Annotated in this window: 118 protein-coding genes and 1 pseudogene (1 of these 119 running past the window's edge); 12 read left to right on the top strand and 107 right to left on the bottom strand. The window is 41.7% G+C overall.

Features of this window, described 5'->3' with window-relative positions:
- Positions 1-292: 292 nt before the first annotated feature.
- Positions 293-1,957 (bottom strand): ribonuclease J, encoded by a 1,665-nt coding sequence (locus B5771_RS10395; RefSeq protein WP_088187444.1) that lies wholly within the window; start codon positions 1,955-1,957, stop codon positions 293-295.
- A 375-nt stretch (positions 1,958-2,332) separates the two neighbouring features.
- On the opposite strand from B5771_RS10395, the gene B5771_RS10400 reads away from it, so the two are divergent.
- The gene (locus B5771_RS10400) at positions 2,333-2,476 is read left to right on the top strand and encodes a DUF1540 domain-containing protein (RefSeq protein WP_088187445.1); all 144 of its coding nucleotides are present in this window, start codon (positions 2,333-2,335) and stop codon (positions 2,474-2,476) included.
- A gap of 400 nt (positions 2,477-2,876) precedes the next feature.
- Here B5771_RS10400 and dapA read toward each other — a convergent pair whose 3' ends face one another.
- The 45 genes from dapA to B5771_RS10625 form a co-directional block, all read right to left on the bottom strand.
- A complete protein-coding gene (gene dapA / locus B5771_RS10405; RefSeq protein ID WP_088187446.1) occupies positions 2,877-3,815 on the bottom strand; it encodes a 4-hydroxy-tetrahydrodipicolinate synthase in 939 nt (312 codons plus the stop codon).
- A 42-nt stretch (positions 3,816-3,857) separates the two neighbouring features.
- On the bottom strand, positions 3,858-5,087 hold the full coding sequence (gene dapG, locus B5771_RS10410; RefSeq protein WP_047811228.1) for an aspartate kinase: 1,230 nt from the start codon (positions 5,085-5,087) through the stop codon (positions 3,858-3,860).
- Between the two features lie 122 nt (positions 5,088-5,209).
- On the bottom strand, positions 5,210-6,199 hold the full coding sequence (locus B5771_RS10415) for an aspartate-semialdehyde dehydrogenase (RefSeq protein ID WP_088187447.1): 990 nt from the start codon (positions 6,197-6,199) through the stop codon (positions 5,210-5,212).
- A gap of 90 nt (positions 6,200-6,289) precedes the next feature.
- A complete protein-coding gene (locus tag B5771_RS10420; RefSeq protein WP_088187448.1) occupies positions 6,290-6,877 on the bottom strand; it encodes a dipicolinate synthase subunit B in 588 nt (195 codons plus the stop codon).
- A gap of 18 nt (positions 6,878-6,895) precedes the next feature.
- A complete protein-coding gene (gene dpsA, locus B5771_RS10425; RefSeq protein ID WP_047811225.1) occupies positions 6,896-7,807 on the bottom strand; it encodes a dipicolinate synthase subunit DpsA in 912 nt (303 codons plus the stop codon).
- 85 nt (positions 7,808-7,892) lie between these two features.
- On the bottom strand, positions 7,893-8,696 hold the full coding sequence (gene dapB / locus B5771_RS10430; RefSeq protein ID WP_088187449.1) for a 4-hydroxy-tetrahydrodipicolinate reductase: 804 nt from the start codon (positions 8,694-8,696) through the stop codon (positions 7,893-7,895).
- 112 nt (positions 8,697-8,808) lie between these two features.
- Positions 8,809-9,078, bottom strand: a complete 270-nt coding sequence (locus B5771_RS10435) for a YlmC/YmxH family sporulation protein (RefSeq protein ID WP_047811223.1) — start codon at positions 9,076-9,078, stop codon at positions 8,809-8,811.
- Positions 9,079-9,085: 7 nt separating this feature from the next.
- The gene (locus B5771_RS10440) at positions 9,086-9,400 is read right to left on the bottom strand and encodes a hypothetical protein (protein ID WP_088187450.1); all 315 of its coding nucleotides are present in this window, start codon (positions 9,398-9,400) and stop codon (positions 9,086-9,088) included.
- A 130-nt stretch (positions 9,401-9,530) separates the two neighbouring features.
- The gene (gene dut / locus B5771_RS10445; RefSeq protein ID WP_088187451.1) at positions 9,531-9,980 is read right to left on the bottom strand and encodes a dUTP diphosphatase; all 450 of its coding nucleotides are present in this window, start codon (positions 9,978-9,980) and stop codon (positions 9,531-9,533) included.
- Positions 9,981-9,994: 14 nt separating this feature from the next.
- On the bottom strand, positions 9,995-11,266 hold the full coding sequence (locus tag B5771_RS10450; protein ID WP_088187452.1) for a pitrilysin family protein: 1,272 nt from the start codon (positions 11,264-11,266) through the stop codon (positions 9,995-9,997).
- A gap of 13 nt (positions 11,267-11,279) precedes the next feature.
- Positions 11,280-12,524, bottom strand: a complete 1,245-nt coding sequence (locus B5771_RS10455; protein WP_088187453.1) for a D-alanyl-D-alanine carboxypeptidase family protein — start codon at positions 12,522-12,524, stop codon at positions 11,280-11,282.
- A 22-nt stretch (positions 12,525-12,546) separates the two neighbouring features.
- Positions 12,547-13,305, bottom strand: a complete 759-nt coding sequence (locus B5771_RS10460) for a polysaccharide deacetylase family protein (RefSeq protein WP_088187454.1) — start codon at positions 13,303-13,305, stop codon at positions 12,547-12,549.
- A 68-nt stretch (positions 13,306-13,373) separates the two neighbouring features.
- Positions 13,374-15,527, bottom strand: a complete 2,154-nt coding sequence (locus B5771_RS10465; RefSeq protein ID WP_088187455.1) for a polyribonucleotide nucleotidyltransferase — start codon at positions 15,525-15,527, stop codon at positions 13,374-13,376.
- A gap of 196 nt (positions 15,528-15,723) precedes the next feature.
- Positions 15,724-15,990 carry a 30S ribosomal protein S15 gene (gene rpsO / locus B5771_RS10470; RefSeq protein WP_047811216.1) on the bottom strand — a complete coding sequence of 89 codons (267 nt, stop codon included), beginning with the start codon at positions 15,988-15,990 and terminating at the stop codon, positions 15,724-15,726.
- Positions 15,991-16,138: 148 nt separating this feature from the next.
- Positions 16,139-17,062 carry a bifunctional riboflavin kinase/FAD synthetase gene (locus B5771_RS10475; RefSeq protein WP_088187456.1) on the bottom strand — a complete coding sequence of 308 codons (924 nt, stop codon included), beginning with the start codon at positions 17,060-17,062 and terminating at the stop codon, positions 16,139-16,141.
- Between the two features lie 18 nt (positions 17,063-17,080).
- On the bottom strand, positions 17,081-17,965 hold the full coding sequence (truB, locus tag B5771_RS10480) for a tRNA pseudouridine(55) synthase TruB (protein WP_088187457.1): 885 nt from the start codon (positions 17,963-17,965) through the stop codon (positions 17,081-17,083).
- Positions 17,949-18,929 (bottom strand): bifunctional oligoribonuclease/PAP phosphatase NrnA, encoded by a 981-nt coding sequence (locus tag B5771_RS10485; RefSeq protein ID WP_088187458.1) that lies wholly within the window; start codon positions 18,927-18,929, stop codon positions 17,949-17,951. Before B5771_RS10485 ends, truB begins: the two co-directional genes overlap by 17 nt.
- The gene (rbfA, locus tag B5771_RS10490; RefSeq protein ID WP_088187459.1) at positions 18,922-19,296 is read right to left on the bottom strand and encodes a 30S ribosome-binding factor RbfA; all 375 of its coding nucleotides are present in this window, start codon (positions 19,294-19,296) and stop codon (positions 18,922-18,924) included. The genes B5771_RS10485 and rbfA overlap by 8 nt, the downstream gene beginning before the upstream one ends.
- A gap of 20 nt (positions 19,297-19,316) precedes the next feature.
- Entirely contained in the window at positions 19,317-22,091 is a 2,775-nt protein-coding gene (infB, locus tag B5771_RS10495) for a translation initiation factor IF-2 (RefSeq protein WP_088187460.1), read from the bottom strand.
- A gap of 44 nt (positions 22,092-22,135) precedes the next feature.
- Complete coding sequence (locus tag B5771_RS10500; RefSeq protein ID WP_088187461.1) at positions 22,136-22,432, bottom strand: ribosomal L7Ae/L30e/S12e/Gadd45 family protein; 297 nt, start codon at positions 22,430-22,432, stop codon at positions 22,136-22,138.
- On the bottom strand, positions 22,429-22,692 hold the full coding sequence (locus tag B5771_RS10505) for a YlxR family protein (protein ID WP_088187462.1): 264 nt from the start codon (positions 22,690-22,692) through the stop codon (positions 22,429-22,431). Before B5771_RS10505 ends, B5771_RS10500 begins: the two co-directional genes overlap by 4 nt.
- A gap of 21 nt (positions 22,693-22,713) precedes the next feature.
- Positions 22,714-24,045: a transcription termination factor NusA gene (gene nusA / locus B5771_RS10510; protein WP_088187463.1), complete on the bottom strand. Its 1,332-nt coding sequence runs from the start codon at positions 24,043-24,045 to the stop codon at positions 22,714-22,716.
- Between the two features lie 39 nt (positions 24,046-24,084).
- Positions 24,085-24,543, bottom strand: coding sequence for a ribosome maturation factor RimP (gene rimP, locus B5771_RS10515; protein WP_088187464.1), 459 nt, complete (start codon positions 24,541-24,543; stop codon positions 24,085-24,087).
- Between the two features lie 346 nt (positions 24,544-24,889).
- On the bottom strand, positions 24,890-26,614 hold the full coding sequence (locus B5771_RS10520; RefSeq protein WP_088187465.1) for a proline--tRNA ligase: 1,725 nt from the start codon (positions 26,612-26,614) through the stop codon (positions 24,890-24,892).
- 47 nt (positions 26,615-26,661) lie between these two features.
- Complete coding sequence (gene ispG / locus B5771_RS10525) at positions 26,662-27,741, bottom strand: flavodoxin-dependent (E)-4-hydroxy-3-methylbut-2-enyl-diphosphate synthase (protein ID WP_088187466.1); 1,080 nt, start codon at positions 27,739-27,741, stop codon at positions 26,662-26,664.
- A gap of 29 nt (positions 27,742-27,770) precedes the next feature.
- Complete coding sequence (rseP, locus tag B5771_RS10530; protein ID WP_047811204.1) at positions 27,771-28,841, bottom strand: RIP metalloprotease RseP; 1,071 nt, start codon at positions 28,839-28,841, stop codon at positions 27,771-27,773.
- Positions 28,842-28,964: 123 nt separating this feature from the next.
- Positions 28,965-30,104: a 1-deoxy-D-xylulose-5-phosphate reductoisomerase gene (locus tag B5771_RS10535; RefSeq protein ID WP_088187825.1), complete on the bottom strand. Its 1,140-nt coding sequence runs from the start codon at positions 30,102-30,104 to the stop codon at positions 28,965-28,967.
- A 55-nt stretch (positions 30,105-30,159) separates the two neighbouring features.
- Positions 30,160-31,263, bottom strand: a complete 1,104-nt coding sequence (ytvI, locus tag B5771_RS10540) for a sporulation integral membrane protein YtvI (protein ID WP_088187467.1) — start codon at positions 31,261-31,263, stop codon at positions 30,160-30,162.
- A gap of 10 nt (positions 31,264-31,273) precedes the next feature.
- The gene (locus tag B5771_RS10545) at positions 31,274-32,056 is read right to left on the bottom strand and encodes a phosphatidate cytidylyltransferase (RefSeq protein WP_088187468.1); all 783 of its coding nucleotides are present in this window, start codon (positions 32,054-32,056) and stop codon (positions 31,274-31,276) included.
- Positions 32,057-32,066: 10 nt separating this feature from the next.
- Positions 32,067-32,831, bottom strand: coding sequence for an isoprenyl transferase (locus B5771_RS10550; RefSeq protein WP_088187469.1), 765 nt, complete (start codon positions 32,829-32,831; stop codon positions 32,067-32,069).
- Between the two features lie 74 nt (positions 32,832-32,905).
- The gene (locus B5771_RS10555) at positions 32,906-33,124 is read right to left on the bottom strand and encodes a hypothetical protein (protein ID WP_047811201.1); all 219 of its coding nucleotides are present in this window, start codon (positions 33,122-33,124) and stop codon (positions 32,906-32,908) included.
- Positions 33,121-33,678, bottom strand: a complete 558-nt coding sequence (gene frr, locus B5771_RS10560; RefSeq protein WP_047811200.1) for a ribosome recycling factor — start codon at positions 33,676-33,678, stop codon at positions 33,121-33,123. Before frr ends, B5771_RS10555 begins: the two co-directional genes overlap by 4 nt.
- Positions 33,675-34,400 carry a UMP kinase gene (gene pyrH, locus B5771_RS10565; RefSeq protein WP_088187470.1) on the bottom strand — a complete coding sequence of 242 codons (726 nt, stop codon included), beginning with the start codon at positions 34,398-34,400 and terminating at the stop codon, positions 33,675-33,677. The genes frr and pyrH overlap by 4 nt, the downstream gene beginning before the upstream one ends.
- Before the next feature lie 98 nt (positions 34,401-34,498).
- Positions 34,499-35,152: a translation elongation factor Ts gene (gene tsf / locus B5771_RS10570; RefSeq protein ID WP_088187471.1), complete on the bottom strand. Its 654-nt coding sequence runs from the start codon at positions 35,150-35,152 to the stop codon at positions 34,499-34,501.
- A 133-nt stretch (positions 35,153-35,285) separates the two neighbouring features.
- A complete protein-coding gene (gene rpsB / locus B5771_RS10575) occupies positions 35,286-36,020 on the bottom strand; it encodes a 30S ribosomal protein S2 (RefSeq protein WP_088187826.1) in 735 nt (244 codons plus the stop codon).
- 249 nt (positions 36,021-36,269) lie between these two features.
- Entirely contained in the window at positions 36,270-36,728 is a 459-nt protein-coding gene (locus B5771_RS10580; protein ID WP_088187472.1) for a hypothetical protein, read from the bottom strand.
- A 24-nt stretch (positions 36,729-36,752) separates the two neighbouring features.
- Complete coding sequence (gene codY, locus B5771_RS10585) at positions 36,753-37,544, bottom strand: GTP-sensing pleiotropic transcriptional regulator CodY (protein ID WP_047811196.1); 792 nt, start codon at positions 37,542-37,544, stop codon at positions 36,753-36,755.
- 38 nt (positions 37,545-37,582) lie between these two features.
- A complete protein-coding gene (hslU, locus tag B5771_RS10590) occupies positions 37,583-38,965 on the bottom strand; it encodes an ATP-dependent protease ATPase subunit HslU (protein WP_088187473.1) in 1,383 nt (460 codons plus the stop codon).
- Positions 38,966-38,982: 17 nt separating this feature from the next.
- On the bottom strand, positions 38,983-39,513 hold the full coding sequence (hslV, locus tag B5771_RS10595) for an ATP-dependent protease subunit HslV (RefSeq protein ID WP_047811194.1): 531 nt from the start codon (positions 39,511-39,513) through the stop codon (positions 38,983-38,985).
- Between the two features lie 84 nt (positions 39,514-39,597).
- Positions 39,598-40,512 (bottom strand): site-specific tyrosine recombinase/integron integrase, encoded by a 915-nt coding sequence (gene xerA / locus B5771_RS10600; protein WP_088187474.1) that lies wholly within the window; start codon positions 40,510-40,512, stop codon positions 39,598-39,600.
- A complete protein-coding gene (trmFO, locus tag B5771_RS10605; RefSeq protein WP_088187475.1) occupies positions 40,502-41,836 on the bottom strand; it encodes a methylenetetrahydrofolate--tRNA-(uracil(54)-C(5))-methyltransferase (FADH(2)-oxidizing) TrmFO in 1,335 nt (444 codons plus the stop codon). Before trmFO ends, xerA (B5771_RS10600) begins: the two co-directional genes overlap by 11 nt.
- A gap of 28 nt (positions 41,837-41,864) precedes the next feature.
- Positions 41,865-43,955 (bottom strand): type I DNA topoisomerase, encoded by a 2,091-nt coding sequence (gene topA, locus B5771_RS10610; RefSeq protein ID WP_088187476.1) that lies wholly within the window; start codon positions 43,953-43,955, stop codon positions 41,865-41,867.
- A 213-nt stretch (positions 43,956-44,168) separates the two neighbouring features.
- Positions 44,169-45,293 (bottom strand): DNA-processing protein DprA, encoded by a 1,125-nt coding sequence (gene dprA, locus B5771_RS10615; RefSeq protein ID WP_088187477.1) that lies wholly within the window; start codon positions 45,291-45,293, stop codon positions 44,169-44,171.
- Positions 45,294-45,400: 107 nt separating this feature from the next.
- Positions 45,401-46,300: a Ku protein gene (locus tag B5771_RS10620; protein WP_088187478.1), complete on the bottom strand. Its 900-nt coding sequence runs from the start codon at positions 46,298-46,300 to the stop codon at positions 45,401-45,403.
- Between the two features lie 359 nt (positions 46,301-46,659).
- The gene (locus B5771_RS10625; RefSeq protein WP_088187479.1) at positions 46,660-47,268 is read right to left on the bottom strand and encodes a DUF3786 domain-containing protein; all 609 of its coding nucleotides are present in this window, start codon (positions 47,266-47,268) and stop codon (positions 46,660-46,662) included.
- 250 nt (positions 47,269-47,518) lie between these two features.
- Between B5771_RS10625 and B5771_RS10630 the strand changes: the two genes are divergently transcribed.
- On the top strand, positions 47,519-47,704 hold the full coding sequence (locus B5771_RS10630; protein ID WP_047811187.1) for a hypothetical protein: 186 nt from the start codon (positions 47,519-47,521) through the stop codon (positions 47,702-47,704).
- A 252-nt stretch (positions 47,705-47,956) separates the two neighbouring features.
- On the opposite strand, the gene B5771_RS10635 is transcribed toward B5771_RS10630, so the two are convergent.
- From B5771_RS10635 to B5771_RS10670, 8 genes are all read right to left on the bottom strand, one after another.
- Positions 47,957-49,420 (bottom strand): hypothetical protein, encoded by a 1,464-nt coding sequence (locus B5771_RS10635; protein ID WP_088187480.1) that lies wholly within the window; start codon positions 49,418-49,420, stop codon positions 47,957-47,959.
- On the bottom strand, positions 49,413-50,807 hold the full coding sequence (locus tag B5771_RS10640) for a HAMP domain-containing sensor histidine kinase (RefSeq protein WP_088187481.1): 1,395 nt from the start codon (positions 50,805-50,807) through the stop codon (positions 49,413-49,415). Before B5771_RS10640 ends, B5771_RS10635 begins: the two co-directional genes overlap by 8 nt.
- 2 nt (positions 50,808-50,809) lie before the next feature.
- Positions 50,810-51,508 carry a response regulator transcription factor gene (locus B5771_RS10645; RefSeq protein ID WP_088187482.1) on the bottom strand — a complete coding sequence of 233 codons (699 nt, stop codon included), beginning with the start codon at positions 51,506-51,508 and terminating at the stop codon, positions 50,810-50,812.
- A gap of 307 nt (positions 51,509-51,815) precedes the next feature.
- Positions 51,816-53,576 (bottom strand): adenine deaminase, encoded by a 1,761-nt coding sequence (gene ade / locus B5771_RS10650; RefSeq protein WP_088187483.1) that lies wholly within the window; start codon positions 53,574-53,576, stop codon positions 51,816-51,818.
- A gap of 299 nt (positions 53,577-53,875) precedes the next feature.
- Complete coding sequence (locus tag B5771_RS10655; protein WP_088187484.1) at positions 53,876-54,808, bottom strand: ABC transporter permease; 933 nt, start codon at positions 54,806-54,808, stop codon at positions 53,876-53,878.
- A 4-nt stretch (positions 54,809-54,812) separates the two neighbouring features.
- Positions 54,813-55,886, bottom strand: a complete 1,074-nt coding sequence (locus B5771_RS10660) for an ABC transporter permease (protein WP_088187485.1) — start codon at positions 55,884-55,886, stop codon at positions 54,813-54,815.
- A complete protein-coding gene (locus B5771_RS10665; RefSeq protein WP_242966814.1) occupies positions 55,876-57,396 on the bottom strand; it encodes an ABC transporter ATP-binding protein in 1,521 nt (506 codons plus the stop codon). The genes B5771_RS10660 and B5771_RS10665 overlap by 11 nt, the downstream gene beginning before the upstream one ends.
- 82 nt (positions 57,397-57,478) lie before the next feature.
- Positions 57,479-58,615, bottom strand: coding sequence for a BMP family ABC transporter substrate-binding protein (locus B5771_RS10670; RefSeq protein ID WP_047811179.1), 1,137 nt, complete (start codon positions 58,613-58,615; stop codon positions 57,479-57,481).
- A 656-nt stretch (positions 58,616-59,271) separates the two neighbouring features.
- On the opposite strand from B5771_RS10670, the gene B5771_RS10675 reads away from it, so the two are divergent.
- The gene (locus tag B5771_RS10675) at positions 59,272-60,378 is read left to right on the top strand and encodes a DUF362 domain-containing protein (protein ID WP_088187487.1); all 1,107 of its coding nucleotides are present in this window, start codon (positions 59,272-59,274) and stop codon (positions 60,376-60,378) included.
- A 19-nt stretch (positions 60,379-60,397) separates the two neighbouring features.
- Positions 60,398-60,790 carry a MerR family transcriptional regulator gene (locus B5771_RS10680; RefSeq protein WP_088187488.1) on the top strand — a complete coding sequence of 131 codons (393 nt, stop codon included), beginning with the start codon at positions 60,398-60,400 and terminating at the stop codon, positions 60,788-60,790.
- Between the two features lie 101 nt (positions 60,791-60,891).
- Here B5771_RS10680 and B5771_RS10685 read toward each other — a convergent pair whose 3' ends face one another.
- Complete coding sequence (locus B5771_RS10685) at positions 60,892-61,812, bottom strand: polysaccharide deacetylase family protein (RefSeq protein WP_088187489.1); 921 nt, start codon at positions 61,810-61,812, stop codon at positions 60,892-60,894.
- A gap of 316 nt (positions 61,813-62,128) precedes the next feature.
- On the bottom strand, positions 62,129-62,731 hold the full coding sequence (locus B5771_RS10690) for a hypothetical protein (protein ID WP_088187490.1): 603 nt from the start codon (positions 62,729-62,731) through the stop codon (positions 62,129-62,131).
- Positions 62,732-63,142: 411 nt separating this feature from the next.
- Here B5771_RS10690 and B5771_RS10695 point away from each other — a divergent pair, with 411 nt between their 5' ends.
- Positions 63,143-64,138: a G1 family glutamic endopeptidase gene (locus tag B5771_RS10695; protein WP_088187491.1), complete on the top strand. Its 996-nt coding sequence runs from the start codon at positions 63,143-63,145 to the stop codon at positions 64,136-64,138.
- A 120-nt stretch (positions 64,139-64,258) separates the two neighbouring features.
- Here B5771_RS10695 and B5771_RS10700 read toward each other — a convergent pair whose 3' ends face one another.
- Complete coding sequence (locus B5771_RS10700) at positions 64,259-64,534, bottom strand: hypothetical protein (protein WP_088187492.1); 276 nt, start codon at positions 64,532-64,534, stop codon at positions 64,259-64,261.
- A gap of 189 nt (positions 64,535-64,723) precedes the next feature.
- Positions 64,724-65,872: an ATP-binding protein gene (locus tag B5771_RS10705; protein ID WP_172408238.1), complete on the bottom strand. Its 1,149-nt coding sequence runs from the start codon at positions 65,870-65,872 to the stop codon at positions 64,724-64,726.
- Between the two features lie 368 nt (positions 65,873-66,240).
- Between B5771_RS10705 and B5771_RS10710 the strand changes: the two genes are divergently transcribed.
- Complete coding sequence (locus B5771_RS10710; RefSeq protein ID WP_047811172.1) at positions 66,241-66,549, top strand: ferritin family protein; 309 nt, start codon at positions 66,241-66,243, stop codon at positions 66,547-66,549.
- 168 nt (positions 66,550-66,717) lie between these two features.
- On the opposite strand, the gene B5771_RS10715 is transcribed toward B5771_RS10710, so the two are convergent.
- The 10 genes from B5771_RS10715 to B5771_RS10760 form a co-directional block, all read right to left on the bottom strand.
- Positions 66,718-68,088, bottom strand: a complete 1,371-nt coding sequence (locus B5771_RS10715) for an aldehyde dehydrogenase (protein WP_088187494.1) — start codon at positions 68,086-68,088, stop codon at positions 66,718-66,720.
- Between the two features lie 28 nt (positions 68,089-68,116).
- Positions 68,117-69,316 carry an iron-containing alcohol dehydrogenase gene (locus B5771_RS10720; RefSeq protein WP_088187495.1) on the bottom strand — a complete coding sequence of 400 codons (1,200 nt, stop codon included), beginning with the start codon at positions 69,314-69,316 and terminating at the stop codon, positions 68,117-68,119.
- Positions 69,317-69,569: 253 nt separating this feature from the next.
- Positions 69,570-71,075 carry a methyl-accepting chemotaxis protein gene (locus B5771_RS10725; protein WP_088187496.1) on the bottom strand — a complete coding sequence of 502 codons (1,506 nt, stop codon included), beginning with the start codon at positions 71,073-71,075 and terminating at the stop codon, positions 69,570-69,572.
- A gap of 247 nt (positions 71,076-71,322) precedes the next feature.
- Entirely contained in the window at positions 71,323-72,771 is a 1,449-nt protein-coding gene (locus B5771_RS10730) for an MFS transporter (RefSeq protein ID WP_088187497.1), read from the bottom strand.
- Positions 72,772-73,130: 359 nt separating this feature from the next.
- Positions 73,131-74,339 (bottom strand): ABC transporter permease, encoded by a 1,209-nt coding sequence (locus B5771_RS10735; protein WP_088187498.1) that lies wholly within the window; start codon positions 74,337-74,339, stop codon positions 73,131-73,133.
- Positions 74,336-75,502 carry an ABC transporter permease gene (locus tag B5771_RS10740; RefSeq protein WP_088187499.1) on the bottom strand — a complete coding sequence of 389 codons (1,167 nt, stop codon included), beginning with the start codon at positions 75,500-75,502 and terminating at the stop codon, positions 74,336-74,338. The genes B5771_RS10735 and B5771_RS10740 overlap by 4 nt, the downstream gene beginning before the upstream one ends.
- Complete coding sequence (locus tag B5771_RS10745; protein WP_088187500.1) at positions 75,495-76,202, bottom strand: ABC transporter ATP-binding protein; 708 nt, start codon at positions 76,200-76,202, stop codon at positions 75,495-75,497. Before B5771_RS10745 ends, B5771_RS10740 begins: the two co-directional genes overlap by 8 nt.
- 1 nt (position 76,203) lies before the next feature.
- Entirely contained in the window at positions 76,204-77,271 is a 1,068-nt protein-coding gene (locus tag B5771_RS10750; RefSeq protein WP_088187501.1) for an efflux RND transporter periplasmic adaptor subunit, read from the bottom strand.
- A 6-nt stretch (positions 77,272-77,277) separates the two neighbouring features.
- The gene (locus tag B5771_RS10755; protein ID WP_047811165.1) at positions 77,278-77,943 is read right to left on the bottom strand and encodes a TetR/AcrR family transcriptional regulator; all 666 of its coding nucleotides are present in this window, start codon (positions 77,941-77,943) and stop codon (positions 77,278-77,280) included.
- Positions 77,944-78,310: 367 nt separating this feature from the next.
- Complete coding sequence (locus B5771_RS10760) at positions 78,311-78,730, bottom strand: iron dependent repressor, metal binding and dimerization domain protein (protein ID WP_047811164.1); 420 nt, start codon at positions 78,728-78,730, stop codon at positions 78,311-78,313.
- Positions 78,731-78,892: 162 nt separating this feature from the next.
- On the opposite strand from B5771_RS10760, the gene B5771_RS10765 reads away from it, so the two are divergent.
- Positions 78,893-80,179, top strand: a complete 1,287-nt coding sequence (locus tag B5771_RS10765) for an Nramp family divalent metal transporter (protein WP_088187502.1) — start codon at positions 78,893-78,895, stop codon at positions 80,177-80,179.
- Between the two features lie 110 nt (positions 80,180-80,289).
- Here B5771_RS10765 and B5771_RS10770 read toward each other — a convergent pair whose 3' ends face one another.
- From B5771_RS10770 to B5771_RS10815, 10 genes and pseudogenes are all read right to left on the bottom strand, one after another.
- Positions 80,290-81,096 (bottom strand): undecaprenyl-diphosphate phosphatase, encoded by an 807-nt coding sequence (locus tag B5771_RS10770; RefSeq protein WP_088187503.1) that lies wholly within the window; start codon positions 81,094-81,096, stop codon positions 80,290-80,292.
- Between the two features lie 756 nt (positions 81,097-81,852).
- A complete protein-coding gene (locus B5771_RS10775) occupies positions 81,853-82,398 on the bottom strand; it encodes a chromate transporter (protein WP_047811162.1) in 546 nt (181 codons plus the stop codon).
- Entirely contained in the window at positions 82,395-82,994 is a 600-nt protein-coding gene (locus tag B5771_RS10780) for a chromate transporter (protein ID WP_088187504.1), read from the bottom strand. The genes B5771_RS10775 and B5771_RS10780 overlap by 4 nt, the downstream gene beginning before the upstream one ends.
- A gap of 195 nt (positions 82,995-83,189) precedes the next feature.
- A complete protein-coding gene (locus tag B5771_RS10785) occupies positions 83,190-83,813 on the bottom strand; it encodes a universal stress protein (protein ID WP_088187505.1) in 624 nt (207 codons plus the stop codon).
- 367 nt (positions 83,814-84,180) lie between these two features.
- Positions 84,181-84,837, bottom strand: a complete 657-nt coding sequence (locus tag B5771_RS10790; protein ID WP_242966815.1) for a response regulator transcription factor — start codon at positions 84,835-84,837, stop codon at positions 84,181-84,183.
- A complete protein-coding gene (locus B5771_RS10795; protein WP_172408239.1) occupies positions 84,797-86,284 on the bottom strand; it encodes a sensor histidine kinase in 1,488 nt (495 codons plus the stop codon). The genes B5771_RS10790 and B5771_RS10795 overlap by 41 nt, the downstream gene beginning before the upstream one ends.
- A gap of 41 nt (positions 86,285-86,325) precedes the next feature.
- Complete coding sequence (gene phnD, locus B5771_RS10800; RefSeq protein ID WP_088187510.1) at positions 86,326-87,249, bottom strand: phosphate/phosphite/phosphonate ABC transporter substrate-binding protein; 924 nt, start codon at positions 87,247-87,249, stop codon at positions 86,326-86,328.
- Between the two features lie 226 nt (positions 87,250-87,475).
- Positions 87,476-88,963: pseudogene (locus B5771_RS10805) on the bottom strand (YifB family Mg chelatase-like AAA ATPase); the annotation flags it as partial.
- Between the two features lies 1 nt (position 88,964).
- A complete protein-coding gene (locus B5771_RS10810) occupies positions 88,965-89,351 on the bottom strand; it encodes a hypothetical protein (protein WP_088187513.1) in 387 nt (128 codons plus the stop codon).
- 224 nt (positions 89,352-89,575) lie between these two features.
- Positions 89,576-89,773 (bottom strand): helix-turn-helix transcriptional regulator, encoded by a 198-nt coding sequence (locus tag B5771_RS10815; RefSeq protein ID WP_172408240.1) that lies wholly within the window; start codon positions 89,771-89,773, stop codon positions 89,576-89,578.
- Between the two features lie 957 nt (positions 89,774-90,730).
- Between B5771_RS10815 and B5771_RS10825 the strand changes: the two genes are divergently transcribed.
- The gene (locus B5771_RS10825; protein WP_207652685.1) at positions 90,731-91,390 is read left to right on the top strand and encodes a DUF4352 domain-containing protein; all 660 of its coding nucleotides are present in this window, start codon (positions 90,731-90,733) and stop codon (positions 91,388-91,390) included.
- 60 nt (positions 91,391-91,450) lie between these two features.
- Here B5771_RS10825 and B5771_RS10830 read toward each other — a convergent pair whose 3' ends face one another.
- Positions 91,451-91,672 carry a hypothetical protein gene (locus B5771_RS10830; RefSeq protein WP_088187518.1) on the bottom strand — a complete coding sequence of 74 codons (222 nt, stop codon included), beginning with the start codon at positions 91,670-91,672 and terminating at the stop codon, positions 91,451-91,453.
- Between the two features lie 329 nt (positions 91,673-92,001).
- Between B5771_RS10830 and B5771_RS10835 the strand changes: the two genes are divergently transcribed.
- Positions 92,002-92,250, top strand: coding sequence for a hypothetical protein (locus tag B5771_RS10835; RefSeq protein WP_088187519.1), 249 nt, complete (start codon positions 92,002-92,004; stop codon positions 92,248-92,250).
- A 107-nt stretch (positions 92,251-92,357) separates the two neighbouring features.
- Here the strand turns inward: B5771_RS10835 and B5771_RS10840 are convergent, their stop codons facing one another.
- The 10 genes from B5771_RS10840 to B5771_RS10885 all read right to left on the bottom strand — a co-directional run bounded on the left by B5771_RS10840 (position 92,358) and on the right by B5771_RS10885 (position 98,781).
- On the bottom strand, positions 92,358-93,377 hold the full coding sequence (locus tag B5771_RS10840) for an ATP-dependent Clp protease proteolytic subunit (RefSeq protein WP_088187520.1): 1,020 nt from the start codon (positions 93,375-93,377) through the stop codon (positions 92,358-92,360).
- Between the two features lie 19 nt (positions 93,378-93,396).
- Positions 93,397-93,579, bottom strand: a complete 183-nt coding sequence (locus tag B5771_RS24285; protein ID WP_088187521.1) for a hypothetical protein — start codon at positions 93,577-93,579, stop codon at positions 93,397-93,399.
- A gap of 272 nt (positions 93,580-93,851) precedes the next feature.
- Positions 93,852-94,427, bottom strand: coding sequence for a phage holin, LLH family (locus B5771_RS10850; protein ID WP_172408241.1), 576 nt, complete (start codon positions 94,425-94,427; stop codon positions 93,852-93,854).
- Between the two features lie 97 nt (positions 94,428-94,524).
- The gene (locus B5771_RS10855; RefSeq protein WP_172408242.1) at positions 94,525-95,304 is read right to left on the bottom strand and encodes a peptidoglycan recognition family protein; all 780 of its coding nucleotides are present in this window, start codon (positions 95,302-95,304) and stop codon (positions 94,525-94,527) included.
- A 10-nt stretch (positions 95,305-95,314) separates the two neighbouring features.
- Positions 95,315-96,889, bottom strand: a complete 1,575-nt coding sequence (locus B5771_RS10860; RefSeq protein ID WP_088187524.1) for a hypothetical protein — start codon at positions 96,887-96,889, stop codon at positions 95,315-95,317.
- Positions 96,889-97,239: a hypothetical protein gene (locus B5771_RS10865; protein ID WP_088187525.1), complete on the bottom strand. Its 351-nt coding sequence runs from the start codon at positions 97,237-97,239 to the stop codon at positions 96,889-96,891. The genes B5771_RS10860 and B5771_RS10865 overlap by 1 nt, the downstream gene beginning before the upstream one ends.
- On the bottom strand, positions 97,226-97,720 hold the full coding sequence (locus B5771_RS10870; protein ID WP_088187526.1) for a hypothetical protein: 495 nt from the start codon (positions 97,718-97,720) through the stop codon (positions 97,226-97,228). Before B5771_RS10870 ends, B5771_RS10865 begins: the two co-directional genes overlap by 14 nt.
- Positions 97,717-98,025 (bottom strand): hypothetical protein, encoded by a 309-nt coding sequence (locus B5771_RS10875; protein ID WP_088187527.1) that lies wholly within the window; start codon positions 98,023-98,025, stop codon positions 97,717-97,719. The genes B5771_RS10870 and B5771_RS10875 overlap by 4 nt, the downstream gene beginning before the upstream one ends.
- Positions 98,026-98,042: 17 nt before the next feature.
- Positions 98,043-98,528, bottom strand: a complete 486-nt coding sequence (locus B5771_RS10880) for a hypothetical protein (protein ID WP_088187528.1) — start codon at positions 98,526-98,528, stop codon at positions 98,043-98,045.
- A 67-nt stretch (positions 98,529-98,595) separates the two neighbouring features.
- A complete protein-coding gene (locus B5771_RS10885; RefSeq protein WP_088187529.1) occupies positions 98,596-98,781 on the bottom strand; it encodes an Arc family DNA-binding protein in 186 nt (61 codons plus the stop codon).
- Between the two features lie 127 nt (positions 98,782-98,908).
- Between B5771_RS10885 and B5771_RS10890 the strand changes: the two genes are divergently transcribed.
- The 3 genes from B5771_RS10890 (at position 98,909) to B5771_RS10905 (ending at position 101,049) form a co-directional block, all read left to right on the top strand.
- Entirely contained in the window at positions 98,909-99,115 is a 207-nt protein-coding gene (locus B5771_RS10890) for a hypothetical protein (protein WP_088187530.1), read from the top strand.
- Positions 99,116-99,457: 342 nt separating this feature from the next.
- The gene (gene xerA / locus B5771_RS10900) at positions 99,458-100,453 is read left to right on the top strand and encodes a site-specific tyrosine recombinase/integron integrase (protein WP_088187532.1); all 996 of its coding nucleotides are present in this window, start codon (positions 99,458-99,460) and stop codon (positions 100,451-100,453) included.
- A gap of 110 nt (positions 100,454-100,563) precedes the next feature.
- Positions 100,564-101,049: a DUF6173 family protein gene (locus tag B5771_RS10905; protein WP_207652686.1), complete on the top strand. Its 486-nt coding sequence runs from the start codon at positions 100,564-100,566 to the stop codon at positions 101,047-101,049.
- Between the two features lie 256 nt (positions 101,050-101,305).
- On the opposite strand, the gene B5771_RS10910 is transcribed toward B5771_RS10905, so the two are convergent.
- The 18 genes from B5771_RS10910 to B5771_RS10990 all read right to left on the bottom strand — a co-directional run.
- The gene (locus tag B5771_RS10910; protein ID WP_140417720.1) at positions 101,306-101,698 is read right to left on the bottom strand and encodes a hypothetical protein; all 393 of its coding nucleotides are present in this window, start codon (positions 101,696-101,698) and stop codon (positions 101,306-101,308) included.
- 209 nt (positions 101,699-101,907) lie between these two features.
- Positions 101,908-102,048 (bottom strand): hypothetical protein, encoded by a 141-nt coding sequence (locus B5771_RS24290; protein WP_172408243.1) that lies wholly within the window; start codon positions 102,046-102,048, stop codon positions 101,908-101,910.
- 38 nt (positions 102,049-102,086) lie between these two features.
- Complete coding sequence (locus B5771_RS10915) at positions 102,087-102,446, bottom strand: hypothetical protein (RefSeq protein WP_088187534.1); 360 nt, start codon at positions 102,444-102,446, stop codon at positions 102,087-102,089.
- Positions 102,447-102,458: 12 nt separating this feature from the next.
- Complete coding sequence (locus B5771_RS24815; protein ID WP_242966816.1) at positions 102,459-104,177, bottom strand: hypothetical protein; 1,719 nt, start codon at positions 104,175-104,177, stop codon at positions 102,459-102,461.
- Positions 104,178-104,188: 11 nt separating this feature from the next.
- The gene (locus tag B5771_RS10925; protein WP_088187535.1) at positions 104,189-104,869 is read right to left on the bottom strand and encodes a hypothetical protein; all 681 of its coding nucleotides are present in this window, start codon (positions 104,867-104,869) and stop codon (positions 104,189-104,191) included.
- Positions 104,866-105,981, bottom strand: a complete 1,116-nt coding sequence (locus B5771_RS10930) for a baseplate J/gp47 family protein (protein WP_088187536.1) — start codon at positions 105,979-105,981, stop codon at positions 104,866-104,868. Before B5771_RS10930 ends, B5771_RS10925 begins: the two co-directional genes overlap by 4 nt.
- A complete protein-coding gene (locus B5771_RS10935; protein WP_088187537.1) occupies positions 105,974-106,393 on the bottom strand; it encodes a hypothetical protein in 420 nt (139 codons plus the stop codon). The genes B5771_RS10930 and B5771_RS10935 overlap by 8 nt, the downstream gene beginning before the upstream one ends.
- A 10-nt stretch (positions 106,394-106,403) precedes the next feature.
- Entirely contained in the window at positions 106,404-106,952 is a 549-nt protein-coding gene (locus B5771_RS10940) for a phage baseplate assembly protein V (RefSeq protein WP_088187538.1), read from the bottom strand.
- Position 106,953: 1 nt separating this feature from the next.
- Entirely contained in the window at positions 106,954-108,096 is a 1,143-nt protein-coding gene (locus tag B5771_RS10945) for a hypothetical protein (RefSeq protein ID WP_088187539.1), read from the bottom strand.
- Positions 108,093-108,731, bottom strand: a complete 639-nt coding sequence (locus B5771_RS24820) for a LysM peptidoglycan-binding domain-containing protein (protein WP_242966817.1) — start codon at positions 108,729-108,731, stop codon at positions 108,093-108,095. Before B5771_RS24820 ends, B5771_RS10945 begins: the two co-directional genes overlap by 4 nt.
- A 5-nt stretch (positions 108,732-108,736) precedes the next feature.
- On the bottom strand, positions 108,737-110,977 hold the full coding sequence (locus B5771_RS10955; RefSeq protein WP_088187540.1) for a phage tail tape measure protein: 2,241 nt from the start codon (positions 110,975-110,977) through the stop codon (positions 108,737-108,739).
- Between the two features lie 184 nt (positions 110,978-111,161).
- A complete protein-coding gene (locus B5771_RS10960) occupies positions 111,162-111,518 on the bottom strand; it encodes a hypothetical protein (protein ID WP_088187541.1) in 357 nt (118 codons plus the stop codon).
- Positions 111,519-111,568: 50 nt separating this feature from the next.
- Complete coding sequence (locus tag B5771_RS10965) at positions 111,569-112,024, bottom strand: hypothetical protein (protein ID WP_088187542.1); 456 nt, start codon at positions 112,022-112,024, stop codon at positions 111,569-111,571.
- A gap of 12 nt (positions 112,025-112,036) precedes the next feature.
- Positions 112,037-113,518, bottom strand: a complete 1,482-nt coding sequence (locus tag B5771_RS10970) for a hypothetical protein (protein WP_088187543.1) — start codon at positions 113,516-113,518, stop codon at positions 112,037-112,039.
- Positions 113,519-113,533: 15 nt separating this feature from the next.
- On the bottom strand, positions 113,534-114,100 hold the full coding sequence (locus B5771_RS10975; protein ID WP_088187544.1) for a hypothetical protein: 567 nt from the start codon (positions 114,098-114,100) through the stop codon (positions 113,534-113,536).
- Positions 114,101-114,114: 14 nt separating this feature from the next.
- Positions 114,115-114,606, bottom strand: coding sequence for a hypothetical protein (locus B5771_RS10980; RefSeq protein WP_088187545.1), 492 nt, complete (start codon positions 114,604-114,606; stop codon positions 114,115-114,117).
- Entirely contained in the window at positions 114,607-114,984 is a 378-nt protein-coding gene (locus B5771_RS10985; protein WP_088187546.1) for a hypothetical protein, read from the bottom strand. It lies immediately after the preceding gene.
- A gap of 4 nt (positions 114,985-114,988) precedes the next feature.
- A protein-coding gene (locus tag B5771_RS10990; RefSeq protein WP_088187547.1) for a hypothetical protein crosses the window boundary here: on the bottom strand, positions 114,989-115,343 show its 3' portion. It continues 335 nt past the right edge of the window; 355 of the gene's 690 nt are visible here — the last part of the coding sequence; its start codon lies off the right edge, out of view — the gene reads right to left on this strand; its stop codon occupies positions 114,989-114,991.

Raw genomic sequence — 115,343 nt, forward strand, 5'->3', positions numbered from 1 at the left:
TTTGAATCATAGTACTGCTCACCTACATGTAATTGATACTATAATTATAAAGCAAAAAAGGTATAACTTCCTCAGTATTTTGAGGTGCTACACCTTCTTACTATAATGGGACTTTTTCAGTGGCCTCACTTATAGAAGCGGGGGTCTTAAAAGCTGGCTAGAATAGTAGAATTCATAGTAATTATCACGATTTTATCTTAAAAATCCTGACATAACTATGAATTCTGGAGTTCAGATATTTACTTGCTCTTAACTCAATCAATTAAGGCTATACACTAAGGACAAAAATATCCTATTCAACTTCTTGAATAATTGGCAGAATCATAGGTCGGCGACGGGTTTTTTCATAGAACTGCTTACTTAAGGCATCCCTAATTTGACTTTTGAGGACTGCCCATTCCGTAATATGATTCTCGCGGCAGCGTGCCATGGTTTGCTTAACCTTTAATTTGGCTTCATCAAGCATAGACTCCGATTCTCGAACATAAACAAAGCCACGGGTCACCACATCAGGTCCGGCAACAATCGCTCCTGTTGAACGACTAATCGTCATAACGACAATCAGAATACCATCCTGAGACAGTTGCTTGCGGTCTCTCAGAACAATATTTCCTACGTCGCCAATACCTAATCCATCTATCAAAACTTTGCCAGCTGTAACCTTGCCCCCAATAGCTGCTCCATGACGTGTAAACTCAACAATTCCTCCATTTTCAGAAACGAAAATATCTTCGCGAGGAACACCCAGTTGTTCGGCTAATTGAGCATGCTTTATCAGCATCCGATATTCACCGTGAACCGGCATAAAGTATTTTGGCCGAACCATATTTAGCATCAATTTTTGTTCTTCCTGGCTGGCGTGACCAGAAACGTGCATTCCCTCCGTCGATTCATAGATAACGTTGGCACCGAGTTTAAATAATTGATCAACCGTTCTGGCGACAGATTTTTCATTGCCCGGTATCGGACTTGCTGAAATTATGACCGTATCTCCGGGCTGGATAGCTACATGACGATGATCATGATTTGCCATCCTAGTCAGCGCGGACATGGGTTCTCCTTGACTCCCTGTTGTTAGAATGCAAGCTTGATTACCAGGCAAGCCGATAATTTCATCGATATCAACCAACGTACCGTCAGGTATATCTAAGTATCCTAATTCTGCAGAAATCCCAACAATATTAAGCATACTTCGACCTACAACTGCCACCTTACGATTAGTTTTGACCGCTGAAGTAATAGCCTGCTGTAAACGATAAACATTTGAAGCAAAACTCGCCAGAATAACCCGTTCCTTGGCATTACGAAATGCCTCGTCGATCATCTCTCCAACATTTCTTTCTGACGGTGTAAATCCTGGTCTTTCCACATTGGTACTATCGGAGAGGAGGCACAAAACTCCTTTATCTCCTAACTCGGAAAATTTATGAATGTCTAATATTTCTCCTGATACAGGCGTATGGTCCAATTTAAAGTCGCCGGTATGCACAATAGTCCCCAAGGGAGTATGGATAGCCAATCCAACAGAATCTGGAATGCTATGATTTACTCGAATAAACTCAATTCTAAATACTCCGAGCTTAATCGTATCCCGCGGTTGGACCACTGTAGCCTTAATATTATTTAAATTACTCTCTTTCATTTTGGATTGAATAATACCTAATGTAAGACGGGTTCCAAAAATAGGCACATCAATATCTCGCAAAAGATATGGTAATGCCCCTATATGATCTTCATGTCCGTGAGTTATTAAGATACCGAGAAGCATCTCTTTGTTTTCAATTAAATATGAATAATCAGGTATAACAATATCAATTCCAAGCATTTCGTCTTCAGGAAATGCCAAGCCAGCATCAACAAGCAACATCTGGTTATCATACCGTATGACGGTCATGTTTTTGCCGATTTCCCCAAGTCCGCCCAAGGGGATAATCTGTAGTTTATGCTCTTTGGGCAATAAAATCTACCTCCAGTAAATTATTTTATCTCTTGATTGTGCCTTAAAAGCTAAGGAGATCCCCGTGGTTTCTTTTGACGCCAAAATAAGGGCAACAAAAAAAGCGAAATACTCTAAGCGAACACAATGACGTCCAGTGTTCGTCAGTATTTCGAAAGCATCTATGAAACTAGCCGCACAACAAATATACTTTATTATAGCGCGCAAATCCCTTACTGGCAAGTTCCTTCAATCCTTTCGGGGTAATAGTAAATAATCAATTAATCCAATCCAGAGTATTTTGCCAAATCTCTATGCTAATGTCCTATGGAATAAAGTCATTTATTCTGGAGACTATAGTTTTAGATTTTGTTTGAGAAAGGTGGTAAACTTATCATGCCTAATACAAATGTAGTATGCTCTGCTACAGACTGCAGCCACAATGAAGAAGGACATTGCCAACTGGAGACACTCAGCGTAACGTCGAGTGTTGCAGATCGTGAAGCTGAATGTGCTTTCTATGAACCAAGTGAAACGTGAACTCGTCCAACTAAAGCTGAACATTGGGGCTTCGGTGACGAAAGTGTCCTGTGGACACTTCGCCGAATGCGCCTAGCTCACTACACCTTAGGGGTAATGGCTATATTGTTTTCGAACAAAATATGAATTTAGAAATAGAATACTTCTTGTAAAGTCAAAATATTCTTTCAAATTTGCAAAAACACAAGAATTGCATGAAATAAATCGCTGCAATTTTTATTGAATCAATTCTTCAATTCCAAAGACATGAATTTGGCGAATTTCAAGTACAACAACAACTAAACTCCGTACCATTTTCTGAAATGGGTACGGAGTTTAGTTAAGTAATTCATTTTACTATATTCTCTGATCGTCATAAAGGACACAGGAGTCAATTAAGCTGATTACAAATGACCTATTCTCAAACCATTTGGTCCATGGCTCTTCCAGAGGCTGCTTTAAGTTCCGATTTTCGCACAGGTTCTATCCGTTTAACGTTATTCATAAGATCTTGCAAAAATTTAAGCTCCTCTGCTGTCGCCTTAACTAAGGGTAGACGTACCCCCCCAACCTTGTGACCATACATGTTAAGGAGAGCTTTGACAGGGACAGGGTTAGCGGTGATAAAGATTCCCTTGAAGACTGGAAACAGTTCAAGATGCCAATCCGTGGCTTTGGCCGTATCTCCGGCAAACCAAGCATCTACCATAGCTTTCATTTCATCTCCGACCACATGGGCTGCCACGCTGATAATTCCGCTGCAGCCTAATGCTAACATCGGCAAGGTCATAGAGTCATCTCCGCTGTAAACAGCAAAGCCGGCTGGCAGCATTCTTTTCAGTTCACTTACCTGATCAAGAGATCCTGCCGCTTCTTTTAAAGCAACAATGTTCGGTATTTCTGACAATCGTTTTACGGTTAAAGGCATGAGATTAGCTGACGTTCTTCCCGGAACATTGTATAACATCAAAGGTAAAGGCGTTGCTTCGGCAATTGCCTTAAAATGCTGAAACATCCCTTCTTGAGAAGGCTTATTATAATATGGCACAACTGCCATTAAACCGTCTACACCCGTGGCTGCGGCTTTACGGGCCAGAGATATGCTTGCATCCGTGGAATTTGTACCGATTCCTGCAATGACCATACCCTGAGATCCCACGGCCTCTTTAACAACTTTAAAAAGTTCAATTTTTTCCGTCTCAGTCACGGTCGGAGATTCTCCTGTTGTTCCACAGACGACAATCCCATCAGAACCATGGGCAACCAAATACTCCGCCAAGTGTTTTGCTTCTTGATAGTCTACCTCCATCGTTTCGTTCATAGGAGTCACCATGGCCGTGAGTATTCTTCCAAAAGACATTTTACTCATCCTTTCTCAATAACATCCAGTTTTCTCCTCTTCCTAACAAACACCTAACCGAAACTTCTGGTGTAAAGCCTGTACCGCAGTTGCCATGTCTTCCTTATGAACTAGAACCCAAATGGTAGTATGTGAATCTGCTGATTGTAAGATTGTTACACCAGCATCAGAAAGTGCTTCCACCATATCAGCCATCACACCGGGTACACCAGCAATTCCAGCTCCGACTATGGATACTTTAGCACAACTCGGAATAACACCCGGCTCAAAGCCCATATTTTGTAATATTTTAATGGCCTTCGAGGCTACTTCATCAGAAACAGTAAACTCAACAGCTTCCGTCTGAACACTAATAAAATCTACGCTTATATCGGCGAGCGCCAATGCTTTGAAAATCCGTTTGTCTGTAAGATGAAGATCCGGAGTATTCTCAGTTAACACTTTCAATTGAGTGACATTGGGAGTATGGGCAATCCCCGTAATAATACGGTCATTCGTTATATCTGTACCTATCCCTCGATCCGGAAGCATGTTTGTAACCAAGGTCCCTGGTGCATCGGAAAACGTGGATTTTATCCTCAGCGGGATGTTTCGCTGCATCGCAATTTCCACGGCTCTAGGATGAATCACTTTAGCACCTTGATAAGCTAATTGACAAATTTCATTATAGGTTACTGTATCAATAATCCGAGCATCTTCTACAATTCTTGGATCAGCTGTCATGATACCATCAACATCGGTATAGATATCTATCGTTTCAGCTTCCAGGGCAACTCCTAAGGCTGAAGCAGTTGTGTCACTTCCTCCGCGCCCAAGAGTCGTAATCTGACCATCTTCCGTTATGCCCTGAAAGCCTGTTACAACAACCACTTTCCCCTTTTCCAATTGTTCTAAAATAGCTCCCGGCTCGACTCGAACAATCCGTGCATCACCAAAATCATCGTTGGTAATAATTCCAGCATGTGCTCCAGTAAAAAGAACAGCTTCAAAACCAATGCTATTAAGAGTGCTTACCAATACTGTTCCGGAAATAACTTCCCCGCAGCTCATCAACAAATCTAATTCCCGTTTTGGTAAATCTGAATAAATTCCTTTTGCCAGATTGAGAAAAGTATCAGTGGCATAGGGATCCCCGGATCTACCTATCGCCGAAACAACAACCACCGGCGAATATCCGCTATGCACAGCTTCTGAAACTTTTGATGCCACTTGAGCCCTGCGTTCTGGTGTCGCTACAGAAGTTCCTCCAAACTTCTGAACCAATATCCGCAAAACAATCCCCTCTTTCGAGGTCCGATTCTCGAACCTTACCCTTTACATTAATTCTTTTTATCATTAAGATCTAAGTCCTAGAGTAACACAAAGTTATTATATGTTACGTAGTTGCAGCCTAATTACAGTAAAAGTTCTGCGATTTGCACAGCATTTGTAGCCGCACCTTTACGAATTTGATCTCCTACCACCCACATATTGAGTCCTTGAGCAATTGAAAAATCCTTCCGCAATCGTCCGACATAAACTTCGTCAGTATCTGCACTAAACCATGGCATAGGATAACGATCACTGCTGGGATCATCATCAACGATAACACCCTTAGCCTTGCTTAGGGATTCACGTATTTCTGCAATACTAACGGGCTTTTCAGTTTCTACATTGATGGATTCAGAATGGCTGCGGAAAATCGGCACTCGAACAGTTGTTGCGGTAATTGCCATGTCCGGTGCATGGAAAATTTTCTGAGTCTCTTTAACCATTTTCCACTCTTCTTTGGTATAGTCACCTTCTTGGAATACATCAATGCGCGGGATAAGATTAAAGGCTATTTGATAGGGAAAAACAGCAGGAGTCATTTCATCCCCTTTTGACCAGGCTTTAACCTCAGCCTCCAATTCCTCGATCCCTTCACGCCCTGCTCCGGACACAGCTTGATAAGTCGATACCACAATTCGCCGGATACCCGCCAAATCAAATATCGGCTTTATAGCCACGGCCATAATAATGGTGGAACAATTAGGGTTGGCAATAATCCCTTTATGGTTTTTTACATCCTCGGGATTAACCTCCGGAACAACCAGTGGGACTTCCGGATCGAGGCGAAAAGCACTGCTGTTATCGATTACAACTGCACCGCTTTTTACGGCAGAAGGAGCAAATTCCGTACTTGCAGAGCCACCGGCAAAAAGAGCTATGTCGATACCTTTGAAACTCTCATGAGTTGTTTCTTGAACTTCAAGTTCTTGACCTTGCCATAATACTTTCTTCCCTGCTGATCGTTTCGTGGCCAATAACCTTAACTCTTCAACAGGAAAGTGACGTTCGGCTAGGATCTTTAAAAATTCCTGCCCGACTGCACCCGTGGCACCAACAATTGCTACATTTGACATTCCCATATTCCTCCTTAGTAGTTGGGTTGATCAGGTGGGTGCCTTGTATTGAACAAGGCACCTTCTCATAATTTAATTAAACCAATTGATTTATCGATAATCCCAAAGAACAGGCTGAATCTGTTTCCCTTCAAGCGCCATGAGGATTGTTTCGGGAACTTTATCCATATGAGCGACTAATGAATTCGCTTTTGCTGTAGGATTATCTTGCCCAAATGGCACCAAATAGACATTCTTTGTGATAAGCAGCGTTCCAATATTACGAGCGTTTAATCCTAATCCATCATTCGTTGATACAGCTATGACCACAGGCCTTTGATTACGAAGATGAGATTTGGCGGCCATAAGAGCCGGAGTATCGGTTATCCCATTCGCTAACTTAGCGAGGGAATTTCCAGTACATGGAGCAATAGCAACACAATCAAACTTTTTTTTGGGACCTATCGGTTCCGCATCAGGTATTGTGTGAATAATTTCTTGCCGAGTAATCTCCTCAAATTGACGTTTCCAATCATTAGCATTTCCGAAACGAGTGTCCATGGTATCTACAGAAAACGAGATAATTGGTGTTACAATCGCACCTTCATCTACCAAACGTTTCATTACCTTGACCACTTCATGTAACATACAGTGTGAGCCAGTAAGAGCAAACCCGATTTTTAACCCGTCAAACTGCATCCCTTCGCACCTCCACATTTAAGACTGAACATTGGCAATCATGGTGGTCAAGTGACGAAGAATAAGTTGCGGATAAATTTGAGCAAGAATTCTGCCGGCAGATTTGGGAGCTACAATACCTGGGAGACCCGGAGCAAGGATAGCTTTGATGCCCAGCAATTGAGCAAACTCAAAATCTGTTCCTCCCGGGATAGAAGCCAAATCAACGATAACAGCATCCTTAGCCACCTTTTCCAACATTACGCGGTCTAAAATAAGATGTGGGACTGTGTTAAATATGATTTCCGCACGCCCAATCTCTTCTTCCAAATCCGCAAAATGTACGGCTTTGATTCCCATTTCTACTGCACGGGCTAAATCTGTTGGCTTACGGGCTACTCCTGTAACGTGGGCTCCAATCCCTTGCAGCATTCTCGCTAAGGACCAGCCGGTACGTCCCAAGCCCAGGACGAAACTTTCACTCCCGTGAATAGTAATGTTAGTAGCTTCCATAGCCATTTGAATAGCTCCTTCAGCAGAAGGAATGGAATTTAAGATGGCCAGTTCATCAAGATAAATCGTTTCTACTAACTGGATTCCCATTTTTTCTGCTGCGGACTTCAAAGCCGGACGCGCAAATCCGATTATCAGCGGAACGCGAGTTGAAATAGCCTGAAGTACGTCTTTGTTAAGCACAATTGGAGAAGCCGAGTATTTGGCTTTAACTGTCCCACGTTCATCGGTACCGAACATTGGAAAGAGCAACACATCCACCTGATCAACAGCTTCGATAAGGGATGATACAAATGTCACCCCCGGAATGGGTGAAGCCTTTTCAAATCCAACCCCGACTATGTAGGCCCCCAGTTTTTGAAGTTCGGGAATCAAATATAGTTCCCTTTCATCACCCCCAATTACTGCTACACGAATTCCTTTCAGATCCGCACTCATCTTTATGCCCCCTTTGAGACAATGTCCCATTGACTACTATCCATTATATGAATGTGGAAGAGCAGCGGTTACGCGTGACAATTACCTAATCGAGGAAATTCTCTAGGCCAACCACAAGATCAGTTAAGTCAACAGCTTTACGTATGGCTAGCATTACCCCCGGCATATAAGTCTCTCTTGTATAAGCATCATGCCGAATTGTTAAAGCTTGTCCTAAGCCACCAAATAAAACTTCTTGATGTGCTATTAGTCCAGGCAGCCGAACAGAATGAATATGAATCCCGCCTATATCTGCGCCGCGTGCTCCAGGAATTTTCTCATATTCGTTCGGGTGTCCTTGTACCATCGGAGGACGAACTTCAGAAATGAGTTCAGCAGTTTTTAAAGCAGTTCCAGAAGGAGCATCGAGTTTTTGGTCATGGTGCAACTCAAGAATATCAACATGAGGAAAATATTTGGCCGCTTCCCGTGCAAATCTCATCATTAATATTGCTCCAATAGAAAAATTCGGTGCAATAAACGCCCCTACCCCTTCCTTTACTGCCAGAGTTCGAATCTCCTCGAGTTCAGCGTCATCTAAACCCGTCGTACCAACTACCGGAACCACTCCGGCAATAATTGCAGTTTTAGCATTCTTTAAGACCGATTGAGGGTTTGTAAAATCCACTAAAACATCGACATTGGAAGTACGCAAACATTCTACATCTAAGGGACCAGAAATATCTAAACCCATTCGCGGAAGGCCCACGACAAATCCAACGTCCATTCCTTGGTGACGTGTATCTGAAGCTCCTACCAAAATCAGGTCATCCTCTTTAACGAGCGATCGTATTACTTCCTGTCCCATTTTCCCACTTGCCCCAGCTACAAAAACTCGGATTTTCTTCAAAGGAAACCCCTCCTGCGATAATAAGGCAAAACCCCGTTGCCAAACGCAATGCGGGGTTAAAGCTTTTCCCTTCATTTTATTGGGTATCCCGTTGTCTGTCAAATTGAATATTTTAGCGATTATTGTCAAACTTATCGTGCAAATCAATAATAATTACCTCTGAACCCACTTTTTTTATAGTTTGCCAAGGAATTACCAGTTGGTCACGGTCTCGATCCCCTCGTGAACTCCAAAACCCGGAAAATCCTCCTCGAGAGGCAAGAATGATCGCTTCAACCGTTCCATTTAAGGTAATATCAAGGTCTGCATCTCCGACAAGCCCCAGTTTCGCACCATCATGTAAATTTATTATTTCCTTTCCGGCCAGATCACTTAATAACATTCGCTCTTTACCTCCCTATCTTCTTCAGCCTCAGCCAGATCTTTAAGCCAAAAGGTTGCAAGATAGCTAATATTAATGAAAAAACAGCTAAGGGTTCAACAAAAAAGCTCGAGTTATTCCACCAATCCTCGGGTATTTTTAAAAAAGAAAATAAAAGTTCAAGGGAAAGATAAATGCCTCCGGCCGTACCTACTAATTGACTTAAGGCAGCCGCTAACTGGTTATTTGATGATGGCTTCGAGCGCCACATGATCATAAATTTTCGCTCGCGTACTGAAATTATCACCCCGATAATTAATAACGTAACCCCAAGGGCCTGCATGTTCATTCCCCCTCATGGGGATTGTATGATCAAGCTTATCACCCTAGAACAAGAAAAAGAAGGATATAATATTCCTTCTTTTTTTCATCTTTAACATTTTTTATTCATTTGCAGAACGAGTTCACTCATTTCAGATCCCTGTGGAGCCAAAACCTCCAGATCCCCGATTCGATTCCTTCAGCTCTGAAACCTCTTGCCACTGAACCTGAAATATAGGCATAAAGACCATTTGAGCGATACGATCCCCCGGGTTTATAGCAACTGTCTCCGAACCGAGATTCTGCAGCAACACTTGAATTTCTCCTCGATAATCGGAATCGATGACTCCAACTCCATTAGTCAAGCCAATCCCAGAACGATTTGCCAATCCGCTCCGAGCAAAAACTAAAGCGACAGCATCTTGACTCGGAAGCTCAATTGCTATACCTGTCGGGATCTTCACATTATCTCCCGGATTAAGAAGGAGTTTTTCCTCAAGACAAGCACATAAATCGACACCTGCTGAGGCTGATGTTGCATAAGCTGGAAGGGATGCAGAAGGTGAAAGTTTTTTAATCTTAACGTTAAGCCAATTTGTCATCTGAAACTCCCACCTTAATCATCCCAGCCTATCTTCTTCAACAAATCCGCTAATACAACTTCATGACCAGCTGGGCCTAAGGTCATAATACTAATTTTGTCCTTCTGCCAAAGGCGTCCAATTACCCGTATGACGTCCTCTTGGGTCACCTTTTCAAGCTTTTCCACCACTTCTTCCGGAGAGAGCACCCGATTATAGGTTAATTCTGTTTTCCCCAAACGACTCATACGACTGCTCACGGATTCCAGTCCTAAATACAAGCCGCCCTTTATCTGGGCTTTTGTCCGTTCAAGTTCCTCTGAAGTAATCCCTTTAGTCTGAATGTCCTTAATCTCTTCAAGAATACATTCAATAACCTCTTGGGTATTGTTGGGACTTGTACCAGCATAAACAGCAAACAAACCCGTATCTACATATGTTGCGTGGTAAGAGTAAACAGAGTAAGCAAGTCCGCGCTGTTCCCTAATCTCTTGGAATAGGCGAGAGCTTAATCCTCCTCCTAAGACGTTGTTGAAGATATGCATGGCATGAATATCCTCATCATCTTGACCCAAGCCAGGAACACCGATAAGAATATGCATTTGTTCCGTATCTTTCGTTTGGTAATGTTCTACCCGCTGTCCATCCGGTGTTTCCTCAAGAATTCGGCGTCCCCCTCGTTTAAAGGTCCCAAATTGAGAAGAAAGTTTGGCCACAATATCATCGTGTTTAATCTTTCCTGCTACCGATATGACCACATTATCCGGTGCGTAATGTTCGGAAAGGTAAGTCAAGATTTTTTCCCGATTTAAAGCACGAATGCTCTCTTCTGTTCCTAAAATGGGTTTGCCTAAAGGATGATCATTCCAAACCTTTTCAGAAAAAATATCATGAATCAACTCATCCGGAGAATCTTCATACATTTTAATCTCTTCGATGACTACGTTCTTTTCTTTTTCGATTTCTTTTTCTTCAAAGAGGGAGCAAAAGAACATATCACTCAAAACATCAATAGCCAAATCCAGATCTTCATCGAGTATTTTGGCGTAGTAGCACGTATATTCTTTCGTCGTAAAAGCATTCAGCTGGCCTCCAACGGCTTCAAGAGACTCAGCGAGAGCACGGGCACTTCTATGTTCGGTGCCTTTAAAAAACATGTGCTCAATAAAGTGTGAGATTCCCTCATATTCAGTTTTCTCATCTCTCGAGCCTGCTCCGACCCAGATTCCAATGGCCGCCGATCTTACATGCTCGATTTCTTCAGTAATAATTCTAACTCCGTTCGGTAATACCATCTTTTGATACAATTAACTCACTCCCCTATTTCCCAAAGGAATAGAAACTTAACAACGAGTGATTCTTAGCAGCGTCACACTCACTTAATAAAGGAACAGTGCCTAGTTTTTGTTTTCCTAACCAAATCTCCCAGCGTCCTAGTCTCTCCCCGGCCTTTAGCGGCAGATCTCCATTCTTTTCCCATACAATATGAGTTTGAAGTTTCAAACGTTCTGTTTTAGTAATACTTACATCTACTGGAGCTTCTGTAAAAACTCGAACCGGATCCTTACTCTTAGTAAACTCCGCAATCGTCTGTCCGGCATTCGCTAAATGTACAATCTCAGTATTGTTAAAACCCCACTCCAATAATTTCTGAGCATCTCCAAAACGATCGGGAGCATGAAGTACAACGACTAAAAGTTGACGTCCGTCTTTAGTCGCCGAAGCAACAAGACATTTTCCTGCTGCTGTGGTCGTTCCAGTTTTAACCCCATCTGCATAGGGATAGTTCCAAAGCAGTTTATTCGTATTGCGCAAATCCATCATCACATCGGGTTCCAGAAAATGAATCTCCGTTTCTTTTTGACGAGTAATTGAGGCGAATTGAGGTATAGATAATCCATGCCGGGCCATAAGGGCAAGATCATAGGCTGTGGAATAATGATCCTTAAGAGGTAATCCGTTAGTATTTCCAAAATGTGTGTTTTGAGCACCTAAAGCCAAAGCTTTCATATTCATTAACTGAACAAATTGCTTCTCGCTTCCGGCGATATTTTCCGCAATCGCCACACAAGCATCATTTCCAGACTTAACCAAGGCCCCGGTAATTAGTTCGTAAAGATTAATTTTCTCACCCGGGTCAAGATGTAAGGTTGCTTCACCAACATTAGCAGCTTTTTGACTAACAGTAACAATTTCATCCGAATTTCCAAGTTCCAAACCTAAAATTGCCGTCATAATTTTAGTAGTACTGGCAGGGGGACGGCGTTTGTTTTCTTGTTTTCCAAAAAGAACGTCCCCTGTTTTAACGTCCATAAGCACCGCTGCATCTGCGCTAACGCTAATTCTGCCAGGTCCCTGTTGGTCGGCAGCTGATTTCTTAGGCGCTGCAGACTTCAATGGGCTCGTGCGCTTTACAGGTTGTTTTGGCCGAGCAGCTTTGGCTGATTTTATTGAATTATCAGCTTGACTAGAAGAAGCATAGGCTGGTTCTACCCCATAGGAAGCGAAACATGTGATACAAAGAAAGACGCAGCACCAAGCACGCGTCCACGTTCGACTGATCATCAAACCACCTCGACTTTTAAGTTCATCGTGAGGTAGTATTTCCGATCTGATCAAATGTTATTAGTGCATCGAGTGTTTGGAAGGTAAATCCTTCGCCAGTCAACTGACTCAAAATAATCGGTAAAGCCTTTACTGTATTAAATTTCGGATGCATTAAAACAATGGCGCCAATTTTTTCAGGCTTGATGCCAAACCGTACAGCTGGATTAATAACTCTTTGAGCAATGATTCCTGGTGTGCTTCCCTCGCGCCAATCCACAGTATCTAAAGTCCACAAAATTGTCTGGTACCCTAACAAATCAGCCGCCCGTAATCCTGGCGCTCCCTTTTCTCCATAGGGCGGTGCATAGAAGCGAGTTTTTCTGCCAATAATTCCCTGGATAATGCTCTCTGTTTTTTTAATCTCTTCCTGATTTGCTCCAACTGATAAATTATCGGGATGGGGATGGGAATAGCCATGATTTTCAATCTCATGCCCGCGATTTGCTATCTCTTTTAACAATTCCGGGTTTTTTTTAGCCCAGCGGCCCGTTACAAAAAATGTAGCCTTCGCATGGCCTTTGTCTAAAGCGTCTAACATTACCGGAATAAACTCTTCTCCCCAATCAACATTGATTGTGAGGGCCATGACTTTCTGATCCGTATTGATTTGTTCCACAGGCCTAGAAACATGGGAATTGGAAAGCACCATCTTATGCTCAAAGATAATTCCTAGGAACAAGAGAAAGAAAATCCCGCCTAACGAGAGAATTCGTCGCGAGATTTTTAAGTTAATAAACATTCGCGTCCCCCCTTCCATAAATTTATGCTCAGAGGGGAATTAACAGACTGATCATTAAAAAATATTAACTACTTTGATGAACTAGTGGAAGGATCCTTTCGAGCACTTGCCATCGCTTCTTTACGGGAAAGATTCAAACGTCCCTGTTTATCAATGGCCGTAGCTTTAACCGTAATTTCATCGCCAACTTTTACGACATCTTCAACCTTTTCGACTCGTTCCTGAGATAGCTGTGAAATATGCACTAACCCTTCTTTTCCACTAAGTCCAAGGACTCCGGGAATAACCTCTACAAAAGCTCCAAAATCCATGACTCGAGTAACTTTTCCTTGATAGATTTTACCGACTTCGACATCTTGAGTTAGAGCTTGAATAATTTTCAAAGCCTGTTCCCCGCCTTCTCCATCAACAGAAGAGATAAAGACGCGGCCATCATCCTCAATATCAATTTTAACGCCTGTTTCATCAATAATTTTCTTGATAGTTTTTCCTCCTGGTCCAATAACATCACGTATTTTATCCGGATGTATTGAGGTGGTGATAATGCGCGGCGCATAGATTGAGAGTTCCGGTCGAGGATTATCAAGAACAGCCAGCATCTTATCGAGAATAAAGAGTCTGCCGGCTTTAGCCTGAGTGAGTCCTTGGGCAAGAATTTCGCGGGAAACTCCTTTAATTTTTATATCCATTTGCAGGGCTGTAACCCCTTTGCTCGTGCCAGCAACTTTGAAATCCATATCTCCGAAATGATCCTCTAGTCCCTGGATATCTGTAAGAATTGCGAAATTATCGCCTTCCTTAATTAGGCCCATGGCCACGCCGGCAACTGGTGCCGAAATCGGAACACCGGCATCCATCAGGGAAAGCGTGCTTCCACAAACCGAGGCCATTGAACTGGACCCATTGGATTCCAACACTTCCGATACTAAACGTATCGTATAGGGAAAGTCGTTTTCATCCGGTAAAACTGGAACAAGCGCTCTTTCCGCCAAGGCTCCATGCCCGATCTCTCTGCGTCCCGGTCCACGCATGGGTCGTGTTTCTCCAACACTATAGGGCGGAAAGTTATAGTGATGTATGTAACGTTTCGAACGTTCTAATCCTAAACCATCTAAAATTTGTTCATCTCCGGCAGCCCCTAGCGTAGCGACAGTTAATACTTGAGTTTGCCCCCTGGTAAAAAGGCCTGAACCATGAGTACGAGGTAAAATCCCTACCTCAACACTTATTGGACGTACTTCATCAACGGCCCGGCCATCAGGGCGAATATGTTCGTCAGTAATTAATTTGCGGACAATTAAATGAACCATGTCCTCCAAAATTGTTTCTACCGCCTTCAAATCATCGGGGAACTCAGCCTCGAAGAATTTCAGAGCATCGACTTTGACTTCATCAATAGCTCTTTCTCTGGCCTTTTTCTCCTCGACACGAACAGCAGCATCCATTTTAGTATAGGCATAGGCTTTGACTGCCTCAACAATGGTTTCAGGAATTTTATCGTATTGGACGTTCATTTTTTCCTTTGCCAATCCCAACTGCAAAGCATCTTCGCGATACTCTGCAATGAACTTAGCTAGTTTTTTGATTTCAGAATGCCCAAACATAATAGCTTCCAGCATTAACTGTTCTTCGACTTCTTGAGCACCGGCTTCAACCATCATAACCGCTTCTTCTGTTCCGGCTACGGTTAGATGCATCTTACTCTTGCCGCTTTGTTCAATCGTGGGGTTAATAATAAATTCCCCATCCACAAGTCCAACTGTAACCGCCGCAACAGGTCCCTCGAAAGGAATATTTGAGACAGCTAGAGCGGCTGATGCGGCATTAATTGCCGTGATATCTGTTGCACAGTCTTGATCAACTGACATGACAGTCGCAACTACTTGAACATCGTTGCGAAACCCTTCAGGAAATAAAGGACGAATGGGACGATCTATTAAACGAGCCGATAAAGTAGCCTTTTCGCTAGCTTTGCCTTCACGTTTAATGAATCCGCCTGGAATCTTTCCAGCGGCATACATACGTTCTTCGAATTCAACTGTTAGAGGAAAGAAATCAATCCCTTCCCTCGGCGCTGCACTACATGTTGCAAAAGCAGATACTACCGTATCCCCATAACGAAGGAAAATCGCGCCACCAGCCTGCTTGCCAATTTTCCCAGTTTGGAAAGTCATCGTTCGTCCGCCGACGGAGATAGACTTTTCAAATACTTCCTGTTTCACAATGGAACCTCCTTAAAACTTTCAATCCTTCTTTTTAACTTGTTTCCTCTTCGACATATTATTATTATTTCCTGCAATTTGTAAAAAAAACTCTCTGCTTAAGAATATCTCTGAAATATAACCAAATATGATGAAAGACTTTTAAAAACGTTAAAAGAAGTGGATCATATGACCCACTTCTATAGTGCTATCTTTATTATTTTCTCAAACCAAGGGCGGTAATAATATTACGATAACGGTCAAAATCAACTTTCTTCAGATAATTTAACAACGAACGTCGGGAACCGACCATTTTTAAAAGTCCACGCCGTGAATGATGGTCTTTTTTGTGAGTTTTAAAATGTTCCGTTAAATAGGTAATACGTTCCGTAAGGAGAGCAATCTGGACTTCCGGGGAACCAGTATCTCCTTCGTGTTGAGCATACTTAACTATAATCTCTTGTTTCTTTTCAGGTGTCATCATGTTAATTTCCTCCAATAATCAATATTCCCTGCTGCCCAGCACACCGTCGGAGCTTCGATAAGCCGAGTCAGCGGGTCCCATAGGTTCTATGATAGTATACATGGTTCTTGGGCTTTTGTAAAGTTCCAGGCCTGCTTTGAGACCTTCTTTACAGCAATCCCTTAAGAAGACTCTGTGCTTTTATTTTATCGGTTTTCAATTGAAGAAGAAGTTCGTTAATGCCATCAAATTTTTTCTCATCACGCAACCGTTCCTCAATATGAATTGTTAATTCTTGACCGTATAAGTCTCCGTTAAAATCGAAGAAATTCACTTCAACACTCGTCCCATACATATCATGAAACGTTGGCTTCATACCAATATTCATCATACCAGCTGCAAAGGCACCGTTGATATTTGCCCAAACGGCATAGACACCTCGTTTGGGAATTAGTATATCCTCATTTGACCGAAGGTTTGCTGTCGGGTAACCTAGTAATCGTCCACGTTCTTCCCCATGAATCACTGTTCCGCTTAAGCTGGGAGATCGGCCTAAGAGGGCGCTCGCCAAAGCAATATCTCCTTGCAGCAAAGCTTTACGGATACTGCTCGAAGAAATAACCCTTCCTTCAAGCATCTGTGCTTGAAGAACACTGACTCCAAATCCATATTGCTTGCCCAATAACTGAATTAGTTCTGGACTTCCCTTACCATGAGCACCAAACGAATAGTTAAAGCCCACAACAACGCGAACTACCCCCAGGGGCATAAGAATCCTGACGACAAAGTCTTCCGGTGAAGTATTGGCCATCTCACGAGTGAAAGGAATAAGAAATACTGTATTTACCCCAATCTCCTCAAAATATTTCAAGCGTTCCTGATTCGTCGTGAGTAACTGAATTCCTCGTTCAGGCTGCAGAACTTTCAATGGATGGGGCTCAAAGAGCAAAACACTAAGACCTACTCCCAAACGTTCAGCTTGTCTCAATCCATGCTCAAGCAAACGACGATGTCCAAGGTGCACTCCATCAAAATTTCCTAATGCCAATACACAAGGCTCTTTATTGGTTGGCATATTTGTTTGAACTTGCACGGATTTTGACCTCCTAAATCATCCAATAACCTTATAGGGAAAAAGAGAATTTTCACGCCACACTCCAATTCCAATTAACAACTCTCCCTCAAGAACTTGAACCTGAGAGTTTGAAATAGGTTCTGATGTCCTGACTAGTTCTCTCTTTGTTGATAACCCATTGCGAAAAGAATTAGCCCGAGCAGCTGATAAGTAGACCTTGGGCAGGTCAATACCGGCTGTTAAAGGCAAAAGAAAGGGAACCAGTGATGTTTGAACAGTCTCATCGATCTCTTCCAAAGTCCAGCTGTCTTGAATTTCAAAAGGGCCGGACCGAACCCGAAGCAAGTACGACATATAAGCCCCGCAGCCTAAGTCCTCACCTAAGTCATGACATAATGTTCGAATATAAGTTCCTTTGGAACATTCGATATATAAAAGTGCTCTTGGAAATTCTTCATCATACCATTTCTTAAGCTCGAGCTTATAAAGAGTTACCTCACGCGGCTCTCGTTCGATAGAAATTCCTTGCCGAGCATATTCATATAAACGCTTACCATCTTTGTGTACCGCTGAGAACATGGGAGGAATTTGCGAAATTTTGCCTGTGAATTTCCTTAACTCTCTCTCCACTTCAGCTCGTTTAAGAAAAGGCTGTTTCTCAAAGACCGTTTTCCCAAAAGAATCTTGGGTATCGGTTTTTATTCCAAAGGTAACCTCAGCAAGATATGCCTTTCCCTGCTCAGTAATATATTCAGCAAGACGAGTTCCTTTTCCTACACAAATGGGCAAAACTCCGACAACTCCAGGATCCAAAGTGCCGGTGTGACCAATTTTTTTAGTCTTCAGTGTTCTGCGCATCCAAGCAACAACATCCGCAGAGGTCATTCCCGGCGGTTTAAGGACGTTAACGATGCCGTCCAAGGATTAACCCCTCCTCAATGACACTAATGACCTGTTGTTTTGCCTCAATGAGCGAAACCTTGAATGTACAACCAGCTGCACGCTTATGTCCCCCGCCGCCAAATTGTGATGCAGCCTTATTGACGTCAAACCACAAGTTGGAGCGAAAACCGCTCTTAATCTCTTGTGCCCCCACTTCTTTGAGCAAAACGGCTACCTCTACCCCTTTAATGCTCCGTGCATGATTAACCAATCCCTCACTGAGTTCCTGGTCTGCTCCGCTTTGCCGAAAATTCTCAAGAGTTAAGGTCATAACTGCCAACTGTCCATCAGCGTATAGCTCCAGGCTATTTAAGGCTGCTTGCAAGAGCTTAACCTGAGCAAGTGGTTTCTGGTCAAATAACTGATAATGGATGCTTGCTAAATCCAATCCTGTCTCAATAAGTTCTGCGGTTAGACGATGAGTGTGCGCTGTTGTATTGCTATATTGAAAACATCCTGAATCAGTAACAATACCTGTATAGAGATTTGTCGCTATTTCTCGATTAATAGCAATCCCCAATTGTTTAAGCAATGTTAGACAAATTTCAGCACAAGCGCTCGCCTGATCATTAATCCAATTATAATGTCCAAACTTTTGATTAGAAATATGATGATCAATATTGATAACAATACTATCACCAAAATAATCTGGAGTTAATGATACACGTCTTAGATCCGTACAGTCCACAAAGACTAAAACTTGTGGCCTCGGATCCGGCAAAGTTTGCTGAATACGGTCAGAACCTGGCAAAAAAGCTAAAGCCATCGGTACGCGGTCCGGATTAAAGAACGTTACCTTTTTGCCCATTATTTCGAGGGCAAGTCCAAGAGCCAACATAGATCCTAAACAATCGCCATCCGGCGAGACATGGGAGAAAAGCGCCACCGATGGCGCTTTTCTCAGAACTTCTAGTATTTCTTCGGTTAATAGACGTTCACTCATGCGAATCATCCTCATCTGCAGTATCCGCTGCACCAACGTCGCGCAGCAACTTAGCAATATGGGCGCCATGTTGGATCGATGGATCATTGACGAAAACTATGGCTGGTGCATGTCGCAAACGAATTCGTTTCCCAATTTCACTTCTGATAAAACCGGCCGCTCTATTAAGGGCATCTAAAGATGCTTTAGTCTCCTCCTCATTGCCCATAACACTGACATAGACTTTAGCATGAGCTAAATCATTAGCCACATCCACACTTGTTACTGTGACAAAGCCTATTCGAGGATCTTTGAGTTCAACTAAAATCATTTGAGATATTTCTTCTTTCAGAGTTTCAGCCAAACGGTTAGGTCGATGTTTTGACATAGGTATCCCTCCTGGGATTACTATAATGTTCTTTTTTCCTCTTCTAGAGCAAATGCTTCAAGGATATCTCCTTCTCTAATGTCATTATATTTTTCGATTCCAATTCCGCATTCAAAGCTCTCTAAGACCTCTTTGACATCATCTTTGAAGCGTCGCAGAGATTCCATTTCTCCTTCATGAATCACAATGCCATCCCTGATAACGCGTACCTTTGCCGAACGAAGAATTTTTCCCTCTGTTACCATACAACCGGCAACAGTTCCTGCTTTGGGAACTTTGAAAACTTGGCGAACTTCAGCTTTACCCAGAACAACTTCCTTAAAGGTTGGATCCAGGAGACCAGTCATAGCAGCCTTAACATCTTCAATGGCATCATAGATAACTCTGTAAAACCGCAAATCAACACCTTCAAGATCTGCTGTAGCTTTCATATTCGAATCTGCCCGAACATTAAAGCCAATGATAATCGCGTTGGAGGCAGAGGCTAACATGATGTCATTCTCATTAATTGCACCGACACCGCCATGAATAGGATTTACGCGGACTTCATCCGTTGAAAGCCTCAATAGGGATTGTCTAAGGGCTTCTACAGAACCTTGAACATCGGCCTTAATGATGATATTGAGCTCTTTAATTTCTCCTTCTTTGATCTTATCAAAGAGGTCCTCCAAACTGACTTTTACGACAGTACGCTTTGACTCTTCAACCTTTCGTACTGCCGTCCGTGCCGAGGTAATTTGACGTGCTAATTTTTCATCAGCTACCACAGCAAAAGGCTCTCCGGCTTCAGGCACTTCTGACAGGCCCTGTATTTCAACGGGCATAGATGGCCCAGCCTTTTTAACACGTCGGCCCTTGTCATCGACCATAGCTCGAATTCGGCCAAAGGCACAGCCTGCAACAGCAACATCCCCAACATTGAGTGTACCCTTGGAGACAAGTACCGTGGCTATAGGTCCCTTTCCTTTATCCAGCTCAGCTTCGATCACGGTTCCTGCTGCCAGTCGGTTAGGATTGGCCTTAAGGTCACGAACTTCTGCAACGAGGAGTATCATTTCCAAAAGCTGCTCGATATTAACCTTTGATTTTGCCGATACGGGAACAGCAATCGTGTCTCCACCCCATTCTTCAACCACTAATCCGTATTCGGTTAATTCTTGCTTAACTCTTTCGGGGGTAGCATTTTCCTTATCGATTTTATTAATAGCCACAATAATCGGGACTTCTGCGGCCTTGGCATGATTAATGGCTTCAACGGTTTGAGGCATAACCCCGTCATCAGCAGCAACTACAAGTACCGCTATATCTGTTACTTGAGCACCGCGTGCCCGCATTGCCGTAAATGCCTCGTGACCGGGTGTATCTAAAAAGGTAATTTTCTGGCCCTTGATTTCTACCTGATAGGCACCGATATGCTGAGTAATTCCTCCAGCTTCGGAAGAAGTAACATTTGTAGTACGAATTGCATCCAACAGAGAGGTTTTTCCATGGTCGACATGCCCCATTACTGTAACAACCGGCGGGCGGAGAGCAAGATCTTTCGGGTCATCTTCTATCTCCTCAATAACAGCTAACGATTTTTCCGCCTTTACTTCAACAGTGACGCCCATTTCATTGGCAAGAATGGTTGCTGTTTCCGAATCCAGTTCTTGATTTATGGTTGCCATAACTCCTAAATTCATAAGATGTTTTATGAGTTCTCCGGCTTTGCGGCTCATTTTAATAGCTAAATCTTGAACAGAAATTGATTCCTGAATGACAATGTGTTTTGGAGTAGTATCTTTAATTTCTTTCTTGGACTGTTTTTGAACGCGCCTATGGGGCGCGCGGAGCACACTTTCGCGTTCTTTTTCCATTTCGCGTTTTCGTTCATAGGCTTTATCTTGCGCCTTTTTGCTGGCTGGTGTTTGTCGTTTCACTTGCTCCGTTATTACCGGAGCTGCTGGGATACCTGCCCCAGCTCGGGGAGATGAAGAACGCGGGCCTTGGGATTGTCCCTGGTAGCCTTGTCTTGGCCCTTGGGATTGTCCCTGGTAACCTTGTCTCGGACCTTGGGATTGTCCCTGGTAACCTTGTCTCGGACCTTGGGATTGTCCCTGGTAACCTTGTCTCGGACCTTGGGATTGTCCCTGGTAACCTTGTCTCGGACCTTGGGATTGTCCCTGGTAACCTTGTCTCGGACCTTGGGATTGTCCCTGGTAACCTTGTCTCGGGCCTTGAGATTGTCCCTGGTAACCTTGTCTCGGACCTTGGGATTGTCCCTGGTAACCTTGTCTCGGACCTTGGGATTGTCCCTGGTAACCCTGTCTCGGGCCTTGGGGCTGTCCTTGATAACTGGGGCGTGGTCCTGGTGGTTGTCCTTGATAGCCTTGTCTCGGGCCTTGGGATTGCCCTTGACCATGATATCCTGGGCGTGGGCTTTGAGTACCCGTGCGGGGTCCTTGAGACGGTCCTTGGGCATTAGGCCGCGGACCTTGGTTATGGACTTGATTTGAACGAGAACCTTGCGGTTGTCCTTGATAAGCGGGACGCGGCATTGAAGTCCGCCCTTCCGCTGTCCGATCTTCTTGACCGATTTCAGATGGTTTTGTTTTTATTTCCTCAGAATTTTTACGTTCAGAATGATCCAAATTTATCTCCTTTCCCTTCAGTTGATCCCTTAAGCGATCAGCATCTTTTTGATCGACAGTACTTAAATGATTTTTAACATCCGTTCCTAAAGCTAAGAGTCTTGTAATCACTTCTTTACTGCTAAAGTTTAATTCCTTTGCTAATTCATGAACACGAATACTCATTTAACCACCCCCACATATTCGGCTCCCCCATTACGCTCCAAGCATCAGCTCCTTGCTAGTAAAATAGCTTTTGCAAACCCCTGATCTAATATAAGAACTGCTGAACGCGGCGAAAGTCCTATTGAATGCCCTAACTCGTGCTTAGTTCCAGTGACAACCACTGGCAGTTTTAAATCTTTTGCCCATTGATCGAATTTTTTATAAGCCCCTGGTGCATCTTCGGCCAAGATAAGGCAATACCCCTTCTTTTTTTTTAATAATGCCTCAACTTGTGCTTCCCCGGAGGCTATTTTGCCTGCTCGGCGTGCGAGTCCCATTAAGGCCTGGATTCGTGAATTCACGGAGAAATCTTCCCTTCTAAATCTGCCAAAACCTTAGGATCAATATCCACTTCAAAGGCTTTTCTGAACCGATGCTCACGAACTGCTGTTCTAAAGCAAGTCAAGTCAGAGCAAATGTATGCCCCACGTCCATTCCTTTTCCCCGTTGAATCGAGTTCAACAGTTCCTTCCGGAGTTCTAACGATTCTCAGAAGCTCTTTTTTAGGTTTCATTTGTTGACAACCCAAACACATCCGCATGGGAACTTTCCGTGTATTCATACCTTCACCCGCTCTCTTTCATTATTTCTTATCAGAATTAATGGTTCCGTTCAAATCGTCCTCAGACACCCAATCCAAAATATCATCCATGTCTTGATCGGATAGTTGTTTCATCGATTCCTCGTTATATTCGTCAGAGTTTTGATATTTGTTAGTATCATCATTATCTAAAGCTGACTCATCTTCAACGTATTCCTGTTCGTTATCCTGATTTTGATCTATATCTGCAAATTCATCATATTCCATATACTCTTCATATTCGCCGTAGTCCTCAAAATTTTCGTACCCATCCTCTGGATTTTCCGCAACAAGGTTTAAAGCAACTGCTTGAGATTCGCTTTTAATATCGATCTTCCATCCAGTTAGTTTAGCGGCTAAGCGAGCATTTTGCCCTTCCTTGCCAATAGCAAGAGATAACTGATAGTCGGGAACAACAACGACAGCTACTTTTTCATTAGTTTTCGGATACACTCCCACAACCTTAGCCGGCGAAAGGGCATTGGCGACAAATTCATGAGGGTCGGTGGAAAAATTAACGATGTCAATTTTTTCCCCTTTTAACTCCGTGACGATGGTCTGGACTCTCGTTCCTTTCGGGCCAACACAAGCTCCAACCGGATCAACATTGGAATCCCGCGAATAGACCGCAATTTTGGAGCGAGCGCCGGCCTCTCGGGAAACGCCTTTTATTTCCACAACTCCATCATGAATCTCCGGTACTTCCAATTCAAATAATCTCTTTATCAGACCCGGATGAGTCCGTGACAGCATAATTTGGGGACCTTTCGTGGTTTTTTTTACTTCCACAACATAGGTTTTTATTCGCTCAAAGGATTGGTAAACCTCACCGGGAATTTGTTCTTGAGCCGGCAGCACCGCCTCGACTTTACCTAAGTCAACGATAACATTCTTCTGTTCATACCGCTGCACAACGCCAGTAACAATATCGCCTTCCCGATTAACATACTCATCATAAATCATACCTCGTTCAGCTTCTCTGATACGCTGAACGACAACCTGTTTGGCTGTTTGAGCCGCAATTCGTCCAAAATCCCGAGGCGTTACTTCATACTCGACGATATCTTCAAGCTGATAGCTGGGATTAAGTTTTCGAGCATCTTCTAGACTTACTTGAGTTCGCGAATCTTCAACATTTTCCACGATCGTTTTGCGAGCGAATACTTTAAACTCTCCCGTCATGCGGTCGATAAGAACTCGTACGTTTTGTAAAGACCCGAAATTCTTCTTGTAAGCGGAAATCAGAGCAGCTTCAATAGCTTCAAATAAAATCTCAGCCGAAATCCCCCGCCCTTTTTCCAATTCATGAAGAGCCTCGATGAAGTCCATATTCATTTTTCCTTGTTCCTCCTTATTCTATTGTCCCTAACTAATCTAAAAATCTAATGCTAGGTGAGTATTCTTCGTCAAGGCACGCGGAATCGAAATCCGATTATTTTCATGCTCTAAAACAATTTCGCCGTCTATGAGGCCCACCAAATTACCGGTAAATTCATTGTATCCTTGAACCAGCGACGTCGTATGCACTGTAACTAACCTTCCCTGGAAACGGATAAAATCCTCGTCTTTTTTTAGAGGCCGTTCTAAACCAGGAGAAGAAACTTCTAACATATACGCCTGAGGAATTGGGTTTTTCTCGTCAAGCATATCACTCACGGCGTGACTCATCTCCGCACAATCGTCCATATCCACGCCCCCCTCCTTATCAATAAAGAGACGCAAATACCAGTGTGCACCTTCTTTTATGTACTCAACATCGACTAATTCGAGCCCTTTTTCTTTAGCATACGGCTCAACCAGCAATGCGATTTTTTGTTCCAATGAATCATTCATATTAAGCGCCCCTTTATCAATTTAACTAAGGAGAAAAGAAGGTTCCCAGTATATTCTAACGAAGATGTTCTCGAGTTATACTCAGCCCGAATTTATCCAGTCGCAAAACTCCCACTTCTACAAGTGGGAGTGGTTCCCATACCTTGCTTCGGTGGGGGTAGAGTTCATCCTTCAGCGCGATAGCATTTTTTAAAAGTTGATACTTTCCGATAGGGAACAAACGAAGGAGCGGGCTACTACCCACTCCTTTCCAACAATCACTACAAATTCCTTATACTAATATAGCATATCCATCCAACATGTGCAACCTTAGAACCATGGTCTTTTGCTCCCCCTCAAGGGACGATCAAAAGGACATGCCTTTTTCAATAATAGCTTTGACCTGCCCAGCAGTATCATTTAGAGAAACCAGGCGTATATCTCCGCCTTTTCGTTCTTTAAGCTCAACTTGTCCATTGGCTAGAGTCTTACTTCCGATGGTAATACGTAAGGGATAGCCAACCAAATCTGCATCTTTGAACTTAACACCCGCTCGTTCATCCCGATCATCTAAAATAACTTCAACTCCCAAGCTTTGAAGTTCCTGATAGAGTTTTTCAGCAGCTTCAACCACTTGAGTATCTTTCGTGCTTACCGGTACAAGAATGCAATGATAAGGTGCAATCGGTATTGGCCAAATGATCCCCGATTCATCATAATTCTGCTCAATAGCTGATGCCATTGTCCGACTCACACCAACTCCATAGCATCCCATGACACAGGGCTTTTCCACACCGTTTTCATCTAAGAAAGTTGCCCCCAAAGCTTTACTGTACTTGGTCCCAAGTTTAAAGACTTGACCAACTTCAATACCCCGAGCCTCTTTGAGAGAAGACCCGCAATTCGGGCATGCTTCTCCTGGAACAATAGTTCTTAGATCATGAATCTGATCAATCCGCAGTTCTGTTTTCAGATCGATACCGACAAGATGATAATCATCCTTATTGGCACCACAAACAGCATATTCCATTAATGGGACCTCTTGATCAGCAATAACCAATAAACTTGGCGGTACCTCAACAGGGCCTACGGAACCTGGGGCACATCCCAATAGTTTCTTCACAGTCTCTGGCGAAGCGAGTTGGAGAGAAATAAACCCGCCTAAGGCGTTATTTATCTTGATCTCATTGGCCTCCCGGTCTCCGCGAACGAGTACGAGGAAGAGTTTGTCATCCCCTTGATAAAGCAGGGACTTAATAAAGCTGGTTGCCGGAACTTTTAAGAAATCTGAGGCTTCGTCAATTGTTTTTACCTTAGGCGTGTGCACCAGTTGACGTTCTCCCTTTTCTGCTTTTGCTTCTACAGGCTGAGGCTGGCATTCTGCTTTTTCGACATTTGCCGCATAGTTACAATCCGGGCAATAAACAACAGAGTTCTCGCCCGAATCAGCCAACACCATAAATTCATGGGTACCTCCTGTACCACCAATCGCTCCCGCGTCGGCCTCAACGGGACGGTAGGCTAAACCACAGCGCGAAAAAATCCGGCAATAGGCATCGTACATTTTCTGATAACTAACATCAAGGCCTGCTTCATCGCGGTCAAAGGAATATAAGTCTTTCATAATAAATTCCCGTCCGCGCATTAAACCAAAGCGTGGGCGGCGTTCATCCCGATATTTATTTTGAATCTGGTAGAGAAGAATTGGCAGTTGTTTATAAGAGCGAATTTCTCCCCGGATTAAATCAGTAATAATTTCTTCATGAGTCGGCCCCAGACAGAACTCTCTCTGATGGCGGTCTTTTAAGCGAAACATTTCTTCTCCATAGACATCCCAGCGTCCGCTTTCCTGCCATAATTCCGCAGGCTGCATAATTGGCATCAATACTTCTTGCCCGCCTTTACTATCCATTTCTTGACGAACTATGGCTTCAATCTTTTTTAAGACTCGTAAACCCAGAGGCAAATAGGTATATACTCCCGCAGCAGATTTGCGTATTAAGCCGGCTCGAAGCATCAATTGATGACTAATAATTTCCGCTTCAGCAGGTACCTCACGCAGAGTTGGATTTAATAATTGACTAACGCGCATTTATAGCCATTCCTTTCCTTTATGTAACAGTAAGAGGAATCCCGAGTTCACCGTTTTTTGTGAGCTGAGACGTAGTTTTCAATTTCCTCAAGTAACGCCGGCAACAGCTCCTCTTCGCTAAGACTGGCGACAATTTCTCCCTTACGGAATAAGAGTCCTTTTCCCTTGCCTCCGGCGATTCCGAAATCAGCATCTCGGGCTTCACCGGGGCCGTTAACCGCACAGCCCATAACGGCAACTTTCAAAGGTTTATCTAAGGGGGGCAGCTGGGAAAGCCGTTCCTCCACTTTTTCAGCCAAGGCCGCCAGATCAACTTGAGTTCGTCCACAAGTTGGACAACTGATTAAATCAATGCTCCGTTGTCTTAACCCAAGAACATGCAATATCTCAAGCGCGACAGGAATCTCGTGCACAGGATCACCGGTTAAGGATACTCGAATGGTATCTCCGATTCCTTCAGCAAGTAACGTACCAATGCCAACCGCTGATCTGACAACACCAGAACGAACTGTTCCTGCCTCAGTGACACCTAAATGCAAGGGGTAATCGACATATTCTGATATTTGTCGATAAGCTTGCAGCATTATGGGAACAGAAGAGGCTTTCAAGGAAACCTTGATCTTATCATAACCTTCGTCTTCCAAGAGCCGTATATGTCTAAGAGCACTTTCCACCATTCCGGCAGCCGTTGGCTCCCCATATTTTTCCAAAATGTCTTTTTCTAATGATCCCCCATTGACCCCGATACGAATAGGAATTTGCCGTTCTTTTGCCGCCTTCACAACTTCTTGAACTTTCCAGCGAGCACCGATATTTCCCGGATTGAGGCGCAAACCGTGGATCCCCTGCTCAAGAGCACGAATGGCCAGGCGATAATCAAAATGAATGTCGGCAATAGTCGGGAGAGGACTTGCAAGGACAATAGCATTCAAAGCCTCCGCCGCATCCATGTCCAAAACCGCCAGTCGTACAATTTCGCACCCGGCTTGAGCCAAGTTATTGATCTGCAGCAGTGTCTTCTCCACATCACGTGTATCCGTATTAGTCATAGACTGTACAACAACAGGAGCTCCCCCGCCAATAACTACAGAGCCTATCTGCACCGGTTTAGTTTTTTTTCTTTGCAAAACATATAACCTCCAGATTCTCCCTTCGTCTAACCGGCCTTAACAAAAAGGCGCACCACATCTTTGTAAGTAACAGCAATCATAAGGGCCATGAGTAAAACAAACCCTACCAGATGAATCATATTTTCTTTTTCCGGGTTTAAGGGTTTCCCTCGTAATCCTTCAAACAGCAAGAAAACAAGTCGGCTTCCATCCAACGCCGGAATTGGAAACAAGTTAATAAGACCTAATTGAATGCTTAATACCCCAGTTAAGCCAAGCAAATTGGACAGTCCTTCATGAGCGCCTTCTCCGATTGCTTGGGCAATCATTACAGGGCCGCCCACCTCAGCGGGAATTTTGCCCGTAATCATTTGGGTTAAGGTCACGACAATGAACTTAGTAAAGTCTAAGGTGCGTTGGAATCCGAATCCCGTAGACTGAAGAATCGACGCATGCATATAAACAACTTCCGGTGCAATTCCAATCATCCCATACCCTGTTTGGGCATCTTTCTCAGTCTTGACCGATACAACATGAGTCTTATTTCCCTTGGCACTTTCGATGGTAAGGGCGAGTTGTTGATTCGGTTTGCCGTGAATAACTTCAGTAAGACGATTCCAATCGGGTGTAGATTCTTGGTTTACTGCCAGAATTTTATCTCCCGGCTGTATCCCTGCGGCTGCTGCAGGTTTTCCGCTGACAAGAGAACCAATAGCGTTGCTGTTGCTCTGAGTTGGCACTCCCAAATAGGCAAAAACACCAACAAACAAGACAATCGCTAAAACAAAGTTCATGAGCGGACCCGCAGCAATAACCGCCATCCGCTGCCAGACCGGCTTGTTCATAAAGCTTTGCTCATCATCAACAGGAGCTATGATTGTTCTCCCTTGTTCATCGATTTCCGCGTCCATACCGTGAAGTTTTACAAATCCACCCAGAGGTATAAGCCTCCAAGCATAAAGAGTTTCCTTCCCTTGATACCCAATAATTTTAGGACCAAAGCCAAAACTGAACTCTATAACCCTTACACCGATTAATTTAGCAACCATATAATGACCAAACTCATGAATCATGACCATACTTCCAAAAACGAAAATAATGGCGAGCGCTGTAGTCACATTTAACCCTCCTTTATCTCGACATTCAAAAACCTTCGACCATCTATGATAGAACACTTAGTTTTGATAGAAGTTTTTTGAGTTCACAGTCATGAAACGTTACAATGCTATTTGAAGCAACTCCTAAAGGAGTTCTAAGGTACGACCTCGTGCCCATGTGTCTGCATCGAGTATACTTCCCAATTCCGGATGATCTAAAACATGATGTTCAGAACATACCTTTTCCACAATTTCATAAATTTTAAGATAGTGTAGTTTATTTTGCAGAAAAGCCGATACAGCAACTTCATTTGCCGCATTCATAACTGCAGGAAGCGTTCCGCCTCTTCGTCCTGCCCTATAGGCTAAAGCTAAAGCCGGAAAGCCTTCCAAATCAGGCTCGAAAAACGCAAGGGTCTTTCCCCTTAGATCGAGTCGCTCAAAGGGATTTTTCCAGCGTGTCGGATAACTTAAAGCATATTGTATTGGTAAGCGCATATCCGCTTTTCCTAATTGGGCAAGAACAGAGCCATCACGATATTGCACCATAGAATGAACAACACTTTGTGGATGGATAAGAACTTCAATGTGGTCATAATCGACAGCAAATAAATGATGAGCCTCTATGACCTCGAGTCCCTTATTCATCATCGTAGCAGAATCGATGGTAATCTTTGCTCCCATTGACCAGTTTGGATGACGCAAGGCTTTTTCAAGGGTGACATTCGCCAGCTCCTGCTTGGACCAGCCAAAAAATGGTCCTCCTGAGGCAGTCAAAATTATAGTTTCAAGGGTTTCAGGATTCTCTTCAAGACACTGGAAAACAGCCGAATGTTCGCTGTCGACAGGAATAATCGGGCAATTCATGGCTTTTGCTTTCGCCATAACCAACTCTCCACCGGCAACCAACGTTTCCTTATTAGCCAAGGCGATTGCCTTTCCGGCTTCAAGTGCCGCAAGTGTCGGTTCCAGCCCGATACGCCCGGAAAGCGCAGTAACGACGGTATCCACTTCTTGGGCGACAACCGAATTTATCATACCGTCCATGCCTTGCATGACTCTTATTGATGTATCCGACAATCGTTCCCTAAGTTCACGAGCCGCACCTTCATCCATCATAACTACAACAGCCGGACGAACAAAACGGGCCTGCTCTTCTATTAGTTTCACATTTTTATCAGCCGCCAAAGCATGAACCTTTAGCTGCCCCTCCGAATGGTGAACAACGTCCAAGGTTTGACGTCCGATTGAGCCAGTTGAGCCTAAGATGGTTAGCGTTTTCAACTCAAACATCATCTTCTTCCTGTTAATAACTAGTTTAAGTGACCCTCCTGAGCCTTTAATCCCTACGCCCAAAAATTCCAACTTTGCGCAACGCCTCGTAACTAATGACGATACCCGGACCTACTAAAATGCCAACAAATCCTAAAAGCTCAAGGCCGACATACATAGATATTAATGTAGGCAGAGGGTGAAGTCCAATTCCCTGAGACATGATTTTTGGCTCCAGAAACTGACGAACCACTACTGTAACAACCCACATAATCAGAACCTTAAGCGCTGCACCGAATGAGCCGAGAATTAACAAACCGATAATCCAGGGGCCGAATAAGAGACCCGTTCCTACAATGGGAACAGCATCTAATAGTCCTGCTAAAACACCTAAGGTAACCGCATACCTGTTCCCGATAATCAGAAGGCCGATAATCGTTGAAAATGCCGTAACCGACATCAGAATTGCCAAAGCCCGAATATATCCGACAACCGCAGCCCCTAAATCCTGACTAACTGCTTGAGCGCTGACATGCCAGCGGCGCGGAAAAAGGTTTGAGATAAACTGGCGGACATTAGGATAGCTGGAACTCATCATTAACGTTCCCACGAGAGAAACAACCATAACAATGAAGACACGAGGCAAAGCAGTAAGAAAGCCAAGCAAAAACAAGCTCCCGGATTTTGCCCATTCTTGAAGCATTCTTGCGAGGCTCTCGGTGGATGTGGTCAAAGTACTTTGGATCTGAGGATTAACAGTAACATACTTTTCGATAGTATCAATTTGATGAGTCACCAAATTTACTAAATAACCATAATTAGGAAGAGTGACAGCTAATTCAGATAGCTCGGTATAAAGTCTGGCAACAATTAAGAAGACAAAAAGACTGAGAACAGCAATGGCTAGAATTAACGTAAGAATCGCAGCGAAGGGCCGTCGTATATGAATGATGTACATAATTCTGACAACCAACGGTTCGAGTAAAAAAGCAAGAATAAGCGCTATGATAAAAGGTAAAAATGCACCAAAGGCCTTCCCTAAAACGTCGCCAAAGACCGGCAAAAATACTTGAAAAAAATAGGTAAAAATCTTCAAGAGGACTAGAATACTCGTTACCAGAGCAAGTCTATTAAGATTAGTCCACAAAGGATGCTTTTGGTCTATGCTCATAACTCTCACCTCACGACAGCAAAATCACACCATAATATACCAATGGAAGAGCAAAAATCAGGCTGTCAAACCGATCTAAGATCCCTCCGTGTCCCGGTATTATGCTTCCCGAATCTTTAACCCCCGCCGTTCGCTTTAAAGCTGATTCAAAAAGATCACCAATTTGAGCACTAATGCCAATCGTAATTCCTAAAACAAAATACGTAAGAAATGCTGCGTCATTCGCCAAGCGCCAAAACAAAAGAGCAACGACAACACTTGATAACAATCCGCCAATGGAACCTTCAACAGTTTTCTTAGGGCTGACCTGAGGAGCTAACAGATGTCTGCCAAATCCTCTTCCAATAAGGTATGCACCAGTATCCGTCGCCCATACCAAAAAAAATGTCAGAAAGGTCCACTCTAAACCATGAGGAAGCTGGCGCAGTAAGTATAAATGGGATAGTAAAACGGTTGAATACATGACAGCTAAAAAATTAAAACTTGCTTCTGTGAAGGGGGTTTCCGGGTAAGTCAGAGCAAGACGGCCAAAGGTCATAAGCAGCCAAAATATAATAGCTGTTGACATCCATTCAGAGCCGTACCTGAAAACAATAACGAGCCAGCCGACTGTCGCCAGGGCAGTCAATATGTTCCAAACCTTCATGCCCATATGTTGGCCTATGCGCAAAAACTCGCGTAAGCCTAATAAGGCCAGCACAGCCACAAGAAAAGCTGTATAAGGGCCTCCCAAATACGTCAGCCCTAAAAGAAGCGGAGCACCAATCAAGGCACTAATGGTTCGTTTAAACATCACAATTTCCTCAATTTGTATGTATTCCGCCAAAACGGCGATCTCGTTTCTGGTATACTTTTATCGCCTCTATTAAGGAGTTTTCTCCAAAGTCTGGCCAGAACTCCTCAACAACCATAATCTCTGTATAAGCCAGCTGCCATAAGAGAAAATTACTTAATCTCATTTCACCCGAAGTTCTTATTAACAAATCCGGGTCAGGAAGTCCGCCCGTAAAAAGCTTATCGCTAAAGAGTTTCTCATCAATATCGTCAATCTTTTGTTTTCCTTCTAAAACATCTCGGCTCATTTTCTTGACCGCATCAATAATCTCGGAGCGTCCACCGTAATTTAAAGCCAGATTAAGGACTAACCCTGAATTGTTTTTAGTACGCTCTACGGCACGTTCCAATTCATGTTGTGCTTCCAGAGGAAGATCCTTAAGTATCCCAATGGCTCGAATGACAACATTATTTTGATGCAGTTCTTCGAGTTCCTTTCTGAGATATTCGGTCAATAATTTCATTAATATGCCAACTTCATCCTTAGGCCTGCTCCAATTCTCGGTTGAAAATCCATATACTGTTAAAATCTCAATTCCTAATTTGGAACACGTCTTGACTATTTCGCGCAAAGCTTCAACACCTGCACGATGACCCACTGAACGAGGCAAAGCACGTTTCTGGGCCCAGCGCCCATTCCCATCCATGATAATAGCAATATGACGAGGGAGGCAGTCCATAGCAACCTGGTCTTGTAAATTATCTTTCGTTTGGTTCCAAGATTTGAACCACATTATTCCACCTCATAATATGATATTCGATTCCTAAACAGATCGGTCAGAATCACATAGAGAGGTCAAAGACCCCCTTAACAATTAGGGGGTCGATGCTCACAGCGTGAGTACTTCTCATGGGCCAAAATAATATCCACTCGATCTTCAAACTCCCGCAGACGGACAACTCGCAAGCTGCCCCCTGTTTCCATTTTACCACGCGGATAAGTGATTTGGAAAGCATACGGTTTACCCAAAGCTTCAAGATCTCTTCTTACTTCATCCCAATTTAATCCGTACCACGAAAATGTCATACTTCGGTGATTTCACTTTCCTTAGTTTCCATAACATGCTCAATCTCTTTTATAATTCGGTCAGTGATTTTTTGAACCTCATCCTGCGCGCGTTTAACTTCATCTTCAGAGGCTTCATGATCTTTTTCTAATTTTTTCAGTTTATCATTAACATCCCGTCGGACATTTCTTACAGCAACTCGAGCATCCTCAGCCTCTTTTTTAACTTTTTTTACAATTTCTGCTCTTCGTTCAGCGGTTAATTGCGGAATCAGCAAGCGAATTACGCTGCCGTCACTTGAGGGATTAAGTCCAAGATCAGATTTCAAAATGGCCTTTTCGATGGCAGGCAAAACTGATCTATCCCAAGGTTGAATTACAAGCAGCCTTGGTTCCGGGGCTGAGACATTAGCCAGTTGATTAATTGGTGTAGGGGCACCATAATATTCAACCGTGACCTTATCCAAGACGTTCGGATTAGCTCGACCGGCTCGTATCGATCCATATTCCTTGCGCAGAGCATCAACTCCTTTACGCATTCGCTCTTCCGCATCCTTAATTACCTCAGAGATCATTGACTATCCCTCCCAACATATGTTCCAATTGATTCACCGAGAACGACTCGCTTGATATTGCCTTCTTTTGTTAAATCAAAAACGATGACAGGAATATTATTATCCATACAAAGTGACGTCGCTGTAGAATCCATTACTCCTAAACCCCTGCTTAGAACTTCAAGATAACTGAGACGATCGAATTTCTTAGCTTGAGGATTCTTTACAGGATCGGAATCATAAACGCCATCAACCTTCTTGGCCATCAGGATGGCTTCTGCTTCAATCTCAGCTGCACGCAGTGCCGCTGTAGTATCAGTGGAAAAATAAGGATTCCCAGTTCCGGCGGCAAAAATTACAATACGACCTTTTTCCATATGGCGAATCGCTCGTCGGCGGATATAGGGTTCCGCCACTTGACGCATTTCAATGGCTGATAACACTCGGGTATCAGAGCCTGCTTTTTCTAAAGCATCCTGCAGGGCTAGAGCATTCATAACTGTCGCCAGCATTCCCATGTAATCAGCAGTAGCCCGATCCATCCCTTGAGCACTTCCGGCGATTCCACGCCAGAGATTACCGCCGCCGACAACCACGCAAACTTCTACTCCCAAAGCTCTGATCTCCGCCACTTGCCTGGCGACGGTGGTCAGCATATTATGTTCAAGACCAAACCCTTGATTTCCTGCTAACGCTTCTCCACTTATTTTCAGGATGACTCGACCATATTGCGGTTTTTCCATGGATAACCTCCAAATAATCCTTTTTCAAGTAAGTACTAAGTCACTTTACATTCGAAAAAGAGAACACCAGGGTGTTCTCTAGATCAATTTTCTAACAACTATCGATTAATTTCTTTCATGACTTCTGAAGCAAAATCCTCTTGTCGTTTTTCAATGCCTGCACCTAATTCATAGCGCGTAAAGCGACGAATAACGATTCGTTCCCCGATTTTAGCAGTTTTATCAAGCACTAAATCGCTAATGGTCTTATCAGGATCTTTGACAAAAGCTTGTTCCATTAAACATACTTCTTTATAATATTTCTCAATACGTCCTTCAACCATCTTTTCGATGATCTTTTCCGGCTTTCCTTCATTAAGAGCTTGAGCCTTCAAAATATCTCGCTCATGCTGCAGGATATCTTCAGGGACCTCTTCTTTGTTAAGATATTGAGGATTTGCAGCAGCGATATGCATAGCAACATCTTTAACCAGTAATTTAAATTCTTCTCCGCGAGCCACAAAGTCTGTTTCACAATTCACTTCCAGGAGCACTCCGATGCGTCCGCCTCCATGGATATAGGATTCAACAGTTCCTTCTGCTGCAACTCGTCCTGCCTTTTTAGCTGCTGCCGCTAAGCCTTTTTCACGTAAAAAGTCGCTAGCTTTATCCATGTCGCCATTACACTCAGTTAAAGCCTTTTTACAATCCATCATTCCTGCGCCAGTACGTTCACGTAACTCTTTAACCAGCGCTGCCGTAATTTCAGCCATAATCAACCCTCCGAATTCAATACACAATGCTCAGGGCACGGTGCCAATATTTAATTATTTGCAATAGTTTTTTTGCACAAAATTCGAGGCGCGAACTTCGAAATTTCGCGCCTCGAACTTCGAATTTCGAGTTTTATCCTTCAGCAACTTCTCCGGTTTCTGCTGCTTCTTCTGCTTCATCCAGACTGCCTTGTTGTCCTTCGATAATTGCATCAGCCATTTTAGCTGTCAGCAATTTAACGGCACGAATGGCATCATCGTTAGCCGGAATTACAACATCAATTTCATCAGGGTCACAGTTCGTATCCACAATGGCAACAATCGGAATATTTAAGCGGCGAGCTTCTGCCACTGCAATACGTTCTTTGCGAGGATCAACGATAAATAAGGCATCCGGAAGTTTCTTCATATTCTTGATACCGCCTAAGAAACGCTCCAGTTTCTCCATTTCATGGCGAAGTGCAGATACTTCTTTCTTAGTGAGTACTTCGAAAACTCCCTCAGCTTCCATTCTTTCCAGTTCGCGCAAACGGTCAACCCTCTTTTGAATTGTTTGGAAGTTCGTTAGCATTCCTCCGAGCCAGCGTTCGTTAACGAAAAACATGCCACAACGTTCAGCTTCTTCTTTAACAGACTCCTGAGCCTGTTTTTTAGTGCCGACAAAGAGCATAGTTCCTCCTTCGGTAGCCAGGTTACGGACGAAATTATAAGCTTCGTCAACCTTTTTTACGGTTTTTTGCAGATCGATAATATAGATTCCATTACGTTCTGTAAAAATATAACGGGCCATCTTAGGATTCCAGCGACGTGTTTGGTGTCCGAAATGAACACCGGCTTCCAGCAATTGCTTCATAGAGATAACTGCCATTTTTTCATACCTACTTTCATTTGTTTTTTCCTCCGCAGGTTCATCCTCGAACGCCCTTTGTCCTAACAAAGAACAGCGTCCCAATCCCACTGCGTGTGTCAGTAAATCACACTGAGAATAGATTAGCATAATACGAACCTTAATGCAATTAAAAACAAATTTAATTCAGAAGATCCTGTGATAAATCCTAACGTAAAGGGGCAACCTTAGCAAAAGACATTAAAGACATTAAAGACATTAATAAAGATCTCATTCATTTAATCCTAAATAGTTCTCTAAATTCGATCGCAGCCCATGCTGCCGGATAAAATTCTCCAAATCACTCATGAGTTCTGGAAAGGGAAAGTAAAATTCACTTACGTAGAAAAAGACATCTCCTGTGCGAATTTGCGCAACTTCTTGTCCTTTTCCGTCAAAATAAAAGGCAACTCGACGGATGTCTTTCGGATCAAGAACGTGTTTACCTAACAAGGAACTGAAAATAATCTGCTGCTCATTAATGAGTACACGTTTACTCTTACCGATAACCCATAAGGAGAGAATGCCAAGAACACTAAGACAATATATCCCTATGAGTACACCTAATTCAATACTCGGAAACCTGTGAAATAAATAGATACACCCCAAAAGGATAGGATAAAGGACGAGAAAGAAGAGGCCAGGGATGACAAGCGGTCTCAATTTGTAAATATATTCATGCTCATCCACGAAAACCACCTCCGGCACGTCAGTTTACTTGGCATGTTTAATGTGTTTATCCAATTCATCGAGAAGATAATCATTCAAAACTCGAATATAGGTTCCCTTCATTCCCAAGGACTTAGACTCAATAACTCCGGCCGATTCAAACTTACGGAGAGCATTAACGATAACCGAACGAGTGATACCAACTCGATCTGCAATTTTGCTGGCTACCAACAGTCCTTCTCCTCCGCCTAATTCAGCAAAGATATGCTCAACAGCTTCAAGTTCGGAGTAAGATAAAGTACCAACAGCGATTTGCACTGCCGCTTTTTTGCGGGCTTCCTCTTCAGCACGTTCAGCTTTAACCCTTAAAATTTCCATTCCTACGACTGTTGCCCCATATTCGGCAAGGACGAGATCTTCTTCCTTAAATTCCTCATCATATTTTGCTAAAACAAGCGTTCCAACTCTTTCGCCTCCGCCTAAAATCGGAACAACGGTTGTTACTTTATTGTTGAAATGGCATGGCGTATTGCAGTCAAAGATACACCCATTAGCAACTTGAGTGGTGTTCGTCTTCGTCTCGCTGATTTTCATAAGTCCATCATTATAGCTTTCAGGAAATCGCTCGGAATGCATAACGATTTCATCCATCGTCCCACAAACGAAGTGATTCATAAAACTATAGCCTAAGATTTTCCCCCGACGTCCGACAATATAACAATTAGCAATAATGGCTTGGCGAAGCACCTTAGCCATTTCTTCAAAATCGACGGGATTTCCGGCAGCACGCTGAATTAATTTATTGATAGCTCTTGTTTTTTCCAATAATTGTTCCATTAGATTTTTGTCCTCCTTAACTTGCTTCGAATTTTAGATTATAAAATATAACGCGCCAAATCTTGGTTTTGAATTACATTACCCAAACGCTGCTGAACATATTCTCGATTAATCGTTACAGTGTAATCTTCAGGAAGTTCAGACGCTTCAAAGGACAGTTCCTCCAAAACCTTTTCAATAATTGTATGAAGACGTCGAGCGCCAATATTTTCAGTGGTAGAATTTACTCTGTAGGCAACTTCAGCTAATTCATCGATAGCGTTCTCCGTAAATTCCACCCTTATCCCTTCTGTCCCTAGCAAAGCACTATATTGTTTAATTAACGACGATTGAGGTTCAGTTAGGATACGTTTGAAGTCTGCAACACTTAATGATTCTAATTCAACCCTGATAGGGAATCTTCCTTGCAGTTCCGGAATTAGATCTGAAGGTTTGCTAAGATGAAATGCCCCGGCAGCAATGAAAAGAATATGATCAGTTTTAACCGGACCATATTTGGTAACTACCGTTGAACCTTCGACGATGGGAAGAATATCTCGCTGTACTCCGCCTCTCGACACATCAGGCCCTCCGGAACCTTCTCGCCCGGCAATCTTATCAATTTCATCCAAAAAGACAATACCCTCATGTTCAGTCCTGTGAATGGCTTCGTTAACAGCCTCATCTTGATCAATTAAATTTTGAGTCTCTTCATTGATTAAAATCTTTCGTGCCTCTTTGACGCTTACCTTTCTCTTTTTATGGCGTTTAGGCAGTATCCCGGACACCATATCCTGAATATTTAGGCCCATCTCCATCATATTATTACCTAACATATCCGATAAGGGTGTCGTCTCTTCAACGGAAATCTCAATAATTTTCTCTTCGAGTTCTCCACTTCGCAGGCGGTCTGCTGCCAGCGCCCGCTCCTTTTCAAGCTCAGGAGTAATATTATCGTCCTTCTCCGACTCCGAAGATTGTCCAAACAGCATCTGAAAGGGATTCGCTGAGGATTTCTCGGAATGTTTTCCAGGAACTAAGAGTTCAAGCAAACGTTTCTCAGCATTTATTGCGGCCTGTGTCTGAACCATTTCTGCACGTTCAGACTTGACCATCCGCAAGGCAATTTCCACTAAGTCCCGGATAATAGCCTCCACATCACGGCCTACATATCCCACTTCGGTAAATTTCGTTGCCTCGATTTTAATAAAAGGAGCTCGAACAAGTTTGGCTAAGCGTCTGGCAATCTCTGTTTTGCCGACACCTGTAGGACCAATCATTAAAATGTTTTTAGGGATGATATCATCCTGCAATTTTTCCGGCAGCAAAGAACGACGATAACGATTGCGCAAGGCAACTGCAACAGCTCGTTTACCGGCATCTTGTCCAACTATATAGGAGTCCAATTCACGGACAATTTCTCGAGGAGTTAAGCTTTCCATGGTATCAATATCACCCCCTATAACTCTTCAACCATAATTTGTTCATTAGTATAAACACAAATTCCGGCAGCTACAAGCATTGATTCTCTTACAATTTCCGCCGGTGTTAGGTTTGTATGCTTAACTAAAGCGCGAGCAGCAGCTAACGCATAGTTTCCTCCCGAACCAATAGCGGCAATCCCATCATCAGGTTCAATGACTTCCCCAGATCCAGAAACAATTAAGAGATTTTGGCTGTCTGCGACTAAGAGCAGGGCCTCAAGATTTCTCAGCATTTTATCCATACGCCATTCTTTAGCCAACTCAACAGCCGCTCGTTGCAGGTTCCCATGATATTCTTCGAGTTTTTGTTCGAATTTATCAAAAAGTGTAAAAGCATCCGCTACTGAACCCGCAAATCCGGTAATTACCTTACCTTGAAATAAGCGGCGCACTTTCCGGGCTTTATGTTTCATCACAGTGGCCTGCCCGAAGGTTACTTGCCCATCTCCCGCGATGGCTACATGATCCCCTCTTTTCACTGCGACGATCGTCGTTGCATGAAACATGATAACTCCTCCTTTATGCAGTTTACTAGGGCATTTCCGGCGTGTCAAGTCAATTGTAGACAATTTGCAACTTTTTGTGAAAATTTATTTTTCTAATGGGTCTATCATTGTTTTTGCTCGAGGATGTGATTTTCCGTAGACCTCTTTTAATCGTTCCCGAGTTAAATGAGTATAAATCTGAGTTGACGTTAGTTTTTGATGTCCAAGCAATTCTTGAACGCTTCTTAAATCTGCTCCGCCGTCTAAGAGATGAGTAGCAAAAGAGTGCCTGAGCATATGTGGATTCACATGCCGTTCCAAAGATACTCTCGTTACTAGCTTATCTAAAATCCGGCGTACAGAACGATCTGTTAAACGTGTCCCTTGATAATTTAAGAGGAGAGCTTCATTGTTGTCGCTGCGCATCTTCAGATAGTGTTTAACCGCTTCTCGCGCGAAATTTGTAATGGGCACAACCCTCTCTTTATTTCCTTTGCCCAAAACCCTAATTAATCCGCCATCCAAATCCAGACTCTCACGATTTAAACTAACAAGTTCGCTAACCCTGAGCCCTGAGCCGTAAAGAAGTTCCATAATCACTTGATCTCGTGCACCTAGAAGCTGTGTACAATCAGAAGCATGGAGCAAACCCTCAACTTGATCCAGATAAAGAAAATGCGGGAGTTTTCTTCCTACTTTGGGACTTGCGATTCGTTGTATAGGATTCATCTGCAGAATCCCTTCGCGGCAGAGAAACTTAAACAGCGATCTTAAGGCGGCAAGTTTACGGGCCATACTTTTGCGTGACAGCCCCTGGTCTGTTAGTATTCCCAAAAAACTACGAACAATATAAACGTCGATCTGATCAACCCTTAAGTTTTCTGGTTCTTGCCCCAGTTCCTGAGCCGCAAAACGAAAAAATTGCCCCAGATCGTTTTGGTATGCTATAACCGTATGTTCTGACCGGTTTTGAGCATGCTGATAGCCCGCAAACAAACTTAGGGACTCATCAGCTAACACCTGTGCCGGCCTCCTCCAAGTTTTCTCGAGAGCAGAACTCACGCAAAGATTCCAAAGCTCGTTGAGAAATTCTGCTGTTTTTTTCTCGCTTATTTCGTATTCGTTCACTCAAGGGCGGTAACAAACCAAAATTTATATTCATCGGCTGAAAACTCTGACTGGGTGAACCTTCAAGATGCCTTGCCAATCCCCCCAACGTTGTTTCCGCTGGAAACACCAAGGTTTCCAGCTGCTCTAAACGCCTCCAGGCATTAAGTCCTGCCAAAAGACCGCTGGCCGCCGATTCTACATACCCTTCCACACCGGTAATTTGCCCCGCAAAGAAAAGTGATGGTTTCCCCTTAAGGCTAAAGTCTGCTCTGAGGACTTTAGGAGCATTTAAAAATGTATTGCGGTGCATCACGCCAAAGCGTGCAAACTCGGCTTTTTCCAAACCAGGTATCAAAGAAAATACTCGTTTCTGCTCACCCCATTTAAGATGGGTTTGGAAACCTACCAAATTCAAAAGGGTTCCTGTCTGATTCTCCTTGCGCAGCTGAACAACCGCAAAAGGCTTTCTATCTGTTCGAGGATCTTGAAGACCAACAGGTTTGAGCGGACCAAAGGTTAAGGTTTGAATGCCGCGCTTAGCCATGACTTCGACAGGGAGGCAGCCTTCAAATACCTCTCCCTGCTCAAATCCTTGAACTTCAGCCGTTTCCGCATTAGTCAATTCTTGATAAAACACTTCATATTCTTCCTGGGACATAGGACAATTAAGATAATCTGCTTCACCTTTGTTATATCTCGAAGCCCAAAAGGCCTTGCTCATATCGATAGATTCGTAGGTTACAATGGGAGCGGCTGCGTCATAAAAGGAAAGGGCTTCCTCGCCGGTTAAACGGGAAATATCCCTCGCTAGATCGTCTGAAGTCAGCGGACCACTGGCTACGACCACAATTCCTTCCTCTGGCAGAGAACGAACTTCCTGCCTGTGAACAGTAACATTAGGATGTTCCATTAATCGCTCAGTAATCTCCTTGGAAAATAAACTCCGGTCGACTGCCAGAGCACCCCCGGCAGGCACCATAGTATGATCAGCAGCACTCATAATTAACGAATCTAAGCGCCGCATCTCTTCTTTTAATAAGCCAACGGCATTCTCCAATCCTGCCGCACGCAGCGAATTGCTGCAAACTAATTCTGCAAACCCTTCAGTATGGTGAGCAGGGGTAAATTTAGCAGGTCTCATTTCAAACAAGTCCACCTTCACCCCGCGTTTACCAAGCTGCCAAGCAGCTTCTGAGCCTGCCAGCCCTCCACCGATAACAGTAACATTTTGCATGTTAAAACTCCCCTATCCCAGTAGATGCTTACTCTTCTTCGATAATCTTCGTAAATCGGCATTCCGGATTTGTACATACATACTTTTTTTGCCGCTTGGACGTCTTTATTACCATCATTTGCTGACATTCCGGACAAGGTTCAGGAGCCGGCATTTCCCAAGAAACAAAATCACACTCAGGGTAAGCGCTGCAGCCAAAAAACTTGCGGCCCTTCTTTGAACGCCGCAGTACAAGGGGTTTGTCACATTTAGGACAATTAGCACCAACTTGTTCTAAAAATGGCTTTGTATTTCGGCACTCCGGAAATCCGGGACAAGCTAGGAATTTACCATATCGCCCCATCTTAATAACCATATTGCGTCCGCAATTCTCACAAAGCTCCTCGGACACCTGATCCTCAATTTTCACTTTACCAATTCGTTCCTCGGCCAGAGCAAGAGTCTCGGAGAAAGGCAGATAATATTCTTGGACAACAGACTTCCAGGAAACCCTTCCTTCTTCAATAAGATCGAGTTTATCCTCCAAATTCGCCGTAAACTCCAGGTTTACGATACCCGGAAAATGCTCTTTAAGAAGAGAAATAACGATGTCTCCCAGTTCCGTTGGAATCAATTGCTTTTCTTCTTTGACAACGTAACCTCTCGTTTGGATAGTTTCAATCGTGGGCGCATAGGTGCTTGGCCTTCCAATGCCTTCCTCTTCTAACTTCCGCACTAAGGAAGCCTCAGTATAGCGCGGCGGCGGCTCTGTAAAATGTTGTTTTTCTTGCAATTGGATAAGTTTAAGCGGTTCACCCGGCAAAACAGAAAAAGTTAACGAACTTTGTTCATCATCTGATACGTCTTCCTCATCTTTTCCTTCTTCATAAACCGCTAAAAAGCCTGGAAAACGGATCGTCGAGGTGTTGGCCCGAAAGAGATTATCCCCCGCCAGGATATCGACGGTCAAAGTATCCATAATAGCTGCACTCATTTGACTGGCAATAAACCGTTCCCAGATCAAACGGTACAGACGTAATTGATCCCGTGACAAAATCCCCTTTACCGATTCAGGAGACCGCAGCGGAAGGGTAGGCCGAATCGCTTCATGGGCCTCCTGAGAACGTCCCTTATTCGTAAACTGACGAGGTTCCGAGGGATAATAATCATTTCCATAATGAGCTAAGATCCACTCTTTCGCTTCGGTTTGAGCAATTTCTGCCACTTTAACAGAGTCAGTACGCATATAAGTAATAAGTCCGATAGTGCCTTCCTTTCCTAAGTCAAGACCTTCATATAGCTGTTGAGCTAACATCATTGTACGTTTCGGTGAAAAGCTTAGTTTTCGATGTGCTTCTTGCTGTAAGCTGCTCGTCGTGAAAGGAGGTGCGGGCTGCTTTTTCTTTTCTTTAGCACGAACATCTGAAACGTTAAACTCTTTCCCCTTAATATCATCGAGAATTAATTCCATTTCAGCCTTGGAGGAGATAGATATTTTTTTGTCCGCTTTTTTTAATAGTTTTGCCCCAAATCTACCGCCCTTAGACTCAAAATTCGCAGTTAAACTCCAGTATTCTTCTGACACAAAAGAGCGAATTTGTTCCTCCCGATCCTCGATGAGACGAACAGCTACAGATTGGACTCGGCCGGCACTTAAACCCTTTTTAATTTTTCTCCAGAGCAAAGGACTTAATTGATAACCCACTAATCTATCTAAAACCCGGCGAGCCTGTTGGGCATCCACTCGATCCATATCAAGTTCACGAGGGTGTTTTATGGCTGCCTGAATTGCAGACTTGGTAATTTCATGAAATTCAATACGGTTTTTTTCTCCTTGCGTCAGGCCTAACAAGAAAGAAAGATGCCAGGCAATTGCTTCCCCTTCACGATCCGGGTCAGAAGCGAGAAAAATTTTATCAGCGCCTTTAGCAGCTGAGCGCAAATCTTTAATTAAATCTCCGCGGCCGCGAATAGCAATATATTTCGGCTCAAAATCATGATCCAAATCAACTCCTAACTGACTTTTAGGCAAATCCCGCAAATGTCCCATTGAAGCTTTTACGGTATAGCGATTTCCTAAAAATTTGCTGATTGATTTAGCTTTGGCTGGAGATTCTACTATTACAAGCGTTTTCGACATAATTTCACCTCAAATAAACTTAAGAACCTTGCAGGTTTGTTTTCCGGACGATCAACTAGCTATATCTTCTTATTGATTTACTGGTTTTGAAATTTATTAAATAATTATTAATACAGAAATTTCTAAATAAAGTGCCTAAAGGATGACTCACATCAAGATATAATTTGTGCCGGTAAAACTAATGCCTATCTTAACGCCTTTTTAGTCGTATGTCTAGCACTCACGAACTAATACATAATTTTGTCCCGGTAATTGCTTGATTTTTCCTTGTAATTGTAATTCCAACAAAGCCAGTGACAGCGAAGCTACCGATAACGACGAGTGTAACGCTAGTTGGTCAATATGGAGGGGAACGTCACTAAGTTGTTGAAGAATAGCTCTCTGATCGTCCGTTTCAGGAAATCTCTCTCCCTGATACGTTTGCTGTTCAGAAAGAACTTTCTTTACAGCCTTTACTTCCAGTGAGGAAAAACATTCATTCCAAATATCTTCAATTCCTTCGGCGATTTTAGCTCCCTGGCGTAATAAAATGTGTGGGCCGCGACTTTGCGGACTGAAAATTGGTCCAGGGACTGCGAAAACCTCCCGTCCTTGTTCTAAAGCAAAATCAACAGTAATCATTGCTCCGCTTCTCTCGGCAGCCTCAACTACTATAACACCTTGAGAAGATCCGCTAATTAACCGATTCCGTGCGGGAAAGTTTGCAGCAAGGGGTGGTGTTCCGGGAGGAAACTCGCTGATCAAAGCACCTCTATCTAAGATTTCCTTAGCTAAATGATAATTTTCCCGCGGATAAATCTGGTCTAAACCACATCCCAAAAAGGCCCAGGTTATTCCATATCCTTCCACTGCTCCTTGATGAGCCGCCGTATCAATACCGCGTGCAAGTCCGCTTACAACAACAAGACCTTGAGCTGCCGCATCACGAGCTAACATACGTGCTGCAGATTTTCCGTAAGCAGTTGCCTGCCTTGATCCGACAATTGCTATGACCGCCGAATTGCTTTCGAGGTATCCCTGATAATAGAGAAGGGGCGGAATATCTGTTAATTCAAGTAAAAGAGGAGGATAATTACAATCCTGGGGGGTAACGACCTTAATGTTCCGAGACTTAAGGTCTGCCCCTATTTTCCAAGGATCGATTCTTTTTCGTTCCTTCAATACTTCAACAACCCACTTCCCTCGAGGGGCAATCTTTAGATAATCCTTATGGCTGGCCTCCCACGCCTGCACAGCGCTTCCGAAGTAAGCAATAAGCAAACGCAGATGCTGACTCCCAACACCTTTTATTGTCCGAAATGCCGCCCGAACTAATTTCTCGTTATCTATTTCTTCCATCCTATGCCCCCCCTTGCCCATCTTTTCGGGGCAAAAGGAGCCATCTCCTGCCTAAAACATTGTTGAATTTTTCGAGATTAAGTAAAATAATGTGGAATCCCTCAAACTTACGCTCCTTTAGCCCGTCGGACAGGTCGTTTTCTGGGGGTCAGGGTAGTTTTAGGAGGGTGCTGCTCCTGTTTATTAGGAGCGACATCATCATGATTTGAATTTTTTATTGTTTCCGCTTCTTCTATTTTTTCCTTTTCTTGCTCCGTTAAGGCAATGCTGGCCCGCAGCGCTTCCATTAAATCTACAACCTGACCACCTTTGGCCGGAGCTTCTACCTTAAAGCTTTCTCCTGCAGCCTTACTTTCGATCATCTCCGCCACCTGTTCATGTACTTCATCTCTGTATTTTTCCGGTTCAAATGGACGTGCTAGATTATCGATTAATTGTCGGGCCATAGTTAATTCAGTTTCTGTTGGAACAATTCGGCCCCAAGCTGCCTCCATATGTCGAATTTCCTGGGGATAATGCATGGTCTCTAAAACCAGCCCTTCTTCAAAAACGCGCAGGCAAGCTAAGTGCTGCTTCGATCGCATGGTAACCCGCGCCAAAGCTGCTTTCCCGCTTTCTTCCATAGCTTGACACAACAAACGATAGGCTTTTTGAGCAGTCTCTTCAGGAGACAAATAATATGATTTATCATAATAGATCGGATCAATTTCACTCAAGTTAATGAAATCAAGAATCTCGATGGATCGACTCGTAGGCTGTTCAAGGGCAGACAGTTCTTCTTCATCCATAATTACATAGCGATCTTTCTCATATTCATATCCTTTGACCAAATCAGCCATTTCAACTTCCCTATCACAGTAAGGGCATTTTTTAATTGACCGAATTCTATGCTGACAGTCTTTATGCAAATAATTAAATTTAAACTCTTGTGATTCCGTTGCAGCATGCATTTTTACCGGAACATTTACCAGGCCAAAACTGATTGAGCCTTTCCATAACGTATGCATAAGCTCACCTCCTCAAATATAGTGTGAGCCATAAGGAATGGATTAATGCAATTCAACGATTAAACCCAAATCATAGCAAAACGCTCACTAATACCCAATAACCATTATGGCTGTTTACTCTGGGGATATAACAGCGAAACTGTTAATATTTTCAGCAAAATTATAAGGCAGTCCGCCGAAGCCCCTATGTTCAGCTTCAGCTGAACAAGTTAACTCAGGATTAAGATAACCATTCCCGGCCCCGAAGACACTTGTAACCTCTTCAGATATAAAAATAAAACTTTGTTCCTCCCGAACAAAGTTTTATAAATACCAATTTCTTTAATTCCCAGAATAGGTCTCCTAAGGTAGTGACTTGTCTAAATCATAGAGCTTAGCCCTTTTAGCCTGGCAACAATCGCACTGGCAAGAACGGCATAGTCTTCAGTTGGCAGCATTAAAGATGCTGAAGAATCAAATAGAATATTCCCCGAAGCTGGAAATTCATCATCCCCCCTCCATAGTATCAACGTAACCGGTACGCGCGGAAAAGCCCTGATAGTCACTCCCACGTCTCCGAGGCTGTTAGCATACCCTCCTAAATGACTGACCACTGCTTTTAGTTTATCCGGCTTATCCCCGAAGAATCTGACCAATGGATCAATGGCCCGGTGAGTAAAGGGCTGGATATAGATGCTCCCTCCGGGTAGTTCCTTAAAGGATATTAATCTTCCAGTCTCTTCAACCTCAGCAATATTTGCCAGGTAATGAAGGATTAATATTTGCGTTGGTATAGATAGTTCCTTTTCGAGGGAATTAACAGTTTTAAAAATTCCGCTGGGATAATCCAAAATGTATTGACCGCCCAGAAAATCAATGGAAAGGGCATTACCCACAAGAGGATACCTTGAATAGTGCGATATAACTTCTAAAGAATTTGCTCTAAACTTTTCCAACGCTAACTCCTGAGCTGCCGTATAATTAACCATACTCCTCTCCTTCTTCCTGTCTGCTGTTATTTTTATTCTTAATTATATCTTTTTTCCATTTAGAAGCCAACGAAATATAAGTTCTGCATTAATCAAGGAAGGAAAAGTTTCAAAACCAGTTTAGTTCCAAATTATTGAACTGTAGTAAATTTTTTCAGTACATAGCTTTTCCTTATAATCATATACTAACAATGCTTTCATCAGAAACAGCATATTGAAAGAAACTACCATTTTGAAGGGAGGATTCCACATGTCAAGACGACGCAGCAGCATGATGTCAAATGAGTTAAAAGAGCAAATTGCTCAAGAGTTAGGATTTGCTGGGACCCTTCATCAAGAAGGTTTTGGAGGAGTTTCTTCAAGGGACTGTGGAAATATGGTGAAAATGGCTATTGAGTTAGCCGAGCGCAACCTTCCAGGGAACAGAATGTCATAAAAAACAGTTAACTTAATGAATTCCTTTGTTAAGAGCCGAGCATTTGCTCGACTCTTCTAATTTGGACAGATTGGAGTTGCTGATTCCATATCCTATTCTTTATTGATTTCCTTATTATGAGCCATCGTAATATAGCACAAACTATAACCTAAAATAGAAAATACAGAAGCTGTAAGAAAAAAATCAAAACTCATAGTGGTCAACCTTTCTATTATCATATTTAACAACTTAACAGTATTCTCTTTTGCTCCGTTACGGTGATGTTAGATCATACTTCTGAGCACCATTTGCCGCAAAAGCTTTCTCCCAATTATCAACATAAGATCCCGTAGCCCATTCAGCCATGACAACCGCCTCTCCTTCTTTCAAATTCAATTTCGTCAAAGGTTCGCTTCCTAACTGATCATTCGTAATTCCGTAAACATAGAGCTTGGCTTTAGTCTTAATTAAAGCGATATCTCGATTTGGTGAAGTAAATGCATCCATAGCATCAGGGACTCGGTCTTTGATATTTTGCCAGCTAAGACATAGCGTGTCATAAGAAACCATTTTGGCAGGAGGAATTAAATTCACATTATAATCCAGATAGCGGGGTGTATTCCCATCTTCATAATTAATTCTTCCCTGAAGATACCAATGTCCATTTTTACGCATAAGCCCAAAATTCTCCTCTCTGTCGTCATTATCCGTCGAGGAAATTCCCTTATTTCTTAACGATTGGATGGCTTGAGCCCTGGCATTGTTATAAACAACAGATCCGCTATTTTCCAATAAGTCAGATATCTTAACTCCCTCTTGGGCTGAGATTTTATCCACAGGTAATACCTGCAATTGATCGACGCCATCAACTTTATTTTCGATAGCTACATAATCATTCCCAACATAATCAATAATTCTTTGATGTACCTTTCCTGGGATATCATGTTGAATAATTCCCATAGTTTTTGTTTCAATTCCAGAAATTTTAGTTGAAACGTCACGCGCTGATAATTCGTCCTCTTTTATAGACCCGGTCGACACATTATGGACCTGGAGAAACCAGAATCCACTACTCCGCGGAAAAAATATGTCTTTCTCCATTAACAGGGGATGGAGTTTTCCATTGCTTGCTGCTATCCAAAACGTCTGATAGGCATTACCATCATTTCCAGGAGTTTTTAGTCCCAGCAAAATACCTGACGTTGCAGGTTTGTCCTTTTGATTTTTATTTACGCCATCAAGATCAGCAGCAGTTAAGGAGCTATCTACTTGATCCGATACCCTTTTTAGCAGCAATACCTTGTTCTCGGCGAAGGCGATAAGCTTGGAATCATCGACCCTGATAAATTCACCCAAAAAGTTTTCAGAAGTTGATACGGTGGTTACTTCAATTACCGTATTATTCGGCACTAAACTACTTGAGAGCATCAAGTATTTCGTCATTAAATAATCTGTAGAATTGACCTTTTTTATTTTATAAGAAGGCTGGTTCCATACATAATTTCCGAGCATAGCTGCTCCCCGGGTAAACTGGGCAGTATCCCCAATCCATATCTGATCATCAGCTCCGCTGTGTCTGCTGCTCAAGTCCTGAATCACAACCCATTTCCCTTCCAAAGGGCAGACATTACCGACAGGCGGAACAATTTTTCCCGCAGTAGTCCAGGAAAGTTTAGTACATCCGCCAAGCAGAAAAATAATAGCCACCATTATCAAAAGCCTGACAATCCTAGCCATCAAGAATCACCCCTTTGGGCAGGATGATAACAACATCAGTTCCTTGATCTAACACACTATTAATCTCTAATCTGCCGCCAATTAAATTGACAATCTCCTCGCATATTGATAAACCAATCCCATTTTTAGAACATGAGCTTTTCCCTTTATAAAATTTTTCTTTAACCATAGGTAATTCATCAGCTCTAATTCCACATCCATTATCAGAAATTATAATCATAATCACTTCTTCCTGAATCTTTGCCTGAAAGGTAATCGACCCACCAGGAGACGTGAAATTAAAGGCATTATCTAATATATTAATAAACAACTGTTTCAAGCGATCAGCATCTGACATGATCAACGGCAAATTTTGGGGATATTGGAGGCTAAAATCAACATTTTCCCGGACTGCCCTGGGCGTTAATTGTTTGTGAATATATTCCATAAGATTTCCCAGGTTTATTTCTCCATTTTGGAGTTTAATTCTGCCGGATATAAACTTAGAGAAATCCAAAAGTTCTTCTACCATATGAGTTAAGCGTTCACTCTCTTTAGCAATGATGCCTAGCCCATCATTGAGCATATCTTTATGCTGAAATTGTTCATTTTGAAGCGTTATGGCCCAACCCATAATTGAGGTCAGCGGCGTACGAAGTTCATGGGACACCGAAGAAATAAAGTCGTTCTTAAGTTGTTCTTTTTTGACGATTTCATCAGCCATGTAGTTTAGTGTATCGGAAAGCTTGCCAATCTCATCTTGATGTGTTTTTTTACTGCGAGCTTGAAAGTTTCCGGCGGCCATCTCTTGAGCCGCTTCAGTCACTTCCTGCAAAGGGACAATTATTGTATTCGCCAAAAAGATACTGATTAATCCGACAATAACAACAACTACGACACCAATGGCAATAAAAATAACAGCAGTATTTTGAATATCTTCATCGACTGCACTTAAAGAGCTGATAAAGCGCAGGGCACCAACGATCTGATCTTTGGCTTTTAAAGGATAGGCGACAGCCATAACTTTTTGCCCACTAAGAGTCCCAATCCATTTTCCCGTCTTGCCCATCAGGGCATCTTTTATATCGTTATAAGCAGCTTTCTCAGAAGGGATTGTTCCCTGTGAGTCCATGACAATATTTCCGTCCTTGTCGACAATCTCTACTTCTGCATTACTTTGATTCCAAAAAGCATCGACATTATACAGGACATTTTCTTTGAGCGAAGTATCTGAAAAATATTTGGCATATAAATCGGCTGAAATTTTTATCTGATTGGTAAGACTTCCTTCTAAACTGCCATAATAATTGCGACGAACTGTATAAATAAGAAGCAATTCCAAAATTGTGACTGTGATAATAATAACAATCATAAAATTAGCTGTAAGCCTCGCTCTTATACCTCTCATCCTTAAGACTCCTGCTGCCAACGATACCCAGAACCCCAAACTGTCCTGATATATTTAGGTTGAGAAGGATTATCCTCTATTTTCTCCCGCAAGCGCCTGATATGCACATCCAGTGTTTTAGTATCGCCAAAATAATCTTCTCCCCAGACAGCATTCAGCATCTCATTTCGTTTAAGTGCTCTTTCTGGGTTTTCCATAAATATTTTCAGCAAAGCAAATTCAGTCGGGGTCAACTCGATTTCCGTCTGCAGTTTGAAAAATTTGTTTGAAGTTATATCCAAACACAAATCTCCACAGCTGAGGATTTGTTTTGTCTCTCTAGGCCCCACACTTCGCCGCAGCACCGCCTTAATACGGGCAATTAATTCAAAGGGATTAAATGGTTTAACCATATAATCATCTGCGCCTAATTCCAAACCTAAGATTTTATCTGTATCCTGACCTTTAGCTGTCAGCATAATAACCAATGTTTCCGGCATGGATTGACGAATTTTTTGGCAGACTTCCAGACCACTAATACCGGGCAGCATGAGATCAAGCACGACAACGTCGGGAATAAACATCTTAAGTTTCGACAGAGCTTCTTCACCTGTAATTGCCTCTTCCACTTGATATCCCGCCGCAAATAAATTCAGAGTTATAAAGCGCCTGATTGATTCTTCATCTTCAACAACCAGTATTCTTGTTTTTTTCCCCTTCATCAGACCACTCCATCTCATCGAGTTTTAAGCTTAAACCTGCCCCTTTATTGTAAACCAAGTTATACCGCCTAGGGTAATCATTTTAAACTTCTTCATTTCTTGAGCTTAACTTGTCTTAATCGGGATATTTATACAATACACTTTTTTGTCCTTTTCTTTTTTACAAAGTTCTTAAAAAAGTTACAAAAAGATTAAGAAAGACAAAAAACGGGAATTCCCCTCGCTTTTTGTCTTTCTTTCAATTCAGGATCTTTAATTCAACCTAAACTTAAACCCGTTTCTTTAATCCTAGAGGCTGCTGTTAAGATCATAGTTCTAGATCAATTAATTTGTGTGCGAGCACATCTATAAGTCCAAAATCTGTCAGGCCTAATTTAGGAACTGTTGGTAAGGAAATAAAGCATAAGGTCATAAACGGAGAAGGTAACGTGCATCCTAATTGCCGAGCTGCCTTATTTACCTCTTCAAGCTCCCTGAGCACAACTTCGGCCGGTTTTTCACTCATTAAACCGCCAATTGGCAATTCCATTTTTCCAATAACCTCTCCATTATGAACAGCGGCCATCCCGCCTTGCAGCTTGTAAATCATGTTTACTGCACAGGCCATATCCCTATCATTTGTCCCCACACAGACAATATTATGATGGTCATGAGACATGGAAGTAGCTAAAGCTCCTTGCTTCAGCTGAAACCCCTTTACGAAGCCAATCCCAACCCCTCCTGTCTTACCATAGCGTTCAACAATGGCAAGCTTTAAAACATCTTTTTCAAGGCTATTTACAATTTGCCCCTTAACGACAGATAATTCCTCGATATCCCATTCGTTAATAATTTGATCATTATAGATGCGAATCACATTTACCCGTGTGTTTGGCCCTTGTCTTTGGGCAGGTATGTGAAAGGAATCTTCAATAATAGGTTTTCGGAGTTTAACAGTCTCTTTGATCCACTCAGGATAACATCCCTGGTTGGTTTCCTTCACAAGCCGGCCGTTCTCGGCAACAATTTTTCCTTCATATATAACCTTGACAGGAGTGATATCCGACAATTCTTTGACGAGAAGTATATCCGCCAATCTCCCAGGGGTAATACTCCCGATCTCATCCTCTAAGCGGAAATGTCTTGCGGGATTCAAGGTTGCCATTTGGATAGCTTGCATTGGTCTCATTCCCAGTGAAATTGCTTTATTGACATTGTAGTTAATATGACCTTCGTTACGAATATCAATGACATGCTTATCATCGGTGCAGAATATTAAATGTTCAGAGCTCAATTCCTGCCTGATAACCCCGCGAATAAGTTCTTCAACATTACGTTCTGTGCTGCCTTCCCGAATCATCACCGTCATCCCTAACTGCACTCTCTCCAGAAGTTGTTGGAAAGTCACACATTCATGGTCATCAGACATACCCGCACTGGCGTAGGCATTGAGCTCCTGACCGGAACGACCAATGGCATGTCCGTTAACGATCTTCCGGCGGCCCAGGGCCGCAGCAATTTTTTGCAGATACTCATCTTGGATAAAAAGTACCTTCGAGGGATCAAGTTCGCCTAAACTAATACTTTCGTGCCAGTTTAACAATTCTTCGACTTCGCTCAGCCCTAAAACCCCTCCGGTCGTCTCTAAGCCCGGCGCTGTGGGAACACGGGAAGAAACCTGAATATAGGTTCGATAAGGAAGGCTCGCAATCGAATTTAATAAAGCTTTGACCCCTTCAATCCCCGCAACATTGGCTATCTCCATAAGATCAGCCATCAGGGTTGTCGTACCTTGTGGTACAAGAACTTCGGCCAGGGACTCCGGTGAGAGCAATGTGGTTTCAAAATGCATATGTCCGTCAATTAAACCCGGTATGGCATACATCCCCTGGCAATTGAGAGTTTCTTTGGCTGTTAAACTTGCTTGAGGATCAATAGATACAATCCGTTTTCCCTTAATATAGATATTCGTGGGATAAATCTGTGAGGAATAAACATTGACCAGATTAACATTTTCCAGCTTCAGATCACAATCCTGAATTTTCAAACCCGCTTCAAGCACTGTTTTAATATCTTCGTAAGTTCGCAAAGCTAAACACTCCTTATATGTCACAAAGGGGAAAGAGCCAACTTTTTCTCGTTGACTCCCTCATATCCTCTGGCAATATTTAACATGTAATTCGCTTTAAATAAGTACAGATTTTTATCCGATCGTAAGACTCCCAGTTCTACAAGTGAGAGTGGGTTCCATACCTTTTGCTTCGGTGCGGGTAGAGTCCATCCTTCAGCGCTAGTGCATTTGTTATAGGCTGGCGCTTTCGGCGAAAGTGTCCACAGGACACTTTCCCTACCGAAGCCCCGACGTTCGGCTTTAGTTGAACGAGTTCACTAACGTTCCTCACGCGAGTAAGGAATTCCTAGAGCAGCCGGTGTCCCTGAACGCCTGGTTTTCGTTTCCCTCGTTGTGATTACCAAAACAATAAACGTAAAAATATAAGGAAGCATTTGCAAAAAATAAGACGGAATCATCACTCCTAAGGCCTGAAGATGTAAGCCCAGTGAAGCAATGACACCAAACAGCCAGGCTCCCAGCAAAGCGCGGGCAGGATCCCAGACGGCAAAAATAACAAGGGCTACGGCAATCCAGCCACGGCCTGCGGACATATTTTCAACCCAAGAAGGAGAATAAGCCAGGGATAGATAAGCGCCCCCGGCGCCTGCAAACATGCCGCCCCCTATGACCGCCGCATAGCGAACCAGAAAAATGTTATGTCCCAAGGCATCGACAGCCGACGGATTTTCCCCGGCTGCTCTAAGAAGAAGGCCTGCCTTTGTTTTATAAAAAACAAACCAAAGTACAATAACAAGTATCACGCTCAGGTAAACCATAAGATCCTGATTGAAGAGGATTTTGCCGAGGATAGGAATTTGAGAGAGACCCGGAAGAGGAACGGTTTTAAACGTTGACGTCGGTGGAATTCCGACTAACGTACGACCTAAGTAAGCCGATAAGCCTGTACCAAAAATCGTCAAAGCCAAACCGCTTGCCACCTGATTGGCCCGAAAAGCAATGGTTATTACTGCATGAATTAGGGCCATAAGCCCGCCGGCAACGATAGCCACTAGTAAACCCAGCCATTTATTCTGGGAAAACGTTCCCACGTAAAAAGCACTTACTGCCCCCACGAGCATCATGCCTTCGACCCCCAGATTCAAAATGCCGGCACGCTCTGTGATAACTTCTCCAAGAGAAGCATATAAAATCGGAGTGCCTGCAACAACGCCGGAGGCAAGGATGGCGATTAAATAATTCAGATTCATACCATCATGCCTTCTTTCTTACCAAACGGTAATTATTAAACATTTCGCCTGCCAGTACGAAGAATAGAATCGAGCCTTGAAACATGGAAACCATGCTTGAAGGAAAACCGGAGGTCTGCAAACTATAGCCGCCTACAAGCAATCCACCCATTAAAAAGGATACAAGGAGGATACTGATGGGATTCAGACGGGCCAGCAGGGCAATGAGTATGGCGGTATAACCGTAGCCCGGAGAAATAGTCTGCTGTAAGCGGTGAAGAACACCTGATACCTCAGCCATCCCAGCAATTCCCGATATAGACCCGCTCAAAAACATAACCAATAAGACATTTTTAATATAGCTCATACCTGCATAATCAGCAGCTTTGCGGCTGGAACCGCTGACACGTATCTCATAACCCCATTTAGAATGCTTAAGAATAAAAAATAGAATAACTGCAATAATAAACATCAAAAAAAGCGCATAACTAATTCGAGTGTTCCCGAAAACCGGGATTGTTCCATTGTCTGAAAACTGCTTCGTCAGAGGAAAGTTATTTCCTTTTGGATCCTTCCAAGGGCCATATACAAGATAAGCAATCCAAAGGTAAGCCACATAGTTAAGTAAAAGAGAACTAATTGTTTCATTAACATTCCAAAAGGCCTTCGGCAGGGCAGGAATCAAAGCCCAAAGTCCCCCACAAATTAACCCTGCGAGTAACATCAGAGGCAGGAGTACCAGTTTAGGCAAACCGGAAAAGAAGAGAGCAAAATAGGTTGCCCCAAAAGCACCCATATAAAATTGGCCTTCTGCTCCGATATTCCATAATTGCATCCGGAAAGCCAGAGAAACCCCTAAGGAGCACAAGGCTAGAGGAATCATTTCCACGATCGTTTCACTTAAGCCATAGATAGAACCTACAGAGGATTGCACGATCTCAGTGTAAAGTTCCAAAGGGTTTTTTCCGGTCAGCAGCACAAAGAGACCCGCAAAGATTAAACCCAGGATGATGGAAGTTACAGAGATGACAACCTTCTTTAACCCAGAGCTTGTATTTGTTTTCTTTATCTCCCAGCTTCCTAAAAGTTTACGCTTCATGAAGATCTACCTTTCTTTTGCCGGCCATCATCAGGCCTATTTCTTCACGCGATGTCTCGTTCGGCTTAACGACACCCATGATTTCTCCTCCGTGCATTACGATGATGCGGTCCGTCATGGAAAGGATGTCTTCCAAGTCTTCCGAGATAAGAAGTACAGTTATGCCCTTCTCACTCTCTCCAATAAGCAGACGTCTTACATAATCTGTAGCACCAATGTCCAGACCGCGCATGGGATAAACAGCGATAATTAATTTAGGATTGGAATCAATTTCCCGTGCCAAAAGAAGCTTCTGAATATTCCCTCCCGACATCATTTTTACGGGATTGGACATACTCGCCAGCCGAACATCAAATTTCTCAACCAATTGCTCAGAATCATGTTTGACTTTATCCCAGGAAATAAAGGGCCCAGGATACTTGCGGTAACTTTTAAGCGCAACATTTTCATAAGCGTTAAGCTCGGTTACGAGGCCGGTCGTCATACGATCCTCCGGTACATAGCTAATACCAAGGTTAATCCGCTTTTTACGCCCTGACTTTGTACAATCCTTGCCGCAAAAAGAAATAGCCCCTTGTTTAGCAGAACGCAGACCTGCCACCGTTTCTGCCAGTTCTTTCTGCCCGTTGCCGTCAACACCGGCTATGCCGAGGATTTCTCCTTTATATATATCCATTGAAATATTTTTCAATTTTAATAAACCATTGTCACCTAAGGCTGAAACATTTGCTAAAGTCATAAGTATATCTGTTTTGGCAGACAACGTCTTCCCGGTTGTGGAAGAAATATTTCTGCCAACCATCATTTTGGCAAGCTCTTTTTCATTTGTCGTTTTCGTTTGAACAGTCCCAATAGATCTCCCGTCTCGGAGAACAGTGATAGAATCGGTGTTTTCCATAACTTCGTTCATCTTGTGAGAGATAATGACAATAGATTTACCGCTTACGGCCATTTTTTGCAGGGTAGTATAGAGCGCCTTGGCTTCTTGAGGTGTCAATACAGCCGTCGGCTCATCAAGAATTAAGAATTCAGCACCTAAAAGCAGTAATTTTATAATTTCCACCCTTTGCTGTTCACCGACCGAAAGCTGCCAGATTTTCGCTTTGGGATCGATAGAAAGTCCAAAGGCTTCCGATTGCTCAATAATTTGCCTTTCGATCTCTTTGAGGTTGTAAATTTGTTTCAGTTCTTTAATGCTGAGCATAATATTTTCAGCGACGGTAAAGGGCTGAACAAGTTTAAAATGCTGATGTACCATGCCTATACCCTTGTTAACAGCATCTTTGGGCGAAGAAAATTCAACCCTCTTGCCTTCAATAAATATTTCGCCCCCGTCGGGTCGATACAACCCAGTGAGCACGCTCATTAACGTACTCTTTCCCGCTCCATTCTCACCCAAGAGTGCATGAATTTCGCCTTTCTTAACGACTAATGAAACTTGATCATTAGCAAGGATACCCGGAAACTCTTTTGTGATTTTGCGCATTTCCACCATGGGTGTATTCCCCATCGATCTCACCCTTTCAACATTATCGCAAACCGGCGAGAAACTCGCCGGTTTGCGGATAACATCATTCTTCTGTTCTAGCCGGTTAAGATTTGGGAATTGATCCCACAACGCCTTTGACAAACCAGTTGATGGAAAGGAGCATCTCATCTGTGGCTTTATCACCGTCTTTAATCTTGAGGTTACCGTTTTGATCGTAAACAGGTCCTGTGAAAGGAACAAATTTACCATCGATAATATCTTGTCGTTTAGCATTAACAATTGCTTGGAAATCTTTATCGACTTTGGAGCTAAAGGGTGTAATATCAATAACACCGCCGTCTTTGATTCCGCCGAAATATTGGGTTGGTTTCCAGGTTTTATTCATAACTTCTTTGACTACTTGAACAAAGTACGGACCCCAATTGGAAACGTCACCGACGAGGATAGAATTAGGGGCAAACTTCGACATATCTGAATCGTGGCCAATGGCCAGCACACCTCTATCCTGAGCTGTTTGAGCAAAGGATGGCGAGTCTACGTGCATCGCAAGAACGTCAGCGCCGGCATCAATCAAACTATTGGCCGCTGTTTTTTCTGTTGCGGGATCGTTCCAGGAATTTGTCCAGACTACTTTAACTTGAACTTTAGGGTTTACCGATTGGGCACCAAGAGTAAAGGCATCGATATTACGGATGACTTCAGGTGTACCAAACGGTGCCAGGAAGCCAAGAATATTGCTCTTTGTATATTTGCCGGCAACCATACCGGTCAGATAGCGGGCTTGATAGTCACGATTGAAATATGTGCCTAAATTGGCAGTCGTTTTATAACCACTGCAATGTTCGAAGACGACATTCGGGAATTTTTTGGATACATCTTTCATGTAATCCATGTAGCCATAGCTGGTACCGAAAATAATATTGTAACCCTTTTGAGCAAGATCTGTGAACGTACGTTCACAGTCAGCAGTTTCCGGAATGTTTTCAACATAGGTTGTCTCAACATTCTTCATATGTGATTCCAGGTATTTTCGGCCTTGATCCTGAGCATAAGTATAACCGAAATCGCCCACAGGTCCCACATAAACAAAGGCAACTTTAATTTTTTGACCTGCAGACTGACTGCTGCCTTGATCCGAAGTCGCTGCCGGCTTACTGCTTTGCGAGCAGCCACTAAGCAGCAGGGTCAAGATCATGACAAAGACTAACGTAGAAATACTGATTTTCTTAGATAATTTCATGCTCTTTCCTCCACTAATTATTCTTAAATACGTTATCAAAATTAATGTCTTTGCATCCCCTCTTCCTGACTTGACAGTCTATATTCACAAAAATACAGCTGCATTGCCCTCTTGCTTCCCGATTTTCGTGAATAGTTTAGACATATCCCTGGACCTGTTTAAATCCTGTATCTAAAAGTGCCGTGGCAATGCAACCATATTTATACTGCCAAAACCGACTGTTAATGTGCTAACCTTGTGAAGATTATAGTAAATCCTAAAAGAAATTCACCAAAAACATACCACTATTTAAGAAATTAATTATGTAAAATTGGCCTCTATTTCTTTTGTTTTCCAGATAAACAAAAAAGAGAAGTTATATATCCCAGAAAATACCGGGAATTATAGCTTCTTTGCTACCTAATCTAATACAGCTGCCTAATCTAATACATTGGAGACTAGCTATAAACTAAATTATAATAGGTTTTTCTCCATAGTTCAAGTAGTCTAACCCTACTTGCTTCTCTATTATAGCTTATATTAATTAATTAATTTAGTTGTTGATAAAGACAAAATTTATAAAAATTTCACCCTTGTAAACGAAAACAACTTGACTTAGAGTAGACTCTAAGGTTTATTCTAAGATATGAATAATGTTTATACTGGGGGAGTTATAGATGGAAACGTCAAAAGTTTATTTTACAAACTTACACACAACAATACATGAAAACTTACAGCAAAAATTAAACCGTTTAATTAAAACTGCCGGAATGCAGCAAATTGATTTTGACAAAAAATTTACAGCCATAAAAATTCATTTTGGTGAGCCAGGAAATTTGGCCTATTTGCGTCCTAATTTCGCCAAAACAGTTGTGGATATTGTCAAAGAACTAGGCGGAAAGCCATTTCTCACAGATTGTAACACCTTGTATGTAGGGGGACGAAAAGACGCTCTTGAACATTTGGAATCTGCTTATGTCAACGGCTTTTCTCCTTTTTCTACAGGTTGTCACCTTCTCATTGGTGATGGGCTCAAAGGGACTGATGAAGTTTTAGTTCCTGTTAAGGGCGGCGAATATGTTAAAGAAGCGAAAATTGGTCATGCTATTATGGATGCCGATATTATAATTTCTTTAAATCATTTTAAAGGCCATGAACTTACAGGTTTTGGCGGCGCCTTAAAAAATATTGGTATGGGATGCGGTTCACGGGCAGGTAAAATGGAGATGCACAGTAATGGTAAACCCCATGTTTCTCAAGAACAGTGCGTTGGCTGCGGTATGTGTGTAAAAATTTGTGCCCATAGCGCTAATAGTGTTACTGATCATAAAGCGTCTATCAATCATAACATGTGTGTTGGCTGTGGTCGTTGTATTGGAGTTTGCCCAACTGGAGCGATTGTAGCAGCTTGGGATGAATCTAATGACATCTTGAATAAGAAAATGGCGGAGTATACATGGGCTGTTCTCCATGACCGCCCACATTTCCACATTAGCTTGGTTATCGATGTTTCTCCTTTCTGCGACTGTCATGCCGAAAACGATATCCCGATTGTTCCCAATGTAGGGATGTTTGCCTCCTTTGATCCTATTGCTCTCGATGTTGCTTGCGCTGACGCAGTCAACCGCCAGCCGGTCATGAGTGGAAGTCTGCTCGAAAAAAGCGACCGCAATCATAATGATCATTTTACCGATGTAAATCCAAGCACCGACTGGAAAGTAGGTATAGACCATGCAGTAAAACTAGGACTGGGCAGCAAGGCGTATGAATTGATTACAATTTAATTAGAGGGAGTCGTATTTGATGGGATATACGATTAGCCAGGTCGCTAAAAAATTCGATCTTACTGCACACACCATTCGCTACTATGACAAAGAAGGTCTTCTGCCCTTTGTCGACCGGAACAAAACAGGAAATAGGGAATTTTCAGATGATGATCTTGATTGGATAAAACTCATTTGTTGTTTGAAAAACACCGGAATGCCCATTAGGCAAATTAAACAATACATTGAATGGTGCCTTTTAGGGGATGAGACCCTCGAAATTCGCCGGCAAATGTTTATTGACCATCGAAAAGAAGTCCTCAAACAGATGGATGATTTAAAAGAAAACCTTAAAATGATTGATCATAAACTTAAATGTTACGATAAAAGCTGCAACATTTCACCCAACACCAAACAATTGCACTCGTTGTAAGGCAAATCAGTAATTTGCAGCTTCTAAAACGAAAAGCTTCCTTACTGCTATGATGTATTGAGCAGTCGGGAAGCTTTTTTGATAATTTCGTCCAATAGGTTTTAATCAGCAGCCTCTTCCTTAGGCCAAATGATAGGAAACTTATTTGGATGATTCAAGGCGTAAGGCAATGATGCAACTCCCAGGTGTTGCTTTGCTATAATATTAAGCAATTTTTGCAGCTGAAATCCTAAATTGGCGTTCCAATGCAGTAAAATTACGCTTCCAGGAGCAAGAGGTTTTCCATTATATGTCTGAAGTCCACTGTCGCTCATGGTTGCGTTCCACATGATTAAATGTTTTATGCCCGCTTGATAGGCGGCTTGACAAACTGTTTGATTATAATCCCCGTAGGGTGGGCGAAAGAGTGTAGGTGTTGAAAATGATGTTAAATAGCCTTCCGCATTTTTAATTTGGTTTAACACATCAGCTGAGGAATCTTTCGTCAGATCAGGATGAGATACTGTATGATTCTCGATGTCTCCTCCTGCAGCAACAAATGATCGCCAAAAATCAGGATGCTCCTTCGCAGCATTTTCAATTAAAAAGGCCGAGATCGGTACATGCTGAGCATGCATGATTGCTAATACAGAGTCATTCGGGTACCATCCATCGTCGATCGTTATAAACACCGCTTTCGCTGCGGCAGGAAGAGACCAAATAACATCAGCTGCAGGGCCATCAAGATGATCTGCCGCGGCCGAGGATTGGCTTGATGTATTCTCTTCTGGCTTTTCAGGCTTGGTTGCAGGGCTTTGAGACGGCGAAGATGAAGGCAATGTTTGGGGAGACGTCTTATCTGTGTTCATCGTTTCAGGCTTCGCAGGGGGTAATTTATTGCTGCTCCCCAAGGACTGAGAAACATTAGAAGCCTTTGTTGCTGCATTGCCGTTAAAAACCATAGCACCTAAAACTGTCAGGCCAACAATTAATCCACCTAAACCTGTTAAAATGGTAACAATTACTACCTTTTTTCTCCTCATAGTTTCACATCCTTAGTACCGATTAAACTGCAGCTATAATCTTGAGGCTAATAATGACATTATGCACAAAGCTCTATGGTATTTTACTCCTTATTCTAATTATTCGACACCCCGCGCTGATTACCTCTTCTTGGTTAACGGTATCCTCTAGAGTCAACGAAGAACCCACCCCCACTTATGGAACAGCCATGCAGCAGTTTAAATTAGCATAGTTTATGCAAATCTGCAGAAAAGTGTAACCGCCTTTAAAATAGAATAAAGGCTCTCATTACGCGGAACGTTGTGAGAGCCTCTAGGTTAAAGCCTTGGCCTAACACTATTTGTTAAAATCAGTTAACTGAACTGAAGTGGTATATTGACCTACCTGATTACCTTGTGTGACATAATCAAGTTCCAGATTGAACGTCTGGTTTTTTTCAAACTTAAACGTATCGCGCCCATTTTCATTATTGAGTTCAGAAATATACAAATCGAAATCTGTTAAACCGTCTACCCTGTACCCATTATCATTCTGAGGCAGGATTTGGTTACCAAGGCTATCAAAAACAGCCATCTTATATCCGTCTATTAGAAGATTTTTATTATATATCCATCCCCATTTGAAGGAATTGCCAAATTCAGAATAGCGAATCCAGATAGATTTTACAGCTGACGATTGGTTAAAGGGTACAGTCAGATGGAAATGTCCGTCCGGTTGTCCGTCAGCCTTTAAATCATTCGGACTTACTTGATCTTTGTCTAGGCCTATCCACTGAAGAGAGATCGCCGTTAAGGGCGTTGGATCGGCAGGTGGATCTTGCCCCTGTGAGGTTTGACTTTCTGTAGGCATTGTTGAAGCTGTTGTTTTTACTTTAGCGGCACCACATCCCATTAGTGCAAAAATTATCACCATTAAAGCAATGGCTTTCAAGATCTTCATTTATTTTTACCTCTCTAACATTTTGGATTAACAGGTTAAAGTTGAAGACAGCGGAAACAATTTCGACCTTCCGATTTAGCTTGATATAAAGCTTGATCCGCTTATTAAGACATTATAATTCTACATTAATTTACAGATTAAGCAAACTTTAAAATTTAAACAAAATTTTATAGGTGAACTCGTTTACTCCCATGTTGCACAAGTCTAAGATTTATAACACAATGTGAACATTATCTTAAGAAAATGTGAACTGTCACTTGCCTTGAAGGATTCTATAAATTTGCAGAGAATACTACCAACAGATTCTTAACCATGTATTTATGGGGGTGACCTAACGACTCTATTCAAGGATTCATAAAACAGGCAACATTGAAGCTTCTTTAAGTCAAACTAGAGAGGAGGAGATACCATTTGAAAATTAAGTCGATTAAAATTAAAAGTCAAATTCTTGCTCTAGCTGTCTTGGTTGGATTGGGGGCCTGCTCACTTACTAATGGCGTTCCAATTCCCACTGCAACAAATCAGAAGCTGGCGTCTGCTTTCGAGATGTCTAGAAATTTCCAACACAAACGTATGCCAATGCCTCACCTTCAAGAACCACAAAGCTCCAATATCGCGACTACCCTTCCAGAAAATACCCAAGGATCTGAAAATTGGGCAGGATATATTAATACTCCCAATACCGGAGAGAGTTATAAAAGTGTTTCCGGAAGCTGGACGGTTCCTAGTATCAGTGCAAATCAACCTGATGCAGTAGCAGCTCAGTGGATTGGTTTAGGAGGTGTATCCTCTTCAGATCTCTTGCAAATGGGGACGATTGAAGAAATTGAGAACGGTCAGCCCGTTGCTAAGGTGTTTTGGGAGGAACTGCCCTCGACCGCCCAAAATGTCATGACTGTCCCAATTGGCGCCACCATTAGTGCAAGCATAGCCCCCTCCACAGACTCGAGCTCAACCTGGACGCTAACTTTCACCATTAACGGTAATACACCGAGCCAAACAATTCCTCCAGTAACATTAAGCTCAGATTACGCACAGGAAATTGGAACTTCGGCTGAGTGGATTAGTGAAGATCCTTCCAATCAGAATGGACAATTATATCCTTTAGCCAATATGGGATCGATCACCTACCATTCTGCAATGGTAAATGGACAGTCCTTAAAATCCATTGGCAATGTACAGCCTGTTGCCCTCGTTTCACAAAGCGGTAATGTGTTAATTGCTCCTTCAGAACTTGGATCTGATGGCGAATCTTTCTCGACCAATGTTGTAAACTCGGCTACAAATACTGGAACTGGCCAAGGATATCGTCGAAATCGAAGTCAGAGATTTCCTTCCAGTTGGATTCACATCTCAATCACCCAGGGATCACAAGATGACGGATTTGTCTGGACTTGGGAATTTTAGACCCTATTAATAACCTGTAACAGACGCACAATTATAACCAGGCATAAATTCATGCCTGGTTTTTACATGTGTTTTATCATAAAATTCTCTAAGGACTTTGCCAACTAATGGTTTAATGATTCATACGTCCTTAACGGATTCGCTGGCAAGAAGTCTTAGTTTATATATACTGCTATTTGTATAAATTTCCAAGTGATCCGAAGTTCTTTTAATACTTTTTATTCGGCTGAGACTAGTAACATTACATTCACCATCTTCAAAAAATATGAGTTTGCCTTTCGCCCCGACTTCAATATCCCGAAGCCAAACCTTTCTGCCCCATCTATATCGAGACGATGGCACTTCAGGTAAGAGAAGATCAAAAACACCTTCAATTATTGCAACATCTTCGTTCATTCGCCTACCTCCTACTAGTCAGGATATGCCAAGGCAAACTAACTTTTTATAGTTTAGATAATATGTTAATACTATGTCCATTCTTAACCATCTTTGCTATAATCATTCTACGCTTTTCCTTTATATTCCTTCTAACAGTCAAAGAATATTTGCCTCTTTCATTAAGGCTGCAATATCTCCCTAAGAAGATCACAAACTAAAGGAAACTCTGACTGTCGTTCCCAGGTTTCCTGTCTGAAAATTAATAGTACCCTTATGCCGAGATACGATGTTTTTACAAATAACTAATCCTAAACCGATTCCCCTTTCCTTCGTGGTCAAGAACGGAGTCCCTAGCTGATTTAAAATTTCCGGAATTATGCCGGAACCGTTATCCTGAATTTGCAAAACTAATGATTTATTTAAAGATGTTGTAGTTATTGTAACCATCCCCCCTTTTGTTATCGAGTCTAAGGCGTTATCAACTAGATTCCTAATCAATTCTTTAATTTCATGTTCATCTAAAAAAATATCCGGAATTTCTTCTAGATAACATATAATTGTTTTATGTTGCTCCTTAACCGTGGCTTGAATTGACGGTATCATCGTTCTTAATAGTTGATTAAGGTTTTTAAGTTCTAAATTTAGAACCTTTTCATTTGAGGCGAGAATTAGTTGGCTCAGAATGTAGTCAGCGCGGTTAAGTTCCTGAAGCATTAGAGCACAATGTTCGGCGAACTTATCTTGAGTTAGCTTTTGACGAATTGCTAGTTGGAGAAATCCATGAACGCCCGTGATTGAATTTCTAATTTCATGGGCTAAACCTGATGCAATCTTGCCAAGTATTGTTAAGTCTTCTCTGTTAAGAGAATTCATCTCTAAACACATATGTTCTGAAATATGTCGAATAATACTGACCAAAAGTTTTTCAAATTTGATCATAATTTGATGAGAGTTTACTTCAACCGAAAAGCATTCTCCATTTCTTCTGACATGATAGGTTTGAAAAGTTATCCCTTTTTCAATTGCTTCTTGCAGCTGAACATTAACAAACCCCTTTGTCTCCTCTGCTCTGAGGTCGTGAACTCTCATGGAGCATAACTCTTTGTGAGTATAGCCATATGCTTCTAAGGCAGCCTTATTAGCTTCAAGAATTTGTCCTTCTAAATTAATGATTAATAAGCTGTCATGAAAATGGTCAAAAAGCTTGCGGTAGTTTTTAAGCGAATGATTATATTGTTCACTATCATTTTTATCGATAAAACCATGGGATTTAGAAAGGAACTTTGATTTAATCATATTGTTTTCTGGATAAATATACGATGAGCAATCGACAAGTTTATTTTGATTTTCCATCATTAAAATCATTCCTTTCTAAACTATAAACTTATCGAAATTTTTTCTAATCTAAGCTAAGGAACTCAGCGCACCCCCCTTTTAGGCAGAAATTTGTCGAGGTTATGAAATAACTCTTAATTACAATTAATAACTATAAAAAGGTACTTCTTCAAGACTACCCTATTTTCCTCTTCCAGGCGGGAAATTTTTATAATTCTTACTCTTTTGAGTTAGTCTTTCCTTTTTAAACTTAGCAACAACCGCTTGTATTCTGCATAAAACTTTTCCTATCTTTAAATAAAAGGAAATTGTTTTTATGTGTCGAATTCAGAATTATGTTAATTTTGGGTTTCTTATATTAATAAAGAGAAATAGAGGAGGACTATATTATGCCTGATTTTGGAAATCCGTTTTCCGGCCTTGCAAAAAAAAGCAAACTATCTGAACAAGAATTAATTAGAGCCATTCGCTTCATGATTTCTGCAGAATATGAAGCTATCCAGCTATACATGCAGCTGGCTGAATCCATAGATAATCAATTAGCCATCGACGTCTTAACCGATATCGCTGATGAGGAAAGAGTCCATGCCGGTGAATTTATAAGACTTCTAAAAGAATTGGCTCCAGATGAAGAAAAATTTTATGCACAAGGAGCTCAAGAAGTTGAGGAAGAGATAAAAAAACTCACCAAAAAATAACTCCTCCTGACAACAACAAATAGCAGTGAGCACACGTCTCACTGCTATTTAAATTTTGTGGTAATTACCCGTACATATGAGTAAATTTGTCCTTTGAGAAACGCGGTAAGGCTCACAAAGATTAATTCTTGAACAAACTCTCTATCGCGAGAGCCAGTTGATAATAGCTTATAAGCCGAATAACTTTTTAAGGATCTTTAGTTTATTGCCATAAGGTGGATATCTAAGTTTTATATCGATCATATTAGACTTTTTAAGAATGCTTTTAGTATGTGTAAAGGTATCAAAACTCCATTTTCCGTGATAACTGCCCATTCCGCTTTCTCCTACACCACCAAAGGGCATTTTCGAGGTCGCCAAATGAACTATCGTATCGTTAATACATCCTCCTCCAAAAGATATGCTTTGAGTAATCCGCGACTCTACCTCTTTACTTGTTGTAAAGAGATATAAGGCAAGTGGTTTAGAGCGGCTATTGACGGCCTGAATTACCTCCGAAATATCGCTGAACTCCAATAACGGTAATATTGGTCCAAAAATTTCTTCTTGCATAATCGGGTTTTCCCAATCTATGTTGTCCACAATTGTTGGAGCAATGCGAAGGCGATTTTCATTACAATCCCCGCCGATGAGGACCACTCCATGATTTAAATAACCTCTGAGACGGTTGAAGTGTTTAAGATTGATAATCCTCGGAAACTCTTCATTTTCGCAGGGATTTCTCCCGTAAAATTTCAATATATACTTCTGCATGCCATTAATTAATTCCCTTTTAACGTCCCTGTGAACCAAAAGGTAATCTGGTGCAACGCAAGTCTGTCCCGCATTTAAAAATTTCCCCCACACAATTCTCCTGGCGGCGAGATCAAGGTTCACATTCTTATCTACAATGCACGGACTTTTTCCCCCCAATTCCAATGTCACGGGTGTAAGATTTTTGGAAGCGGCAGCCATCACAGTTTTTCCTACTGAAACACTTCCTGTGAAAAAAATATAATCAAATCTTTCATCAAATAAGGCTTGGTTTGCTTCTCTTCCCCCTTCAATTACTGCACTAAAATGTTGTTCAAAACATTCACCCAAAATTTGCGCAATGATAGCCGACGTCGCAGGGGAATAGGCCGAAGGCTTAACAACCGAACAATTTCCTCCTGCAATGGAACCGATTAAAGGGGCAATGGTAAGTTGGAAAGGATAGTTCCAGGGCGACATGATGAGCGAAATACCGTATGGTTCAGAGACTCTATAAGAAGTTGATTTAAAATGCAGTACTGGCGTACCAACCCTTTTAATTCTCATCCAGCGGGGAAGATTTTTCAGGGCATAATTAAGTTCCTCTAGAACTGTTCCTATTTCGGTCGCATAAGCCTCGAAAGCAGACTTATTCAAATCGCTTTTTAGGGCAGCTAGAATCTCCTTTTCGTATTTGACAATCGCTGCCTTCAAAATCTTCAAGGCATCTAGACGAAAGTCCAAACCCAGGGTTTGACCGCTATTAAAATAATTCCTTTGCTTGCAAAGGATCTCTTTTATATTCATTAAAATCAACCCCCATTATCAATTTGTTCTACTTCATAATTGAGTAATAGATTTTCGTCATGTCCTTATTTGACATAATTTTAGGCACAGGATAAAGAGGATTACCTTCTGCCAAAGCACGTTTAACCATCAAGGGGATATCACTCTCCACGATAAAGTCCACTTTATCAGGTATCCCCATTCCTTTATTAAGATTTTTAATTGCTGCAATAAATCGTTCCACTTTTTGTTCAAGGGTTTCGCTCGAAACACTTAACTTAGCCAAATCGGCCAGCTCAGCTAAAGGTTTGTGTGCGGACTCACCATAGAATTCCAAAACATATGGCAAGACTATTGCATTTACTAAACCATGAGGAGCTGCATAAAACCCGCCAAGTGTATGCGCAATTGCATGAGCATAACCAACATAAGCGCGCGTAAAAGCTAATCCGGCTAAAAAAGAAGCCTTTTGCATTTTTTCCCTGGCAAGAAGGTTTTTCCCGTTTGCGTATACTTCGTAAAGGTTTTCAAATATTAATCGTACCGCTTCTCTGCTATACTGTTTTGTCTTTTGGGTATTGCTTCTGCCAATAAAAGCCTCCACAGCATGAGTTAAAGCATCCATCCCCGTCGTTGAAGTAATATGCTGCGGCATATTAACCGTAAGCATTGGATCAAGTACGGCAACTTGAGGGATCAGACTAAGGTCGTTGATAGCATACTTATCATAGGTTTTGCTGTCAGTTATAACTGCAGCAATTGTTGCTTCGCTCCCCGTACCCGATGTTGTCGGGACAGCAAAAAGAGGAGGTATTTTCTTCAGCACTTTGAAAATACCCTTCATCTGCGGAATGCTCTTTTGAGGCCTTGCAACACGTGCACCTACCCCCTTGGCACAATCCATGGGAGACCCTCCGCCAAAGGCAATAATACCCTTGCATTGATTTACATTATACAACTGCACCGCTTCCTCAATGTTGTTAATAGTTGGATTTGGAACGGTTTCATCATATATAATGTAATCTATCCCCTCCTCACTTAAACCGTTAAGTAATCCATCCATAAGTCCAATGGAAACAATCACTTTATCGGTAACTATTAAGAGACGATTGATTCCATTGCTTTTGATTAATCTAGGCAGCTCATTTAAACTGTTTTTCCCTTGCAGCAGCTCCGGCTCACGCCAAGGCAGAAAATGTGCAAAGACATAAAATACATTTTGGTAAATTCTGCAATATGATTTATACATTCCCTTACCCCCTTTTCATTGCAGTATGAAAGTATTCATGAATATCAAAGATATTCATGTCAGAGGAATTTGATGATGGCTTGTGTTGTTTCAGGAAAAGAAGCAAAGCCGATAGAAAAGGATAAGCAAATGTAAGATATAAGCCTGAAGTTAGGGCTCCTTTTCGAGAGACCTAGCTTCAGGCTTGGGTTAAGTTCACTCTGCAACTATTATTTTAGCAACCGCCTTTAATTCGCTATGCGCATCCTTTGGCTTAACAGGCAGCACACTCAGAACAAGTTTCCTCTATTTTTCCTCCAAACAACTTTACACCTTGTTTAGTTAGTTCTTCAACTTTCTCTATAATTGTATCCAGATGTCTAAAAATCTCGTCCGAAAGAACTTCAGCCTGTCGATACAATTCCTGAGCCGAAGACTGCTGTTCTTTATTAACAACGTCAATCACACGTTCACCAAGTTTATGAAATTCATCATGAACAGCATCAATCGCTTCCCACTCATCTTTAATAGCGGGATGGGTTACATTCATTGATCGATAGAAATGACCAAAAGCACACTTAGCCGAATTCGTTTGCAAAGGGTAAACGACCATTTCCTCAACAATACGCTTCAAATTTTTCAGCCATGCATCGTGAGCAATTTTCGCTTTTTGCAGGTTGTCCAAAAACTCATCATTCGTTATAGCATTTACTGTTCCATGCAAAGAACTCATCTGCTTTTTCACAATTTGTGAAAGCTGCTCGTCAATATGAGCAATTTTCTTTGCATAATCTGCGCTTATCATTGCATCTTGGTGAATTACTTGGGTCATTTGGGTAAGCTTTTCTGCTTCTCTACTCGAAACATCCATAGCCTGATTAATTTCCTGCGTTGAAGTTCGAATTCCATCCATGGCCTGAGTTATTAGCTGAACATCTGTGATCGTTGTTTGCAGCATACTAACATCTTGTTCCATAGTACTGGTGATCACTTCAATTTTATGACTCATCTTTTCTGTTAAAGAAATTGTATTATCCATACTTTGTTTGCCCTCTTGAGCTGCTTTCTGGATGCTTTGCATAAAATTCTTCATGCCTTCCAGACTCTTCTTGGTATTGTCGGCAAGTTTTCGTATTTCTTCCGCAACGACTGCAAATCCTCTTCCGTTTTCGCCTGCCCTAGCCGCTTCTATCGAAGCATTTAAAGCCAGTAAATTAGTCTGTTCTGCAATCTCTCCTACTCCATACACAATTTCGTTTACCTTATTGGCCATATCAACTAATTGATCAACCTTTTCGCTCATAATACCAGCATCAACCATAACCTCTTCTTTTAACTGGTTAACCTCTTTTAATTCCTGAAGACTGTTTTGATTACCATTTACTAACTGTACCGATGCTTCAGATAGTTGAGAAAGAGTTTCGGAAGTGTTTTGCACTGTATTATTAACTTCCGACATTCCGGCATTAGTTTCCTCAACAACCGCTAGATTCGATTCACTGAGGACAGACATTTCCTTAGCAAAATCAATCAATTTACTTGAAATATGCGTCATATCAACATCAAAGCTGCTTAAAGATGCGGTAATTGATAAAAGCTCTTTTGTTGAAGCCCCCATTTGTTTTTCATTATCAAAAAGGCGCCGAAAATAGTTTAAAAATGATATATGAATTGGATATTCAACCTTTGGTTCCTCCACTTTCAAGCCATTTAATGTTTTTCCCACGTATTTAAGGATATAGTCTGCTTCATAACAAGGTTTTTTGGAGAAAATAGGCAAATAAAACATCTCCCTTTCAATAATTTACTAAATCTGATTAATTCTTTATTTGCATTAATTTTTTAGAATACTCCTTTTCGATTCTACGTAATTCCATGGATTTCCTCTAACATCTGAAAATTTTTTACATAAAAATAACATAGCCGGAACGTTTGTACACGTTCCGGCATTTTCAAATCATTGATTTCTCGGAAAATTTTGTAACTTATGGGAATAATACCAAGAAAAAAATCTAAGACAGTTAGTATTAAGAACGTTGAACTTTATGAAGATCACCTGATACATAACCCTTACGACTCATCGAAAGAAACGCTGCAAGGAGTGCAACAACGCCTCCAATAATCATTACCGTATGATAAGCTGAGAGGGACGCGCTTACTTGTTGGGCAAGCGTTGGTTTTGTTAACCCAGTCAATATTCTATTTTGGCGTGCGTCATAGACTGAAACGGCCAGTGTTGTGCCTACTACCATGCCAACATTACGTACTAGGGCATTTAACCCTCCGGCTGTACCAAGCATATGCCTGGGAACAGCACCCATTACACTACTGTTATTGGGCGATTGAAACATTCCCGAACCAAGACCCATGAGAATTGTCCCGATCATAATGTACCAAATAGGAGACTGGATATTTAATGTCGCCAGAAAAAACAGGCCCATAGCAATAATTACAAGACCACCGGTTGTTAAAAAAACCGGTCCGATTTTATCCGATAGATATCCGCTTGTTGGAGCAATGATTGCCATTACGACTGGAAAAGTTGCCATCAAAAGTCCAATTTTTTCCGGAGACCAATTGAAAGAGTGCTGGAGAACAAAAGGCATTAACATAGTATTGCAAAACGAAGCCACAAACGACAAGAAACCCGAGATATTGCCAATGGCAAATGGCTTTATTTTATATAGTGATAGATTTATCATTGGCGCTTTAACTTTTTGTTCGATAATAAAAAATGAGATTAGAAGAATGAGGCCGGCTGCAATTCCCAAAAGGATGGGAGCTGAAGACCAACCATAGTCTTCACCATTATTGATTGCAAAAAGGAGAGCAACCATCCCAATCGAAAAGAGGAAAGCGCCATAAAAATCGAAAGGCTCACGCTCTTCAGTTGGTTTATCATCTGGCAGAATGATCTGGGAAGCAATAAAACCAATAATGCCGATAGGAACATTAATGTAGAAAATATATTCCCATCCCACTAAACCTACTATTAATCCCCCCAAGGCCGGACCGGTTAAAGAGCCGAGAGCAACAGTAGTTCCCGTTAATCCGAGTGCTCGTCCACGTTCATGAGGTGAAAATGCGGCGACAGTAATGGCTTGGGAGTTTGCCATCAGCATTGATGCGCCAAGGGCTTGAAAGACGCGAAAACCGATTAACATAAAAACGTTGGTTGATAGGCCACAAAGTGCTGAACCTACAGTAAAGAGAATAAAACCAATTGAAAAAATGCGTTTTCGGCCTAATATGTCTGCTAATCTTCCAAATATTGGCAAGAGGCTTGATATGGTTAATAAATACCCTGTAACAACCCATTGCAATGTTTCAAGATCTGTTTTAAAGGCAGTTGAAATTGTAGGTAAAGCAACATTTACGATACTTGAATCAAGGGTAGACATAAATGTACCAACTGACACTGTCAGAAGGATAAACCAGCGAATATTCGGATGTTCTCTTATACTTGCTGCCGCCATGCTAAAACCTCTTTCTTACTTCATTTAAAATTAGATTACCCCAATTACTTTGGTTCTATTTTTTTGTTCCATTTCAGATGGTTAAAGGATTCCATCCCTACCGAATCTATTGAAAGCAATACCTCCATTTCGGAAAATTATTTATTCTTTATGTATTTACTATAGTTATAATACACTAAAAAGGTATGTTTACAAACTCATACCTTTTTAGTGCGAATAAAATCTCCTCATGTGAATTGTATAAAATATTTTTCACCTCCCGCAAAAATCAGAAAGAGAAGTACCTCTCCTCCTTATACTAAAGAGTTAAAGTACTTCCGAGTCATTAAAGGATAAGCACCTTCATTTCAATAACCGGCCTATAAACGCAAGCAAGACTTATCAGGATAACTAATCGAACCATTTACAGCCAAACCGGTCTGAGCTGGAGGTTTTCTTCGCTTTGAGAAGGTTAAAGCGAAAAATAAGCTGATTGCAGCCATAACAATAAGTACTATAATCTTATCCACCAAATAGGAAAAACCTAAGTTTTTTACGGTAAGCAAACGAAACCCTTCGGCCATCCAAGTGTAAGGCATAAGCCGAACTAATTCATTGATGATCTTCGGTATATGAGTACTGGGCCAAGAATATCCCGAACTTACAAAAATGGGGACTGAAATTAGCATCAGATATCTCGTAACTAATAAAGAGTTGGGAACGTAAACGGAAACAATAAAGCCTGCCGAGACGACAATAATGTCAAAAAGCAAGCCCAAGAGAACAATGAGGGCCACCGAACCTTCGATTTTAACATTAACAAAACGCACTGCAACCCACATGACTAAACCATAGTTAAAAAAGTTAGCAATATAATAAGGCAGTGCTTTGCCCAAAAAGATCTTCCATGGCGAAACGGCGGCACTAAGAAATTGAATCCAAGTATTCCGCTCTTTCTCCCGAGTCACCGTCAAACCAATGCCAAGCAAACCGATCTGCTGAAAAATCATAAGAGCCAAGCCCATATAGATGAAAGTGGCATAACTTAAGGTCGGATTATACCAAATTTCCATGCTGTAGGATACCGTATCCATGACATTCGTGATCTCATGTTTCGTCATACCTAAACCACTAAGGTAAGCAGCAGTATGATCAGCACTGAAGGTATTGAGCACTTGTTGAAAATACTTGCGAGTATTGAACCCATAGATGAGATTAGACCCATCATAAATAGTCAAAATCTGGGTGAGTTGATGCTGGGATAATTTCTGAGAATAATCTTCAGGAATCACAACACCCGCTCGAATCAAACCGGTTTTCATTCCCTTTTCTAAAGCCGCATAAGTAGTCACTTCCGGAATCACTTTAAAATCCGGGGTGTTTTCGAAGGCAGAAACAACATCTCGGCTTTCCTTAGAATGATCAAGATCAACAATCCCAAGAGGGACATGCTGCAGAATACCTGAAACGTAAACGAGACCAAATAACGAGGCGTAGAGGAGCGGTACAAAAAAGATCATCAAGAAAAGAACTCGCTCCTTTAAAATATGCATCATTTCATAATAAGCAATGTTTAAAATCTGCTTCACATCAACCCCCCCTTAGGTAAGAAATTCTCAACCATAAGGCGTAAAGCCGCTACGCTATAGAAAAGAACAGCCATCAATCCTAAAGCCAAATAGTAGTGGCTCATAAATCCCCAGCCCGGATTCTTAAAGGTCAAATAATTCAATCCCTGAAAAAACCAAGTTTGAGGAAGGAACCAAGCCGCATGCTGCACCCACTGCGGCATTGCTTCAAGCGGCCAGGTATAACCAGAAATCACAAAAGCTGGTAAAGCAATAATCATCCCATAACGTGAAGCATCCACAGCGTTTCGGGAAATACTCGACATCATCGTGCCCAGACTATGCAGAGCAATAATAAAAATCAAGGTGAATGACAATAAATTTAGCCATCCGCAGGCCAGTGGAAGCTTAAAAACGACAAAGGCCAAATAATAAAGCGGGAAAACGATCAGCATAAAAACAGCAATGTGAACCAGAGATTTACAGAAGAAAAGCACTGCTGAGGATATTCCGGAAGTTTTAATTTGAAGCCAGCTGCGCAAACCATTCTCGCCGATAATAGTCATACAGGCGGCGAGAGTCAAACATTGCTGCCAAACATTTAAGGCAAAACCTAAAACTGTAAAATAAGCGTAATTCAACGTTGGGTTAAACCATGCTTCTTCCGGGAAAGCGATGGACTGATAGGCCTCTTTGGCTTGGTTGGCTTGAATTCCCTGGGCAATTAGAGTTTGAATCCCTACTTGGGCCCCAAACGTTCTTGTCACAGTCAAAATAGCACTTGAGGCATTGGTAGCATAGGCCATATTCATACCGTCAATAACTACTGCTACTCTAGTTTGGCGATGTAAGGCAACGTTTTTGCCAAAGTTATCGGGAATGACAACCCCAACAATAACCCCTCCCCTTTTAATGGACTCCTTCAGTTGCGCAAAGCTGTCAAAATAGGCTGCTACCTGTAAATTTTGACTATTTTTCAGTTCCTCAACAACTTGCCGACTGGCGCTGCTGTTATCCAGATCTACGATCCCTGTTGGTATATTACCAATCCGTTGATAACTATAGACACCAGCAAACAGCAGCAAACCGAGCAAAGGACCAATGAGCAAAATATGACGCAAGCTCTTGTCCCGCCACATATAGAATAGTTCACGCTCTAAAACTGCACGACACTGTTTAAGCATGACAACGACCACTCTGTTCTGCGTAATATTTCTCCTGCCTGTCCCATTCCGCTTGGGCTTCTTGCAAATCATAGAGGGTTATAGTCCCGCCCTCTAACCAGGCGACTTTGTCTATATAATCACAAATTGTCAACGTACTAATTGCACTAACACAAGTGCCGCCTCCTGCTAAAAATTGTTCCAACTCACTTAAAATAAGATTGCGGGAAGGCAAATCAATATCTTTCATAATTTCATCAACTAACAGCAACTTCGGCCGATTAAGCATTGCGCAAGCCAAGGAAAGCCTTTGCAGAGCACCAATGTCTAAAGCTGCTGCCGGTTTAGAGAGAAATTCCTTAAGATTAAATCGTTCAATCATTTCAAGAACATTAGCCTTTGGTGCCTTCTTTAGAGCTGCAATAAAATCAAGATTTTCCACGACTGTCATATCGCGAAATAAACTGTTTGCTTGAGTCACAAGTCCAATATCGCGTTTAAATTTCTCGGTTTTTCTTATATTATGCCCATATATAGTTATCTGACCGGAGGAAAAACGATCAACCCCTGCCAAAATGTGGATTAAGGACGTCTTCCCTGCTCCTCGAGTGCCAAAAATACCCAAACACTCACCGGCCATGACTTCAAACGTGATTCCTTGCAAAAGGGGTTTGCGACCATTTTTCTGTACCAGATTATTCACCTTAATTACTGGCTCCATGTCACTTAGCCCCCTCTATGATCTTAACTTGTGCCGTCATCCCTGTCTTTAACGCCAAATCCTGATTAGGCAATTCAATCTTAACTTCAAAGCTCTGAATGTCATGTTCGTACTGGTCATTAATCGCTTTTTTTACTGCGAATTCTCCAGCCCCATTGATTAAAACAACCTTTCCTTTAAAGACTCGGTTCGGATAAGCATCCACAGTTACGTCTGCCTCCTGATTTAAATGAACACGCCCGATTTTAGTTTCGCTAATGTAAACATTTACATAGGGATTTGCTAAATCAGTTATTTCATAAACAGGAGTACCGGCATTTAACATTTCACCGGCCTGAAGGTACTTTTTAGTAATGTAGCCAGTCAGCGGAGAAAGCAAATTAGTATCGTTAAGATAGGCTGTTGCTTTATCTACTGCTCCACTGGCTTGTGTAACCGCACCCTGAGCTGCATCAGATTGCGCCTGAGCGATTGTTACATTGCTCTGAGCTGACAAAGCTTGTTGAAGAGCGGCTTGAGCTTCCTGAAGCTTGCTTTTTGCCAAATCATAGGCATTTGTCGCATCATCCAATGTCTTCTGCGGAACAGCACCTCCTTTAAACAGCGCTGTAACCCGGTCATAGGACAGTTTAGCATCTTTAACACCTATTTCTGCTTGGGCTACTTTAGCTTGAGTCTGGGCTATCGTGCTCTCAACCTGCTCCTTTGTTAAAGGAACCGCGTCGGCGGCTTTCTGAGAGTTCTCCAGAGCAGCGCTATAAGCACCTTGGGCGGCAACAACATCAGAACTGATTTCTTCACTTTCCAAGGACGCTATTTCTTGTCCTGCTTTTACTTGACTCCCCTCATCCACCAAGGTTTTGGCTAATTTTCCCGGAACCTTAAAAGAAGCCATAACATCCGTAGCTTCAATTGTGCCTGTCGCCGTCAAACTCTGTTGCTCATTAGTCAAAGCGACTTGACGTTTGTAAAAGTATTGATTAAAAATCACCAGACTTCCCCCGATAATTCCCATGAACAAAATAAAAACACCTATTTTTTTAAAATTAATTCTTGCTAAAGCATCCATCGATCTTTATTCCTCCTCATGACTAAAAATTCCATCAAAAATTAGAGCCAATATATGCTGCAGTCTTACCTCCAGCATTTCTTCAGACAGTAAATCTTCCTGCCAAAGAGGCTGAACAATCTCACGCCTGTTAAAATAAACAAGACACAAAGCCTGCACACTTACAATTACTTGACGAATATCCGTATCGGGGCGAATGAAATTTCGTTTGATACCATCCTTAATAATGTCTCCGAACTCTAATTCAACAAGATCAAAGAATTGGGGAATTACCTTTTTAGCAAACCGACCTCCATTAAGTGCTTCCCAACTGGTAAGCCGTACAAAGTCCTCATTCTTAGCCAGAAAGTAAAAGTAAGCCCGCACTGCTCGCGTAACATTTTCTTTTGAGTCATCAGCTAAGTTAAAAGCATTTTTGCTTAAGGTATAAATTTTTTCATAGTTAAAACGTAATACTTCTACATACAGGTCTTCCTTGCTGCCAAAATAATGATAAAGCATACGTTTGTTGATTCCTGCATCCTCGGCTATTTCATCAATTCGTGCACCATCAAGCCCTTTCTTTGCAAAGATTCTTGTAGCAGAGTTTAAAATCCGTCCTCGACTCTCTTCAGAACGCTGCCCCCGCCCATCGACCTTCTTCATAGTTTTTTCTTTAGCTCCATTATTCATTGTTTCCCCCATCAGAATCAAAAAGTATGTAACCAGTTAGTTACTTATGGTTTAAGGATTATTCTAATCGGTTTGTAATTATTCGTCAAGGAACTTTATGGTAATATATTTGTTTTTAGCCATTGTTCGGAAAAGGCCGCATAATGCAAGAAGCATCGCTTACTACACCAAAAAGTAGTTTTGCGGCGCTTCATTTTTTATGGATAATACTGTCAAAACCTAATAGTAGCAGTTTTGAATTTCTTACGTATTCTATTTTTAAACCAACAACTTCAAGTTAGCTAGAGCTAACCTAGTTAACCTGAAGAATAACATAAGGAGGTTACTTAAATGCTTATCCTATACTCCAGGTCTTTAACCTTTAAAACTATTTTGCGTCTTTAAGCTTGATAAAATCTTTAAACGCTTGTTGCCAGGACGGATTCGCTTTAATGAAGTCCACCAGAGTTTTAATGGCCTCAATCGTTGCTATTGAAAGGTAGTGCTCCATTGCTTCGGCCTCAGCAGCAAAATTGCATTGGCTACATATAAGGGCAAGAAACTCCTGCAATAATTGGTTTCTCGCCACTAAGTAGTCCCCAAACTCTTTTCCTTTATCGGTAAGCTTGATCTCTCCATATGGTTCGTATTTAATATAACCCTCATCTCTCAATTTATAGAGAGCTTTAGTAACTGATGGTAAAGCAACTTTAAGCCTTTTACTGATATTCGAAACCCGAACAGTGCTTTGGCTTAAAGAAAACCGATATATCTCCTCCAAATAATCTTCCAAGCTGGGTGTCAGCACTCATGACACTTCCTTTGATAGCCTAGTCCTCTATCTTTAAACTATAAGTCCTTGTCGGACTTCAGGGTTAAATATTCTCTCTATAATTATGCCGGTCAGGTATAGCAGTATGTTTTTTTGAATCAACAGATTCGATACAAATGTAACATTGGAGGTAAAAAAATGAGTGAAGGGTTCAATTTATCCAGGCCATCGCTTTCATTGCCATTATCGCTGCCAAAAGAAACCTTTGCAACAAAAGCAAAAAGTATGCTCAAATTTATTGGTCCGGCATTTATTGTAAGCGTTGCCTACATTGATCCTGGTAACTTTGCCACAAATATCAGCGGAGGTTCTACGTTTAATTACAGCCTTATCTGGGTCATTCTTTGGAGCAATTTAATGGCAATTTTCTTGCAAAGTCTTTCGGCGAAATTAGGCATTGCTTCCGGTCATAACCTGCCAGAGATGTGTGCAAAGATTTACTCCCGGAGAGTGAATTGGTTCTTTTGGCTCGAAGCGGAATTTGCTGCCATGGCAACAGATCTTGCAGAGTTCCTGGGCGGAACATTGGGATTGTATCTACTCTTTAAAATTCCCATGATTTATGCCGGTCTCCTCACAGGCGCTCTTACGTTCTTAATTGTCTATATGGAAAAATACGGACAAAGAGTTGTTGAGTGGATTATTGGCACATTAGTATCGGTTATTACCATCGCTTACACCGTCGAAGTTTTTTTGGCCAAACCGGACTGGTCTCAGGTCAGCATTCATACTCTTGTTCCATCGCTTCCCAACGGCAATGCTGTCTTAATTGCCGTCGGAATGCTTGGTGCAACAGTAATGCCGCATGTAATCTATCTTCACTCGCAGCTAGTGCAAGCCCGAAATATGGATACAACAGAGGAACAGAAGCGAAAACATTTGCGCATGGAGCGAATTGATATTGCCATCGCCATGAATATTGCCTTTCTTGTCAATGCTGCTATGGTTATTGTTGCTGCAGCAGTATTTTTCAAGAATGGCATGGCTGTGGATACTATTGAAGAAGCGCATAAATCACTAGAACCTCTTCTGGGAACTCTGTCCAGCGGCGCTTTTGGGATCGCCTTACTGGCATCTGGTTTATCATCGTCTGCAGTAGGAACAATGGCCGGACAAACTATTATGAAAGGTTTTGTTGGGCTAAGTATCCCCGTCAACATACGGAGGTTAATTACTATGACTCCGGCGCTACTCATCATTGCTTCAGGTATTAACCCCATGTATGCTCTAGTTATGAGCCAGGTTGTTTTGAGCTTTGCCTTGCCTTTCGCTATTGTACCTATGCTGAAAATTACCAGTCGTCAAGACATAATGGGGAGTTTCGTCAATAAACCGCTTACCAAAATAGTAGGCTGGATGATTACTAGTCTTATCATAGGACTAAATTTAGTTCTGCTTTACCTGACGTTCACTGGTAATGTATAGCGGTAAAAGGGCCGGAGAATCCACTCCGGCCCATCGTATGCGCTTGATTTTTTCATCTTCTTTAGAGGCAAAGTCCCCAAGAAGTCTCGAGGTTCGGCTTTGCAAACATATTACTTTAAAAAGTTGAAATATAACAATACGAGAATCCCCAAAACGATCCTGTAATAGCCAAATAGTTTGAAATCCCTCTTAGAAATGTAATTCATAAAACCAGAAATGACGAATAAGGCAACGATGAACGATACTACGAAGCCAATTGCCAGCAACAGCAACTGATATGCAGTCATACCCAAGCCTATTTTCAAGAGTGAATATCCTGATGCCGCAACCATTGTGGGAATAGCAAGGAAAAAGGAGAATTCTGCGGCTACCAGTCTTGAAGAACCCAAAAGCATCGCTCCGATAATCGTCGCTGCGGATCTTGAAGTCCCTGGTATCATAGCCAAGCATTGAATAAAGCCGATGCTCAAGGCTGTCTTATAGCTTAATTGTTTAATTGAGCTGATTTTTCCACCGACGTTTTTGTTTTCGATAATGATTAAAATAATACCGCCAATGAGTAAAGCTAAAGCGACGACCACCGGTGTAAATAATTTGTCTTCAATGCGTTTTCCTAAAAGTGCTCCGATAAACAAAGCAGGCAGTACTCCAATAATCGTCTTTTTCCATATGTCCCATATTTCGGCTTTTTCCAGTCTCGATTTATGCCTTCCAAAAGGGAAAAGCTTATGCCAAAAGTAGACGACCACAGAAAGAATAGCACCAAGCTGGATAATCACATCAAACATTTTAGCAAAACTACCTGTAAAATTAATAAATTCATTGACAATAATTAAATGTCCGGTCGAAGAAACCGGTAAAAATTCAGTAATCCCTTCCACAATACCTAAAATGATTGCTTTAATGATTAGACTCACCTTTTTGCACCCTCCTTTTTTATACACTCTCTAAACCATTTAACCGTAAGCTTATTATGACGTTACTTGCGCAAATTTAGTTGGCATCGCTTTAATTCATTATTTTACATATGTACATCTCTATTGTTAAATTGCCCAGCCTCTACTCCTTTCTAAATGTTACCTTTATGTAATACCTTTATCTTACCACTTTTCCTGCAGAAATTGCTTAATAATATTGGCGATTATTGTTCCTAAAACCATTCTATTAAAGCAAATCGACTGCTAATGTTGTAATGTTGATTAAAACGGATCAAGATTGCTATCAGGATAGACATAATAAAATCCGAAAGATAACGAGTAATAAATACCCTTGCTTTCGGATAGTCTTGCTGAAAGATCTACATCTTCTATTTTAAAATGCGAGGACTCTTAATCAAGGTATTTATCATTCGCTAAAATACTCTTAAACAACTCACATAAGGCTATTAATATTTTGCCAGCATATCCGCATCAGGTATTTCCACTTCTATTATAACCTAATAGTATTAAGCGACAATTAAATCCTTGTAAAAGTAATGTGAAAAACAGTTTTATAGATCAGTTATATTATTTCAAATCCGAAAACCGGAGCAACGTGTTTTTAGCTAAAATTATTTTCAAACTACATTTTATAAGTTTTTGTCACGAAGAAACATTTGAAGGAATATCAAGGTTTTACATAAACTTAAAAAAGAATAATTTGTTAAATTTTATATCAAATACATGGTTAAATTACTATATAACAGATAATAGTATTCCAATTAGGGCAGCTGCAATAATTAAATATACAGGATGCAGCTTTGTTCTTATTAAAATAACAAAAGCGACTATCATTAAAATGGCACTTTTAATGTCAAGAATATTTCTGCCTCCTATAATATGATTGCTGACAGCAAAATTAATGGCCGCAAAAATAATAACGCCAATGATAGCAGGTCTTAGGCCATAAAATGCAGCTTTAAAATTACGATGCTCCTGCAGTTTGCCAAGCACCTTTCCTACGAGAAGTATGACAAGCAGTGACGGCAAGGTAAGCGCAATCGAGGCGATTAAGGCGCCCCAGATGCCATCTATTTTAAAACCAACTATAGCCGCTGTATTTGTAGCAATGGGTCCCGGAGCCATTGCTGAAACAGCAATCGAATCTGTTAACTGACTCGTGCTCAGCCATCCATGGGTCTTCATTTCTGTTTGCAAAAGCGGCAGCATAGCATAACCACCGCCGAAAATCACTATCCACAACTTGGAAAAGGCTACAAACACACTTTCAAACATGCTCATTTTCTTTCACTTGCCTTCACTAGAGATACAGGACGGTTGAGCTTTATCCTTATGTTCACAAGCACAATTCCTAAGATAGCTCCAGAAACAATCACTACAAATATTAAACTTTTATGATATAAAAGGGTCACAATACTTAAGGCAGTAATGGCTAGGCAAGTTTTATCTATCAGAGACACTTTACTCATTTTAAAGGCAGCTGAGGCAATCATTGCAACGACTACTGGTCTTATACCCTGTAAGGCAGCTTGAACATAAAAGTTATGTTGGTATGTAATCAACATCGCTCCAAATATAACCATGATAGCGAATGTAGGCAAAATCACTCCTAAAAAGGCGGCAATAGCCCCCACAATTCCTGCTACTTGATATCCGACTAATGATGCAGCATTAACTGCTATAGCCCCTGGCAATGATTGAATAATAGCAAAAATATCAATGATTTGTTCTTTATTCACCCATTTCTTTTTATGCACCACTTCTTCTTCCATAATAGGAATCATTGCAAAACCTCCGCCGAATGAAAGCGGTGATATTTTAAAGAAGGAAAAAAAGATTTCCAATATAAATTTAAAGTTAATTCTTTTCTTTTCCATTGATAAACTCCCCTTTCCTGCAATCGAGGAAGCGATTGGACCTATTTCGTCTACATAGGAATCACGCAACAACTATGCAATAAGAGAATAGGAATTCTTTCACTAATAACGAAAAAAGATTATTGACAAGACAAATAGAGCACTCTTATTAGACCTTCTGAAATTCTCATAATATTTCCTACAGGGATTTTTATATTACGAGTCTGAAAGAAAACTACAAATAAATTCTGCTGAGAGTTTCTTAATTAAAAGGGCAGGTACCTTGGATTTTGCCAATATTTCTTGTGAAAAACTGCCAACTATGGTTCTTCTGAATTTTGAAAATCCTCGTGTACCAATAATTATTAATTGAAAGGCATTTTTTTCAGCATAATCGGCAAGGGCTTTCACAATTTCTGACCTGTTTGATTTCTCAGAAAAGCAAGTATTCAAATATAATATCTGATGCTGTACGTCTTGTTTTCGTTGCAAAAAAATATTGTTAGTTTGAGATAATAGTTTTTCATACTTTTTTGTGTTCTCATGATCCGCCCCATCAAGAATCTTTTTAAGCCACTTCGGGTCAGGACTAACGGGCCATCCGTCCAACCAATTGAATTCTGCACTCGAAGAGTTTGACCAATAATATTTGATACACTTTACCCTTAACTCTTTCCAACTATATTTTACGCCTAATGAACCTCCATCTTTTTCTTGAATTCGGAGAATCGTCAAATTCATTTGGGGAGAATTTTGCAAGAGATATGCAGCATAGACTGCTGCCGATAGGGCCTGATATGAGCCATCAGAATAGAGAAGAACTTTTAGTTTATTTTCCATTTTCTATGCCTCTTTATTATAGAACTCTTATAAAGTTTACTTTATGTCACAATCTTCTATATATATTTGTTATCATTTTGAGGTCACTAATTATTTATTGAATTTTAATAAATAGCCCCCCTCTCCTTACCCTCGTCCGTTTTTAATAGACAATTATAATTATTTAATTTAATAAAATTATACTGTGATAATCTTGTCAAAAGTAACTAGTAAAATTAATGGTTTTACTATTATATTTCCCTGAATTAACCTAGGAAAAATACTAGTTACAAAAACATTATATAAAAGCAAAAAGCAGACAAAGTCTGCTTAAGGGGTATATTGGTTTTAAATTTCAAGTGGGAGGGGTGTTCCTATACCTTGCAGTTCACTCAACCAACCCGTGCCGTAAGGCATATTGAGCTAGAGCGACCCTGCCTTTGATGCCTAATTTCTTCATGATCCGTGCACGATGAAAATCCACAGTTTTGGGACTGATTTTCAGGAGTTCTGCAATCTGGCGGTTGGTGTACCCACGAGCTACCATAACGAGAATCTCTCGCTCTCTCTCCGATAGTTGTCTATTATCCGTTACAGTACCATTTTTTACGTCCTGACAGTACTCTGCTAAAATTGTTGAAGTTACATTTGAATCAAGAAATGACTTCCCTTGATGAACAGCACGAATAGCCATAACAAGTTCATCGGCAGCAGCCCGTTTTAATACATAACCCTCTGCCCCTATCTTTAGAGCCGGCTGAAGATACTCTTTATTTTCATGCTGAGTAAGCAGAATAATTTTCGTCATCGGTGCAGTCTCTTTTATCCGTCTTGCCGCACTTAGCCCATCAACGCCTGGCATTGCAATATCCATAAGAACAACCTCAGGCTGCAGCTCACGAACAAGTGATAAGGCCTTTTCACCTTCTTCTGCTTCTCCAATGACTTTAAAATCCGGCTGCATCTCCAAAAGGACACGGATACCTGCTCGAAAAATTGTATGATCATCTACCAAGAGGAGTCGAATTGTTTCCAAACGAGGCACCCTCCTTTCTGAATTCCCTCTGTGACAATTCAAGATCAACAATTATTTCAGTTCCTTCGCCTATCTTGGAGGTTATTGTAATCGTTCCACCTAATAAACCAACTCTTTCGCGCATTCCTAAAAGCCCGAGATGCCCTTCGTTGTCAGTCTTGTTCCACATTTCTCGACTTGAGAAACCCTGTCCATCGTCGTTGATCGTCATCCTTAACCTCTTGCTCTTTTGAGTTAGAATAAGCATAACCTTATGTGCTTGAGCATGCTTAAAAACATTACTGATAGCTTCTTGAGCAATACGGAATAGTGTTGTCTCCGTTTCAGTTGGAAAGCGGCTGTCGATACCCTCCGTATGTAACTCGAACTCCACTCCTCTGGGGCTCAGACGACTTTCACCATACCAACGCAAGGCAGGTACTAAGCCAAGATCATCTAATATGGTCGGTCTCAAATCATAAACGATATTATGCAGCTCTTTAACAACCTGTCCAGCAATATTACGAACTTGCTCTAAATAATATATACCTTTTTGGTGATCATTAGGGAGAATTTCTTCTGCTGTTTTCAAACCAATCGTGATCGCTGCTATCGACTGAGTTGTTTCGTCATGGAGCTCCCGGGCAATCCGTTTTCTTTCCTCTTCTTGAGCAGAAATAACTTGATGCCATAGCTTTTCTAAAAGATCTTCACGCTCTCCAAGTTTTTGCGATAATTGGGACAGTTCTTGATTGCGCTTTTGCAGTGCCTGAATAGTCTCTTTTAGCTGAGATGTCATTAGATTAAAACACTGGGCTAAGTGTCCCACCTCATCTTTGCTGTTGAGACAAATTTCATCGTCTAGATTCCCTTCTCCAATTCGAACTGCCTGCCTGCTTAAAGTTTCCAAAGGACCTGTAATGAAGCGACTCAAGACTAGAGCCGCCAGATTCCCTATTATTATACCGATCAGCGTCAATAATGCTATCATCCAAGAAATATTTGATATAGGCTGTAGTAAAGCGCTCTCAGTCAGGCCGATATGTAATTCAATACTATTTAGTCCCCTCACTAAGGGCACGCCGGTATCTAATATCAGGTTACCATTAATATTTAACAGTTTAGTGACATATGTTTGGCCTTTCCCAAGCGGATCTGCCAGAACTAATCCCTCCGGAAACCCTTGCTGAAACGTATCGATCTCCGAACCGTTATCTCTATTTAAAATATAAGCATATGCAATATATTTATTGCTATCGATTTGGTTCTTCAAAACGCTTTTGACAGTTAACAGTTTTCCGTCCAAATACTGATCTGCAACATTGCTCGAGGTATTATCAGCTAATACAACGCCATTCTGTTCAATACTGCTGCGCACCGCGCTTTTTACAATACCATTAATTGCGATTATAGTCACCAGGCCCATAACAACCACAATTCCTGATGTCATATAGATAATTTTATGACTAAGCCGCATCTCAATTCTACCTCTCATTTGGCTTGGTTTACATTGATGATTTAATTAAGCAGACCAAATTTTTTAATCCAAGGTCGATAAACAGCATAAGGATCTCCTTCCAGTGCAGCAAACCCTTTAGGCATTTCTGAGTTATTCCATTGGTATAGGTCATCACGGTCTTTCCCTTGAGGTTGGAAATTAAGTAACGCTTTTTGAACAGCAGCCGCAGTAACCGGATCGATTCCAGAAGCAACCGCTATACCTCCGCTTGGGAAATAATCAGATACCGCTATAATCTTCACTAAACCTTCTGCAGCTAGTTTTTCTGCTAAGGTATCTTGCAGTGCTGCAGCGTCAAAACGGCCGCCAAGCACTGCATTCGCAGCATCTTCATAAGATTGAAAAGACTCAAAAGAGGCTAATTCACTTAGATCAATCTTCGCTTGGGCAAGCATAATTCGAGGAATAAGATATCCTTGGGTTGAAGTCCTGGAACTGAAGGCTAATGTGCGTCCACGCAAATCTTGAATTTTATTAATCGAACTATCACGTTGGGTGACAATCATTGTACGATAGCTTGAAGTTCCGTTCTCAGTGATTCCAATGACCAAGCTCTTGACTCCATACTTTTCAGCGCGAAGTACACTCAAGGGGCCTATAATTGAAAACTGAACCCGTCCTTCGCTCATTTCTTTAGCTATATCTACATTTTGAGGAAACACCCTTAATCTAAAATTATATCCTGTTTGTCGCTCTAGGTAATTCAACAATGGTGTGTATCGTTTGACATCCTCACTGGGACTTAATCTCCAATCAAAACCGACATAATAATAATTAGTTTTAGACTTAACCATTTGTTTTAATTGATCCGCAGAAACGGTCTTTTCAAGCTTAATTGTAATAGAATTTGTCTTTTGACAGCCGACAACTAATAGAACCACCAGGAGAGTTAATATCGTCGCAAGCCACAATTTTCGCAGCATTAATTGTTTTCACCTCTCTCAAGTATTTCAAGTATAACATGTCTATAGCATCAAGGAAATTCTTGAACCCTAAACATACTTCTCTGGAAAGTGAACTCGTACGGGGGACCCACTCCTACTTAATGAAGTGGGAGTCTTACGATTGGATAAAAAAGTCGCCTTAGATCAAGGCGACTCCTTCAAGCAGTATAAACGATTCAGCTTTTCGTTTCTTACTTATAACTACTTATAACTGTAACCGTTTGTCCAAAGCACGATACTGGATAGCTTCGGCCAAATGCTCCGGAAGTATATCGACGGAACCTCCAAGATCGGCAATGGTCCGAGCTACTCTTAAGATCCGATCATGAGCTCGAGCACTTAAGCCCTGTCCATCAAAAACCCGCTGCAAAAGGGCCTCTCCGCTTGAAGTTAAGCGGCCGAATTCCTTGCTTTCCTTCGACGTCATCTCAGCATTAGTTTTCGCGGATCCAAGCCTGGCCCACTGTCTTTCCCGGGCAGCTATCACTCGTTTTCTTACCATCTGCGAAGATTCTTGAGAGCCGCTGGCATTCCTTAATTCCGAGAAATTCAGTCGTGGCACCTCAATATGCATATCAAAGCGATCTAAAAGGGGGCCGGATATCCTCCCTCGATAGTTTTGAATCTGCAAAGGCGAACAACGGCACTCTCTGGCGGAATCACTAAAAAAACCGCAGGGACACGGATTCATACTGGCAATAACACTAACATTGGCAGGATAGGTAATACTGCCTGATTGACGTGATATTGTCAATTCCCGGTCTTCCAAAGGCTGGCGAAGACTTTCTAAAACTTCGCGTGGAAACTCAGGCAGCTCGTCCAGAAATAAAACACCATAATTGGCAAAAGTCAATTCGCCCGGGCGCAGATCACGCCCCCCACCAATCATCCCAACTTTGGTAATGGTGTGGTGAGGACTGCGAAAAGGGCGATACTGAACCAAAGAGCCATTGCAGGGCTGCAAGCCACAGACACTGTAAAGCTGCGTAACTTCAAGGCTCTCACTCTCACTTAATGGAGGAAGTATTCCTGAATAGGCCTTAGCGAGCAATGTCTTACCCGATCCCGGAGGACCTACGAGTATAACATTGTGGCCCCCTGCCGCTGCAATCTCCAAAGCGCGTTTTACATGTTGCTGGCCGTGAACATCTGTCCAATCAACCTGACTTCCACGAGCAATTTCTTCGCCAAGAGATACTCGAAGTATCCGTTCGTCTTGAAAGTCATTTTCACACTCTAAGGCCGCGATGAGTTGTTTTAAAGTTGAGGTGCTGTGGGTTTCCAATCCTGTCACGAGGCGAGCTTCAGCCAGATTCTCAGGAGAAATTATCAAGGAAAGCTCCTTTGTCTTCCCTGTCGTTTCTATTTCATACTGTTGATTATCCCGATACAAGGAAATGGCCATAGTTAACACACCTGGAACAGGCCTTAAAGAGCCCTCCAAAGACAATTCGCCTGTAAATACATAATGATCAAGGCAGGAACCATGATATTGATTTGTTGCTGCCAGAATCCCCAGGGCAATTGGCAGATCAAGTCCTGATCCTTGCTTCCGCAAATCTGCCGGCGCTAAATTAACGGTGACCCGCTGTAAGGGAAACTGGTAACCTGAGTTACGTATCGCAGAGCGCACTCGGTCACGAGCTTCTCGAACAGCAGTCGTTGCTAATCCCACAATCTCAAATGGTGGTAGGCTACCCCTTCTCCAATTTTTGCCCTTTAAGTATCTCCTTAATCAACATAAAGTGTTTAAGTAGTTTTTTGAATCCATCAATGAAACCTCGTCTGTATGCCTTCCGAAAATTAATACTGTTCATGTAAGCCAATTTGTCTTCAAATCCACTAAAAAAATCCAACCCCATACTACTTTTAATTTTATCTTCCATATCAATTAGTTCTTTGTTCAGCTTACCATATTCGGGGTTATCAATAGATTTTTGATAGGCTATTTCGTAAAGCCGCTCTTCAATTAAGTCATCTATAATATTATCAATCTTCACGCCTAAACCCCTCTCGTTAAAACCAATTTTTAGCCGGACTTTATTACCTCTTTCTAATCTTGTGTTATTTTTATCAAACATAAAATTCAAAAACATTCTACAGCAAATCTGTTACTGTGTCTATAACTTAATGAATAAAATTGTTAATTTAATTTAAATATTCTATTGTTATAACGTATAAATAAAATAAATTAGCAAAAACCATTGACTAAAGTCAATATACGTATAAATAATTAAAATAGGCTTTGTTTATTTTTCAATTTGTTTTATTAGTAAAGTCAGCTTTAAACGTATAAATAAAATATTTAAGTAATTTCATTCAATAAAAGCACTTCTACTTTTAAGGCGTATGCAATTTGCGCAAGGGTTTTGGGACTAGGCACTTTTCTTTCCTCTTCGATTTGTCTCAAATAAGCTAAACTGATCCCAGCGACATCTGCCAATTGCTTTTGCGTCATTCCCCTCTCTTTACGAAAATATATAATATTTCTGCCCGTACCCATAATGTAAATCCCCTTATGCTGTCTGGGCATTTTAATTGTATACCCATTATTAAGTCGAAATTAGCAGTAAAAATAATTCTAAAAGTAATACTCTCGCGACATATATCGACATTATAGTCTATATTATGGCTAAAATATATAAGATATATCTTATATTTTTCGATATTCGAAGGAAAGCTGCTATTTTGAGAGAATAACTTTCCTCGGTGATTTGATTGATAAAAAATCGTCTACAAGAAGTAATGTGGCGCAGACACCTCTCTCAAGAGGACTTAAGTAAACTAACGGGTATTAAGCAATCATATTTAAGCGAGATCATTAGCGGTCAAAGAAATGTCCAGATTACGACTGCCCAGAAGCTTGCAAAGGCATTAGGCATAACCATGGACTATCTATGGCCTTATTAAACATAAAAATAAAATATTTCACTCTCCCCCTTTTCTAAAAACAAAAAAGCCGACTAACACCCATTAAAATGGATGACTAGTCGGCTTCTGTCTTCAGCAGTATTGCCATAAATCATTAAGTTGTTTGACTAATTACTGATTATATTAAAAGTATAGCAGGACAAACTCAAAAATCAAGCCCAAGTCTATTAATTATATGGTCTCTAACTCGTCACCAAATCCGGCCAGAATCAAACCTCTGAAACATAGGTTAGTAGGCTTTTTTAGAGTGTCTATTAAGACTCATATTTTACCTTTTCCAAAATTGCTTGATCTTTTATGCCGCAACTAGTTCAGCTATTCTGAACTAGTTCACACAGCAGGTTCACTCAGATAGTTCACTCTTAACGAATACCCTGTGTGAACCTGCTGTGTGAACACTCTAAAGGCTAATCTTGACTGTAATTTTTTTGTCGTAGAACCATTAAGAATGTCGGAAAGCAGGAAATATTCACAAAATGTTGAAAATCTTAAAGAAGTTCTCATAAATAAGTTTTAGGGGTGAATCGAAATGATGGTCAATTGTAAAGCTTGTGGAAAAGAAATTGCAAAAGGAGTCAAAAAGTGCCCCCATTGTGGTAAGGATCAGAGGAACTTCTTCGGAAAACATAAGATCATAACTGCTATTTTGGTTCTTGTTATTATTGGCGGCATTGGATCAGCTTTGGGGGGAAAAGGTAATAAGTCAACGTCCGCTTCTGCACCAACGACGACATCAACATCTTCTTCATCAACGACAAAGCCGACCGAACAACCTAAACCAACTGAACTATCTAACACGGGCACATCCAGTAATGTCAAAATAACAGTCACTGGCTTCCAAACTGCTGCTACCGTTGGTACAAATGAATATAGTACAGCCAAAGCTCAAGGGGTTTTCAAGATTGTCAAACTTACCATAACCAATAACCAAAAAGACGCCATCACAGTCGATTCAAACAGCTTTAAATTAGTCGATGATCAAGGCAGAGAATTTACTGATTCAACAGAAGCTCAAACAGCTTTAATGACATCGGATAGTTCAAATCAAAACTTCTTCTTGAAGCAAATCAATCCTGGTATAACCGTATCTGGTTTAGTTGTCTTCGATGTTCCAAAGGATGCCAAAGGATTTAAGTTAAAGGCTACCGGTGGAATGATGGGTGATCCAATAATGTTGAAAGTTGAATAATTAGCAAAATAAAACACGCAACAAAAAAGGAGAGCGATTAAGCTCTCTTTTTTTTAAGGTTCAAACTTTTAAACAACGAAGCAATAATAAACTTAATTCATTAACACAATAACTCATGCCAAACATTATTAATCCATTTAGGAAAAAGCTTGCTCCCCAGCCTTTTCCTAATCCCTTAATATATCCGATCGATTCAAATATTCCAAAGACTACATGAACTAATGCCCCAATAAATAATACGCATGCAAACCAAGACAACAACCCTACTGCTATTTCGCTCATATGTTCTTTCCTCCTTTCAATAGTTTTCCGCAAAAAAACAAAAAGAGGCTAACCTAGCGCCCAAAATTACGAGCGTCTAAATTAGCCTCCGTCCACTGCGGTAAAGCTTATTATCTAGTTTTAGCTATTTTATCGTAAATAGGAATCAAATTCAAGTCTTCTACATCTTCCAAAGCATCCATTTGCATGTATTCAGTTCATACTTTATCAAGGCTTCCAAATCCCCGCACACCTCACTAATTGCAATTATTTAGCAAAATACCTCCCTTTACTAAGAACATGAGTTTTGATAAAATTAGAACATACATTCTATCAGGGAGGAAAGATAAATGAAAGTAGTTATGGCCCCCATAGAAATGATCGCTTGGTTCGATATTCCAGGGATGCCACGCCCTATTCGCTTTCGGCATGATGGAAATGTAGTAAAGGTTGAAATGATTAGTAGAATATCGGAGGAAGGGCCTGTCATAAAACAAACGAAGATTTATGATTGTCAGAGCGAGATTCACGGACAGATGCGGCAGTTTCAGCTGAAGTATGAGGTTAGTACTTGTCGGTGGTTTCTATGGAAGGTTTGAGCGTGACGGAGATATGCTAGAACCAGGCGAAAACGAAGATGGGGGTGGCGAGGATTTTCATGGGGTTCTCCTGTACGTTGCTTGGCATTCTAGCACCATAACTTACGCTAAGGTGGTGTAACTTGCTTGTCGTTCTTTTGGGTCTCAATGAATGGGTTTTCTATAGGAAATCCCTGTAACATATGCACCCTCGGGCCTCCTTGAGGCGGCTGAGGAATTGGAAACATTTGCTGCATTTGTTGTTGCATTTGTATCATAGCTTTTTCATCGTGATTTTCTATAATCTTAACAGCTGGTGAATTTGAAAAAGTATGCATATAGGCATGATGGATTGTCAGAACTGTATCCTGAAATTTATGATCATCCTCAAGCCTACAAACTTTAAGACCAAGTCTTTCACATTCTTCATAGGGAATATGCCGTGCATGTGATTTTGTTTTAGTATGATCTCTTAAATCTTTAGCAATTCTTTCGGACTTAATAAGGCTATCGGATTCACCACTGAACATTCCAGTCTCAAGCCAAGAACTAACCAATTCTGTTGACCAGTCGATTGCTTTTTCACAATCACCGATAAAAGTAGGGTGATATTTACTTATTATTACCTGCCAAGCCGGAATCCTTTCGGGGTATTCCTTAATTTCTTTCAGGGCCCTTTCAAACTCTTCAATTACACCATATGTGGAGATTCCGTTAAATTGAGGGTCTATCGGCCCAAGGCTAGATTGCTTTCCCATAACTATTTCTTTACAAGAGCACGCAATCATTGTTCCAGCAGACATAGCGAGTTGCGGAATAATAGCTCTAATATCCGTACCGAATATTTTTCGCAAGTAGTCAACAATGGATTCAGTTGCGGCAATGTCTCCTCCTGGGGTGTGTAATAATAAATCAAGACCTTTGCTTTTATCTAGCCCATGGATAACCGCCATTAATCCATTTTTATCATCGTCATTAATCATAACTTTGTTAATATCCGATTTTTGTAACCACCCCGAATAATAAGCAATTACATTTCGACCAGTTATGGCATGTAATTCTTTCAGGTATTTCCTACGAACAAAATCCAAAGCATCTATTCTTTTGCAGCTCTGGATTTCCTCAAGAACTTCGTTCCAATTAGGCATAAAACCACACCAATCGTAATTATTTATTATTGTATGCCATGCCTTTTTGTGTTGAACTAGATGAATAAAAAACACTTACATCCTTTAAAACAGAACACTTTTTAAAATTCTTTGCAAAATCATTCGCGTTCGTGTAGGAAGGAAATGAGTTGCTCGGAATATTTAATTGCTCAAAAGCCTTTTCAATCCTTTTATTATCCACTGATCATTCCTCCATTTCTCCTAATCTCTTAATCTCCTAATTTCATAATCTATTAATGTATTATATAGTCAATTAAGGCAAAGATTCAAATTTAGATTACTTTATATGTGACTATTAGTCCCTTTGAGCGTGAAATATATGTATACTGATTGCAATATGGGACTAATTCACTATTTTACTTTAAATACGCAAAAAAGCCCACTTCCTTAATTGGAGGTGGGCTTTCGTCTTTACGCAGCGTCCGGCAACGCTGGTTTAATTTATTGTACAGGTTATTGAGCAGGAGCTTGGGCTTGCTGATCCGGCTGCGCTGTTGAGGAATCCGCTGCAGGTTGAGCCTGAATTTGTGTAGGTTGTGCAGGAGCAGGCTGAACAGTCGGCGCAACATTAACGGTCAAAGCCATCTTTCCAATTTGCTCAGCAACTAAACTTGCAAGCTGATCCATCGGTATATTCGGAGTGACAGCCTTAACTTTAGTTTCAATCATAGCCATAATCTCTTCTTCGGTATATGGCGTAGCAGTTCCAACTAATTCTGCTAATTTGTCCTTACCTTTTTTGTAAGCACCCTCGATCAAAGTTTCCCATTCAGAATCGGTGAGCTTAATTCCATACCTAGCGCCTAATTCCTTGGCCTTCGCCAGAGCGTGTTGATATTTTGCTAAATCTTGAGTAATGCCCAATTTTTTAGCAGCTTGTGTAGCAAAGTCTACCGCCTCGGAAACGATGCTTTTAGCGGTTGCAAGTTGTTTAGAATTAAGATGAAGCTTGCCAACAATAGCGGCAATAGCGCTGACAACGAGTACTCCAAGAATATTGACCACACTGGAAATTAAAGATGCATCCATGATAAACATACCTCCTCTATTTTACGGCAATATTAAGAGCAGGCCATTTGACCTGCTCTTTGAAGATCCTCGTCTGCCGGGGCGAGGAAGAATTACATTAAGATAACTTACCGCCAGTATAAGCATTAGCAACAGCAACAACGGTATCTAATGGCTTATTTCCCGACATATAAACCTCATTAGGCCACCCTAATTCAGGACCACCAACATTAAATACCTTTTTTGCTTTTTTGGCATCAGGATTAACACTTGCATTTCCATTTCGGCAGAACATAGCGCATCCTCCATGTAAGTCCGCTATGTCTTTTGCAAGGCTGAAATCATTGACAGTGTAATAAACGACTGCATAATCCATTTCAAAATCCTCCATTTCATCGTATTGCATTGTCACATCAATAACCACGTCATTCCATGTCTTGCTGTGACTAGCTAAGTAAGCAATTGGGTCTGTATGATCTGTTTCTCCCCACTTGGCAGATACCTGAGCATGAGACATAAGAGTTACACCATTAATAACGCCCAAACCTCGATCATGAAGGAGTTTGGCGAGCAACCACACATACATAGCATAATCTTGCGCGAACTGTGTAGAATCATAGGTTTGGCAAAGCTCAACGTGAACATAGCCAAGATGATTGGCTGTATGGCCGGCGCCATAGCCAATATAATTTGGATCTGCAACCTCTAATATTTTTCCGGAACCCACGAAATAGTGAGGGAATGCATTTTGCCAATTATTTAGAGCGTAGTTTCTCTCACTATCCGGGGTATCGTAATAGGTGTCTGTCGCGTGTGCTACGACCCCAACATAATGACCACTATTATAGGATATTTTGGGTAATCCCGGAATTAAATTCACCTGAATTGGATAACTCATAACGGCCTCCTTAATAATCCGCAAGATATGTTTTTTCGTCATCTTCTTTCAATCGTTTAGCTTGTTCGTTTTCCGCGTTTTTCTCTGACGAAAAAGCACCGAATTGAAGAACGTGAACAAGATAGGGTTTTACGCCCTTAGCCTCATAATAGGCCACTCTCTCTTGTGCCTTGGCTAAATCCAAATAGGGCAAAGATTGAACATGAGTCAAGGTTGTTGGTTCTGGCGGATTAGGTTGACCATCAATAAAATTAATATTAACTACAACTGAATATTGAGTGCCCGCATTAAACCAAATAAATTTAGCTATTGCATTGCCAAGTGTAGGACTATTTACCGTAAATGTTGCTATCCCATCGGAATTGGTTGTTGCGCCGCATCCTCCTGATAAAACGCCGCTGTACATAGACTGGATTGCTTGATTTGCTAAGCCAGCGTTGTTATTAGTTAGTTTGACTTTGATTTTTAAATCCGCATTGATTGGAGCGTTAACAGAAGTATTGTCTACCGATAATTGATAATTATCGGTTAAATCATGAATTGTAGCGCTAGCACTAGTGGTATGCGTTACTCCATCAGGAGCCATCCAAGCAACCTGTGCATTAAATATTCCGCTAGAAGACTCAACGAAAGGCAAAGATAACACTCCACTATTATTCGTTGTAAAATCTTTGTTGACAGTACTTCCCGGCTGAGAAATAACCATTGTGATAGTTTGGTTAGGCTCAGAGGTAGTTACTGTAAGCATGATAAGCTCGTTGGTGCTGTAAGATGATTTATCAGTCTTAGCGGTCAATGTATAGACCTTATCCGGCACAGGAGTAGGTTGAACATTCGGGAGAGCATCTAAATCAGCCTGTAATTGAGCAAGATTGAAGCCCTCTGGTGATAAGCCATTGCCATTTAAAATCTCTGTCGAAAGAGCAACCCAAGCTTCGTCGCAATATTTCTGGAAGAACTCTACGGACATTTTTTGAACCTTTCCCCAAGTAACAACATAGATCCAGCTACCATCATAACCAACGATCTCTACATCATGTCCACCTTCTATGGCCGATCCTTCAACCACCGTCCACGGTAAGCTTTGAGTAAACTGACTTGTCGCCGAAGATGGAAGCTGGATGCCAATTTTCACAACTCCGAATAAATAAGCCGCTTCTAAAACTTCGCTGAAGTTCGTAATATCCAAGGATAAATAAGCGCCAATTTTATGGCGTTTTCCTGTTGCGTCAATCATTCCTGTGTTACGATGATAATCTAAAGCGTCACGAATAACGGTTCCTTGGTCGCTGTTAGGATTATTCGGATTATAACCAGTTATAGCCGAGTAGTCAGAAAGTGCGTTTTGTGCCGTGAATTGTGCAGGAGTTCCGCTGCCTTCAGCCGACCAAAGCATAACGGCGTGATCTGCACCGGCAATAACGCAATCTCCTACGGTATCATTACCGAGCATTCCCCAAACACTTACTAAATTTTGGTGTCCAAAAGATGACGGAACGGCAGGCAATGCAGGGTTTCGATAGTTTTTATAGAGGAAATCTTTGTGGCTTTTTACATAAGGTTTTTTACCAAGCTTAAAATTCATTAGCATTTCACACCTTTCGTATTGTGATGAACATCTTTGAGCACAATCTTGATGTCTTGGCGCTCATCTCGGGCTAGCTTTAACTCTTCTTTGACCATAGCCAATTCCTCGATAACTGCGTCATGCGTTTCCTGAGCGCGTTTTTCGGACGCTCTACCGATGACATTCTGGCCAACCATGAGTAGTGGAAGGCTCCAGAGCTGGACTGTATTTGACCAGTACAAGAGCTTATCCATGAGATTAGGGAAAAGAACCGGGGCAAAGCCATACAAAAAGAAAAGGTATGTTGTATACATTGAACCAAAAATTAAAGTGGCCCGCACTGCAAGCCACTCGTTAAACTTCTTCAATTTCCTTTAGCACCTCCTCGGCTGTTTGACCATCCTGTGGAATCGGATCTTCGCCATCCTTACATAATTTCTGCATAACCCAAATAGGAAAGGACAGAGAATGAATCCCTGTCCCGCTGTTTCCGTCTGCATGATCTACGCCGGTATGATGATCTTGGCAAAGGACTAACATATTTCGAACATCATCAACGCTGGTTATAGGTTTGCTTTTAAGTAATCGTCCATAGCCGTAAGGGTCCCATTCCTCGCAGAATTCCTTCAACTTAGCGAAGTCTGTAACTCCTTCAAGGCTCCATTCTGCGCCGAAATGGTGAACTTGAAGTTTATCAGTTGTATTACATACCCGGCACTTGAAATGCCCATCAGCCTTAAGGCGTTCCTTAGCATGTCGGAATTCTGCCGATTCGGAGCGTTCTGCATGTTCAGGAGTTATGACGATTTCAGTAAGGGTTCGTTTTATTTCGTGAGCTTCTACAGTCATTTTCCATCCCTCTCTAAATCATCGATTCGTTTATGCGCTGATTTTGTACTTTCCTCAACACGAGTCACACGTTCACTTAATGTATTGAGGCTTCGGTTTGTCTCCTTTTGCTCAAGAAGGGACTCGTCCATGCGCCGCATAATATAAGTTGTATTGGCTTCAAGATTCTTAATGTTTGACTCCATGCTCCCCTGCTCTTTGCCTTCTTGTTTGGATTTTTTCTTTGTCCCAACAATATAACTCACGACTCCCACAACAATTGAGCAAATCACTCCAATAAGCGACACTATGGTTAATTGATCCACTCTATCCCCTCCTATGCCTATAAACTGCCAATTTTAATGAGCAACTTCGATCCAGCCACGTCTGCCGGACTGGGATACTTTATCCCTGGACACAAATCAATGCCAATGTCTCGGTAGATATCTGCCCATAGCACAGAGCAAATTCGAGCGTTCGACGGTTCTTTATAAGGAAGTAATATCCGTGTCCAATAGCGAATTAGCTCAACAAAAAGGAGAGCGTAATCGTATCGCCCTCCAACTTGATAAGTAGCATGTTCAAGTATGTTTTGTCTTGATTCTCGATCCGCGAACATGCATCGGAATACGTCCGCTTGGCCTTTATATTTACTCACCGGTGCATATCCTGTTTGCCTGAATCCCTCGGCCTCGATAAGCTCTTTATGACCAACAAAGCCAGCAACGTGCGAGTATTGGCTATGCTCCACGGCTTCGATGGCCTCACTAATGAATCCAGTCCCGCGAACCAGGATTAGGTCGCCGATTCTTAAATCTCTCTGATCCATAAATTACCTCCTTTTTTAGGGCATAAAAATAACCGCTCGATGGCGGCTAAAAAATTAAGACACCGGATTATTCGGCGTCTTTTTTGCTCATTTTCTCTTGTATAGCTTCATTGATAAAGGAGTTTAAGCTCAATCCGTTTTTCTCTGCAAAGTCTTTAATAACTTCCTTCTGCCCTTTTGGGACAGTAAGTGCAACTCTATCGTAAGCCTTTTCATTGTACTTCCTGTTTGCTTTAGTTCTCGCTGTCGGCATATCCTCACCTCAATATAAGCATACCATAAAAAATACACTAACGCTAGTGTAAAAAGTGTTGACTATGTACTAACGCTATGGTATATTATATGCAATAACACTAGTACATTTAAGGGAGGAAATGCAAATGAAAATAAAACAATACAAAGTCTTCAAAGCAGGCAGCACTCAAATAGGAACACTTTATGACACCTGTATAACTAAAGCAGCTAAACAATTTATCGACACACTTGGTAAACCGGCCAATTACCAACTTTTCTCCAAAGAACAAGCAAGCGTTCGTTATAACGATAACTACAATGCAATGAGTGACTTCGTAATCTACGAAGCATAGCCAGCCTGGGCCAATACCGGCGTAAGAAAAGGAGTGTTAGTAAATGAGTGAAACCATTTCCTACAATCGTTTGTTAGTTCGAAAAGACCATATGTCCAATTTTATGAGTGGTTTTAACCGCAAAACTGAAAAATGCGTATTTATCAAGCGCTGTATGGCGTCGATGTCAAACGGCATTTTTAAAAGTATTAACAATGTTCATTTTCAATGTTGCAAATCATGGAAATTAGAAAGCACCCGTCCCTAAGCCTGGCAGCCTAGACGAGTGCTAACATTGACACCGAAGCGTCGTGGTTATTATATCACGGCGCTTCGGTTTAAAGAAAGAAGGAGCGAAAAGAGATGTCAAAACTAATACTTAGCTCGACCGCAGAAATTTTACTTAAACAAATAATAGATATTTACTCAAAGGAGAACAGTCATGAACTTAGAGAATCTTTATCCTCGATCTTATCCCAATACGATATTAAACCGGCAATGATCCCTAATGGCCATCCTGATCTAAAACAAAAGATCAATCTTTTCTTGGATGGGAAACGTCTGGAAGGTCTTAGCTCCTCAACGCTTAATGATTACGCCCTTGAATTAAAGATTTTTGCTCAATACATTCACAAAGCCACCAATGATATTACTACGGGGGATATTCGCGGTTATCTAGGAGAATTTGAACATTTAAAACCCTCATCGCTCTCGAAGAAACTATCCGTCTTAAAAAGCATGTTGGGCTGGCTTGCATCCGAAGATATAATTCGAAAAGATCCCACAGCAAAAATTAAGCCGCCGAAGAAAGAACAACGAGTGCCCAAAGCACTAACAATTGAGGAACTGGAAATGATCCGCGAGTCCTGCATTACCCCTCGTGAAAGAGCCCTCATCGAAGTTTATTATGCAACAGGTGCCCGCCTGTCTGAAGTACAGCGCCTAAATCGCGAGGATATTGACTGGCAAACTATGTCCGCCCGGGTAATCGGCAAAGGCAATAAAGAGCGGACAGTGTACTTTAGCTTTAAAGCATCGTATCATCTCAAAAAATATTTGATGCGCCGGTTAGATGAAGTGCCGGCACTGTTTACAACCGAGAGGCAGCCATTTCGCAGGCTCTCAAACCGAGGAATCCAGCGGGCAATAGGAATTATAGCCGCTAGATCCGGAGTCAAGAAGAACGTCCACCCACATATATTTAGACATACTTTTGCAACTTTGATGTTGAACAATGGCGCGGATCTGGTAGCCGTACAGGGATTACTCGGGCACACCGATCCGGCCACAACTCAAATCTATGCTCAGATAACCGACGAAAAACGAAAGCAAGCGTATAAACAATACCTTGTTCAATGAACGCCCTTCGAGGTGTTTCTTTTTTTATTTACAGGATATTCCTCTCTTGTGTCGAATTGGGTAAGTTGTTCGGGCTAACCTAATCTTGCTCAGAAGGGAGGTGTTAAATAATGTCCTTTGGTCTTGATCCTCAAACGCTTAAACAGATACAATCACAGGTAGACGCTGTAAAGAGAGCTACCCAAGGCATCGACTTGCAATCAATTTCCAAAAGAATAGATGAAGTCAATAGTTACAAAAATCCAGCATTCCAACTGCCTGCACTAACTAATCCAAACCTCGCTAGCGAATTTCATATGAGACTTATTAAAATGATAAATGATTTTGACGAAAAACTTAATCAAACCGAAGAAGTCGGCGTAAGACTGGTAACCTTTGGACAATCAATAACCTTTTCGGTCGAAGATATTGGTTACTGGAATCCTAGTCTCATCCGATTTTACGGACAGTTAGAAGATGGTACGCCGGTTGAATTAGTCCAGCATGTTACTCAGATAAGTTTTCTCTTAATGGCACTTAAGAGAAAAAATCCGGATGAACCTAAGCGGAAGATCGGTTTTCGTTCTGAGGAAGAAAATGGCGAAACTCAAGAATGAATTCCTCAATCAGCTTGATGTGTTGCTCAATTATGTCGAGTCGCTCATTGATTTGCTCAACTTGTTTACCATTAGCCACGATGGGTTTAAATCGCGAAAAATTAACATCAGAAGTGAGTTGCTCTATCCTTCCGACCTGTAATTTATCCATTTGCCAAACCTCCCTCTATTACTAATCTTAAGCCCCCGATCACTAAAATCAGGGGCTTTCTTACTACGCATAATGGGTCTACTGTGTAATAGTAAAGATTTGTTATCACTGGGTATCCGATTCGTTTGTCTTAACAAATTTTATCTTGTAAAATTTTTCTATTTTGAATAGATCCTCTTTATTCCCTAGAAGAATCTTTTCTAACAAAAGGGTTAATCTAAAAAAATTTCTTTTTTTCCTTAAAATTTTAACATTATTTTTATTTTCGAGGGCGCAAACTATTTTCTCGTGAGTTTTGGTTTTAAATACTTTATTCTGTGGAATTTTATCGAAAAGGTCTTCGCCCGCTTCTATAAACACCCTCTTTCTTTTATTGTTTTTGAAATTTTTAAGTTCTTTCTTTTTATTTTTCGTAATGCTTTGATGAATCCAATTCTTGCTGATGAATCCATTGGTTAGAATAAAGAAATCATTTATTCGTATGGAATTTTTTTTCACGTCAATGCATTTTATAATCTGATAGAAGAACCAGATTATAAAATATAATTCGATTAAGCAAATAATATAGTATAAAAAAATCAAAATTGCCACCTCCAAATGCTATTTATATAACATTTATCGGCAGTATCTTATTTGCACTTAAATAAATTAAGGAAGGGCAAAGAAAAAAGACGATCTCTCGCCTTGCTTTGCCCTTCGTTCTGGAATTAAGCCGCTGTGCCGTTTACAACCTCAGTTACCACAGTTTTTAGATTATAAAGTGCTGGAACTTGATCTAGTTTGTAAGTTCCTGCCATAACAAGGGATACCCATACTAGCACTAAGCCTGAATCCTTTGTAAATGTCATGATCTCGCCTCCTTTCGCAATATAAAAATGCTAACGCCTTAGGTAGTTGGTGTTGTAGGTGTTAGCAATGTTGACATCATAATGGTTAATTCTCCGATGGACTTGTTTGCTACAGCTAGGTCTGATTGGAGTTGAGTGTTTTGAGATTGTAACTGCTTAATGGGGTCATTAGCTTGTTGCTGAGAAATTATGCTTTGCCTTTGAGTCGTGTAATCTGCCTCTTGTAATTCTGTCACATCTATTGGTAATGTAGTTATATTTTCATTTGTAGTTACTAAACAGTATGAGCGATCAGTAGAATATGCTTGACTACCGGGTACAAATTGCTCAATATCAAGCCCTTTGTAATCACATTGACCAAATTGATTAGTTAGATTTACTATCTTTAAATATTTCATTTTTAATCCCTCCTAATATTGTGTTAAGGCGTTTGGAAATAATGACCAAAACATATATAGCTTACTGATACCATTCAGGTTTACTACCACACCGAAATTATTAATAAATACGTAAGCAAGAGTAGCAGCACTATTAATCAAAATAGCATATACACCATTTGACGAAGTCATGAAGCCCGTTACTGGATACGTTGATGTTGTAATCTGTGGAGAACCTATGAGTGTGCCATTTAAGTCATATACATAACAATAATAATTCGAAGAAGAAATATAACACGAAAACAACCTGTTAGTTCCCGAATTTACTATTGCTGGTTCAGCCAGTAAGGGAGATTGAAAAGTATGAATTAAAGTTCCGTTTTTATCTGTTATATATGACGGATAGTTATTATAAGCCCAAAGCATATGACTTTTAGACACATTGATAATTTGGGTATTAGCTTGCGAACAAATTATTGTGCTTACTAAGGTTCCTGTGCTGTTAAAACCATAAGCTTTGCCATCTGGTACGGAAGTTTTATAAGCCCATAAATATCCAGTGTATTCGTCATAACAGGCTGGAGCATATTCTGTAGGTAAATTTTGAAGATGACTATCAAAATTTTGTTTGAGTTGTGCTCCTTGCACTGTCCCTCCGCTTGTATATCCTGCCGGAATTGTTTGTGCTGAAACTGATGGAGTATAATTTAACGCTCCATTATTCGGCATCGTGCCACTAATGCCTGTGTCGTTATCGTTGCTGAATGTTGTCCCAGCTAGTACGTTTGTAGCAACGGCAGTACCTTCCGCACTAGCTTTGATAAAAAAACAGTTACCAGATTGACTCCACCATACGGTATAGGCTTTACCAGCGATAAGATTTGGCGCTGTCGTGGTATTTGGTTTGTATAGCGGTGAGCCATTTATCGTTGTCGAAGCTCCACTGTTTGCTGCACTTGCAATAAACGTCATGGGGAAACCATCCGTTAGAGTTTCCTTGATTGTTAATGTAATCGCCGTTGCTGTGCCCCCTGCCTTTTGGTACGCATAATCGGCCTGATGAGCAGCAAGGGCTGTATCAGAATAAGCCTCTGCAGCTGTCTGAGCCGAAGCCGCCGCTCCAGCTGGATCCGCGCCAATACTGTTAGGTGTTGCGCTTAAAGTACCATCTCCAGCCACCAAGATACTGGAGCTACTCTTCACGATACCAGCTGTCGTGGACGTTGCAACTGGAACTGCAGAAGAAGGTATATTTCTAAGCCTTGATCCATCCCCCTGTAAACCTGATATTACTCGCTTATCCGTGATATTCCCCGCCACGATGGAAGTCACTCCTGCCGGAACTTCAACTTGAGCCAAAGTTAACGCAATCAGCCCTACAGGTATGGACGGAGCTGTAGGACTGGCGGCAGGGGCTCCCATGATGACTTGCAAGCTTGCTGAATAAGGCGTTGATGTGGTATCAATTGTCGCTATCACTAAGTCAAGCCTTGGATTCGTGGCATCTGCTGCGGCAATAGGCAGCATTACTTGAGTATCGTTATAAACTCTGTATCCACCCGGCAGCCACGCATTACCTCCTGGGCTTCCTTGTGTTGCTCCTGAAACAGTAACCGCCATACTTGGCACACTTGTAGGTGCAACGACCAAATCATCAGATGTGATCACGCCGGGAGCAATAAAATCTTGATCTCGTTGCATCATGTCTGACGGGTAATATTCTACTCCGGCCATATATGTTGCATGTAACATACTTTACCTCCTTACTGCACACTTGTTGTTGTGCCATCTTCCCAATGCAAAACGATCTTTGCTACGGTTCGCTTAGAATTTTTTACAGCTTTAACTACGTCCTGCCGCTGATACTGCACATTGTTGGGATTCTTCATCGTGATATCGATTATAAAGTGATCAGCCCCTACCTCATTCCTAGTTAGAATTGTTCCTTTCCCGGAAGGTGGTATGGCCGGCAAGTAGCTTCCAAACATCCAAGGAAATGTTGCGGTTGAAAAATCCCGGTGATTTACTCCATCCCATCGCGCAGGTAATCCTCCATCATAGTTGAATTTAAACGGGAATGTAAATATCATCTGCCCTCGTTCGCTATAACCAGGAGCTACACCGGTGAAAGGAGTTACTGCATTTACTAAGGCATCCGGAATAGGGCCTTGAGCATATACAGGTAACTGCGATAGGATTCTTGCCCTATAGGTATCGTCTAACTCTCCGATCCTGCGGAGAACGTCCCAATCTGCTCCATTTCTATCAAGGCCGGCTCCTGTGGCAGTAGTGACAGAGAATTGTTTGGTTAATTCTATTTGACCTGGATCAACGGCATCAAAAGCCGTTCCAATGCCATTAACGATCTGATACAAGACTGATTTAGGGTCACGAGTAAATTTATTGGTAAGCCGTTTTAAAATATTATCGCGTTGTATACTCATACGCTGATCACCGTCGCTGTTACTGCACCGGCTTGAGGTAATTGCGAAAGATTAACAGGAATCGAAGCTATTCCGCCGTTTAACGTCACACTCCCAGCATCCGCTATCCCTGTTATTGCCGTGGCGGCCTTAACGATCTGAGAGGGATACATGTAATTATTGTTGCTCTGTGCTCCAAGGCCCAAGGCGTTGATCAATGCTGCAGCTGCGTTCTCGGCATTAGCTTTCGCTGTTGCCTGATCATTTCCAGCGATTACTGTAATGTTAAATGCAATGTCTACAGTTAAGACGTTTGGGGCTAAAGCTGTGGGCTTATCGAGTTGCGGCCTACTGCCATCCAATAAAGTCTGTACTGCAGTTATTTGCTCCGGAGTCGGCAATGTATTCCCCTCGCCAGCGATATAAACGGCAATTCCATTCGGCGAAATATAATTGGATTCTACGGAAGCACTAGTGATTCCCTGGATTGTTTTGGCCTGCTGTATATACCAAGTATCAGTGCCAATTGCTAACCCTTTAAATGCTGCCATTGCTCTCGCTCTAAGTTCGTCGTCTGTCTCTTGATCAATTCCCTTGGTTCCCGTTGACGAATCCGCAAACTGCACACCGTCAACCCCAGGGACTGAGCTCCCCCACAATAAGGCCATTCCAGTCGAGATATTCCCAATCGTTCCTGCTCCCGTACAAGTCACTGGTATACTTACTGAAGTTCCGCCAATTGGAAAATATGTGAGTTGATCAACCGTGAAAGTAATCGGAGATGAGCCAGCGCTTGGAACCGTTGTTATGAGGGCGCCTGCAGGGATAGTGTATTGCTGGGTTGCCGCTGTCTGTCTTGTAGCCACGAATGTCCACCGTGCATTTGTAGCTTGTTTCCGATAAATACCATAGTCAGCGGCTTTGTTATCAAGATCTGTGCCGGTTGCTGTAGCGAGATAAGCCTGTTGTTGTGCCACTGATATAGAAGTGTTAAGTTCGTCGGCGACTGATGCCGTAGCAGCCAATATATTCCCGATAGCTGAGGCGGAAGTATAGTCACTTAATTTTTTTCCGACGGCAGCAAGCCCAGTTTGTATTGTTGATACCATAGTTGAAAGCGCGCCACTAAACACCACTTCCACCCCCAATCGGTATTGAAGTCTTGATAACTCCTTGCCCAATGATTTCTACCGCTATGTCGGCTATGATTTGGCTGTCTCCTTTATTCACATTCACGCTAATCACTTGAATCACACGCGGGTCGACAATAAGAGCAGCATTAATAGCTTGAAAAGCTTGATTTTGTAAATCGTCCGTGATGTGTTCGTCAACCAGTGCTCCAAGATCACTACCCAAGTCATTGCCAAAAATATAAGTACTCGGGATTGTCTGCACCCGGGTACTTATCATTTGAAGAACATTATCATTTTGTGTATATAACATTAGGTCTCCCTGAGGAGAAATTATAAGATCACCTGTTTCGTCTAAGGCTAAGTCTGTCCCTAAGGGATCGTTAAATTGCAATGGAGGATTTGAGTAATTCATAACGTCCCTCCTATCCTGAGGTTACTTTTGAAGATCCGCTTGTGATTGTACCCGTCACAGTAACGCTATCACCGTGGGAATCCACGCCATAAGCAGTTATAGCATCGCCAACACGGGCAATAGCGGCCCCGCCACCTGCGATATTGAGCTTTCCAGCAGGGACCAAGTCTGCATCTCCGTTTTTATGAAAGTAAAGTTTTGATCCTGAAGAATGAATAAATACCGCATCATCAACATCATTAAGCGTTGGCGCTATGTCTACGTCATTCCAGACATCACACACAACTACCGCTGAAGACTTATCTCCCATATCAAATTGAACCTTTACAGCCATACCTTCCGGGGGAATGGCAAGGAGCCCAAAACCATTACCGCCATACTGTGTTCCGACTCTAATCCAGCCGGTCTCCACTTCATACGGTTCAAGCATTACCTTAACACTTGGAGGACTTGCCTGCCTTGATGTCACAGTGCCTTCAACAACTGAGAAGTTTTGCCCAACTGCCCGATGGACATAATCTTTTATCTGTTCAAACCAATCTGTTGAAGCTATCGGCATTCTAGATCCCTCCGTTACTTGATGTAGGTAAATTCAGATTTGAGAAGTTGAGCGTCATACCATACTTGCCCTGCTGTTGGTCAAAACTATGAGTCACTTTTGTTGGCCAGTATTTCAGGTCCGAGCCTAAGCCGGTTCCATATAACTGTATAGGTTGGTAGATATCTTGTTGGTCATTACCATCACAGGTCAGATCACCTATGAGCTCACTTTGGCTGAGCTGATCCAAGATAGTGTTAGCTTTTTGCTGAGCCTGCTCCTTCGTGAGACCGGGATAATAATAGGTTTCAGTCCATTCTTGATGAGCGCTTGTTCCGGTTACACGTTTGGCATAACTTGTTGTGTTTGATGCTGTTGCAGTAATACGAGTTTTTTTGCCTGGTACCCACGTAATAACTTCAACTTTAATATTTTTCGCCGCATGCGGAGTACGCTGGAGATGGAGCGTTTTAATGTTTTGCCCCCAAGTATAAGGCAGTGTCGATGATTTCAAAAACGAATCACGAGGGCCAAAATAGAGCGTATTACCCACAACTCGAAGTGTAAACCCTTCTTGGTCTGCCAAGTAATTCATGAGATCCCATTGGGTTATATCCGTTGTGAGTTGTACCTGATTATCACTGTAATAAGTACCAACCAATGTATAAGTCGGCGTAATTTGTGATTGCAACCCTTGTTGTTGCGCAAACATCGTTACGATTGCTGATGATGTCTGGTTTGGGTACTTGTCTGTTGTTTTGGTATCCATAAACGGAGCGACTTCATTACGTCCTTGAATTTGAACACGTTCGCCTTGTTCATCAAAGTAAAAATCGATTGTATCTAAATACCCATACATAAGCTGAGTTAAATCATTTTCTGTATAATTATTAGGATTGGTTGGGTATCCACCATAAACCTCGACTAAGATATCCGGCTGAGTGAGTAAAATCGTTTTGGTATCTGGAGTATTCGCTAAGATTGTTGAGCCTTTAAGATAATCGAGAATGCGGAATGGACAAGTTAAGGTAAAGGTGTCTGCTGCCGAATAGCCATTTAAATCAACGTTCCATGAGTCAAAAGGGACGTAAGTATTGTTTACCTTAACTATGCTCCTCGGGCGGCTGAATGGTCTGAAATTTCCTTGCTGCTGAAGTGTTATCATGGTATCACCAACACTTGCCCAGGATAGATAAGGTTAGGATTTTTAATGTTATTGGAGGATACTATTTTGGTGTATTGCGAACCGTCACCGTAGATATCTGAGCGCGCCGCTATCCCCCAGAGAGTATCGCCAGAAACAACGGTATAACTCCGTTGTGTTGGAGGCGTAGGAGCCGCACTGGATGATGTGGCTGCCGCTGTCGATGAGCTAGCTGTGCTCGTTGAAGCGTTACTGGAAGCTGTTGTGCCATATAGGATAGTATTTTGATCCTGAGCCGTGAGTGGTTCGAGCGTTATCTCGTAATCCACATTGTAGTCATTTTTATAAACTGGCTTAAACGCTGTAATCTGTACCCAACGAGGGCGCAAACTTCCGGCTGTAAGTTGTACTGGCTGGCCGGCACGCCACATAGCGTCTATGACGTTAGCTCGGTCTATGGCTGTCGTTGTGCCATCAAAAAAGGTAAAAGTGCCCTTTAGTGTAATTGAATCGTCGAACGCCCCAAAATCCTGCACTGATTTCTGACCGCCGGGGAATTTCTCGACAGTGACTAAAGAGGAGCCACCTAGTGGTAACTCCTCAGGATAGTCGTCGATATTAAATGCAAACGTACCGAGCTGGAGCACTAGGAGCACCTCCTTTAACCGAATACTAAGCGATTTGCGCCCATAGATCGAGACATGTTGTTTGTCCGCGTACTTAATCCTAATTCCCTTGCTACTTCTTGCGCAATTTCTCTTGCTGATTGACCAGGTTGAGGATAAATATTTATTACTGTATTTCCGGTGCCTCCGAGCCTGCCGTTCGGGATAACTTGACTTCCACGAGGAAGATTAACTATTTCAGGTCCGTTTTCACCGACAAGTGACCATCCACCGGGAGCATAATTTGTACCAGTGGCGTAAGCCTTTCCTTGTACCCAGCTACGAAAGGTGCTTAATCCATTTCCGATTGAGCCTAAAATACCTGGAGAGGAAGACTGAGCTATTGTACCATTTGGGTTATTTGGAACATAATTTGGGTTGTTATAAAAGCTAGTATAAGCATTCTCAGTTTGTTTTTGTTGAACATTACTCGTATTAAAAAACTTGCCTAACGCTTCCCTTGCTCCATCGATTGCCGCTTTAACCTTATCCCAGTTTGTAGCTAAAATTGCCACTACAGTTATCACGCTGGTAATTGCTAAAACCCAAGGGTTCAAATTCATTACCAGATTTACACCTAACACGGCTAATTTCATAATATCGAATGCACCCTTAGCTGCTATTATTCCTAATGCGATCTTCCCTAGCCATTGCACAGTTTCACTAAAATGCCCTTTATCATCAATTAGTCCCAAATCTTTTGCGAAATCCTTAACACTTTTGACAGCCTTAGGTATTTCCTTCCCTATCCAATCAGTAACTGCTTTAGTTTTTTCCTTAATTCCACCCCAATCATGTGTCCAAGCTTGATATAAGAGATAACCTGCGGCTATCAATCCTAAAACAGGTCCTGCCACACCACCTACAGCTGTTTTCATAAGGCTAAATCCAGCACTTACAATTTTAGCTTCCTTTAAATACCCAAGTACCCCGGCCAGTAAAGTAATAGGTCCAACGACCAAAAGCACCGCAGCCGCAATCTCGGTAAATGTAGCAATCCATTTCACGACTTCGGGATGAGCTTGTTCAAACTCCAGAATTTTACCTAAAATATTATTTAACCCCTCTAGGACGGGGAGCATAGATTGTTGCACACCAAATCCAAAATTTGTCCAAATATCTTGCAGGGTTGTTGCAGCCTGCCTTGTTTGGCCTTGCCATGTTTTGTTCTGATCTTCTTGCATCGTGTTAATCGATGGCGATCCCTGAATTTGTTTTTGAACAGCAGTATATTGCTCTGATGCCCCAGACGTTGACATCATCATGGCAACGCGTGCGCCTTGGGTGCCAAATATATCTTTAAGCAAAGGGTTCATGGTATTCGCATTACCACCGAAACGCTTTGAGAAATCTTGCATTATTTTAACGGCTTCAGGTATCCCAACAAAGTTGCCCTTTGCATCCTCGAATACTGAGTGACCATTCGTAACAAATCCGGCAGTTTGCATTGCTTTATCCGCTTTTTTACCTGAGGAATGATAAATACTGCGCTGTAAAAAATCAGCAAAATTTGTGCCTCCACGGCCATTACCAAAACCCATGCGAGATAACCATGCGGTTGTTGCCAAGGCATCCCCTGAATTCAACCCCATCGATCTGGATTGATTCGAAATATATTTAAATGTTGTTGAAAATTCGCTTGCAGTATCGTGAGTGTGAAGCAATGCGGCATTTAATTGGTTCAAGAAAGGTGAAATCTGAGCTGTGCTGTAAAGTTGGTACTGGTGAGCCATTTTAACCGCAGACGCTACGGCATCCGGGGCATTCTCTTTTTTCTGCAGTTTTTGAACATCTGCAAAATTTACATATTGCTGAAGAATACCAGAATTTAAAACCTGGTCTTTCGTAAGGCCGGATGTTCCCATAGCTTGCATGATGCCACCGACTTCTGTTGCCGAGAAAATTGTTGGGATTCCAACAGTCTGAGATAAGTTCATGGCCTTTTGATATTCCTGATTTGTCATTCCTAAAGCATTTTTAACCCCCATTAGTGATGTCTGCAACTCCCCGGCTTTGTCTGCAGCACTAATAAGACCCTTAGCCATTACAGCTCCCGCTATTGTCATTGCTCCGCCGACAAAAGCCATGTTTCTAAAATTATTTAACCGAGCTTGGACGGCTCTAGTTCGCTCATCTAATATTCCAAGACTCCCGGCCATACGTGTTACAGGCCCAGTGAGAGCATCAATAGCCCTAAAGGTTACAGCTAACTCAAATGCTTGCTCTAGAAAACTCATTCTTCCACCCCCTTACGCTTACGTTTTTTCGTGGTTTCTTCTTCTTGCCTTTTCCGAATATCTTTTATTACTCCTATTGCTGCCCTGCGTACCACTCCGGTCATATTTAAAGCATCCCTATACGGAATTCCACCTTGAGTAGCATCAGCCAACATAATACTTTCGTAAAAAGCCGCTGAGTTTTTTAATCCATCAACTCTGCGGCTGAAACTTCCCCCTCGTCGCTAGCCTCTTCTTTTTTCTCAATATAATCATTTAGGCGGCTGTAAGCTTTACCTATTTGACTTAATTGCCTAGAAGTGAACCCAGCAAGGAACCCTCTGACATCATTCAACTTTACTGGTCTTTGAATCTCTTTTCCGTCAACCTCTTTAACGGCAAAAGCAAGTAAAATATAACGAAGCTGCAAGCCCCCAGCGCCAGGTTGATTCATTTCTTTTCCTACAACCTTAGCAGCAATCATTTCATCAAGTCCTGTCAATTCAACGACTTTGACCTCACGACCATCATTTAATTTAACGATTTCAAATTCTCGTTCCATGACTTAACCCTCCTAAAAATGTTATGTAAAAAGCGCGGAATTAACCGCGCTTATCCCGGTACTCTTGTTGTAGCAGCACCACTGAACGACCATTTAATTTCATCTGCTGCCGTTTGTTCGTCTTTAGCGAAATTGTATAGTACAGTGTCATTCCATACCCATGTTTTCACGAGACCGCTATAATATATCGTCGTTTCCTTTACAACGACGCGAATATTTGTCTGACCAGATCGCCCAGCCGCCTCAATCTGATCCACAATTGAGTCAAAGCTCTCATCTACTACACCGCCACTAAATGTCATTTCCCAATCACCAGGTATATCTTGGGTCCTTTGGCCAACTTGTCCAAGAGGTTGAAATTTTTTCTGCGTAGATTTACGGTCAGATTTAAACGAATCAAGCTCACTAATTGTTAAAACCCCAGTGGGTAAGTAAAAGTCAATCGTGACCGAGCTGCCCAATACACGATCTTGAGCAAACTTTTGTAAGTTCATTCCTAATAACATTCTTCCACCCCCTTAAGAAGACGATACGGTACTGGATGTAGTGATAGTGCTTGTGCTGATATCAGAAAAAACATCTATATTCTTAGCTGTACCTAGTAGCCGTACTTTCCAGTTAACTACTAGATTACCTGCCGCTACCGATGATGCTGAGTTATTTGACGAATTACAAATAACTAGGTAACTATCGATCTGTTTGTTCTTAGGATCGGGCGGATTGGCTAAAGGCTCTGAAAATGCATCAAGACTACCTTTCACATCCTTACGTAATGGATCATTGTCCCCGCTAGACTGCATTTCATCTACAGCCCAACCCATAGATGTCATTGCAGACTGTTCGAGAAAATATCTCGAACGTCTTACATATAAGTCCGAACCATCGGCAGCGACGCCAGAACGAGTGCCGATACCGCCTCGCGGGATACTATCGCAAACACAAAGAACCCCCGCAGCTTGTAACGTTTTAAGATCGTCCGTGCTACGCGGTGTAACAGACCCCAATGTTCCATAAATCGTTTTGTTGCCCCACGACTTATACCAAGGCAATTGTGCTGCCATTCCGGCCACTAATGCTGTTGGGGCAATCTGGCGATTTGTTTTTGTATCCTGATCATAAATATTTTGCCAACCATCACAATACGCCATATTATCCTGCTTATTCACATTCCCTGTCACGGTTGCCGCTACAGTGGAACCAGGTGCCATACAGGTCAATGGCATACAGTTATAGGTGGTACCGTGCTGGGCTACTGCAGCATTAATGGTCGTACTATATTGATTGGCTACGAAAACCATGTTACCAGTTATTGCGTTTAATGCGGTTAAACCAGTTCCCGAAGATCCGACAAAATCACTATCTCCAGGTGTCCCCTCGGTACCACCCGAAAATGCAAATGTTCCGGCAGCAGGAAGAAGAGAACTAGGTGAACTTGGTAATGACGCTATAGCTATTTTACTTTTTGCGTTAATTGTAGCCATCATCGAGGAGTCTGTTAACTCCGTGTAAGTTTCGGATGTATTGGTTCTTGGATCATAAATAGTCAGATCAAATGCTGAGCCATTTATTGCCACGGTCGCAGTCATACTATTAGCATCGCTACCCAAAATGGCTGTAGTTAAGCTAGTTTGAGGGTGGACCTGAGCTGCAGTCAGCGTCAGCACGTTACCCGCGGTGGGTGTAGCTGTATCTTGTAAGGTTACTTTCGCAGGAGTCGCTGTCGTGCCGAATACAGGAGTAATTCGTAATCCTCCCGCATATTGTTTGATTAAGGCCTGGATATTCAAGGGACCATTAACCGCTAAAGTAGAAGGGCCCAGATTACGTACTGCTGTCGCGTAATCACTGAATGTATAAATTGCCCCAGGGATTCCCCGAGTAAAATCACCGACCATTTTAACAATACCTGTTTGTACACCTTGGATATTCGGGGGGCTTTGGGTTTCGGTAATATAAACGTCATCAAGAATCTGGCCTGAAGTACTTTGGACTATAGGCATGCTGTCACATCCTTTCTAAGAAGTCTGAGTTGTTGGTGAAATATCCAATGATGGAATAAGATTAGTAACCTTATAGCCCTGAACACCGTCTAGAATGCGAGTTTGGGCTTCAAATTGCATATCTCTCTGATAAAAGTTGTCGCGACCTTCGGGCATTCGATCTAAACTTTTGAAAACAAAACGCGCAGTATTGACGGTGTTGATAGGCAATTGAATTTGATTGTTGAGATATTGCATAATAGCCCATCCTATGTCTAAGCGTTGCTGTGGATCTGTTGTGAATAGGCTGATCTGCAGGAGATATAATATTTTTTTAGTTTCAAAATAAATTGCCCCAGTTCCGTCACTATTCGTAATGGTTTTAAAAACTTTAGCTCTCCCTGTTGTATTGGTGCCCTTTTCACCAACTTTTACAAAAAATGCTGACGGAAAATTAACACCGGTATCTTCGAACCATTTAGGATCAGGCCATCCCTCAACGGCATATTTTAGGCTTGGCACAAGATTCTTAAATTGAGTCGAGAGAGTGGTGCACAAATCATCCCAAGGGTCTACCGTAAGCACTGGGTCATTCGGAATCATTGCAGCAACACCTCCTAAATCGAAAAGAAAGCTGTTCCAAGAGCCTCTTTTAAAGCCTTTTTGATATAATCCTCATTCTCATAAAGAGCCGGACGCAGGAATGGTCGTGGTGGTATCCTCTCTCCATCAGCCGTCCCAAACTCCTGCCACTTTCCGATAGGATTATTTGTGCCGACTTCTGCCGCCAGGGCTGATTCGTGAATTTTAATCGTTAGCGACTGGCGTAAATTGGTCGGATATAGTTTGTTTCCTGAACTATTGGGGTAATGCCCAATCAGTGGGTCTTCTCCACCGCCCGCTTGTGCCTTCTGCTCAATCGTAGAATCTGCCAATTGATTCCACGCTGGGTAAGGGCCAACCGCTGGTTGATATTCCCCAAACTTCTCTTGCGCTGTTTTCTGGACTTCCACAGCACATTTCTTTAACGCCACGATTGCAGCTGTGTCAACCTTTGCGGGTGCTTCAACCAATTTAGTTATGAGTTGAGAAAAGGTGATCTGCCTCATTTAACGATCCACCTCTCTTTCGGCCTTACAGAAAAGCAATTGCTGTTGACTGCCAAGGCCAAAGGGCCAAGCAGAACTTGTTCTGAACGTATGTCCATTCCAAGTAAGTTCATCATTTTCGCTAATCGTTCCCAGTAAAGCGTAAAATTCAAGAACTTCTTTGGGTTTGCCGCCTGCAACTACAGCTGAGATGTCTAATTCAGCTTTACTGACAACAATAGAAATAGTTGTCGTATTTGGAGAATCAGTTGGCTTACCGAATTTATCACGAGGAACTGCTTCATCAGCTTTTGAGAGTGTAACGGTTACCAGAGTTGCGTTTTCATTAAAAGCAAGCGCTAAACGCGAAACATTAAAACGATTATCTCCTATTGCCATTCCATCATCCCGCCATTCCGCTTGGACGCTTGATAATATCTCGCACAAACTGTTTTTCAAGTTCATCTGCACGGCTTTGGAGATTCTTGGCAACAGTTTTGTCATCGATCTCAATGTTATTGCCCATTTTATAGTGCTGAAGTTTAACACTATAATCCGTTGCAATCGAACGCAGCGCCTTGACCACTCCTGGGAGAAGTGCATTATCGATATCAAGATAAGGTACCGTGCACCCAATAGAATCTGAAGTGTGATAAGCATAATAATTAAATGCCAGGTCATAACTCATTTGTGGAACTGGGACAATGATAAGTTGCAGGTCACTGGGGTAAAAATCATACTGCACATCTTGCTCGTAG

Origin of the sequence: Desulfosporosinus sp. FKA, assembly GCF_002196785.1 — a bacterium.
GTDB classification, from domain to species: Bacteria; Bacillota; Desulfitobacteriia; order Desulfitobacteriales; family Desulfitobacteriaceae; genus Desulfosporosinus; species Desulfosporosinus acididurans.

Bases quoted from the DNA above. Each gene is read 5' to 3' on its own strand.
- rimP (WP_088187464.1), bottom strand. From the start codon at position 24,543: ATGAATGATTCATTGGAACAAAAAATCGCATTGCTGGTTGAGCCGTAT.
- B5771_RS10630 (WP_047811187.1), top strand. From the start codon at position 47,519: ATGTCAAGACGACGCAGCAGCATGATGTCAAATGAGTTAAAAGAGCAA.
- B5771_RS10835 (WP_088187519.1), top strand. From the start codon at position 92,002: ATGAAAGTAGTTATGGCCCCCATAGAAATGATCGCTTGGTTCGATATT.
- hslU (WP_088187473.1), bottom strand. From the start codon at position 38,965: ATGGAAAGCTTAACTCCTCGAGAAATTGTCCGTGAATTGGACTCCTAT.
- B5771_RS10675 (WP_088187487.1), top strand. From the start codon at position 59,272: ATGGAAACGTCAAAAGTTTATTTTACAAACTTACACACAACAATACAT.
- B5771_RS10905 (WP_207652686.1), top strand. From the start codon at position 100,564: ATGTCCTTTGGTCTTGATCCTCAAACGCTTAAACAGATACAATCACAG.
- B5771_RS10980 (WP_088187545.1), bottom strand. From the start codon at position 114,606: ATGAGGCAGATCACCTTTTCTCAACTCATAACTAAATTGGTTGAAGCA.
- frr (WP_047811200.1), bottom strand. From the start codon at position 33,678: ATGATCTCTGAGGTAATTAAGGATGCGGAAGAGCGAATGCGTAAAGGA.
- B5771_RS10720 (WP_088187495.1), bottom strand. From the start codon at position 69,316: ATGTATAAATCATATTGCAGAATTTACCAAAATGTATTTTATGTCTTT.
- B5771_RS10765 (WP_088187502.1), top strand. From the start codon at position 78,893: ATGAGTGAAGGGTTCAATTTATCCAGGCCATCGCTTTCATTGCCATTA.
- B5771_RS10975 (WP_088187544.1), bottom strand. From the start codon at position 114,100: ATGATTCCGAATGACCCAGTGCTTACGGTAGACCCTTGGGATGATTTG.
- B5771_RS10715 (WP_088187494.1), bottom strand. From the start codon at position 68,088: ATGAATATAAAAGAGATCCTTTGCAAGCAAAGGAATTATTTTAATAGC.
- B5771_RS10620 (WP_088187478.1), bottom strand. From the start codon at position 46,300: ATGCATACGTTATGGAAAGGCTCAATCAGTTTTGGCCTGGTAAATGTT.
- B5771_RS24815 (WP_242966816.1), bottom strand. From the start codon at position 104,177: ATGTTACATGCAACATATATGGCCGGAGTAGAATATTACCCGTCAGAC.
- B5771_RS10670 (WP_047811179.1), bottom strand. From the start codon at position 58,615: ATGAAATTATCTAAGAAAATCAGTATTTCTACGTTAGTCTTTGTCATG.
- B5771_RS10415 (WP_088187447.1), bottom strand. From the start codon at position 6,199: ATGTCAAATGTAGCAATTGTTGGTGCCACGGGTGCAGTCGGGCAGGAA.
- B5771_RS10460 (WP_088187454.1), bottom strand. From the start codon at position 13,305: ATGTTTATTAACTTAAAAATCTCGCGACGAATTCTCTCGTTAGGCGGG.
- B5771_RS10550 (WP_088187469.1), bottom strand. From the start codon at position 32,831: ATGTGGTTCAAATCTTGGAACCAAACGAAAGATAATTTACAAGACCAG.
- phnD (WP_088187510.1), bottom strand. From the start codon at position 87,249: ATGCTGCGAAAATTGTGGCTTGCGACGATATTAACTCTCCTGGTGGTT.
- pyrH (WP_088187470.1), bottom strand. From the start codon at position 34,400: ATGGAAAAACCGCAATATGGTCGAGTCATCCTGAAAATAAGTGGAGAA.
- B5771_RS10505 (WP_088187462.1), bottom strand. From the start codon at position 22,692: ATGAATACACGGAAAGTTCCCATGCGGATGTGTTTGGGTTGTCAACAA.
- tsf (WP_088187471.1), bottom strand. From the start codon at position 35,152: ATGGCTGAAATTACGGCAGCGCTGGTTAAAGAGTTACGTGAACGTACT.
- B5771_RS10870 (WP_088187526.1), bottom strand. From the start codon at position 97,720: ATGACTGTAGAAGCTCACGAAATAAAACGAACCCTTACTGAAATCGTC.
- B5771_RS10780 (WP_088187504.1), bottom strand. From the start codon at position 82,994: ATGGAAAAGAAAAGAATTAACTTTAAATTTATATTGGAAATCTTTTTT.
- rbfA (WP_088187459.1), bottom strand. From the start codon at position 19,296: ATGTCAAAACATCGACCTAACCGTTTGGCTGAAACTCTGAAAGAAGAA.
- dpsA (WP_047811225.1), bottom strand. From the start codon at position 7,807: ATGAGTGCGGATCTGAAAGGAATTCGTGTAGCAGTAATTGGGGGTGAT.
- B5771_RS10440 (WP_088187450.1), bottom strand. From the start codon at position 9,400: ATGCAGGCCCTTGGGGTTACGTTATTAATTATCGGGGTGATAATTTCA.
- B5771_RS10640 (WP_088187481.1), bottom strand. From the start codon at position 50,807: ATGAGAGGTATAAGAGCGAGGCTTACAGCTAATTTTATGATTGTTATT.
- dprA (WP_088187477.1), bottom strand. From the start codon at position 45,293: ATGGAAGAAATAGATAACGAGAAATTAGTTCGGGCGGCATTTCGGACA.
- B5771_RS10750 (WP_088187501.1), bottom strand. From the start codon at position 77,271: ATGGATGCTTTAGCAAGAATTAATTTTAAAAAAATAGGTGTTTTTATT.
- B5771_RS10420 (WP_088187448.1), bottom strand. From the start codon at position 6,877: ATGCAGTTTGACGGGTTAAAAATCGGGTTTGCTCTTACTGGCTCACAC.
- topA (WP_088187476.1), bottom strand. From the start codon at position 43,955: ATGTCGAAAACGCTTGTAATAGTAGAATCTCCAGCCAAAGCTAAATCA.
- B5771_RS10635 (WP_088187480.1), bottom strand. From the start codon at position 49,420: ATGGCTAGGATTGTCAGGCTTTTGATAATGGTGGCTATTATTTTTCTG.
- B5771_RS10855 (WP_172408242.1), bottom strand. From the start codon at position 95,304: ATGAGTTATCCAATTCAGGTGAATTTAATTCCGGGATTACCCAAAATA.
- B5771_RS10815 (WP_172408240.1), bottom strand. From the start codon at position 89,773: ATGGGTACGGGCAGAAATATTATATATTTTCGTAAAGAGAGGGGAATG.
- B5771_RS10825 (WP_207652685.1), top strand. From the start codon at position 90,731: ATGATGGTCAATTGTAAAGCTTGTGGAAAAGAAATTGCAAAAGGAGTC.
- B5771_RS10965 (WP_088187542.1), bottom strand. From the start codon at position 112,024: ATGTTATTAGGAATGAACTTACAAAAGTTTGCTCAAGATCGTGTATTG.
- B5771_RS10645 (WP_088187482.1), bottom strand. From the start codon at position 51,508: ATGAAGGGGAAAAAAACAAGAATACTGGTTGTTGAAGATGAAGAATCA.
- hslV (WP_047811194.1), bottom strand. From the start codon at position 39,513: ATGTTTCATGCAACGACGATCGTCGCAGTGAAAAGAGGGGATCATGTA.
- B5771_RS10945 (WP_088187539.1), bottom strand. From the start codon at position 108,096: ATGATAACACTTCAGCAGCAAGGAAATTTCAGACCATTCAGCCGCCCG.
- B5771_RS10935 (WP_088187537.1), bottom strand. From the start codon at position 106,393: ATGAATTACTCAAATCCTCCATTGCAATTTAACGATCCCTTAGGGACA.
- B5771_RS10740 (WP_088187499.1), bottom strand. From the start codon at position 75,502: ATGCTTAAACAGTGTCGTGCAGTTTTAGAGCGTGAACTATTCTATATG.
- B5771_RS10985 (WP_088187546.1), bottom strand. From the start codon at position 114,984: ATGGCAATAGGAGATAATCGTTTTAATGTTTCGCGTTTAGCGCTTGCT.
- nusA (WP_088187463.1), bottom strand. From the start codon at position 24,045: ATGAATATGGACTTCATCGAGGCTCTTCATGAATTGGAAAAAGGGCGG.
- B5771_RS10685 (WP_088187489.1), bottom strand. From the start codon at position 61,812: ATGAGGAGAAAAAAGGTAGTAATTGTTACCATTTTAACAGGTTTAGGT.
- B5771_RS10520 (WP_088187465.1), bottom strand. From the start codon at position 26,614: ATGCGCGTTAGTCAATTATTAAATCCAACTCTGCGTGAGGTACCTGCT.
- B5771_RS10730 (WP_088187497.1), bottom strand. From the start codon at position 72,771: ATGGCGGCAGCAAGTATAAGAGAACATCCGAATATTCGCTGGTTTATC.
- B5771_RS10880 (WP_088187528.1), bottom strand. From the start codon at position 98,528: ATGGATCAGAGAGATTTAAGAATCGGCGACCTAATCCTGGTTCGCGGG.
- B5771_RS10545 (WP_088187468.1), bottom strand. From the start codon at position 32,056: ATGTTTAAACGAACCATTAGTGCCTTGATTGGTGCTCCGCTTCTTTTA.
- B5771_RS10555 (WP_047811201.1), bottom strand. From the start codon at position 33,124: ATGACATTTTCGTGGTACGGATTAAATTGGGATGAAGTAAGAAGAGAT.
- B5771_RS10700 (WP_088187492.1), bottom strand. From the start codon at position 64,534: ATGAACGAAGATGTTGCAATAATTGAAGGTGTTTTTGATCTTCTCTTA.
- B5771_RS10745 (WP_088187500.1), bottom strand. From the start codon at position 76,202: ATGGAGCCAGTAATTAAGGTGAATAATCTGGTACAGAAAAATGGTCGC.
- B5771_RS10400 (WP_088187445.1), top strand. From the start codon at position 2,333: ATGCCTAATACAAATGTAGTATGCTCTGCTACAGACTGCAGCCACAAT.
- B5771_RS10955 (WP_088187540.1), bottom strand. From the start codon at position 110,977: ATGAGTTTTCTAGAGCAAGCATTTGAGTTAGCTGTAACCTTTAGGGCT.
- B5771_RS10890 (WP_088187530.1), top strand. From the start codon at position 98,909: ATGAAAATAAAACAATACAAAGTCTTCAAAGCAGGCAGCACTCAAATA.
- B5771_RS10885 (WP_088187529.1), bottom strand. From the start codon at position 98,781: ATGCCGACAGCGAGAACTAAAGCAAACAGGAAGTACAATGAAAAGGCT.
- B5771_RS10830 (WP_088187518.1), bottom strand. From the start codon at position 91,672: ATGAGCGAAATAGCAGTAGGGTTGTTGTCTTGGTTTGCATGCGTATTA.
- B5771_RS10655 (WP_088187484.1), bottom strand. From the start codon at position 54,808: ATGAATCTGAATTATTTAATCGCCATCCTTGCCTCCGGCGTTGTTGCA.
- codY (WP_047811196.1), bottom strand. From the start codon at position 37,544: ATGGAACAATTATTGGAAAAAACAAGAGCTATCAATAAATTAATTCAG.
- B5771_RS10940 (WP_088187538.1), bottom strand. From the start codon at position 106,952: ATGCCGATAGCTTCAACAGATTGGTTTGAACAGATAAAAGATTATGTC.
- B5771_RS10455 (WP_088187453.1), bottom strand. From the start codon at position 12,524: ATGATCAGTCGAACGTGGACGCGTGCTTGGTGCTGCGTCTTTCTTTGT.
- B5771_RS10705 (WP_172408238.1), bottom strand. From the start codon at position 65,872: ATGATGGAAAATCAAAATAAACTTGTCGATTGCTCATCGTATATTTAT.
- B5771_RS10435 (WP_047811223.1), bottom strand. From the start codon at position 9,078: ATGTTATTAAGTGATCTGGCCGGAAAGGAAATAATAAATTTACATGAT.
- trmFO (WP_088187475.1), bottom strand. From the start codon at position 41,836: ATGCAAAATGTTACTGTTATCGGTGGAGGGCTGGCAGGCTCAGAAGCT.
- B5771_RS10960 (WP_088187541.1), bottom strand. From the start codon at position 111,518: ATGGAACGAGAATTTGAAATCGTTAAATTAAATGATGGTCGTGAGGTC.
- B5771_RS10665 (WP_242966814.1), bottom strand. From the start codon at position 57,396: ATGGGGAATACACCCATGGTGGAAATGCGCAAAATCACAAAAGAGTTT.
- xerA (WP_088187532.1), top strand. From the start codon at position 99,458: ATGTCAAAACTAATACTTAGCTCGACCGCAGAAATTTTACTTAAACAA.
- B5771_RS10680 (WP_088187488.1), top strand. From the start codon at position 60,398: ATGGGATATACGATTAGCCAGGTCGCTAAAAAATTCGATCTTACTGCA.
- dapA (WP_088187446.1), bottom strand. From the start codon at position 3,815: ATGTCTTTTGGAAGAATACTCACGGCCATGGTGACTCCTATGAACGAA.
- dut (WP_088187451.1), bottom strand. From the start codon at position 9,980: ATGACAAATTGGCTTAACGTTAAGATTAAAAAACTTTCACCTTCTGCA.
- B5771_RS10860 (WP_088187524.1), bottom strand. From the start codon at position 96,889: ATGAATTTTAAGCTTGGTAAAAAACCTTATGTAAAAAGCCACAAAGAT.
- B5771_RS10810 (WP_088187513.1), bottom strand. From the start codon at position 89,351: ATGTTTGATAAAAATAACACAAGATTAGAAAGAGGTAATAAAGTCCGG.
- B5771_RS10785 (WP_088187505.1), bottom strand. From the start codon at position 83,813: ATGGAAAATAAACTAAAAGTTCTTCTCTATTCTGATGGCTCATATCAG.
- B5771_RS10660 (WP_088187485.1), bottom strand. From the start codon at position 55,886: ATGAAGCGTAAACTTTTAGGAAGCTGGGAGATAAAGAAAACAAATACA.
- B5771_RS10840 (WP_088187520.1), bottom strand. From the start codon at position 93,377: ATGCCTAATTGGAACGAAGTTCTTGAGGAAATCCAGAGCTGCAAAAGA.
- B5771_RS10710 (WP_047811172.1), top strand. From the start codon at position 66,241: ATGCCTGATTTTGGAAATCCGTTTTCCGGCCTTGCAAAAAAAAGCAAA.
- B5771_RS10795 (WP_172408239.1), bottom strand. From the start codon at position 86,284: ATGCGGCTTAGTCATAAAATTATCTATATGACATCAGGAATTGTGGTT.
- B5771_RS10625 (WP_088187479.1), bottom strand. From the start codon at position 47,268: ATGGTTAATTATACGGCAGCTCAGGAGTTAGCGTTGGAAAAGTTTAGA.
- infB (WP_088187460.1), bottom strand. From the start codon at position 22,091: ATGAGTATTCGTGTTCATGAATTAGCAAAGGAATTAAACTTTAGCAGT.
- B5771_RS10970 (WP_088187543.1), bottom strand. From the start codon at position 113,518: ATGCCTATAGTCCAAAGTACTTCAGGCCAGATTCTTGATGACGTTTAT.
- B5771_RS10755 (WP_047811165.1), bottom strand. From the start codon at position 77,943: ATGAATAATGGAGCTAAAGAAAAAACTATGAAGAAGGTCGATGGGCGG.
- B5771_RS10485 (WP_088187458.1), bottom strand. From the start codon at position 18,929: ATGAGTGAACGTCTATTAACCGAAGAAATACTAGAAGTTCTGAGAAAA.
- B5771_RS10915 (WP_088187534.1), bottom strand. From the start codon at position 102,446: ATGAAATATTTAAAGATAGTAAATCTAACTAATCAATTTGGTCAATGT.
- B5771_RS10775 (WP_047811162.1), bottom strand. From the start codon at position 82,398: ATGAGCATGTTTGAAAGTGTGTTTGTAGCCTTTTCCAAGTTGTGGATA.
- B5771_RS10690 (WP_088187490.1), bottom strand. From the start codon at position 62,731: ATGAAGATCTTGAAAGCCATTGCTTTAATGGTGATAATTTTTGCACTA.
- rpsB (WP_088187826.1), bottom strand. From the start codon at position 36,020: ATGGCAGTTATCTCTATGAAGCAATTGCTGGAAGCCGGTGTTCATTTC.
- rpsO (WP_047811216.1), bottom strand. From the start codon at position 15,990: ATGATGACACCTGAAAAGAAACAAGAGATTATAGTTAAGTATGCTCAA.
- ytvI (WP_088187467.1), bottom strand. From the start codon at position 31,263: ATGAGCATAGACCAAAAGCATCCTTTGTGGACTAATCTTAATAGACTT.
- B5771_RS10850 (WP_172408241.1), bottom strand. From the start codon at position 94,427: ATGGATGCATCTTTAATTTCCAGTGTGGTCAATATTCTTGGAGTACTC.
- B5771_RS10925 (WP_088187535.1), bottom strand. From the start codon at position 104,869: ATGAGTATACAACGCGATAATATTTTAAAACGGCTTACCAATAAATTT.
- B5771_RS24290 (WP_172408243.1), bottom strand. From the start codon at position 102,048: ATGACATTTACAAAGGATTCAGGCTTAGTGCTAGTATGGGTATCCCTT.